This is a genomic window from Ruegeria aquimaris (genome assembly GCF_025751555.1).
Classification (GTDB): Bacteria; Pseudomonadota; Alphaproteobacteria; order Rhodobacterales; family Rhodobacteraceae; genus Ruegeria_B; species Ruegeria_B aquimaris.
This window is the reverse complement of record NZ_JAOWLB010000001.1, coordinates 446,062-556,303: the sequence shown is the minus strand read 5'-3', so window position 1 is coordinate 556,303 and position 110,242 is coordinate 446,062. Positions and strand designations below refer to the sequence as shown.

119 protein-coding genes and 1 tRNA gene (2 of these 120 running past the window's edge) are annotated in these 110,242 nt (G+C 63.6%); 58 read left to right on the top strand and 62 right to left on the bottom strand.

The features are described 5' to 3' along the window. Together OE747_RS02820 and OE747_RS02815 are read right to left on the bottom strand one after the other, a co-directional pair. A protein-coding gene (locus OE747_RS02820; RefSeq protein WP_263827077.1) for an efflux RND transporter periplasmic adaptor subunit crosses the window boundary here: on the bottom strand, positions 1-383 show its 5' portion. It extends 709 nt beyond the left edge of the window; only the first 383 of its 1,092 coding nucleotides appear in the window; it begins with the start codon at positions 381-383; its stop codon lies beyond the left edge, outside the window. Positions 384-496: 113 nt separating this feature from the next. After that, positions 497-1,414: a LysR family transcriptional regulator gene (locus tag OE747_RS02815; RefSeq protein ID WP_263827076.1), complete on the bottom strand. Its 918-nt coding sequence runs from the start codon at positions 1,412-1,414 to the stop codon at positions 497-499. Positions 1,415-1,522: 108 nt separating this feature from the next. Between OE747_RS02815 and OE747_RS02810 the strand changes: the two genes are divergently transcribed. From OE747_RS02810 to OE747_RS02790, 5 genes are all read left to right on the top strand, one after another. Then, entirely contained in the window at positions 1,523-2,566 is a 1,044-nt protein-coding gene (locus tag OE747_RS02810) for a D-cysteate sulfo-lyase (protein ID WP_263827075.1), read from the top strand. Positions 2,567-2,608: 42 nt separating this feature from the next. Beyond that, positions 2,609-3,571: an ABC transporter substrate-binding protein gene (locus OE747_RS02805; protein ID WP_263827074.1), complete on the top strand. Its 963-nt coding sequence runs from the start codon at positions 2,609-2,611 to the stop codon at positions 3,569-3,571. Positions 3,572-3,643: 72 nt separating this feature from the next. Further along, on the top strand, positions 3,644-4,699 hold the full coding sequence (locus tag OE747_RS02800) for a quaternary amine ABC transporter ATP-binding protein (RefSeq protein ID WP_263827073.1): 1,056 nt from the start codon (positions 3,644-3,646) through the stop codon (positions 4,697-4,699). After that, on the top strand, positions 4,696-6,237 hold the full coding sequence (locus tag OE747_RS02795) for an ABC transporter permease (protein ID WP_263827072.1): 1,542 nt from the start codon (positions 4,696-4,698) through the stop codon (positions 6,235-6,237). Before OE747_RS02800 ends, OE747_RS02795 begins: the two co-directional genes overlap by 4 nt. After that, positions 6,234-6,956, top strand: a complete 723-nt coding sequence (locus tag OE747_RS02790; protein WP_263827071.1) for an alpha/beta fold hydrolase — start codon at positions 6,234-6,236, stop codon at positions 6,954-6,956. The genes OE747_RS02795 and OE747_RS02790 overlap by 4 nt, the downstream gene beginning before the upstream one ends. A 59-nt stretch (positions 6,957-7,015) precedes the next feature. Here OE747_RS02790 and OE747_RS02785 read toward each other — a convergent pair whose 3' ends face one another. Next, positions 7,016-8,377 (bottom strand): calcium-binding protein, encoded by a 1,362-nt coding sequence (locus OE747_RS02785; protein ID WP_263827070.1) that lies wholly within the window; start codon positions 8,375-8,377, stop codon positions 7,016-7,018. Positions 8,378-8,739: 362 nt separating this feature from the next. Between OE747_RS02785 and OE747_RS02780 the strand changes: the two genes are divergently transcribed. Both OE747_RS02780 and OE747_RS02775 read left to right on the top strand, forming a co-directional pair. Next, positions 8,740-9,678 (top strand): TAXI family TRAP transporter solute-binding subunit, encoded by a 939-nt coding sequence (locus OE747_RS02780; protein WP_263827069.1) that lies wholly within the window; start codon positions 8,740-8,742, stop codon positions 9,676-9,678. Positions 9,679-9,751: 73 nt separating this feature from the next. After that, a complete protein-coding gene (locus OE747_RS02775) occupies positions 9,752-11,545 on the top strand; it encodes a TRAP transporter permease (protein ID WP_263827068.1) in 1,794 nt (597 codons plus the stop codon). A 7-nt stretch (positions 11,546-11,552) separates the two neighbouring features. On the opposite strand, the gene OE747_RS02770 is transcribed toward OE747_RS02775, so the two are convergent. Further along, positions 11,553-12,953 carry an amidase family protein gene (locus OE747_RS02770; protein WP_263827067.1) on the bottom strand — a complete coding sequence of 467 codons (1,401 nt, stop codon included), beginning with the start codon at positions 12,951-12,953 and terminating at the stop codon, positions 11,553-11,555. Positions 12,954-13,185: 232 nt separating this feature from the next. Here OE747_RS02770 and OE747_RS02765 point away from each other — a divergent pair, with 232 nt between their 5' ends. Then, complete coding sequence (locus OE747_RS02765; protein WP_263827066.1) at positions 13,186-14,256, top strand: YeeE/YedE family protein; 1,071 nt, start codon at positions 13,186-13,188, stop codon at positions 14,254-14,256. Between the two features lie 80 nt (positions 14,257-14,336). Further along, positions 14,337-14,606, top strand: a complete 270-nt coding sequence (locus OE747_RS02760; protein WP_263827065.1) for a hypothetical protein — start codon at positions 14,337-14,339, stop codon at positions 14,604-14,606. A 96-nt stretch (positions 14,607-14,702) separates the two neighbouring features. Here OE747_RS02760 and OE747_RS02755 read toward each other — a convergent pair whose 3' ends face one another. Genes OE747_RS02755 through OE747_RS02740 form a run of 4 tightly spaced genes read right to left on the bottom strand, consistent with a single transcriptional unit; the run spans position 14,703 to position 17,169 of the window. Further along, positions 14,703-15,812: an Mrp/NBP35 family ATP-binding protein gene (locus OE747_RS02755; RefSeq protein WP_263827064.1), complete on the bottom strand. Its 1,110-nt coding sequence runs from the start codon at positions 15,810-15,812 to the stop codon at positions 14,703-14,705. 43 nt (positions 15,813-15,855) lie between these two features. After that, on the bottom strand, positions 15,856-16,059 hold the full coding sequence (locus OE747_RS02750; protein WP_263827063.1) for a DUF6967 family protein: 204 nt from the start codon (positions 16,057-16,059) through the stop codon (positions 15,856-15,858). Further along, on the bottom strand, positions 16,056-16,250 hold the full coding sequence (locus tag OE747_RS02745; protein WP_263827062.1) for a hypothetical protein: 195 nt from the start codon (positions 16,248-16,250) through the stop codon (positions 16,056-16,058). The genes OE747_RS02750 and OE747_RS02745 overlap by 4 nt, the downstream gene beginning before the upstream one ends. Further along, the gene (locus OE747_RS02740; RefSeq protein WP_263827061.1) at positions 16,237-17,169 is read right to left on the bottom strand and encodes a TauD/TfdA family dioxygenase; all 933 of its coding nucleotides are present in this window, start codon (positions 17,167-17,169) and stop codon (positions 16,237-16,239) included. The genes OE747_RS02745 and OE747_RS02740 overlap by 14 nt, the downstream gene beginning before the upstream one ends. A gap of 256 nt (positions 17,170-17,425) precedes the next feature. On the opposite strand from OE747_RS02740, the gene dsrA reads away from it, so the two are divergent. The 14 genes from dsrA to OE747_RS02670 are packed head-to-tail and all read left to right on the top strand — an operon-like array spanning position 17,426 to position 30,484. Continuing rightward, complete coding sequence (dsrA, locus tag OE747_RS02735; RefSeq protein ID WP_263827060.1) at positions 17,426-18,721, top strand: dissimilatory-type sulfite reductase subunit alpha; 1,296 nt, start codon at positions 17,426-17,428, stop codon at positions 18,719-18,721. Between the two features lie 24 nt (positions 18,722-18,745). Beyond that, a complete protein-coding gene (dsrB, locus tag OE747_RS02730) occupies positions 18,746-19,828 on the top strand; it encodes a dissimilatory-type sulfite reductase subunit beta (RefSeq protein WP_263387988.1) in 1,083 nt (360 codons plus the stop codon). A gap of 16 nt (positions 19,829-19,844) precedes the next feature. Beyond that, on the top strand, positions 19,845-20,237 hold the full coding sequence (gene tusD / locus OE747_RS02725) for a sulfurtransferase complex subunit TusD (protein WP_263387987.1): 393 nt from the start codon (positions 19,845-19,847) through the stop codon (positions 20,235-20,237). A 9-nt stretch (positions 20,238-20,246) separates the two neighbouring features. Then, positions 20,247-20,654 carry a sulfurtransferase complex subunit TusC gene (tusC, locus tag OE747_RS02720; RefSeq protein ID WP_263827059.1) on the top strand — a complete coding sequence of 136 codons (408 nt, stop codon included), beginning with the start codon at positions 20,247-20,249 and terminating at the stop codon, positions 20,652-20,654. Between the two features lie 9 nt (positions 20,655-20,663). Beyond that, positions 20,664-20,972 (top strand): sulfurtransferase complex subunit TusB, encoded by a 309-nt coding sequence (tusB, locus tag OE747_RS02715; RefSeq protein ID WP_263827058.1) that lies wholly within the window; start codon positions 20,664-20,666, stop codon positions 20,970-20,972. Between the two features lie 48 nt (positions 20,973-21,020). Then, a complete protein-coding gene (locus OE747_RS02710) occupies positions 21,021-21,353 on the top strand; it encodes a TusE/DsrC/DsvC family sulfur relay protein (protein ID WP_263827057.1) in 333 nt (110 codons plus the stop codon). A 60-nt stretch (positions 21,354-21,413) separates the two neighbouring features. After that, on the top strand, positions 21,414-22,136 hold the full coding sequence (locus OE747_RS02705) for a respiratory nitrate reductase subunit gamma (RefSeq protein WP_263827056.1): 723 nt from the start codon (positions 21,414-21,416) through the stop codon (positions 22,134-22,136). A gap of 3 nt (positions 22,137-22,139) precedes the next feature. Then, a complete protein-coding gene (gene dsrK, locus OE747_RS02700; RefSeq protein ID WP_263827055.1) occupies positions 22,140-23,666 on the top strand; it encodes a sulfate reduction electron transfer complex DsrMKJOP subunit DsrK in 1,527 nt (508 codons plus the stop codon). Between the two features lie 25 nt (positions 23,667-23,691). Continuing rightward, positions 23,692-25,635, top strand: a complete 1,944-nt coding sequence (locus OE747_RS02695) for an NAD(P)-binding protein (RefSeq protein ID WP_263827054.1) — start codon at positions 23,692-23,694, stop codon at positions 25,633-25,635. Between the two features lie 2 nt (positions 25,636-25,637). Next, complete coding sequence (locus OE747_RS02690; protein WP_263827053.1) at positions 25,638-26,111, top strand: hypothetical protein; 474 nt, start codon at positions 25,638-25,640, stop codon at positions 26,109-26,111. Further along, positions 26,108-26,848, top strand: a complete 741-nt coding sequence (gene dsrO, locus OE747_RS02685) for a sulfate reduction electron transfer complex DsrMKJOP subunit DsrO (protein ID WP_263827052.1) — start codon at positions 26,108-26,110, stop codon at positions 26,846-26,848. Before OE747_RS02690 ends, dsrO begins: the two co-directional genes overlap by 4 nt. 3 nt (positions 26,849-26,851) lie before the next feature. After that, on the top strand, positions 26,852-28,057 hold the full coding sequence (nrfD, locus tag OE747_RS02680) for an NrfD/PsrC family molybdoenzyme membrane anchor subunit (protein ID WP_263827051.1): 1,206 nt from the start codon (positions 26,852-26,854) through the stop codon (positions 28,055-28,057). Between the two features lie 4 nt (positions 28,058-28,061). Beyond that, positions 28,062-29,081 carry a glycosyl transferase family protein gene (locus OE747_RS02675; RefSeq protein ID WP_263827050.1) on the top strand — a complete coding sequence of 340 codons (1,020 nt, stop codon included), beginning with the start codon at positions 28,062-28,064 and terminating at the stop codon, positions 29,079-29,081. After that, a complete protein-coding gene (locus tag OE747_RS02670) occupies positions 29,078-30,484 on the top strand; it encodes a cobyrinate a,c-diamide synthase (protein WP_263827049.1) in 1,407 nt (468 codons plus the stop codon). The genes OE747_RS02675 and OE747_RS02670 overlap by 4 nt, the downstream gene beginning before the upstream one ends. 11 nt (positions 30,485-30,495) lie before the next feature. Here OE747_RS02670 and OE747_RS02665 read toward each other — a convergent pair whose 3' ends face one another. The 3 genes from OE747_RS02665 to OE747_RS02655 all read right to left on the bottom strand — a co-directional run bounded on the left by OE747_RS02665 (position 30,496) and on the right by OE747_RS02655 (position 31,642). After that, complete coding sequence (locus tag OE747_RS02665) at positions 30,496-30,720, bottom strand: sulfurtransferase TusA family protein (RefSeq protein WP_245706439.1); 225 nt, start codon at positions 30,718-30,720, stop codon at positions 30,496-30,498. 31 nt (positions 30,721-30,751) lie between these two features. Further along, a complete protein-coding gene (locus OE747_RS02660; protein ID WP_263827048.1) occupies positions 30,752-31,219 on the bottom strand; it encodes a DsrE/DsrF/DrsH-like family protein in 468 nt (155 codons plus the stop codon). A gap of 349 nt (positions 31,220-31,568) precedes the next feature. After that, positions 31,569-31,642 (bottom strand) — tRNA-Cys (locus OE747_RS02655). A gap of 206 nt (positions 31,643-31,848) precedes the next feature. Between OE747_RS02655 and OE747_RS02650 the strand changes: the two genes are divergently transcribed. From OE747_RS02650 to OE747_RS02640, 3 genes are all read left to right on the top strand, one after another. After that, complete coding sequence (locus OE747_RS02650) at positions 31,849-32,502, top strand: protein-L-isoaspartate O-methyltransferase family protein (RefSeq protein WP_263827047.1); 654 nt, start codon at positions 31,849-31,851, stop codon at positions 32,500-32,502. 93 nt (positions 32,503-32,595) lie between these two features. Continuing rightward, positions 32,596-34,014, top strand: a complete 1,419-nt coding sequence (locus OE747_RS02645) for a TolC family outer membrane protein (protein ID WP_263827046.1) — start codon at positions 32,596-32,598, stop codon at positions 34,012-34,014. A 75-nt stretch (positions 34,015-34,089) separates the two neighbouring features. After that, positions 34,090-34,902 (top strand): hypothetical protein, encoded by an 813-nt coding sequence (locus OE747_RS02640; protein ID WP_263827045.1) that lies wholly within the window; start codon positions 34,090-34,092, stop codon positions 34,900-34,902. Here OE747_RS02640 and OE747_RS02635 read toward each other — a convergent pair whose 3' ends face one another. Then, positions 34,903-36,360 carry a cobyric acid synthase gene (locus OE747_RS02635; protein ID WP_263827044.1) on the bottom strand — a complete coding sequence of 486 codons (1,458 nt, stop codon included), beginning with the start codon at positions 36,358-36,360 and terminating at the stop codon, positions 34,903-34,905. A gap of 156 nt (positions 36,361-36,516) precedes the next feature. Then, entirely contained in the window at positions 36,517-36,834 is a 318-nt protein-coding gene (locus tag OE747_RS02630; RefSeq protein ID WP_093030065.1) for a DUF6280 family protein, read from the bottom strand. Positions 36,835-37,053: 219 nt separating this feature from the next. Between OE747_RS02630 and efp the strand changes: the two genes are divergently transcribed. Then, the gene (gene efp, locus OE747_RS02625; RefSeq protein WP_263827043.1) at positions 37,054-37,617 is read left to right on the top strand and encodes an elongation factor P; all 564 of its coding nucleotides are present in this window, start codon (positions 37,054-37,056) and stop codon (positions 37,615-37,617) included. 57 nt (positions 37,618-37,674) lie between these two features. Here efp and OE747_RS02620 read toward each other — a convergent pair whose 3' ends face one another. Both OE747_RS02620 and ygfZ read right to left on the bottom strand, forming a co-directional pair. Continuing rightward, complete coding sequence (locus OE747_RS02620; protein ID WP_263827042.1) at positions 37,675-38,571, bottom strand: ABC transporter transmembrane domain-containing protein; 897 nt, start codon at positions 38,569-38,571, stop codon at positions 37,675-37,677. Positions 38,572-38,625: 54 nt separating this feature from the next. Beyond that, the gene (gene ygfZ, locus OE747_RS02615; protein ID WP_263827041.1) at positions 38,626-39,360 is read right to left on the bottom strand and encodes a CAF17-like 4Fe-4S cluster assembly/insertion protein YgfZ; all 735 of its coding nucleotides are present in this window, start codon (positions 39,358-39,360) and stop codon (positions 38,626-38,628) included. 80 nt (positions 39,361-39,440) lie between these two features. Between ygfZ and OE747_RS02610 the strand changes: the two genes are divergently transcribed. The 5 genes from OE747_RS02610 to OE747_RS02590 all read left to right on the top strand — a co-directional run bounded on the left by OE747_RS02610 (position 39,441) and on the right by OE747_RS02590 (position 44,414). Beyond that, positions 39,441-40,121 carry a TIGR04283 family arsenosugar biosynthesis glycosyltransferase gene (locus tag OE747_RS02610; protein WP_263827040.1) on the top strand — a complete coding sequence of 227 codons (681 nt, stop codon included), beginning with the start codon at positions 39,441-39,443 and terminating at the stop codon, positions 40,119-40,121. A gap of 42 nt (positions 40,122-40,163) precedes the next feature. After that, positions 40,164-40,847 carry a paraquat-inducible protein A gene (locus OE747_RS02605; RefSeq protein ID WP_263827039.1) on the top strand — a complete coding sequence of 228 codons (684 nt, stop codon included), beginning with the start codon at positions 40,164-40,166 and terminating at the stop codon, positions 40,845-40,847. A gap of 116 nt (positions 40,848-40,963) precedes the next feature. Further along, on the top strand, positions 40,964-41,446 hold the full coding sequence (locus OE747_RS02600; RefSeq protein WP_263827038.1) for a paraquat-inducible protein A: 483 nt from the start codon (positions 40,964-40,966) through the stop codon (positions 41,444-41,446). Beyond that, the gene (locus tag OE747_RS02595) at positions 41,439-43,853 is read left to right on the top strand and encodes an MlaD family protein (protein ID WP_263827037.1); all 2,415 of its coding nucleotides are present in this window, start codon (positions 41,439-41,441) and stop codon (positions 43,851-43,853) included. Before OE747_RS02600 ends, OE747_RS02595 begins: the two co-directional genes overlap by 8 nt. Positions 43,854-43,856: 3 nt before the next feature. Next, the gene (locus tag OE747_RS02590; protein ID WP_263827036.1) at positions 43,857-44,414 is read left to right on the top strand and encodes a PqiC family protein; all 558 of its coding nucleotides are present in this window, start codon (positions 43,857-43,859) and stop codon (positions 44,412-44,414) included. Between the two features lie 33 nt (positions 44,415-44,447). Here the strand turns inward: OE747_RS02590 and OE747_RS02585 are convergent, their stop codons facing one another. Further along, complete coding sequence (locus OE747_RS02585) at positions 44,448-45,206, bottom strand: hypothetical protein (RefSeq protein WP_263827035.1); 759 nt, start codon at positions 45,204-45,206, stop codon at positions 44,448-44,450. 100 nt (positions 45,207-45,306) lie between these two features. Between OE747_RS02585 and OE747_RS02580 the strand changes: the two genes are divergently transcribed. Further along, positions 45,307-45,735, top strand: coding sequence for a L,D-transpeptidase (locus tag OE747_RS02580; protein ID WP_263827034.1), 429 nt, complete (start codon positions 45,307-45,309; stop codon positions 45,733-45,735). A gap of 154 nt (positions 45,736-45,889) precedes the next feature. Here the strand turns inward: OE747_RS02580 and OE747_RS02575 are convergent, their stop codons facing one another. From OE747_RS02575 to OE747_RS02555, 5 genes are all read right to left on the bottom strand, one after another. Beyond that, positions 45,890-46,015 (bottom strand): hypothetical protein, encoded by a 126-nt coding sequence (locus tag OE747_RS02575; RefSeq protein ID WP_263827033.1) that lies wholly within the window; start codon positions 46,013-46,015, stop codon positions 45,890-45,892. Between the two features lie 302 nt (positions 46,016-46,317). Next, complete coding sequence (locus OE747_RS02570; protein WP_263827032.1) at positions 46,318-47,037, bottom strand: DUF4145 domain-containing protein; 720 nt, start codon at positions 47,035-47,037, stop codon at positions 46,318-46,320. Between the two features lie 11 nt (positions 47,038-47,048). Then, entirely contained in the window at positions 47,049-49,007 is a 1,959-nt protein-coding gene (gene parE, locus OE747_RS02565) for a DNA topoisomerase IV subunit B (RefSeq protein WP_263827031.1), read from the bottom strand. Between the two features lie 152 nt (positions 49,008-49,159). Further along, the gene (locus OE747_RS02560) at positions 49,160-51,085 is read right to left on the bottom strand and encodes a DUF3604 domain-containing protein (RefSeq protein ID WP_263827030.1); all 1,926 of its coding nucleotides are present in this window, start codon (positions 51,083-51,085) and stop codon (positions 49,160-49,162) included. Between the two features lie 147 nt (positions 51,086-51,232). After that, a complete protein-coding gene (locus OE747_RS02555; RefSeq protein ID WP_263827029.1) occupies positions 51,233-53,101 on the bottom strand; it encodes an adenylate/guanylate cyclase domain-containing protein in 1,869 nt (622 codons plus the stop codon). Between the two features lie 147 nt (positions 53,102-53,248). On the opposite strand from OE747_RS02555, the gene OE747_RS02550 reads away from it, so the two are divergent. Then, positions 53,249-53,857 carry a carboxymuconolactone decarboxylase family protein gene (locus OE747_RS02550; RefSeq protein ID WP_263827028.1) on the top strand — a complete coding sequence of 203 codons (609 nt, stop codon included), beginning with the start codon at positions 53,249-53,251 and terminating at the stop codon, positions 53,855-53,857. Between the two features lie 347 nt (positions 53,858-54,204). Beyond that, a complete protein-coding gene (gene ppk2 / locus OE747_RS02545; RefSeq protein WP_263827094.1) occupies positions 54,205-55,107 on the top strand; it encodes a polyphosphate kinase 2 in 903 nt (300 codons plus the stop codon). A gap of 2 nt (positions 55,108-55,109) precedes the next feature. Here ppk2 and OE747_RS02540 read toward each other — a convergent pair whose 3' ends face one another. From OE747_RS02540 to OE747_RS02525, 4 genes are all read right to left on the bottom strand, one after another. Beyond that, a complete protein-coding gene (locus tag OE747_RS02540) occupies positions 55,110-55,721 on the bottom strand; it encodes a glutathione S-transferase family protein (protein ID WP_263827027.1) in 612 nt (203 codons plus the stop codon). Next, positions 55,718-56,611, bottom strand: a complete 894-nt coding sequence (locus tag OE747_RS02535) for an alpha/beta fold hydrolase (RefSeq protein WP_263827026.1) — start codon at positions 56,609-56,611, stop codon at positions 55,718-55,720. Before OE747_RS02535 ends, OE747_RS02540 begins: the two co-directional genes overlap by 4 nt. A gap of 65 nt (positions 56,612-56,676) precedes the next feature. Beyond that, complete coding sequence (locus OE747_RS02530) at positions 56,677-57,834, bottom strand: alpha/beta hydrolase family protein (RefSeq protein ID WP_263827025.1); 1,158 nt, start codon at positions 57,832-57,834, stop codon at positions 56,677-56,679. Positions 57,835-57,837: 3 nt separating this feature from the next. Next, positions 57,838-58,467 carry a TIGR02453 family protein gene (locus OE747_RS02525; RefSeq protein WP_263827024.1) on the bottom strand — a complete coding sequence of 210 codons (630 nt, stop codon included), beginning with the start codon at positions 58,465-58,467 and terminating at the stop codon, positions 57,838-57,840. A 100-nt stretch (positions 58,468-58,567) separates the two neighbouring features. On the opposite strand from OE747_RS02525, the gene OE747_RS02520 reads away from it, so the two are divergent. Further along, positions 58,568-59,920, top strand: a complete 1,353-nt coding sequence (locus OE747_RS02520) for an MATE family efflux transporter (RefSeq protein WP_263827023.1) — start codon at positions 58,568-58,570, stop codon at positions 59,918-59,920. A gap of 86 nt (positions 59,921-60,006) precedes the next feature. Here OE747_RS02520 and OE747_RS02515 read toward each other — a convergent pair whose 3' ends face one another. The 3 genes from OE747_RS02515 to OE747_RS02505 all read right to left on the bottom strand — a co-directional run bounded on the left by OE747_RS02515 (position 60,007) and on the right by OE747_RS02505 (position 63,076). Next, positions 60,007-61,377: a dipeptidase gene (locus OE747_RS02515; protein WP_263827022.1), complete on the bottom strand. Its 1,371-nt coding sequence runs from the start codon at positions 61,375-61,377 to the stop codon at positions 60,007-60,009. A 67-nt stretch (positions 61,378-61,444) separates the two neighbouring features. After that, on the bottom strand, positions 61,445-61,846 hold the full coding sequence (locus tag OE747_RS02510) for a hypothetical protein (protein WP_263827021.1): 402 nt from the start codon (positions 61,844-61,846) through the stop codon (positions 61,445-61,447). Positions 61,847-61,873: 27 nt separating this feature from the next. Further along, positions 61,874-63,076 (bottom strand): pyridoxal phosphate-dependent aminotransferase, encoded by a 1,203-nt coding sequence (locus OE747_RS02505; RefSeq protein ID WP_263827020.1) that lies wholly within the window; start codon positions 63,074-63,076, stop codon positions 61,874-61,876. Between the two features lie 88 nt (positions 63,077-63,164). Here OE747_RS02505 and OE747_RS02500 point away from each other — a divergent pair, with 88 nt between their 5' ends. From OE747_RS02500 to OE747_RS02490, 3 genes are all read left to right on the top strand, one after another. Continuing rightward, positions 63,165-63,560: a helix-turn-helix domain-containing protein gene (locus tag OE747_RS02500; RefSeq protein WP_263827019.1), complete on the top strand. Its 396-nt coding sequence runs from the start codon at positions 63,165-63,167 to the stop codon at positions 63,558-63,560. Next, positions 63,557-63,814, top strand: a complete 258-nt coding sequence (locus OE747_RS02495) for a succinate dehydrogenase assembly factor 2 (RefSeq protein ID WP_263827018.1) — start codon at positions 63,557-63,559, stop codon at positions 63,812-63,814. The genes OE747_RS02500 and OE747_RS02495 overlap by 4 nt, the downstream gene beginning before the upstream one ends. Before the next feature lie 77 nt (positions 63,815-63,891). Continuing rightward, a complete protein-coding gene (locus OE747_RS02490) occupies positions 63,892-64,389 on the top strand; it encodes a MarR family winged helix-turn-helix transcriptional regulator (protein ID WP_404818282.1) in 498 nt (165 codons plus the stop codon). On the opposite strand, the gene OE747_RS02485 is transcribed toward OE747_RS02490, so the two are convergent. The 5 genes from OE747_RS02485 to OE747_RS02465 all read right to left on the bottom strand — a co-directional run bounded on the left by OE747_RS02485 (position 64,328) and on the right by OE747_RS02465 (position 68,855). Continuing rightward, complete coding sequence (locus OE747_RS02485) at positions 64,328-65,182, bottom strand: DUF1194 domain-containing protein (RefSeq protein WP_318527289.1); 855 nt, start codon at positions 65,180-65,182, stop codon at positions 64,328-64,330. The genes OE747_RS02490 and OE747_RS02485 overlap by 62 nt on opposite strands. 26 nt (positions 65,183-65,208) lie before the next feature. Further along, a complete protein-coding gene (locus OE747_RS02480) occupies positions 65,209-65,913 on the bottom strand; it encodes a DUF1194 domain-containing protein (protein ID WP_404818281.1) in 705 nt (234 codons plus the stop codon). After that, entirely contained in the window at positions 65,910-66,338 is a 429-nt protein-coding gene (locus OE747_RS02475; RefSeq protein WP_263827017.1) for a VOC family protein, read from the bottom strand. The genes OE747_RS02480 and OE747_RS02475 overlap by 4 nt, the downstream gene beginning before the upstream one ends. Before the next feature lie 67 nt (positions 66,339-66,405). After that, on the bottom strand, positions 66,406-67,794 hold the full coding sequence (locus OE747_RS02470) for a surface lipoprotein assembly modifier (RefSeq protein WP_263827016.1): 1,389 nt from the start codon (positions 67,792-67,794) through the stop codon (positions 66,406-66,408). A gap of 8 nt (positions 67,795-67,802) precedes the next feature. Continuing rightward, positions 67,803-68,855 carry a hypothetical protein gene (locus OE747_RS02465; RefSeq protein WP_263827015.1) on the bottom strand — a complete coding sequence of 351 codons (1,053 nt, stop codon included), beginning with the start codon at positions 68,853-68,855 and terminating at the stop codon, positions 67,803-67,805. A 199-nt stretch (positions 68,856-69,054) separates the two neighbouring features. On the opposite strand from OE747_RS02465, the gene thyX reads away from it, so the two are divergent. Beyond that, positions 69,055-69,966 carry an FAD-dependent thymidylate synthase gene (gene thyX / locus OE747_RS02460; RefSeq protein WP_263827014.1) on the top strand — a complete coding sequence of 304 codons (912 nt, stop codon included), beginning with the start codon at positions 69,055-69,057 and terminating at the stop codon, positions 69,964-69,966. Between the two features lie 82 nt (positions 69,967-70,048). Here thyX and OE747_RS02455 read toward each other — a convergent pair whose 3' ends face one another. After that, positions 70,049-70,255 (bottom strand): cold-shock protein, encoded by a 207-nt coding sequence (locus tag OE747_RS02455; RefSeq protein ID WP_164132444.1) that lies wholly within the window; start codon positions 70,253-70,255, stop codon positions 70,049-70,051. Positions 70,256-70,468: 213 nt separating this feature from the next. Between OE747_RS02455 and OE747_RS02450 the strand changes: the two genes are divergently transcribed. Further along, entirely contained in the window at positions 70,469-70,786 is a 318-nt protein-coding gene (locus tag OE747_RS02450; RefSeq protein WP_263827013.1) for an arsenate reductase family protein, read from the top strand. 44 nt (positions 70,787-70,830) lie between these two features. Beyond that, entirely contained in the window at positions 70,831-71,199 is a 369-nt protein-coding gene (locus OE747_RS02445; protein ID WP_263827012.1) for a hypothetical protein, read from the top strand. A gap of 40 nt (positions 71,200-71,239) precedes the next feature. Here OE747_RS02445 and OE747_RS02440 read toward each other — a convergent pair whose 3' ends face one another. From OE747_RS02440 to OE747_RS02410, 7 genes are all read right to left on the bottom strand, one after another. After that, positions 71,240-71,806, bottom strand: coding sequence for a DoxX family protein (locus OE747_RS02440; protein WP_263827011.1), 567 nt, complete (start codon positions 71,804-71,806; stop codon positions 71,240-71,242). Continuing rightward, complete coding sequence (locus OE747_RS02435; protein ID WP_263827010.1) at positions 71,781-72,563, bottom strand: HvfC/BufC N-terminal domain-containing protein; 783 nt, start codon at positions 72,561-72,563, stop codon at positions 71,781-71,783. Before OE747_RS02435 ends, OE747_RS02440 begins: the two co-directional genes overlap by 26 nt. Then, positions 72,560-73,417 (bottom strand): MNIO family bufferin maturase, encoded by an 858-nt coding sequence (bufB, locus tag OE747_RS02430; protein ID WP_263827009.1) that lies wholly within the window; start codon positions 73,415-73,417, stop codon positions 72,560-72,562. Before bufB ends, OE747_RS02435 begins: the two co-directional genes overlap by 4 nt. Before the next feature lie 81 nt (positions 73,418-73,498). Next, positions 73,499-73,804 carry a BufA1 family periplasmic bufferin-type metallophore gene (locus OE747_RS02425; RefSeq protein WP_263827091.1) on the bottom strand — a complete coding sequence of 102 codons (306 nt, stop codon included), beginning with the start codon at positions 73,802-73,804 and terminating at the stop codon, positions 73,499-73,501. A gap of 221 nt (positions 73,805-74,025) precedes the next feature. Then, positions 74,026-75,972, bottom strand: a complete 1,947-nt coding sequence (gene thrS / locus OE747_RS02420; protein ID WP_263827008.1) for a threonine--tRNA ligase — start codon at positions 75,970-75,972, stop codon at positions 74,026-74,028. A 158-nt stretch (positions 75,973-76,130) separates the two neighbouring features. Further along, positions 76,131-76,541: an MAPEG family protein gene (locus OE747_RS02415; RefSeq protein ID WP_263827007.1), complete on the bottom strand. Its 411-nt coding sequence runs from the start codon at positions 76,539-76,541 to the stop codon at positions 76,131-76,133. Beyond that, the gene (locus tag OE747_RS02410; protein ID WP_263827006.1) at positions 76,541-77,284 is read right to left on the bottom strand and encodes an ArsR/SmtB family transcription factor; all 744 of its coding nucleotides are present in this window, start codon (positions 77,282-77,284) and stop codon (positions 76,541-76,543) included. Before OE747_RS02410 ends, OE747_RS02415 begins: the two co-directional genes overlap by 1 nt. A 114-nt stretch (positions 77,285-77,398) precedes the next feature. Here OE747_RS02410 and OE747_RS02405 point away from each other — a divergent pair, with 114 nt between their 5' ends. The 5 genes from OE747_RS02405 (at position 77,399) to OE747_RS02385 (ending at position 80,960) form a co-directional block, all read left to right on the top strand. After that, positions 77,399-78,142 carry an alpha/beta fold hydrolase gene (locus OE747_RS02405; RefSeq protein WP_263827005.1) on the top strand — a complete coding sequence of 248 codons (744 nt, stop codon included), beginning with the start codon at positions 77,399-77,401 and terminating at the stop codon, positions 78,140-78,142. After that, on the top strand, positions 78,142-79,134 hold the full coding sequence (locus OE747_RS02400) for an alpha/beta hydrolase (protein WP_263827004.1): 993 nt from the start codon (positions 78,142-78,144) through the stop codon (positions 79,132-79,134). The genes OE747_RS02405 and OE747_RS02400 overlap by 1 nt, the downstream gene beginning before the upstream one ends. After that, complete coding sequence (locus OE747_RS02395) at positions 79,134-79,562, top strand: VOC family protein (protein ID WP_263827003.1); 429 nt, start codon at positions 79,134-79,136, stop codon at positions 79,560-79,562. Before OE747_RS02400 ends, OE747_RS02395 begins: the two co-directional genes overlap by 1 nt. Before the next feature lie 17 nt (positions 79,563-79,579). Continuing rightward, positions 79,580-80,194 (top strand): hypothetical protein, encoded by a 615-nt coding sequence (locus OE747_RS02390; protein ID WP_263827090.1) that lies wholly within the window; start codon positions 79,580-79,582, stop codon positions 80,192-80,194. Between the two features lie 70 nt (positions 80,195-80,264). Continuing rightward, positions 80,265-80,960 (top strand): alpha/beta fold hydrolase, encoded by a 696-nt coding sequence (locus tag OE747_RS02385; RefSeq protein WP_263827002.1) that lies wholly within the window; start codon positions 80,265-80,267, stop codon positions 80,958-80,960. Positions 80,961-80,963: 3 nt separating this feature from the next. Here OE747_RS02385 and OE747_RS02380 read toward each other — a convergent pair whose 3' ends face one another. Further along, positions 80,964-81,548 carry a DUF6151 family protein gene (locus OE747_RS02380; RefSeq protein ID WP_263827001.1) on the bottom strand — a complete coding sequence of 195 codons (585 nt, stop codon included), beginning with the start codon at positions 81,546-81,548 and terminating at the stop codon, positions 80,964-80,966. 2 nt (positions 81,549-81,550) lie between these two features. Next, positions 81,551-82,825 (bottom strand): polyhydroxyalkanoate depolymerase, encoded by a 1,275-nt coding sequence (phaZ, locus tag OE747_RS02375; RefSeq protein ID WP_263827000.1) that lies wholly within the window; start codon positions 82,823-82,825, stop codon positions 81,551-81,553. 111 nt (positions 82,826-82,936) lie between these two features. On the opposite strand from phaZ, the gene OE747_RS02370 reads away from it, so the two are divergent. The 4 genes from OE747_RS02370 (at position 82,937) to OE747_RS02355 (ending at position 86,790) form a co-directional block, all read left to right on the top strand. Then, entirely contained in the window at positions 82,937-84,739 is a 1,803-nt protein-coding gene (locus OE747_RS02370; RefSeq protein WP_263826999.1) for a PHA/PHB synthase family protein, read from the top strand. A gap of 131 nt (positions 84,740-84,870) precedes the next feature. Next, complete coding sequence (locus OE747_RS02365) at positions 84,871-85,317, top strand: phasin family protein (RefSeq protein WP_263826998.1); 447 nt, start codon at positions 84,871-84,873, stop codon at positions 85,315-85,317. Positions 85,318-85,462: 145 nt separating this feature from the next. After that, on the top strand, positions 85,463-86,023 hold the full coding sequence (phaR, locus tag OE747_RS02360) for a polyhydroxyalkanoate synthesis repressor PhaR (protein WP_263826997.1): 561 nt from the start codon (positions 85,463-85,465) through the stop codon (positions 86,021-86,023). 2 nt (positions 86,024-86,025) lie between these two features. Next, complete coding sequence (locus OE747_RS02355; RefSeq protein WP_263826996.1) at positions 86,026-86,790, top strand: trypsin-like serine peptidase; 765 nt, start codon at positions 86,026-86,028, stop codon at positions 86,788-86,790. A 38-nt stretch (positions 86,791-86,828) separates the two neighbouring features. Here the strand turns inward: OE747_RS02355 and OE747_RS02350 are convergent, their stop codons facing one another. Both OE747_RS02350 and OE747_RS02345 read right to left on the bottom strand, forming a co-directional pair. Further along, positions 86,829-88,544 (bottom strand): adenylate/guanylate cyclase domain-containing protein, encoded by a 1,716-nt coding sequence (locus OE747_RS02350; protein WP_263826995.1) that lies wholly within the window; start codon positions 88,542-88,544, stop codon positions 86,829-86,831. Positions 88,545-88,617: 73 nt separating this feature from the next. Continuing rightward, a complete protein-coding gene (locus OE747_RS02345; RefSeq protein WP_263826994.1) occupies positions 88,618-89,832 on the bottom strand; it encodes a DegT/DnrJ/EryC1/StrS family aminotransferase in 1,215 nt (404 codons plus the stop codon). 202 nt (positions 89,833-90,034) lie between these two features. Here OE747_RS02345 and OE747_RS02340 point away from each other — a divergent pair, with 202 nt between their 5' ends. Next, on the top strand, positions 90,035-90,451 hold the full coding sequence (locus OE747_RS02340; protein ID WP_263826993.1) for a hypothetical protein: 417 nt from the start codon (positions 90,035-90,037) through the stop codon (positions 90,449-90,451). A 130-nt stretch (positions 90,452-90,581) separates the two neighbouring features. On the opposite strand, the gene OE747_RS02335 is transcribed toward OE747_RS02340, so the two are convergent. From OE747_RS02335 to OE747_RS02280, 12 genes are all read right to left on the bottom strand, one after another. Beyond that, positions 90,582-91,940 (bottom strand): glutamine synthetase family protein, encoded by a 1,359-nt coding sequence (locus tag OE747_RS02335; protein ID WP_263826992.1) that lies wholly within the window; start codon positions 91,938-91,940, stop codon positions 90,582-90,584. 2 nt (positions 91,941-91,942) lie between these two features. Beyond that, entirely contained in the window at positions 91,943-92,623 is a 681-nt protein-coding gene (locus OE747_RS02330; protein ID WP_263826991.1) for a type 1 glutamine amidotransferase, read from the bottom strand. Positions 92,624-92,684: 61 nt separating this feature from the next. Then, positions 92,685-94,025 carry a glutamine synthetase family protein gene (locus OE747_RS02325; RefSeq protein WP_263826990.1) on the bottom strand — a complete coding sequence of 447 codons (1,341 nt, stop codon included), beginning with the start codon at positions 94,023-94,025 and terminating at the stop codon, positions 92,685-92,687. A gap of 189 nt (positions 94,026-94,214) precedes the next feature. Next, entirely contained in the window at positions 94,215-95,273 is a 1,059-nt protein-coding gene (locus OE747_RS02320; RefSeq protein ID WP_263826989.1) for an NAD(P)/FAD-dependent oxidoreductase, read from the bottom strand. Positions 95,274-95,282: 9 nt separating this feature from the next. Then, positions 95,283-96,092: an ABC transporter permease gene (locus OE747_RS02315; RefSeq protein ID WP_263826988.1), complete on the bottom strand. Its 810-nt coding sequence runs from the start codon at positions 96,090-96,092 to the stop codon at positions 95,283-95,285. Then, the gene (locus OE747_RS02310; RefSeq protein WP_263826987.1) at positions 96,089-96,976 is read right to left on the bottom strand and encodes an ABC transporter permease; all 888 of its coding nucleotides are present in this window, start codon (positions 96,974-96,976) and stop codon (positions 96,089-96,091) included. The genes OE747_RS02315 and OE747_RS02310 overlap by 4 nt, the downstream gene beginning before the upstream one ends. 87 nt (positions 96,977-97,063) lie before the next feature. Further along, positions 97,064-97,786 carry a transporter substrate-binding domain-containing protein gene (locus OE747_RS02305; protein ID WP_164132416.1) on the bottom strand — a complete coding sequence of 241 codons (723 nt, stop codon included), beginning with the start codon at positions 97,784-97,786 and terminating at the stop codon, positions 97,064-97,066. Between the two features lie 37 nt (positions 97,787-97,823). Then, on the bottom strand, positions 97,824-98,600 hold the full coding sequence (locus OE747_RS02300; protein ID WP_263826986.1) for an ABC transporter ATP-binding protein: 777 nt from the start codon (positions 98,598-98,600) through the stop codon (positions 97,824-97,826). Positions 98,601-98,710: 110 nt separating this feature from the next. Continuing rightward, positions 98,711-99,463, bottom strand: a complete 753-nt coding sequence (locus tag OE747_RS02295) for a phosphate/phosphite/phosphonate ABC transporter substrate-binding protein (RefSeq protein WP_263826985.1) — start codon at positions 99,461-99,463, stop codon at positions 98,711-98,713. Beyond that, entirely contained in the window at positions 99,460-99,897 is a 438-nt protein-coding gene (locus tag OE747_RS02290; RefSeq protein WP_263827089.1) for a tellurite resistance TerB family protein, read from the bottom strand. Before OE747_RS02290 ends, OE747_RS02295 begins: the two co-directional genes overlap by 4 nt. Before the next feature lie 37 nt (positions 99,898-99,934). Continuing rightward, positions 99,935-100,381 carry a tellurite resistance TerB family protein gene (locus OE747_RS02285; protein WP_263826984.1) on the bottom strand — a complete coding sequence of 149 codons (447 nt, stop codon included), beginning with the start codon at positions 100,379-100,381 and terminating at the stop codon, positions 99,935-99,937. 42 nt (positions 100,382-100,423) lie between these two features. Beyond that, positions 100,424-100,717, bottom strand: a complete 294-nt coding sequence (locus tag OE747_RS02280) for a DUF1330 domain-containing protein (RefSeq protein ID WP_263826983.1) — start codon at positions 100,715-100,717, stop codon at positions 100,424-100,426. Positions 100,718-100,812: 95 nt separating this feature from the next. Here OE747_RS02280 and OE747_RS02275 point away from each other — a divergent pair, with 95 nt between their 5' ends. After that, positions 100,813-101,856 (top strand): dipeptidase, encoded by a 1,044-nt coding sequence (locus OE747_RS02275; protein WP_263826982.1) that lies wholly within the window; start codon positions 100,813-100,815, stop codon positions 101,854-101,856. 186 nt (positions 101,857-102,042) lie between these two features. Here OE747_RS02275 and OE747_RS02270 read toward each other — a convergent pair whose 3' ends face one another. Beyond that, positions 102,043-103,686, bottom strand: coding sequence for a CTP synthase (locus OE747_RS02270; RefSeq protein ID WP_164132409.1), 1,644 nt, complete (start codon positions 103,684-103,686; stop codon positions 102,043-102,045). 162 nt (positions 103,687-103,848) lie between these two features. Then, a complete protein-coding gene (secG, locus tag OE747_RS02265) occupies positions 103,849-104,211 on the bottom strand; it encodes a preprotein translocase subunit SecG (protein ID WP_263826981.1) in 363 nt (120 codons plus the stop codon). Between the two features lie 150 nt (positions 104,212-104,361). On the opposite strand from secG, the gene nthA reads away from it, so the two are divergent. Genes nthA through OE747_RS02250 form a run of 3 tightly spaced genes read left to right on the top strand, consistent with a single transcriptional unit; the run spans position 104,362 to position 105,976 of the window. Then, positions 104,362-104,976 (top strand): nitrile hydratase subunit alpha, encoded by a 615-nt coding sequence (gene nthA, locus OE747_RS02260; protein ID WP_263826980.1) that lies wholly within the window; start codon positions 104,362-104,364, stop codon positions 104,974-104,976. Further along, on the top strand, positions 104,973-105,647 hold the full coding sequence (gene nthB, locus OE747_RS02255) for a nitrile hydratase subunit beta (RefSeq protein ID WP_263826979.1): 675 nt from the start codon (positions 104,973-104,975) through the stop codon (positions 105,645-105,647). The genes nthA and nthB overlap by 4 nt, the downstream gene beginning before the upstream one ends. After that, positions 105,644-105,976 carry a nitrile hydratase accessory protein gene (locus tag OE747_RS02250; RefSeq protein WP_263826978.1) on the top strand — a complete coding sequence of 111 codons (333 nt, stop codon included), beginning with the start codon at positions 105,644-105,646 and terminating at the stop codon, positions 105,974-105,976. The genes nthB and OE747_RS02250 overlap by 4 nt, the downstream gene beginning before the upstream one ends. Here OE747_RS02250 and OE747_RS02245 read toward each other — a convergent pair whose 3' ends face one another. Together OE747_RS02245 and OE747_RS02240 are read right to left on the bottom strand one after the other, a co-directional pair. Continuing rightward, positions 105,977-106,210: a DUF2842 domain-containing protein gene (locus tag OE747_RS02245; RefSeq protein ID WP_164132404.1), complete on the bottom strand. Its 234-nt coding sequence runs from the start codon at positions 106,208-106,210 to the stop codon at positions 105,977-105,979. Further along, positions 106,210-107,502: an adenylosuccinate synthase gene (locus OE747_RS02240; protein WP_263826977.1), complete on the bottom strand. Its 1,293-nt coding sequence runs from the start codon at positions 107,500-107,502 to the stop codon at positions 106,210-106,212. Before OE747_RS02240 ends, OE747_RS02245 begins: the two co-directional genes overlap by 1 nt. 156 nt (positions 107,503-107,658) lie before the next feature. On the opposite strand from OE747_RS02240, the gene OE747_RS02235 reads away from it, so the two are divergent. After that, on the top strand, positions 107,659-108,054 hold the full coding sequence (locus OE747_RS02235; protein ID WP_263826976.1) for a DUF6524 family protein: 396 nt from the start codon (positions 107,659-107,661) through the stop codon (positions 108,052-108,054). A 104-nt stretch (positions 108,055-108,158) separates the two neighbouring features. Here the strand turns inward: OE747_RS02235 and OE747_RS02230 are convergent, their stop codons facing one another. Continuing rightward, positions 108,159-110,084 carry a hypothetical protein gene (locus OE747_RS02230; RefSeq protein ID WP_263826975.1) on the bottom strand — a complete coding sequence of 642 codons (1,926 nt, stop codon included), beginning with the start codon at positions 110,082-110,084 and terminating at the stop codon, positions 108,159-108,161. Between the two features lie 139 nt (positions 110,085-110,223). On the opposite strand from OE747_RS02230, the gene OE747_RS02225 reads away from it, so the two are divergent. Further along, on the top strand, positions 110,224-110,242 hold the start of the coding sequence (locus tag OE747_RS02225; protein WP_263826974.1) for a thiamine diphosphokinase. The gene runs 674 nt beyond the window's last position; the window shows 19 of its 693 coding nt (coding positions 1-19); it begins with the start codon at positions 110,224-110,226; its stop codon lies off the right edge, out of view.

Below are 110,242 nucleotides of genomic sequence, written 5' to 3'. Positions count from 1 at the left end.
TCGAGCACGCGTTCGCGTTCGATCAGCCTGGCGTCGGCCTCGGCAAGGTCGGCGCGGGCGATGGTGTCGTCGAGTTCGACCAGCTTTGCCCCCTGGGCCACGCTCTGGCCGGGTTCGAACAGGATCTGTTCGACGCGCCCGTCGGCCTCGGGCACGATGTCGATGGACTGGCGCGCGCGGGTGGTGCCCACCGCTTCGACCGTATCGCTCAGGGTGCGGATCTCGGCCCGGGCCAGTTCGACAACCGCCGGGGCGCCGGAGCGGCGGTTGGCGCCATTGGAGGCGGTGGCGGTGTCGCCCAGATGGCGCTGATAGTATTCATACCCGGCGTAAGAGAGGCCTGCGGCCAGCAGGATAATCAGAAACTGTCGCCAGATGGACATGACTTGCGCTTTTCCAATCGGTCTTGAAGGTGGCCGGGGTTGGGATGGAGTGTAGAACATCACCTTCCGTCGGCAACGTAAAGCGTGTTGGAAACTTGCGCGGCGGTGTCGGTTCAGCCTTCTTTGACCAGCGAGACGGATTGGCGGACTTCGAGAAAGGTCCAGATCGAGCGTGTCACCCGGTTCGAGCGTTCCTTGTTGCGGAACATGCGGATCGACAGGTCGACCAGCCAGTCGGGCCTGCCGGTGCGGACCAGGATACCGCTTTCCAGATCGGGGAGGACGAGGCTCTTGGGCAGCCAGGCGACACCGTCCCCGGCCTGCGCCCGGATACGCAGCGCCCCGGCCATCGAGTTTTCATAGACCGTGCGCAGGCCGTCGGAGATCCTGTGTCGCTGGAACAGCGGTTCCAGATGGGTCCCGATCGGGGCGGCGTCGCCGAAACGCAGATAGGGCATGCGGACCCCGGGGGTGTCGAAATCGAACAGCGGCGTGCCATCGACATTGGGTTTGCAGACCGGGACGAGCTGGTCTTCACCGATCTTGATCGACTCGAGCAGCCGGTGCTGTGGCCTGTCCCCGCTGGCATAGGCAATGACAAAGTCGACGTCTCCGCTTTGCAGGTCACGCATGCAGTTGGGCAGGTCGTCGGCCCGGAGCCGGGACAGGACGGGGCCATAGGCGTCTTCCAGCTCTTGCAGCCAGGCGGGATAGAACCGCCAGCCGATGGAGTGCTGGGCGCCGAAGGTGACGACATATTTGTCGGGAAGAGATTGCGCCTCCAGGATCTGGCTGCGCTCCTGCTCGATCCGGGCGAGCGCCTGCAACCCGGCTTCGAGCATCTGCTCGCCGGCGGTGGTCAGGGTCACCGGCTGATGCGTTCGGTCGACAAGCGTTGCGCCGACCCAGGATTCGAGCGCCTTGATCCGGCGGCTGAAGGCGGGCTGGCTCAGGTTCCCCAGCACGGCGGCCTGGGAGAAGTTGCCGGTGCGTTTCAGACGCTCGAGGTCGCGGAAGTGAAGGAAGTCCATTTTTTCGACCTTATGCAAATCTTGCATAATGTCATCCAAACATAGCATTGGATCGGTGGAAAGCCCTGTCGCAGTCTTGTGCCACCGAAACTCGCATCAGGATTTGTCATGGCCAACACGGATACGCTGCCGCGCGGCACCGCCAGAATTGACTTCGATCGTTTCCCGCGCACGGCGCTGTGTCATCGCCCGACACCGATCGAACCCTTGCCGCGACTGAGCGCGCTGCTGGGCGGGCCTTCGATTTTCATCAAGCGGGACGATTGCACGGGTCTCGCGATGGGCGGCAACAAGACCCGCAAGCTGGAGTTTCTGGTCGGCGAGGCGATGCAGCAGAAGGCCGACATGCTGGTCACGCAGGGGGCGGTGCAATCCAACCATGTGCGTCAGACCGCTGCGGCGGCCTGCAAGGTCGGCATGAAGTGCCACGTGCTGCTGGAGCGGCGGGTGCCGGGGCGCGACGCGAGCTATGAAGAGACAGGCAATGTCCTGCTCGACAACCTGTTTGGCGCCACGCACGAATTCCGGCCCGCAGGGCTGGACATGAATGCCGAGGCTGAAGCGGTCACCGCGAAGCTGCGCGAACAGGGTCATCGGCCCTATTTCATTCCGGGCGGCGGCTCGAATGCCACCGGCGCGCTGGGATATGCCAATTGCGCCCAGGAGATCGTCGATCATACCCGTGAAACGGGTGAGGCCTTTGACTGGCTGGTGATGGGCACCGGGAGCACCGGCACCCAGGCCGGGCTGGTCGCCGGGTTCCATGCACTGGACCATGCGCTGCCGGTCATGGGTGTCAGTGTCCGGCAGCCGCGCGAGCGGCAGATGAACGCGGTGCATGCACTGACCCAGAAGACGCTGGAGAAACTGGGGGCCGAGGGCATCGCGCTGAGCAAGATCCTGGTCGATGACGGCTATGTCGGCGAGGGCTACGGGATTCCGGCCGAGAGTACTTTGGAGGCGATCCGCCTGCTGGCGCGGCAAGAGGGCATTTTGCTGGACCCGGTCTATTCGGCCAAGGGCATGGCGGGTTTGATCGGAATGGTGCGGCAGGGTTTCTTCAAGCCCACCGACAGGGTTCTGTTCCTGCATACCGGGGGATCGACGGCGCTGTTTGCCTATCAGGACCAGTTGCTTGCTTCATTGAACTGAAAAGACGCCGAACAACGGCGATAACCAACAGAGGAGACGACCATGAAATCCAAGTATAAGGCGCTGATCCTTTCAGCGGCACTCAGCCCCCTGGCGCTGGCGGCGCAGGCCGAAGAGGTCAAGATCGGGGTCCCGTCCTGGACCGGGGCGCAGGCCATCGCACACGTTCTGGGCGAGGTGGTGCAAAGCCGTATCGGCGGGACCGTCGAATATGTGCCGGGCAACAACGCCACGATCTTCCAGGCGATGGACCAGGGTAAGGGCGATATCGACGTGCATCCCGATGTCTGGCTGCCCAACCAGGAGAGCTTTACCAAGGAATATGTCGACGGCAAGGGCACCGTGACCCTGTCGTCGAACCCCTATGAGGGCAATCAGGGTTTCTGCGTGAGCCAGGATTTCGCGGCGAAGATGAACATCACCGATATCGCCGATCTGGGCCGCCCCGATGTGGCCGCCGCGATGGACAGCGACGGCAACGGCAAGGGCGAGATGTGGATCGGCGCGCCGGGCTGGGCCTCGGCCAACGTCAACGAAGTCAAGGTGCGCGACTATGGCTTGCTCGATTTCATCGAGCCGATCCGGGCCGAGGAAGCGGTGAAGACCGCACGCATCAAGGACAGCATCGCCAAGGGCGAGGGCTATGCCTTTTACTGCTACGAGCCGCATGCGGTGTGGTTCATGTTCGATGTCGTGATGCTGAGCGAGCCCGCCTATGACCCGGCCAAATACGTGATGGTGCAGCCCTCGGACGATGCCGACTGGTATCAGAAGTCGATGGTCGCCTCGAAGGATGCGCTGAAACAGGTGCAGATCGCCTGGTCGAACTCGCTGGCCGACCGTTCGCCCGCGATTGCCGAATTCTTTGGCAAGTTCCAGCTGAGCGCCTCGGACGTGAGCGCGCTGGCCTATGAGATCAGCGCCAAGGATCGCGATCCGGCGGAAGTGGCCAAGGAATGGGTCGCCGCGAACTCGGATCGCGTCGACGCGATGCTTGGCCTTTGAGCTCACGGACAGGGAGGGCGGCGGCGCTGGCCGCCGCTTCTCCGCTGCCTTGAACGCGCCCGGTAGGACATGATGGCACAAGAAAAAGTTATCGAGCTTTCAAACGTCTGGAAGATTTTCGGCGGCAGGCCGGAGGCGGCGCTTCAGGCCATTCTGGAGCGGGGCCTGAGCAAGGCCGAGGTGTTGGCCGAATTCAACGCGGTCGTCGGCGTGGCCGATGTGAGCCTGTCGATCAATCGCGGCGAGATCTTCTGCATCATGGGCCTGTCGGGCAGTGGCAAGTCGACATTGGTGCGGCACTTCAACCGGTTGCTGGAGCCGACGGCGGGAAAGATCGAGATCGAGGGCACCGATGTCATGGCGCTGGGCCCGGGCGAGTTGCAGAGGTTCCGCAATCAGAAGATCGGGATGGTGTTCCAGAACTTTGCGCTGATGCCGCACCGGTCGGTGCTGGACAACGTGGCGATGCCGCTGGAGATCCGCAAGGTGGCCAAGAACGAGCGGATGCGGCAGGCGGCGGCCATTCTGGATATTGTGGAACTGGGCGCCTGGGGCGCCAAGTTCGCGCATGAACTGTCCGGCGGCATGCAGCAGCGGGTGGGGCTGGCACGCGCGCTGGCGGCCAACCCCGACGTACTGCTGATGGACGAGCCGTTCTCGGCGCTGGATCCGCTGATCCGGCGGCAGTTGCAGGACGAATTCATCCGGCTGTCGAAGATCCTGAAGAAAACCACGGTGTTCATCACCCATGATCTGGACGAGGCGGTGCGGATCGGCGACCGGATCGCGATCATGCGCGACGGCAAGATGGTTCAGATCGGCACCGCCGAGGATATCGTGATGCATCCGGCGGATGACTATGTCGCCGATTTTGTCGCCGGGATCTCGCGGCTGAAGGTTGTGCATGCGCATGCGGTGATGCGGCCGATTGCCGAATATGTGAGCCGGGCCGGGCCGTTGCCCGCCGATATGCGGCGGGTGGACGAAAGCGAGACGCTTAGCAACCTGATCACCCTGGCGATAGACGACGACAATCCCATTCTGGTGCAGGCGGACGGTGCCGATGTGGGCGTGATCACCCGTGCCGATCTGTTGCGCACGGTCATTGAGGGAACCGAAGTATCATGACGGATCTCGGCATCAATCCGCTGGAAGACACGCAAAGCGAAGCGGCGCTGGCCTATGCCCGCAAGCGGCGCGAGGATATCGCCGCCTTTGTGCGGACGAACCCGGACTATTATGTCCGGAACTTCGACAGGATCGGCGCCTCGGCCCGGTTCACGCCGACCTTCAACCTGTTTGCGGGGCTGTTCGGGCCGATCTGGTTCGGAGCGCGCGGGCTGTGGTCCTGGGCGCTGCCCTTCCTGATCCTGGAGGCGATTGCATTGGTCCAGATTGCCCGCGGGCTGTTCGGCGATCTGGGCGCGGATGCGATGGCGCGGATCGCCTCGATCGAGGGGACGCTGGAACTCAGGCGCCAGCAACTGGCGGCGGCGATCGAGAGCGGGTCGGACAAGGTGGATGTCTATACCCGCACGGTGGAGTCTCTGGAGGCCAATATCGGCGGTATCCGGGCCGAGGCCGAGGCGCTGGCGGCGCAGGGGCCGTCGATTGCGCTTGCGGGGCTGGCCATTCTGGTGCTGGCCAAGCTGGCACAGGCCATTGTCGCCAATACCGCGCTGGAATCGCGGTTTTCGGACTGGCTCAGCGACCGGACGATCCGGTTCGGCATGCCGGTGCCGCAGATCGTGTTCAGTGCGGTGTTCATGGCGCTGATCGTGGCGGCGGCCATGCTGCATTACAGTTTCCCGGGGCGCTTTCCGCTGTTGGCAAGTTTTCCGACCGATCCCGATATCCGGCTGATCAGCATCGACTGGGTCGAGGCGTTTTTCAACTGGGCGGTCCTGAATGGCGAGGCCTTGTTCGATGCGATCACCTATTGCATCCGGCTGATGCTGGACGCGCTGGAGATCGTGTTCGTCAGCACGCCCTGGATCGTGATCGCCAGCCTGATCATCCTCTTGACCTGGCTCACCGCCGGGGTGCGCATGGCGATATATTCCGGCGCCTTCCTGGCCTATATGGGGTTCCTGGGGTTCTGGGAAAAGGCGATGACGACACTGGCGCTGCTGGGTACGGCGGCCTGCCTGTCGATCCTGATCGGTATTCCGCTGGGCATGTTCGCGGCGCGGCGGCCGCGGTTTTACGCGGCAATCCAGCCGATCATGGATTTCATGCAGACGATGCCCGCCTTTGTGTTCATGATCCCGGTGATCGCCTTTTTCGGCACCGGCAAACCGGCGGCCGTGGTCACGACGATGATCTTCGGCGGCACGCCGGTGGTGCGGCTGACCGTGCTGGGGCTGCGCGGTGTGCCCGAGAGCGTGCGCGAGGCGGCGATCAGTTTTGGCGCCAACAAGTGGTACCTGCTGACCAAGGTGGACCTGCCGCTGGCGGCGCCGTCGATCAGGGCCGGGATCAATCAGACCATCATGCTGTCGCTGGCGATGGTGGTGGTGGCCTCGCTCATCGGGGCCAAGGGCCTGGGTGAGGATGTGCTGGAGGCGTTGCAATACGCGAATGTGGGGCAGGGGATCCTGGCCGGGTTCTCGATCCTCTTCTGCGCCATGATCCTGGATCGCATCGTGCAGGGCGGGCGGCGATGAAGCCTCTGGTTCTGGTCCATGGGTTCATGGGCGGGAGCGGGCAATGGGCGTGGCAGGCGCCTTTGGGCCGGGAGCGTGCGGTGCACGCAGTCGATCTGCCGGGGTTTGGCGAAAACGCTCCGATGGCGCCGGTCTCGTCCATCGCAGGGTTCGCGGCCTGGGTGCTGGAAGAGGTGTCGCGCCTGGGTCTGGATCGCTTTGACCTGCTGGGTCATTCCATGGGCGGGATGATCGTGCAGGAGATGGTCCGGCAAGCACCGGAGCGGGTGGACAAGCTGGTGCTTTACGGCACCGGCGCCATAGGCGTGCTGCCGGGGCGGTTCGAGCCGATCGAGACCTCGATGGAGCGCGCCCGGACGGACGGGGCGGCGGCCACGGCCCGTCGGATCGCGGCCACCTGGTTCTTGCACAAGGAGGCGGCGGCGGAATATCCCGCCTGCGCCGACATTGCCGCGCAAAGCACGCTGGGCGCGATACTGGCGGGGTTGCGTGCCATGCAGGCGTGGTCGGGGGGCGAGCATCTGCCGTCTATCAGGTCCCGGACCCTGATCCTGTGGGGCGACGGGGACCGGACCTATCCCTGGTCGCAGACCGAACGGCTGTGGCGGACGATCCCGGGGGCGCAACTGGCCGTCGTGCCCGGATGCGCGCATGCGGTGCATCTGGAGCGCCCCGAGGTCTTCAACCTGCTGGTGGAAGAGTTCCTGGCGCGGGACTGAGCTGTGCAGTTGGTTGCAGGGCGGCGGCGCTGGGCGCCGCCGGTCCTTTGGTTCTGAGGTCAGGCGAGCAGGTCGAACACCTCCGCCCCGATCTGGAGATTGATCGCGGACTGCCCCGCGCCATCGACCAGCGCCCACATGATCTGACCCGTCGGGCGGTAGATCACGAAAGCCTCCTGCACCGCGTCGTCGCCCGCGCGTTCGCCCTCGGCATTCTGGGTATGGGCGAAGTTCACCTGGAACTGCTCGCGGGTGGCGGAGGCATTGCCAAAGAGCAGAACATCGCCTTCGGCCGCGTTGTAATCCTGCACCCAGTCCGACCCGTGACCCTCGACGCCGACATGGAAGAACTTGTCGGCGCCCGAACCGCCATTGATCCGGTCATGACCGAACCCGCCATTGACGAAGTCATTCCCGGCACCGCCAAAGACCAGATCCGAGAAGGCGGAACCGGTGATAACGTCGTCGCCGTCCTGCCCCTGGATCTCATCGACGCCGAAACCACCGGCGATGGTGTCATTGCCACCCTGACCGAAGATCTGGTCATTGCCGGCACCCGCATCGACGCTGTCATTGCCCTCGCCTGCATAGATCACGTCGCGCAGGTCACCCTCACCCGGGCCGCCGATGATCGTGTCGTCACCATCGCCACCGTTGAGCGTGTCGGCCCCAAGGCCGCCGTCGATCCGGTCGTTACCCGCCTCGCCGATCAGCCGATCATTGCCGCTGTTGCCGGACAAGGTATCGCTTCCCGCTGTTCCGGTCAGTTCGAGAGGCGGGTCGGTGGGCTCCGGGATCAGCTCGTCGGCGGCGACCAGCCGGTCGGAGAACTGAAAGAACTCGACATCGCGGGCAATGTCCGTCCCTTCAGCCGACGTGATCTGATAGCCGCCGGAAACCGCCTGTGATGTAACCGAGGCGAAAGTCACACCGAAAACCGCGGTATCGCTGCCGGTGCCGCCCAGCAGCAGGTCGTTGCCGATCCCCCCGTTCAGCCGGTCGTTCCCGGCGCCGCCATCCAGCGTGTCGTCTCCGCCGTTGCCAAGGATCGTGTCGTTACCGTTGAAGCCGGGCAATTCGTCGGAGCCGGTGGCGGAGCCGTTGATCTGGTCCGCGCCTGCCAGCATGATCTGTGCCGCGCGCACGAGATTGTCCTCAATCTCGATGGCGCGATAGATGGTGTTGGCGTCCACGCTCATGCCGGTCAGGCTGTAAAACAGCACGCCGCGTTCATATTCGAACAGCCCGGTCAGGGTGCCGAACACCGCGCCAAGCGGGGAATAGGTGAAGCTTCCCCGGTAGGTTTCGGAATGGACCCCATCCGACAGGATGATCTGCGTCGCCGTGGCCGAGACCACGTCGCCTTCCCAGTTTTCCAGCGTGCTTAATCTGAACTCTCTATTTGCATTGAAAACAGCCATGTTTCCCTCCCTCTAATAGACTTGCGATCCGCGCGTTGAAGGCCGCTGCAAGAAAGCTGAGAACTGGAAACGGTGGCTGACAAATGCAGTCGTGCAATGATTAACGCGCCTGCGGCAAGGGCCTTGGCAGCGAGGATCGTCATGCCAGCCTAGCAGAAATCGCGCCGGAAATCACCGTTTGGCCGTAATGGCGGGGTGGGACGGGTGTTTGGGAGATTGAGAACTGGCCTTTGCCAAGCAGCACTGAGCCGAAAGGCAGGGCGCGGAACGCCTTGTCGGTCCCCATTGACCTGAGATCGGGCAGAGTGCTTTATCAACCGAAATCAAAGGGAGGATTTAGGATGGTATTGAATTTCAGGGCAATGATCGGCGCATTTGCGGTTGGGGCGATGTTGGCCGTTCCCGCAGCGGCCGAGACCCGGGTCACCTATAAATCGGCCAAGGCGGGCACGTCCTATTACCAGATGGGGGTGCAGATCGCCGAGGCGATGAAGGCGGGATCGGGCGGTGATATCATCGTCACGGTCGAAGAGGGGCAGGGCTCGGTCCAGAACGTGATGGAGGTACGGGCGCGCGGCGGCGACTATGTGTTCACCACGCCGCCGGTTCTGGTCGGGCTGGCGCAGGGCGGCAAGGCGATGTTCGAGGGCAAGGGCGATCCGGCCTTTGACGAGATCCGGGCGCTGTTCCCGATCCCCTCGCTGACCATGCATTTCGTGATGTCGGCTGACAGCGGTGCCACTGGTCTTGCTGATCTGGAAGGCAAGACGATCCTCTTGGGCAAGGGCAGCTTTGGCGCCACCGAGGGGGAGAAGTACCTCAAGCTGTTTGGTCTGGAGGGCAAGGTCAATATTGCCGACGCGGAACTGTCGAATGCGGTGGCCGCGCTGAAGAACGGCCAGATCGACGGGTTCGTGACAGCCGGGTCCTGGCCCGCGCCGAACGTGGTGGAGGCGGCGGCCTCGGCCGGGGTGACGGTGCTGTCGCTCAATGACGAGCAGATTGCCGAGACCAAGCGCACCCGGCTGGTGATCCCGGCGGGCACCTATGCCGGGCAGGATCAGGATATCACCACCACCTCGTTGCCGGTGGTCGCCTATACGACCACCAAGATGGAGGACGAGACCGCCTATCAGCTGACCAAGACCTTTTGGGAGAGCAAGGCCGCGATGGCCGAAAGCGCGGCCTGGTGGGGTGGTGTCGATGCCGCGATGATGGGGAACATCACCGGCAAACTGCATCCCGGCGCGGTGCGGTATTATCAGGAGGCGGGTGTCGCCTTGACCGCCGACCAGATGTAAGACTCTGACAGTTGCAGCATACCGGGGCCGGGCCAGTTTTGGCCCGGTTCCTTTTTCCGGGAAAGGACGGGGCATGGAGGGAACGGTGCACACTTCGGCGGCGTCATGGCGGCGGTGGATCTGGCTGGCGCTGGCTCTGGTGCTGGTTGTGTTTCACATCGGCCTGATCTTTTCCGGGCTGGTGCCCAATCTGGTGAGCCGCCCGCTGCACCTCGCGCTGATCCTGCCGTGGGTGTTTCTGTACGGCGTGTCCGGTCGTGGGCGGGCCGTTTCCGGTGCGGTGCTGTGCGCGGTGGGCGTTGCGGCGGCGCTCTGGGTGGCGTGGAATGCCGATGTGCTGGGCGACCAGTACGGGTTTCTGGAAAACCGGTTTCAGGTCGCGATTGGTTTTGCGCTGCTGGCGGTGGTGATCGAGGCGGCGCGGCGCGCCATCGGCTGGCCCTTGCCGATGGTGGCCACGGCGGCGCTGCTTTATGCATTTTTCGGACATCTCATTCCGGGCGAGTTCGGTCATTCCGGGGTGCCGCTGCGCTCGTTCCTGGGGTCGATGACGATTGCCGAGGCCGGGATCTGGGGCAGTCTGACGGCGGTCTCGGTCGGCGTTGTCTCGATCTTCGTGATCTTTGGCGCGGTGCTGAATGCGGGCGAGGCGGGGCAGGGGTTCATGAATGTGGCCGCCGCCGCCGCCGGGCGGCTGAAGGGCGGCGCGGCCAAGGTCTCGGTCCTGTCCTCGGCACTGTTCGGGTCGATCTCGGGTTCGGCCAGCGCCAATGTGGCCTCGACCGGGGCGATCACCCTGCCTGCGATGCGGCGCCTGGGATACCCAAGGCGGCTTGCCGCCGGAGTCGAGGCGGTGGCCAGTTCCGGCGGGCAGATCATGCCGCCGCTGATGGGGGCGGGGGCCTTTGTCATGGTCGAGCTGACCGGTGTCCCCTATACCCAGATCATGGCGGCGGCGCTGTTGCCCGCGCTCTTGTATTTCTGGGCGGTGTGGGTCGGCATCAACGCCTATGCGACCCGGTACGAGCTGAAGGGCCTGGCGCCCGAGGACCGGCCGCGCACGCGCGATGTGGTGGTGACCTCGGTCTTTTTCCTCGTCCCCTTTACGGTTCTCATGCTGGGCATGTTCGTGGCGGGCTATACGCCGCAATATGCCGCCTGCCTTGCCATTCTGGCCGGGGCGCTGTTGCTGCTGGTGGATGGAGACCTGCGGGTCGATCCACCGAAGATCGCGGCGCGGGTGTCCGAGGCGCTGCTGACCGCCGCGCGGCAGGTTTCGATGATCGCGGCGATCATCTTTTGCGCCTCGATCATCATCGGGGTGCTGGGGTCAACCGGGCTGGGGGTCAAGATCACGTCGGTCATTCTGGAAGGGGCGGGCGGGGCGCTCTGGGCGTCGCTGCTGCTGACGGCGGTGGCCTGTCTGGTGCTGGGCATGGAGGTGCCGACAACCGCCGCTTATGTGATCTGTGTGTCTGTTGCCGGTCCGGCGCTGATGAAGCTGGGCTTGGAGCCGTTGCAGGCGCATCTTTTTGTGTTCTGGTTCGCGCTCTTGTCGACGATCACGCCACCGGTCTGCGGCGCGGTGTTCATCGCCGCCGGTATGGCCGAGGAGAACTGGATCAAGGTGGCCCTGACCGCGATGGCGCTGGGTGTTGGTCTCTACCTGATCCCGGTGGGCATGGTGACCTGGCCCGCTGTCATCCGGGTGTCCGAGGACCCGGTGGGCGCGATCACCGCCTTTGCGGTGCTAGCCGTGGCGCTGACGGCGCTGTCCTTTGCGCTGATCGGGCGGTTTGGCCTGATCGTCCGGGTTCTCCTGTCGGGGGTCGCGGCGGTTCTGCTGTTTGGCCCCGCGCTGATCTGAGTGGGCCTTAGTCCCAGTCGGGGGTGGCGACCGCCGGGCGGTCGCCTGCCGCCTCGATATCCGCACCAGCGGCGAGCAGGATATCCTCGCGGTATTTCGGCCCGACAAGCTGCACCCCGGTCGGGATCCCGTCGATCTCGCCCATCGCGACCGAGAGGGCGGGCAGGCCCATCACGGGCAGGCCGCGCTGTGTCAGTTGCGCTTCGAGAACGCAGGCGAAGGCGTCTTCGGAGCTGACATCCAGTTGCTGGGCGAAGGGCAGTTCGCCCGATACGGGGCAGATCAGGACCGGGTAGTCGGCCAGGAACAGCTCCCATTCGCGGACCAGCGTGGCGCGGGATTGCAGGGCTTTCATCAGGGTTTCGAAATCGACCTTTCCGGTGTCCTTGAGCATCTGCCGGAAGACGAATTGCGAGTCGGGCTCGGCCTCTTTCCCGATCATCTCCGCCGCGCCGAAGAGGGTATCCGCCATCCAAAGTTGGGCATTCAGCTCGGCGGCCTGCCGGATCGGCGGGCAGTCGACCTCGGCCACGGTCCATCCTGCGGCCTTCAGGATTTCCGCGGCCTTGAGCAGCGTCTTTTGCACCGCCTCGGAGACGGGCATGCCATCGGGCGAAACGCAAAGCGCCGCGCGTTTGGGAAAGTCGCGCGGGCTTGCGGGAACGGGCGCATACCATGGGTCGCGCAGGTCCGGGGCGGCCATGGCGGCCAGGGACAGGCCCAGATCCGCGATGCTGCGGGTGATGGGGCCGGAGACGGCCATGATCTGCGCGCCGATGAACCGGTCAGCCGCGCTGGCGTTATAGGCGGGTATGCGGCCCAGCGTGGGGCGCAACCCGTGCAGGCCGCAGGCATAGGCCGGGTAGCGGATGGACCCCGCGATATCGGTGCCGTGGCCTACGGCGCAAAGACCCGCCGCCACCGCCGCCGAGGCGCCGCCGGAAGAGCCACCCGGGGTGATTTCGCGGTTTCGGGGGTTCAGCGTCTGGCCGTGCAAGTCGTTCTTTGTAAACCAGCGCAGCGAAAAGGCGGGCGTGTTGGTGCGGCCAAGGATGACCCCGCCCGCCTTGCGGATATTGGCGACAACCGGGCTGTCATGCTCGGCGATCAGGTTTTCCTGGAGTTTCAGCCCGTTGGTGGTGGCATGGCCTTTCTGGTCTACGTTGACCTTGACGGTGACCGGCACGCCGCAGAGGGGGCCGGGGTCTTCGCCCCGGGCGATGGCGGTATCGACCTGCCCTGCGGCGGCCAGCGCTTCCTCGGGGAATTCCTGCACCACCGCGTTGATTTTGGGGTTCACCCGTTCAAGGCGGCGCAGATGCGCTTCGGCAACCTCGACCGCGCTGAGTTTGCGCGCGCGCACCAAGGCGGCGATTTCGCTGGCGGTCATTTCCCAGGGGTGTTGCATGGTCTCTCTTTTCTGATCGGGGTCCGGGCCGGATGGCGGGCCTATTCCGGCACTCTGCACCGCATAGCGGCATTTGCCAACGGGACAGGGGCAAGCCGGGTCAAGCCCACAAAACTGGACAGATAACATAGAAACATTCTACCATCTTTATGTGTTGTTATCTCGGGGGCTTCCCTGCGGTGGCAGTCTCTTTGGGAGGAGAGAGGGCGCAATGGTGGAAATCTGGAAAGAAATGGCGGTGGAGTCGGCCGACTTCTACATCGCCTGGGGCGGGTTGCTGATCGGTATCGCCTTTGGCTTTATCGTCTATCGTACGAACTTCTGCACCATGGGGTCGATTTCCGACATCCTGTCATTCGGGGACTGGAACCGGTTTCGCGCATGGCTGTTGGCCATTGCGGTCGCGGTGTTCGGGGTCTGGCTGATCGAAGGCGCGGGGATGGCGGACATGACGCTGTCGATGTACCAGGTGCCGACACTGGGCTGGGGGGCCAATGTTGCCGGCGGGCTGATCTTTGGCTTTGGCATGGTGTTTTCGGGCGGATGCATCAGCCGCAACCTGGTTCGGGCCGGGGGCGGGGACCTGCGGTCTATCGTGGTGCTGCTGATCACCGGTATCTTTGGATACATGACCATCGGCGGGCTGCTTGGGCCGCTGCGGGTGGCGATCTTCGACCCGATGTCGGTGGATCTGGCCGAGGCGGGGATCGAAGACCAGAGCCTGGGCGCGGTTCTGTCGGGCCTGTCCGGCATGTCGGTCGAAACCGCGACGACCGTCACGATGCTGGTGGTGGTTCTGGGGCTGTTGGCCTTCTGCTTTGCCAGCGCCAGTTTCCGCACCTCGCCGCGCAATCTGGTGGCCGGTGTCGGCATTGGCCTGTGCGTGGTGCTGGGATGGGCGCTGACCGGGCTGACCTATGACGAGTTTGCGGACAACCCGTCGGTGATCTCGCTCAGCTATGTGCGGCCGGTGGGCGACACGATCGACTACCTGATGCGCTATACCGCGCTGGGCGCGCCGGGCTTCGGGATCGTCACGGTGGCGGGCGCGCTGATTGGCGGTCTGGCCGGGGCACTGTCGATGGGGCGGCTGCATCTGACCACCTTTGCCGATCAGGCGGATTCGATCCGTAACATGCTGGGTGCGGCGCTGATGGGCATCGGCGGCGTGCTGGCGCTGGGCTGCACCGTGGGGCAGGCGCTGACCGGCGTATCGACGCTGGCGGTCGGTTCGGTGATCACCTTTGTCTTTATCGTGCTGGGCGGGATCGCCGGGGTAAAGACGATGGAGGCCATCGCCTGACAGGCGTCTGATGTATCGTGCGGCCCCGGTTCAGTCGGGGTCGCGTGTGATCCGGCCTTGGCCCGGATTACGTGGTCGACATGGCAGACGGATTGGGTGTAGCCCTCGAGGCCGGTTGCAATGACAAGGTGGTCATAGCTGACGCTTTCACCGGTGGTCAGCTCGACCTCGATCTGCTCGCGGTCCCACCATCCTACGGCAACCCAAGGGTTGGAGGGGACAAAATGGAACTTCTCGCCCTTGTTGATGGCCGTGATCTGGTGACTGGAGCCAAGGTGTTCGCGGGCCTCGAAGGCCATGATGACCCAGCCCAGCCCTGCGCCCAAGACAACGATATGCGCTCTGCGTGAACTCTCCTCTCGCGACTGTGCAGGGCCTGAGCCGCGCGACTCACAATGACCGGCTAAGCTTGCGAGCGCGACCGCAAGAAACCGCGTCGATAGAGGTCAATCCTCGTCCTCCTCGGGGAACAGCCGGGTCGCGACCCGGAGCGCGATGTCGCGGTAATGCCGGGCGTGCACCCCGTCGGGTTCCGAGATCACAACGGGCGTGCCCGCATCCGACATCTCGCGGATGGTCATGTGCAGCGGGATCGCACCGAGGAAGGGCACACCCAGCCGGCGGGCGTCCTCCTCGGCGCCGCCATGGCCGAAAATGTCCGAGGACTTGCCGCAATGGGGGCAGATGAAGGTCGACATGTTCTCGACGATGCCAAGGATGGGGACATCCACCTGCTTGAACATCTTCAGCCCCTTGCGGGCGTCGATCAGGGCCAGGTCCTGCGGGGTCGAGACGATCACGGCGCCCTGCAACGGCACCTGTTGCGCCATGGTGAGCTGCGCGTCGCCGGTGCCGGGCGGCATGTCGAGCACCAGAACATCCAGTTCGCCCCAGTTCACCTCGCGCGTCATCTGCATCAGGGCGGTCACCACCATGGGACCGCGCCAGATCACCGGGCTTTCCTCCTGCATGAGAAAGCCCATGGACATGACCTTGATCCCGTATTGTTCGACCGGGTAGACCACGTCGTTCTCGATCCGGGGGCGTTCGGTGATGGCCAGAAGGCGGGGCATCGACGGGCCGTAGATATCGGCGTCGAGCAGCCCGACGCGCAGGCCCAGCGACCGCAGCGCCAGCGCCAGGTTTGCGGCGGTGGTCGATTTACCGACCCCGCCTTTGCCCGAGGCGACGGCGATGATGTTCTTAATCCCCGGAACCGCCGCCGAATGCGGGCGCATGTCGCGACCGGGCGCCTCGGTCGGGCGTTTTTTCAGCTTTGGCGGTTCGGGGGCCGTTGGTTGGGACGCGGCCGCGCGTTCGGCTGTCAGTACCACCAACAGGTTGTCGATACCGTCCAGGCTTTGCAGCCGCTCTTCGATGAGGGTCTGGACCTGGGCCAGATCGCCGGGAAAATCGGGTGGGACATTGACCGGAATGACGACCTTGCCGCCCTCGACCATGACCTGATCGGGCAGGACCATACCCGAGGTGAGCAGATCCGTGCGGCTGCCGGGGGGCGTGATCAGCGACAGTCTTGCAAGTATGATCTTTTTCATTGGGTCCGTGCCTTTGGGTCTGTCGGGTTGCGGCGCTGTCCGGTCACAGTTGCGCCGCCGTGTCCGCGAGGGTTCTGCTCAATTGGGTGGCGCTGTCTGCGTCGAGATCGATCTGGGTGATCCGCGTGCCCTCGCGCAGGACAAGGCGGACCATTTTCATGCCGCCCTCGAACTCGACCAGCCGGATGGTGGCCTTGCGGCGATAGGGCAGGTCGAACTGCGCGATATCGGTGATCTTGTCGGTCACGTCTCGGCCCCCCGGGTAAAGGCGGCCTCTAAGACCCATTGCCAGTTGCGCGGCGTATCGCGGTAGTCGGGCTTGACGTCGAATTCGAGGAACATCTGGCCGGATGTCCCGGCATGTTCCACCAGCTCGACCAGTTCCTTGAACGAGGCCACCTCGGGGTGGCCGATGATCAGATCGCTAAGCTGCGCCAAGAAAATCCTCCCGTACTCTCTGATGAAAGCGGATGCGAAGGACAATGCGGGCCTGGGCGCCTTCGCCATCTGTGAAACCGGTCCTGTCATGCAGGGCATTGTTGCAGACGATACCCTGACCGGGTTGCAACCTGATGCGGCGCCCCAGCGGGTCGCCACGGATGAGCCAGTCGCGCAGCCAGCCGGCGGCATCGCGGGTTACCGGATCGTCACGCCAGGCGATGGAGCGGGTGCGCGCGGTATAGCGCATCTGCAACCGGCCGGTGGCCTCGTCGGCAAAGAACACCGGCCCGGTCGAGGCCGGTCGCAGGCTGCCGTCGTTTTCGCGGTTCTCGGGGATGGTCATCGCCGCCTGGTGCATCAGGGCGCGGACATAGTCGGGGTTTTCGTCGCGCAGGCGCAGATAGGCGATCTCGGGGTCGAGCAGGTGGTTTTCGCCACCCGACGCGGCCTGTTGAAAGCAATGCAGGATGAAACCTTTTACCGGGCTGTGCGCCGGGTTGTAGTAACCGTCGGTGTGCCAGTTCATCGGGCGCGGGGTATAGGGGATATAGCCCTTCTTGCCCTCGTCCGAGGAGGTGCGTAGCGCGACGACCTGGGCGTGCCCGGCCGAGCGGTGATTCTCGGTGGCGGTCAGGCCCAGCCCCTCGGCAAAGGTCAGCAAGGCGCGGCTGACGGTTTCAAGGTCCGGGGCGGTCTGGCGGGCGTCGTATAGCGCGAAGTTCTGCATGCTGCACCGCGACAGGATTTCGGACAGGGCCGCCGGATCGGGCCGGTCAAGGCAGGAGAGGGCGACAGGTTCGGCGCTTGCCAGCGCCTGGGATGCGCGAATCTTGGCCGCGCGCCAGTCCTGCCAGCGGTCATTCGACGTCAGGTCCGTCCAGGCAAAATCCCTTATCGTGTTTGTCAGGCTTTCCATAAGCTTTTGCGTGTTCCCGACTTTCTGGCCTCATCCGCGTGATGCGGCGACGCGGCGTAAAATGCTGCACCGCAATAATCGTGCGCCGATGCGTAGTACTTCTTGCGTATCATTCCATATTCGTAAATTATTATGTAATGATGTTTCAACATGAAACGCCAAACTGGCTGCAAAGATCCCTGCCGGATAGGGCACCTGGCCAGAGAGGGCGGTAGCGCCGGCAAGTTCGGTTCAAGGCGAAGACAGGGAGAGCGCCATGAAAGACGACAAGGACGCAATCAACGAGGATCGCAAGATCCACCCGACCCCATTGCTGGATGAGCTCGAGGATGGCCCCTGGCCGAGTTTCGTCACCGGCATCAAGCGGCTGCGCGACGAAGGGTCCGAGGGCAACAAGAAGATCATGAACGACCTTCTGGGTCAGCTCAATCATTCCTACGAGAACCGTATGGGATACTGGAAGGGCGGCACGGTATCCGTCTTTGGTTATGGCGGCGGGATCATCCCGCGGTTTTCCGAAGTCGCCAGCAAGTTCCCGGAATCAAAAGAATTTCACACTCTGCGCGTGATGCCACCCGCCGGTTTCCACTATTCCACCGATATCCTGCGCAAGCTCTGCGATATCTGGGAGCGGCACGGATCGGGCCTGATCGCGTTTCATGGCCAGTCGGGGGACATCATGTTCCAGGGCTGCACCACCGAGAACACCCAGAAAGCGTTCGACGAGTTGAACGAGATCGGGTTCGACCTTGGCGGGGCGGGGCCCGCGTTGCGCACGGCAATGTCCTGTGTCGGCCATGCGCGCTGCGAACAGTCCTGCTTTGACGAGGTGCGCGCCCATCGCACCATCATCAACTCGCTGTTGGACGAGATGCATCGCCCGGCGCTGCCCTATAAGTTCAAGTTCAAGTTCTCGGGCTGTGCCAACGATTGCGTCAACGCCATTCACCGGGCCGATTTTGCGGTGATCGGCACCTGGCGCGACGACATCAAGATCGACCAGGAGAAGGTCAAGGAACACGTCAAGGAGAAGGGGCGCAAGTACACCATCGACACCGTTGTCTCGATGTGTCCGACGCGGGCCATTTCGCTGAACGATGACGACACGCTGGAGATCGACAACCGGTCCTGCGTGCGCTGCATGCATTGCATCAACGTGATGACCAAGGCGCTCAGCCCCGGCGACGATCGCGGGATCTCGATCATGATCGGGGGCAAGCGGGCGCTGAAGATCGGTGACCTGATGGGGATCATGGTGGTGCCCTTCATGAAGCTGGAAACCGACGAGGATTTCGAAAAGCTCGAAGAGTTCGCCCAGAACGTTGTCGAGTTCTTTGCCGACAACGCGCTGGAACATGAGCGGATCGGCGAGACCATCGACCGGATCGGCCTGCCGGCTTTCCTGGAGGCGCTGGATATCGAGCCCGATCCGAACATGGTCAATCATCCGCGCACCTCTTGTTACGTGCGCACCGATGATTTCGACGAGGAAGCCGCGAAATGGTTCGACCGGATGGCAGCCGAGAAGGCGGGCAGCACGGCGGCCGAGTAAGTCCAGGCCAGGAGGGAGAGAGACATGACGACCCAAGCAAAGACCCCCCGCGTCCCGGACGAAGTTGGCGTTCCGGACCCGTTCCAGTACATGCACCCGGTGATGAAGGCCAATTATGGCAACTGGGACTGGCACGAACGGCCGCGCCCCGGCGTGCTGCGCCATGTCGCGAAATCGGGGGACGTGATCTATACCGTGCGCGCCGGAACCCAGCGCCAGATGGATGTGTTCACCATCCGCAAGCTCTGTGACATCGGCGATGCCTATGCCGATGGCCATGTCCGGTTCACCACGCGGTCGAACATCGAATTCATGGTGGCCGACGAGGGCAAGGTCGCCCCGCTGATCGCCGCGCTGGATCAGGCCGGTTTCCCGGTCGGCGGCACCGGCGCCTCGGTCTCGATGGTCAGCCATACCCAGGGTTGGCTGCATTGCGACATTCCCGGCACCGATGCCTCGGGCGTGGTCAAGGGGCTGATGGACATGCTGCACAAGGAATTCGTGCAGGAAAAGATGCCCAACCGCCTGCGGATCACCACCAGTTGCTGTCAGATCAACTGTGGCGGGCAGGGGGATATCGCGGTCAACGTCCAATACACCAAGCCGCCCAAGATCAACCACGATCTGGTCGCCAACGTCTGCGAGCGTCCCGCCGTGGTGGCCCGCTGCCCGGTTGCGGCCATTCGCCCGGCGATGGTCAACGGCAAGCCTTCGCTGGAGGTGGACGAGAAGAAATGCGTCTGCTGCGGCGCCTGCTATCCGCCGTGCCCGCCGATGCAGATCAATGGCGCGGATTCGACCAAGATCGCGGTCTGGGTCGGCGGCAAGCATTCCAACGCCCGCTCCAAGCCCACGTTCCACAAGCTGGCGGTTGCCAACCTGCCCAACAACGCGCCGCACTGGCCAGAGGTCAAGGAGGTCGTGCGTCGGATCGTCGAGGCCTACAAGCACGACGCGAAGCACTGGGAGCGGATGGGAGAGTGGATCGACCGGATCGGCTGGAAACGGTTCTTCGAGATGACCGAACTGGCCTTCACCAAGCACCATCTGGACACGTGGACCGGCGCGCGCAAGACGATGAACATGTCCGCGCATCTGCATTTCTGACGCGAGAGGTTCGGACGTGAAGATCGGAGTAGTCGTCAGCGAAGGGCCCTATACCCATCAGGCCGCCGATACCGCCTATCAGTTCGTGAAGGCGGCGCTGGACAAGGGGCACGAGGTGCCGCGCGTGTTCTTCTACCATGACGGGGTCAATGTCTCGACCCGGTTGTCGGTGCCGCCGCAGGACGAGCGCCATATCCAGAAACAGTGGACGGCGCTGGCCCAGGAGCACGAGATCGACCTTGTGGTCTGTATCGCGGCGGCGCAGCGGCGGGGGCTGTTGGACGAGAACGAGGCCAAGCGGCAGGGCAAGGATGCCCACAACATCGCAGAGGGGTTCCGGATCTCGGGTCTGGGGCAGTTGATCGAGATGGGGATCCAGACCGACCGGCTGGTAACGTTCGGGGATTGAGGCAAGGCGATGTCGGATATCAAGAAATTCCTCTACGTGAACCGCAAGCCGCCCTATGGCACCATCTATGCGCTGGAAAGCCTCGAGGTGGTGCTGATCGGCGCGGCCTTTGAACAGGACGTGTCGCTGGCCTTTCTCGATGACGGGGTGTTCCAGCTTACCCGCGGTCAGAACACCGACGCGATCGGGGTGAAGAACTTCTCTCCCACCTTCCGGGCGCTGGGCGATTACGAGGTGACCAAGCTGTACGTCGAGCGCGAGTCGCTGGACGAGCGCGGCCTCACCGAGGGCGATCTGCAAGAGATCACCTATGAGGACGAGGATGACGACTGGGAGGAGAAACCTTCGATCCGGGTCGTCAGCCGGGCCGAGATGGCAGAGATCATGGCCGATCAGGATGTCGTGCTGAGTTTCTAGGGGGCAGACATGTCGACATTGCACACCGTGAACAAGTCACCCTTTGGCAACGCGACGCTCTCCAGTTGCCTGGGCCATTGCCTGCCGGGCGATGCCGTTCTGCTGATCGAGGATGCGGTCTATGGCGCGCTCGACGGGTCCGCGATGGCGGATCAGGTCAAGTCGCGGATGGGGGAGGTCGCGCTGTACGTGCTCGACGGCGACCTGAAGGCGCGCGGCATCGACGCGGGCAAGCTGGTCTCGGGGGCGAAATGTGTCGGATACGACGGGTTTGTCGATCTCGTCACGGAACATGACCGGACGCAGTCCTGGCTTTGAAAGATTTGCCCGGCGGTTCCGGGCACGCATAGGGAAGAGGAAAGAACCATGTCTTACCAGGTCAACGGCCACACCATCGAACATGATGAAGAGGGCTATATCACCACGCTCAGCGACTGGTCCAAGGAACTGGCCGATGAAATCGCCAAGACCGAGAACATCGACATGACCGACGAGCATTGGGAAGTCGTGAATTTCCTGCGGGAATATTACGACGAGTACCAGATCGCCCCGGCGGTGCGGGTGCTGATCAAGGCGATCAAGAAGTCGATGGGTCCGGATAAGGGCAACAACAAGTACATGTACGAGCTGTTCCCCTATGGCCCAGCGAAACAGGCCTGCAAGATCGCGGGTCTGCCCAAGCCCACCGGCTGCGTCTGAGACGAACAGGGTAACACCGACCCCTGACCCTGTTCAGGGGCAAAGCGAGGAGCAACCCGCGTGCTGGGAACCGTCTATGCCATCCTGTTCTATGTCGCGACACTGATCCTGCTGATCGGTGTGGTGCGCAAGATCAGGATCTATGCGCGCGTTCCCGCCCCGCTCAAGATACCGACAACCCCCGCGCCGAAAACGCGCGGCGGCGTCGTCCTGCGGGTGTTCCGCGAGGTTGTGTTCTTTGAGAGCCTCTACAAGTCGAACAAGTGGATCTGGCTCTTTGGCTGGGTGTTCCACATGGCCTTGTGGCTGGTTCTGGCGCGGCACCTGCGGTATTTCACGCAACCGGTCTGGGGCTGGGTCGAGATCGTGCAACCCTTTGGCACTTATGCCGGTTTTGCCATGCTGGCCGGTCTGGCCGGGCTTTGGGCGCGGCGCATCCTGGTCGAGCGCATCCGCTATATCTCGAACCCGTCGGATCATCTGATGCTGGCGCTGCTGATGGGCATCGGCGCCTCGGGTGCGATGACGCGCTTTGTTGCCCATACCGATATCGTGGCCGTGAAGGCGTATATGCTGGGGCTGATGCGGTTCCGGGTGGGCGACCTGCCGGCGGACCCGACCCTGCTCGTGCATCTGGGGTTGGTGATCGTGCTGATGATCGTGTTCCCGATCTCGAAGCTCCTGCATGCGCCGGGCGTCTTTTTCAGCCCCAGCCGCAACCAGGTCGACAACCCGCGCGAGGTGCGCCATGTCGCGCCCTGGGCCGCCAAGATGGAGAATTGAGCCATGGCCGACGGCGATACCCAGGTTCCAGAGCTTGCCTTTCCGTTGGATATTCCCTGTCTGAAACGGGGTGCGATGGAGGGGACGAAACCCTTTGTCGCGCAGGCCGAGCATCAGGCGAAGCTAGGCTTTCCCGGCGCGCTGGTGCCGGACTGGAAGGACAAGGCGCTGGCCAAGATGCAGGAGCTGGCCGAGAAGAACCGCGCCTTTCAGGTCTATCTGGATATCTGCGTCAAATGCGGAGCCTGCACCGACAAGTGCCATTATTTTCTGGGCACCGGCGACCCCAAGAACATGCCGGTTGCGCGGCAGGATCTGCTGCGCTCGGTTTACCGGCGCTATTTCACCTTTGCGGGCAAGCATTTTCCCTGGCTGGTGGGCGCGCGCGACCTGACCGAGGATGTGCTGAACGAGTGGTATTCCTATTATCATCAATGCTCGGAATGCCGCCGCTGCTCGGTATTCTGCCCTTATGGGATCGACACGGCCGAGATCACCATGGCGGCGCGCGAAATCCTCGACAGTGTGGGGGTGGGGCAGAAGTATTCCAACGAGATCATCGGCAAGGTCAAGGACATCGGCAATAACCTGGGCCTGAACCCCAAGGCGCTGAGGGCGACGCTGGAGGATCTGGAAGAGGATATCGAGGACGATACCGGTGTCTCGGTGCGCCTGCCGCTGGATGAAAAGGGGGCCGATATCCTGCTGGTCACCCCCTCGGCCGATTTCTTTGCCGAGCCGCATATCGAAGGGCTGATCGGTTATGCCAAGGTGTTCCACGAGGCGGGCGTCAGCTGGACGCTGAGTTCCTATGCCTCCGAGGCCGCCAATTTCGGCCTGTTCATCGGGTCGTATGAGAACATGCGCGAGATCAGCCTGCGTATCCGCAAGGCGGCGCAGGATCTGGGCGTCAAGCGGATCATATTCGGCGAATGCGGCCATGCCTGGCGGGTGGCCTATTCGTTCCTGAACACGCTGGCGGGGCCGTGGGATTTTCTGGACCAATCCTATCCGGTGCCGCAGCACATCCTGGAATTCACCTGGGACGAGATACAGAAGGGCACCCTGAACCTCGATCCCAGCCGGAACGACCATATCCGGCTGACCTATCACGACAGTTGCAACGTCGCCCGCGCGAGCGGCATGGGCGACTATCCCGGCGGCCAGTTCGAGATCCCGCGCAATGTGATCCGCGCGGTTTGCAACAATTTCTTCGACATGGAGCCCGACACGATCCGCGAGGCCACGCTCTGCTGTGGCGGCGGGGGCGGGCTCTTGACCGACGATCTCATGGACCTGCGGATCAAGGGATCGGCGCCGCGCATGAAGGCGCTGCAAAACGTGACCGAGGAACACGGGGTGACCCACATGGCGGCGATATGCGCCATCTGCAAGACGCAGTTCGGAAAGGTCATGCCGAAATACGGATACGAGATGGACGCGATCCTGTCGGTCCACCAGCTGGTGTCGAACGCGATCATCCTGACGGGTCAGGACGGCGAGGACGAGGATGAGGCGGAGGACGCCTGAGACGAGAGAACCGGAGGAGGACAAGATGAAGGACCATGAAGAACAGGCACTGACCTTCCGCCGGTTTGAGGAAGGCGAGACCCCGTCGGACTGGGATCTTGAGGAGAAGATCTTCAACGCCGACCGCTCGTACAAATGCCCGACCTATGTGCACAAGACGCCGCCCTGCCAGGGATCCTGCCCGTCGGGACACGAAATTCGCGGCTGGCTGGCCATTGCGCGTGGCATGGACAAGCCGCCGGTCGAGGGCATGGAATGGCAGGAATACGCCTTTCACCGCATGGCGGCCGCCAACCCGTTTCCGGCGACCATGGGGCGGGTCTGTCCGGCGCCTTGCGAGGCAGGGTGCAACCGCAACGAGGTGGACGATTTTGTCGGGATCAACGCGGTCGAGCAATATGTGGGCGACTGGGCCAATGCCAACGGGGTCAAGCACGTGGCACCCGGGGCGGATACTGGCAAATCCGTCGCGGTGATCGGCGGCGGGCCAGCGGGGTTGTCGGCGGCCTATTTCCTGCGGCTCGACGGGCATGCGGTGACGTTGTTCGAGGCCAATGATAAGCTGGGCGGCATGATGCGTTATGGCATTCCGGGTTACCGGACGCCGCGCGACATGCTGGACACCGAGATCAACCGTATCCTTGATCTGGGCGTCGAAGTGCGGCTGGGCACTCGTGTCGGCACGGATATCGCGATGGAGGAGTTGGAGGCGTCTTATGACGCGATCTTTTGGGCGATGGGGGCGCAATCGGGCCGCCCACTGCCGATCCCCGGCTGGGAGGGGACCGAGAACTGCATCAACGGGATCGAGTTTCTGGACGCGTTCAACCAGGGTTACGTTCTGGGCACCGCACGGCGGGTGGTGGTGGTCGGCGGCGGCGATACCTCGATCGACGTGGCCTCGGTCGCGCGGCGTCTGGGCCATATCACCGCCGATTACCTGCCCGAGCGCAATGATGGCGCGCTCATTGACTTCACCAGCCATGATGTCGCCTCGTCGCTGACGCGCGAGGGGATGCAGGCGACGCTGACCTCTCTGTTTCCGGTCGAGAAGATGACCGCCGCCGAACGCGAACGCGAGGATGCCAAGCGGGAAGGGATCGAGATCAAGGGCGGTGTGATGCCGCTGGAAGTGATCCTGAAGGACGGCAAGGCCGTGGGCCTGCGCATGTGCGAATGCCGGATGAAGGGCAATGTGCCCGAACCGGTCGAAGGCACCGAGTTCGAACTGGAGGCCGATATCATCATCGCGGCCATTGGCCAGATGGGAGACCTGAGCGGGGTCGAGGCGCTGGATAACGGGCGCGGGTTCATCGACATCGCCGGGGGCTATCAGGTCAAGGGGCGGGACAAGCATTTTGCCGGTGGCGACATCGTGCGGCCGCATCTGCTGACCACCGCCATCGGGCAGGGCCGCATCGCGGCCGATGCGATCACCGATTTCCTCGACGATGGCGAGATTGCGCGAAGGCCAAAGGTGGATGTGCATCACTTCAACCTGATGGCGGAACTGCATCAGCGCGGCAAGGATCCGTCGCCTTATGACCACCTGGCCGCGCGCGGCACCAACTCGGCCTCTTATGCGATCCACAATTACGAGGACCGGTCCAGCTCGCAGATCATCCCGCATACCGAGCTGTTCAAGGGGCATTTCAAATATGTCGGGCGCGAGCATCGCGAAGAGATCCACATTGCCGCCGATGCGGTGCTGGGTAACTTCGAAGAGCGCATCGTCGGTCTGACCGAGGCGCAGGCGCAGAAGGAGGGCGAGCGCTGCATGTCCTGCGGCATGTGCTTTGAGTGCGACAATTGCGTGATCTACTGCCCGCAGGACGCGGTGTTCCGGGTCAAGAAATCCGACCGGACCGTCGGGCGCTATGTCGACACCGACTATACCCGCTGTATCGGCTGCCACATCTGCGCCGATGTCTGCCCCACTGGCTATATCAAGATGGGGCTTGGAGAGTGAGAATGCGCGCGTCGCTGCTGATTGCCGGGTTGATCGCGATGCTGGCCTCGGCGGTCTGGGCCGAGGGGCAGGGCGGTCTTGGCCCGGTGATCCCCGAGGCGACGGGCAAGGCGCATCCCGAAGGCAATGATTACATGCGACGCTGGCATATGAGCATGATGCGGCATGATCGCGACGTGACCATGTACGAGGGTAAGCGGGATCAGAACGCCTCGCTCGGCGGGTGTTTCGAGTGCCATGCGGCCAAGGACGAGACCGGCACGCCGGTGACCTATGCGGACGCACGGCATTTCTGCCGGTCTTGCCACGATTTTGTGGCGGTCAGGGTCGATTGCTTTGACTGTCATCGCTCGACGCCCGAAGGGGTCGAGGAACCACCGGCTCATGCGGCATTGGGCGGAGTTCTATCCCCATCACTTGGGGCGGATGTGGGCGCGCTGGTGGCCTATCTCGGGGCGTGGGAGGTGGGGCAATGAGCTGCGGTGCCAAGAAAGATGTCTCGCGTCGGGATTTCCTGCGCAGTGGTGCGGCCCTGGCCACGATGCAGCTTGCCCCCGGCGTGACCCTGATGGCCTTTGGCGGCAGCGAGGCGCAGGCTGCTGCCGATGCCGGCAAACGCTGGGGTCTGTTGATCGACGCGTCGAAATGCGCGCCCGATTGTAATGCCTGCATCACCGCGTGCCAGGACGAGAACGGCTGGAAGGGCAGCGGCAATGCCGAGACCGATGTGCAATGGATCCGCAAGGTCACGCTCAAGGACAAGAGCAGCGGCCGGGAAACCAGCCTGCCGGTGATGTGCCAGCATTGCGAAAGCCCGCCCTGCGTCGATGTCTGCCCGACCGGCGCCTCGTTCAAGCGCAAGGACGGCATCGTGCTGGTCGACAAGCATATCTGTATCGGCTGCCGCTATTGCATGATGGCCTGCCCGTTCAAGGCGCGCTCGTTCGTGCATGAACATGTCACCAACCAGAAGACCCACGCCCCGCGCGGGATCGGAACAGTGGAAAGCTGCACCCTGTGCGTGCACCGCGTCGATGAAGGGCGCATTCCCGCCTGTGTCGAGGCCTGCGAGGCCACCGGTCACGGCGCCATGGTATTCGGCGATCTGCTCGACCCCGAAAGCGAGATATCGCGGCGCCTGGCCGAATACCCCTCGGTTGCCCTGCGCCCTGATCTCGATCTGAATCCGGGCGTGCGGTACAGGGAGATCTGAGCCATGGCGATTGATCGGACGCTTTACAGAGAGGTTCCCGCCACAGGCGCCCTGTGGGGCGCGGGCCTGTTGCTGGCGGCCTTTCTGGTCGCGGGGCTGGCGTCGTTTCTCTATGTCGAGCATCACGGGCATGTGGTGACCGGCATGACCAATCAGGTGGTCTGGGGGATGCCGCATGTCTTTGCCATTTTCCTGATCGTAGCCGCCTCGGGGGCGCTGAACGTGGCGTCGATGGCGAGTGTGTTCGACAAGGTGGCCTACAAGCCCTTGTCGCGGCTTTCCGGCATTCTGGCGATCTCGCTTCTGGCGGGGGGATTGCTGGTTCTGGTGCTGGATCTTGGGCGACCGGACCGGCTGTTGGTGCAGCTCACGCATTTCAATTTCAGCTCGATCTTTACCTGGAATATCCTGCTTTATTCGGGGTTCATCGCTGTGGTGGCGGTCTATCTCTGGGTTCAGATGGACCGGACCGTGCACCCGAAATGGACCAAGCCGGCGGGCGTTCTTGCCTTTGTCTGGCGGCTGGCGCTGACGACCGGCACCGGGTCGATCTTTGGCTGGCTGGTGGCGCGGCCGGGATATGACGCGGCGATCATGGCGCCCCTGTTCATCGCCATGTCCTTTGCGCTGGGGCTGGCGGTCTATGTTCTGGTGCTTCAGGCGCTGTGCGCGCTCAGCGGGCGCGCTCTTGGACCCGAACGTGTGAGTGGCATGATCCGGTTGCTTGGCCTCTTTGTCGCAGCGGTTCTGTATTTCACGGCGGTGCAGCACCTGACCAATCTTTACGCGATGGAGCACAAGGGGTTCGAGCGCTTCATCCTGATGGATGGCGGGGTTTATACCACGCTGTTCTGGGGCGTTCAGGTGCTGCTGGGCGGGCTGGTGCCGCTGGCGATGATCTATGCGGGCAAGGCGAGCCGTCCGGTCATGCCGACACTGGTGTCGGCGCTGGTGATCCTGGGGGGGCTTGCGCAGATCTATGTCATCGTCATCGGCGGACAGGTCTATCCAATGGAATTGTTTCCCGGATATTCGGTGTCGTCGGACTTCTTCGATGGCGCGATCGCGGCTTACACACCCAGCCTGCCAGAAATCCTGTTAGGTCTGGGGGGCGTGGCATTTGCGCTGGTCGCAACGGGGGTGGGGGCCAAGGTTCTGCGGGTCCTGCCCTCGAACCTGTCCGATAGCAACCCGGTAACCAAGGGTTGATGCCATGTTGCTGGACCCGATGACGCCACATCCGTTTTCCCGGTTCGTCGCCATTCTGGGCCGGGGCAAGACCAAGCAACGGCATCTGACCTATGACGAGGCGCTGGATGCCATGCGGATGATCCTGGATCAGCAGGTCTTGCCCGAGCAGATCGGGGCGTTTCTGATGCTGTTGCGGCTGAAGGAAGAAGCGCCCGAGGAAATCGCCGGTTTTGCCAAGGCGGCGCGCGAGCGGCTGGACCTGCCGGACAGTATTCCCCGGATCGATCTCGACTGGTCCTCTTACGCGGGCAAGCGCATCCAGTTGCCGTGGTTCGTGCTGTCGGTCATGACGCTGGTCAGTCAGGGCACCCGCGTGGTGATGCACGGAACCGAGGGGCATACACCCGGCCGGGTCTATACGCGCGGGGTGATCGAGTTGCTGGGCATGCCGGTGGCCTCCAGCCTGAGCGAGGCCGCGACCCAGGTCGAGACGCGCGGCTTCACCTATATCCCGCTTGAGGTGATGAGCCCCGTCCTGCGCCACCTGATCGAACTGCGCCCGGTCTTCGGGCTGCGCTCGCCGGTGCATTCCTTTGCCCGGATGATCAACCCGTTCAACGCGCCGGTGATGATGCAGGGGATTTTCCATCGCGGTTTCATGGATATTCATTCGGGCGCGGCCCGGGTTCTGGGCCAGCCGAATGCGGCGGTGTTCCGGGGCGAGGGGGGCGAGATCGAGCGGCGGCCGAACAAGCCGACGCAGGTCTGGACCACGCATGGGGCGGACGAACCGAGTGTCGAAACCTGGCCCGCGCTCTTGGACGATGCGCATCAGCCCGCTGACGCGCAAATGGAGCCGGAGCGCCTGTTGGCCGTCTGGCGCGGCGAGGAGACGGACGCTTATGCCGAGGCGTCGATCACCGGCACGCTGGCGGTGGCGTTGCGCACTATGGGCCGAGCCGGGTCGATGGCCGAGGCCGAAGACGCCGCCACCCGGATGTGGCAGGCCCGGGACCGGGCATTCCTGGGGGTGCGGCGATGAGTGTGCCCCGCCTCATGATCTCGGCGGCACACAAGTCGTCGGGCAAGTCGGTTGTGTCCTCGGGGCTGGCTGCGGCGTTGTCGCTGCGTGGCCAGACGGTTTCGGTGTTCAAGAAGGGGCCCGACTATATCGACCCGATGTGGCTGTCGCGCGCGGCGGGGCGCGCGGCCTACAACCTTGATTTCAACACCATGTCCCGGGCCGAGATCCTGCGGCTCTTCGCCCGGAAATCGGCGGGCAGCGACCTGGGGCTGATCGAGGCCAACAAGGGGCTGTTCGACGGGCTGGACCCGGGGGGGCAGGACTGCAACGCGGCGCTCGCGCATCTGCTGGGGGCGCCGGTCGTGCTGGTCATAGACGCACGGGGAATGACCCGGGGCATCGCCCCCTTGTTGCAGGGTTATGTCCATTTCGATCCTGACCTGCAAATCGCCGGTGTCATCCTGAACCGGACCGGCGGCACCCGGCATGAGCGCAAGTTGCGGCAGGCCATCGAGGACTATACCGATCTGGACGTGCTGGGGGCGATCCGGGAAACGCCGGAACTGGATATCTCGGAACGTCATCTGGGCCTGACAACCCCAGCGGAATGCCCGGGCGTAGAGGCATTCCTGGAAAGCGCCGCGCGGATCGTGGCCAGCTCGGTCGATCTGAACCGGATCTGTGCATGTGCTGGAGAGGCCCGGGAGCTGTCGGTCCCGGAGAGCGGACCCAAAACACATAGCCGCGCCGGTCCGGGGCTGCGCATCGGGATCGCGCGCGATGCGGCGTTTGGTTTCTACTATCCCGATGATCTTGAGGCGTTCGAGGCAGAGGGGGCCACGCTTGTGGCCATCGACATGCTGCGCGATGCCCAGTTGCCGGATGTCGATGGTCTCTTCCTTGGCGGTGGTTTCCCGGAAACGCAGATGTCCGGGCTTTCGGCGAATGTCTCGATGCGCAACGCGGTCAGATCGGCACTGGAGCGTGGCTTGCCCGCTTATGCGGAATGCGGCGGGCTGATGTACCTGTGCCGGTCCATCAACTGGCAAGGTGAAAGCAGGCCAATGGTAGGGTTCTTTGACGTCGACGCCGTCATGCAAGCGCGCCCGCAGGGCAGGGGATATGTGCGGTTCTCCGCCACGCGCAATGCGTTGTGGTCGGCGGGTGAGGGAGAAACGAAGGCACACGAGTTTCATTATGCCAGTCTGGAAAACCTGGGGCCCGCCCCATTCGCGCGGCATGTCTTGCGCGGGCGGGGCATTGATGGCGCCCATGACGGGCTGGTCAAGGCGAACACGACGGCCGGATTCATCCACCTGCGCAACGCGTCCGCCGCCCCTTGGGTCAGCCGGTTTCTCGGCTTCGTCGAAGCCTGCCGCCAGACGCAAAACCCCGCGCCATGGGCGCGGGGCTCGGCCTGATTACGAAGCGCTCAGGCGCGCTTGATCTCGAAGCGATAGATGTCGCCTTCGCTGCTGGAACTCATCAGCTCGTTGCCGGTCTGCTTGCAGAAGGCCGCAAAATCGGCAACCGATCCCGGATCGGTCGCGCGCACTTCCAGGATCTGTCCGGCGCTCATGCCTTTCAGGGCCTTCTTTGCCTTGATGATCGGCAGGGGGCAGTTCAGCCCCTCGGCGTTAAGTGTCTGGTCTGCCAAATGATTTCCTCCCATTTGAAGTGCAGTCTTGTCAGATGAACAGGTTGATGTCCGAGCGAAGGGCCTTTTCCATGTAGGTCGCCGCGCCGCCGATCTCCATTTCGTCGATCATGTCCTTGCGGTCATACTCGAACAGGTCGAGCGTCATCTGGCAGCCGATCATCTTGACCTCGGATTCGATCGCTGCCTCGCGCAGTTCCTCGATCGAGGCGACGCCTTTCTTCTTGATCAGGTTCTTCATCATCTTGCCGGCCGCAGCCCCCACACCGGGCACCATGCCCATCATGTTCGGCATCGGCATGTGCATTCCCATCATCGGCATTTCCATCGCCGGGTTGCCCAGAGTGGTGAACTTCAGGTTAAGATCCTTTTTCAGCAGGGTCAGGCCGTAGAAAGTAAAGAACATGGTGACCTCGACATCCATCGCCGCTGCGGTCGTGCCCAGGATGAACGGAGGATAGGCCCAGTCCAGCGATCCCTTGGTAACGATGATTGACATGCTCTTCGCATTGTCCAGGTTTTGTGTGTCGAGCATGCGATCCTCCCTAATCCCGCTGCCAGACACAGAGTATCATTCAGATAGCTGAATGTATATATTTTAGTGCAAGCGGAGGGGTTTTCCGCTCGGTACAAACTGTAGGCTTCTATGGCTCGGACCCCTGCCCAGAAAGCTCTGCCAAACGCAGGCGCATTCGGGCCGTCGTCACTCTGTCTTCGGGCAAGACTCGCTACTGGGCGGATGCCGTGTTGTTCCGGCATACTGGACATGGGTACAACTGACTACCAGTAACTGCTAAAGCGAGAAACGGATGTGTCCGAGTGGCAGCGTCTAAGTCGTTGATATTGTGTGGAGGCGAGTACCGGAATCGAACCGGTGTACACGGATTTGCAATCCGCTGCGTCACCACTCCGCCAACTCGCCTTTCCAAGTAAAATCAATTACTTGCTGTGGTGTGGGGCGGGTTCTACCAGCTTTCCGGATCGTCGTCCAGATGGCAATCACAAAATCCGTGTCAAATTCACAGATGGACCGCGCTGCGGTGCCGCGGGCTTTTGGGCAATGGGACGTTGCCGCTGGCCTGCCATTGTGGCAAAAGCCGGGTAAGTAATCTGCTAGTGAGCTGCAAAATGACCGAATTCGCCGATCGCCGCCGCATGATGGTTGATACCCAGGTCCGCCCATCGGATGTCACCAAGTTTCCGATCATTCAGGCGATGCTGACGGTTCCACGGGAAAACTTTGTGCCGGATGCGCAGCGCGAAGCCGCTTATGCGGATGTGATGGTCGATCTCGGCGAGGGGCGGTATCAGCTTGAGCCCCGCACGCTGGCCAAGATGCTGGATGCGGCGAATATCGGGCGCACGGAGGTGGTGCTCGATATCGGGTCCGGGATGGGATATTCTGCGGCGGTTGCGGCGCGCATGGCCGAGTTGGTCGTTGCGGTTGAAGAAGAAGGCGCCATGGCGGAGGAGGCGCAGACGCTGCTGATGGATGCGGGCGCGGATAATGCGATTGTTCACACCGGTCCCCTGGCGGAGGGCGCGGCAGAGCATGGACCCTATGACGTGATCCTGATCCAGGGCGGGGTGGACATCATACCGCAGGCGCTGCTCGACCAGCTCAAGGATGGCGGTCGTATTGTGGCGGTGTTCACCGAGGGCGCCGTGGGCGTGGTCCGCCTGGGCCGCAAGGCAGGCAATCAGGTGTCCTGGCGGCTTGTCTTCAATGCCACCGCACCGGTGCTGCCCGGTTTTGAACGGGCGCCGGTATTTGCACTTTAGTTCTGTGCCTGAGGTGACGTGTGTCCTTGCCTTTTCTCCGGACACGGTCATTCTCGGGCCAGGCGGAAACGGAATATTGAGGGAGACAGGGCAATGCTGAGATTGGTGTCGGGGCGCGTGGCGAGAGTGGCCGCGTTGGCTGCGGGCGTCGCTGTGCTGGCCTTGGGTCCGCGGGCCGCTGCGGCGGATAACATCGCGGATGCCCTGATCGGCGCCTATAACACGAGCGGGCTCTTGGAACAGAACCGCGCCTTGCTGCGTGCCGCGGACGAAGATGTTGCCATTGCCCTGTCGACGCTGCGCCCGATCATTGATTGGACGGCGCGGGTTCAGAGCAACTACACCAAGGCCGGCAATGCCCTTGTCTCGTCGACAAGCCATCCCGACACGTTCTTTACCGGTCTCGAACTGACGCAACTCATTTACGATGGCGGCGCTTCGGTCCTGGGGAAACATGCCGCGCAGGAAACGGTGCTGTCGACACGGCAGGCTTTGCTCCAGGTCGAGCAGCAGGTGCTGTTTCGCGCGGTGACCGCGTATCTGAACGTGCTGTTGCAGGAAGAGACCGTTTCGATCCGCCAGAACAACGTGAACCTGCTGGGCGAGGAGCTTCGCGCCTCGCAAGACCGGTTCGAGGTGGGAGAAGTCACCCGGACCGACGTTGCCCTGTCCGAATCCCGACTGGCCAATGCGCGGGCAAACCTGGCCGATGCCAACGGGGCACTGACGACGGCGCATGCCGAATACATCAACGCGGTCGGGCATCATCCGGGCCGCACCACCGGGCAACCGTCGCTTCCTGGCCTGCCGAGGTCCGAGGACGACGCCGCGGCCTTGGCGCTGCGCAACCATCCGTCGCTCCTGTCGGCACAGCATCAGGTGCGCGCATTGGATCTGGCTGTCGACCGGCAGCGCGCAGCGCTGGGACCGACGGTGCGGTTCAATGCCGAAATCGGCTTTACCGACGATTTTGGCGGCACCGATTTCTCTGATACGGCGGCGGCGCGCATCATCTATTCGCAGCCGGTTTACGCCGGGGGGCGCCTGGCGTCGCAGATCCGCCGGGCAATGGCGCAAAGGGACGCGTCGCGGGCCAATCTGCTGAATGTGCAGCGGGATGTGACACAGGATGTCAGCGATGCCTATGTGCGGTTCCAGACCGCCAACGCCAGCCTGAACGCATCAAACGAGCGGGTCCGCGCCGCGCAGGTCGCCTTTGACGGTATCCGCGAAGAGGCAACCCTGGGTGCGCGAACCACATTGGATGTGCTGACCGCTGAACAGGATCTGCTGGATGCGAAACTGTCCGAGGTTTCAGCGCGCACCGAGCGTTCTCTGGCGGCCTATCAATTGCTGGTGGCGCAGGGCTTGTTGACGGCGGAGCGACTGGGGCTGGCAGTGCAGATCTATGATCCGACGCTCTATTACAATCTGGTCAAGAGCGCGCCGTCTGCGATCTCGAAGCAAAGCCGCGATCTGGACCGTGTTCTGGAAGCCCTCGGCAAGAAGTGACAAATCGTGTCATCTGTTGTCGGATCGGCGGATATTCGCTAGACTTGCGGACGAGGCCAAGAGTGGTAGCAACAGATGTCTGACCCTGCAAAGTCCGTAGAGATCGAGGATGTCCTGTCTTCGATCCGAAGATTGGTAAGCGAAGAGGGCCGTTCCGAGGCGCGCTCCAAGGGGGCTGCGACGCGGCCGGGGAAGCTGGTGCTGACCCCTGCCTTGCGGGTCGCCGACCCGTCTGGCGCTGGCACCGCCGCAGACGAGCCTGATCAGGACATCGACCCTGTGCGCGAGGCGGACGAGGCGTCCGCACCATGGACCGATCCCGATGCAACGCTGTTTTCGGCGGCTCAGGCGGCGGGCCAGCCGGTCATCGAAACGGATGAGTTTGTGGAAGCGGAAGATGTTCCCGAGCCGGAAACGCTTGCCGAAGAGGACGTGCAGGAGGTCGACCCGGAGTTGGACGCCGACGAGCCGTTGAGCGCCCGGATCGAAGTTCTGGAGGCCGTGATTGCCGAGACAGAGGACGAATGGGAACCCGATGGGGTGAGCCAGGATGCCTATTCCGGGACGCGGGGCGAGACGATGGAATGGCAGGACCATTTGGCCGGGACCGAAGAGGAAACAGCCCAGGACCAGCCTTCGGACACGGATGCCGAAGCGGTGTTTTCTCATCATGGAGATGATCCTGAGATCGAGGACGAGATCGAAGACGAACGCGCGATCCTGTCGCCGGACGAGGGCTATCTCGACGAGGAGAGCTTGCGGGAGCTTGTTGCCGATATCGTGCGCGAAGAGCTTCAGGGCGCTTTGGGAGAGAGGATCACCCGCAATGTGCGCAAGCTGGTGCGCCGCGAAATTCATCGCGCGCTGACAGCGCAAGAGTTTGAGTAATCAGGCCCGGCGCGGCGTTTCGGAAAGTTCCAGCAACAGGTCAAGGTCCAGATGGGCCTCGATATGATCTGCCAGTGCCTCCAGCACCTGTTCGACCCCGTCTTCGTAGCCAACCAGCGCTTCGTGACCGAATTCCGCCAGATAGCGCGCGCGGAACGCGTCCGATGTGAACACCCCGTGCAGATAGCTGCCGCGAATCCGCCCATCCGGCGAAGCTGCTCCTTCGGGTCGCCCGTCGATCTCCAGCCACGCGCGCGCGCAGTCGGGGCCTGAGGTCCGGCCGATATGGATCTCGTATCCGGTGACCGGCTCGCCGCCGGGGAGGGCCGTCGCATGGCGCAGGGTGACCTGTTTTTCATCGGTCATGACGGTTTCGACATCCAGCAGGCCAAGACCGTCGACCTTGCCCGGGTGCCCTTCGATCCCGTCGGGGTCGTCGATGCTGCGACCCAGCATCTGATATCCACCGCAAAGCCCCAGCACATGGCCGCCGCGCCGCATATGGGCGTAGAGGTCGATGTCCCAGCCCTGGGCGCGGAAATAGGCGAGATCGCCGATGGTGGACTTGCTGCCGGGCAGCAGAACCAGATTGGCATCGCCGGGCAGGGGGCGGCCCGCCGGGATGATTTCCACGGTGACTCCGGGTTCGGCGGACAGAGGATCGAGATCGTCGAAATTCGCCATGCGCTCCAGCTGGGGCACGACCACCTTGAAGGTTCCGCCCGTGCTGGAACGGATATCCATCATATCCTCGGCCGGCAGGCGCCAGGCATCGTCGAACCACGGCACCACGCCCAGACAGGGCCAGCCGGTGCGCCGGGCGATATCATCGCGGCCTTCGTCGAAGAGCGAGATGTCGCCCTTGAAGCGATTGACGGCAAAGGCGCGGATCTGTGCCAGATCGCCCGGTTCCAGAACAGCCTGTGTTCCCACGATCTGGGCAATCACCCCACCGCGATGAATGTCGCCAACCAGGACCACAGGCACACCGGCGGCACAGGCAAAGCCCATATTGGCTATGTCGCCTGCCCGCAGGTTGGTTTCCGCCGGGCTGCCCGCGCCTTCGACCAGCACCAGATCGGCGTCGCCGCACAGCCGTTCGAAACTTTCCAGAGCTTTTTCCAGCAGATGCGCCTTGTTCTTGCGGTAATCGCCCGCGCGCATGGTGCCTGCGCGCTTGCCCTGTACGATGATCTGCGCGCCGGTGTCGGTTTCAGGCTTCAGCAGGATCGGGTTCATGTCGGTATGCGGGACGCGTCGCGCCGCCCGTGCTTGCAGCGCCTGGGCGCGGCCGATCTCTCCGCCGTCTTCGGTGGCGGCGGCATTGTTCGACATGTTCTGCGGTTTGAACGGCGCCACGCGCAGCCCGCGCCGCACAAAGGCCCGCGCCAGGCCCGCCACCAGCATCGACTTGCCGACATTGCTGCCGGTTCCCTGAATCATGATCGCGCGAACCATGCGTGCTCCCGTTATCCGTCGCTGTCAGATGATCCGAAAACCGGGGTCGAGGCCAGCCCGCCTGCGGCATTCGGTATCCGCTTGCCGTCATGCACCCAAGGCAACAAAAAAACGCGCCCCCCACGGAGCGCGCGTTTTGTCGAAAGCCTTGATACGTCAGGCGGCTTCGGCCTGCGCGGCGTTGCGGCGCTCGCTCTCTTCGCGCGACAACGCGACAGAGGTACGGACCCCGCGTCCCACGAATTCCATCAACCCGCGCACGACGCGTTCGTTCGGGTCGATACCGGCACAGCTCAGCACCTCGCGCCCATCGCGCGAGCGGGCCCAGCGGGCGATCTGTTCGGGGCCATTGCCATACTTCTTGTCGTCGGCGATGGCGTCATCCAGCGCGGCCAACACAACGGCCGCAAACAGTTTCCTGGCACGGTTGCCTTGCTCGTTGTTGTAGGCGGTGCCGTCAACGAAATCTTTCATCTCGTCTTCCTTGTTGTTCTTGCTCTTGCAATTTTCGGCGTAGCGTTGCTTATGACTGATCGGACTCGATTCGGGTACCCCAATAATGCATAGATGAATTGCACATTTTGCATAACTGCTGCGTTTGCAGCACTAGGTTTCGTTGTCTTGCCAGGGATCGTCCCGCCAGATATAGGGGCGCAAATGGGTGCATCAACCGTCGTGTGAAGGAAATATGTCATGCCCAAGATCAACGGAAACGAAATCCGCCCCGGCAATGTTCTGGAGCACAATGGCGGCCTGTGGGCGGCCGTGAAGGTCGACCATGTGAAGCCCGGAAAGGGCGGCGCCTTTGCCCAGGTCGAACTGCGCAACCTGCGCAACGGGTCAAAGCTGAACGAGCGGTTCCGCTCGGCAGACAAGGTCGAGCGCGTGCGCCTGGAGCAGAAGGATCAGCAATTCCTCTATGAAACCGATGGGATGCTGGTGTTCATGGATGCGGAAACCTATGAACAGATCGAGCTGCCCGCCGAACTGCTGGGCGAGCGCCGCCCCTTCTTGCAGGACGGCATGACCATCCTGGTCGAGTTCCACGAAAGCGAGGCGCTGAACGCGACGCTGCCGCAGAAGGTGACCTGCAAGATCGTCGAGACCGAGCCGGTGGTCAAAGGCCAGACCGCGGCCAACTCGTTCAAGCCGGCATTGCTGGACAATGGGGTCAAGGTGATGGTGCCACCGTTCATCGGGCCGGACGAAATGATCGTCGTGAACACCGAGACGATGGAATACTCGGAACGCGCATAACGTTGCGTCACAGGGCCGCCCGCCGGGCGGCCTTTTTCGATTTACCTTCCCCTGACCTTATCGGATCAGGTCGCGCAGCAGTTCGAACTTGATTCTGTTGGCGCTGACCTGGCGGTAGAATGCGATCAGAAAGGCGGTTGGCCCCTGAATGCGGCCCAAGCCGCTGACCGCCGCGACCACGGTGCCAACGTCGGTGCGGTCATGCAGAACCAGCCAGCCGCCAAGCATCAGGATAGCAACCGTTCCCGCGCCATTGATGGCGCTGAGCACGAACTTGGTCGACAGTTTCCACAGGAACATGTTGCGGCGGGTGTCGTAAATCTCGTCGAACTTGGCTTCGACCCCGGCTACTTCGTCGGTGATGTCCTGCTTGCTCAACTGCTCGCTCGCAGCGCGCAGCAGTTTCACACGCAGGGCGACATAACGGTTCACCTTGCGTTGCGATAGCAGGACGATGGCGATCTGCGGCAGGATCATGCCCGCCGCGATCAGGCCCAATCCGGGCTGGGTGGAGGAGATATAGCCGATCACGCTGATCAGGGTGCCGATCTGCACCACGGGGTCGGAAAAGGCCCCACCGGCGAACTTGCCCAACTCTTCCGCCTCGGCAGTGACGGCGGTGGTCAGGGTACCCTGACCAAGGTCGCTGCTTTGCGCCGAGGCGCGTTCAACCAGCCTTTTGCGGATCAGGCGGATGACATGTTCGCCCAGCGTACCCGAGAGAAACCCCATCAGGAACTTCAGCAGCAGGCTGAGTAGGATAACGGCGCCCATCCCGGCACCCAGCAGGAACAACTGGCCAATGTCGATTGAGGCTTCGGTCAGGTGGTTGACGATGTCCCGTTGAAATTCCAGCGGGGCGGCGGCTAGGGCGGCAATGGCAAGCGATAGCACGATCAGCACCACTTGACGGCGCGCACTGACCCGCCAGATCGCGGCGTATAGCTGAAACATCCCCGGTCCCCTGATCGTTTGGGGAAATCTGCCGCGCCGCGCCGGAAAGATCAATCAGTCCATGCGCACGCGCGCTGCGCCTGCCTGCAACGCTCCACCGGCACGATCAAAGCGGAGATAGGCGATTGCATGATCGCCGGATCGGGTGTGCAGGGTGCCGACTGTCTTGCCGTCTGCGGTGATCTCGGTGCCGGGGGCTGCGGAGCCCTCGATTGTGACTTTTGCAAGCCCCTTGCGCAATTCTGTCTTGTGCTTCATGCGGGCGGTGACCTCCTGCCCGACATAACACCCTTTGCGAAAGTCGACGCCATTCAGCGCCTCGAACCCGGCTTCGAGGATATAGCTGTCCCCGGTCAGTTCGATCCCGGTTTCGGGAATGCAATGGGCCACCCGGATCGCATCCCAGTCGCTGCCGTCGTCGCTCTCTGCGGCCTGGACATACGCGCGCCAGCCCAGCGCGGGATGGCGTGGGTCGGGCAAAGAGCCTTCGGGTGCCGGGCCGGTCCCGCGTTGCAGGTGCAGGTCGCTGTCACCGATGGTCACATCCGCCCGCAACTTGTACATGGACAGGCGTTTGACCAGCCCGTCCGCCAATGGCTCTGCCACATCCAGCAGGATCGACGCGCCGTCCCGTTTCAGAAAGAAATCGGCCAGATACTTGCCCTGAGGGCTCAGAATCGCCGCATAGACCAGCCCCTGATCCAGTTTGCGTATGTCGTTGGTGACCAACCCCTGAAGAAAATCTTCGGTGTCGGCCCCGCTCAGCCGCAGGATGCGTCGGGTGGGCATGTCTTGGTCCTCGTCATCGCCGTCAGACCCGTGATATAGGAGAACGCGCCCACCTGACCAGAGGCCAGAGGAACCAGACCTTGTCCGCCAAGCTCAGCATCGTGATCCCGACCCTTGCGGCCGAGGCGATCCTGCCACGGGTCTTTGCGGCCCTGATGGAGGGGCTGCCCAATGGTTTGATCCGAGAGGTGATCGTGACCGATGGCGGGTCCGATGACCGCACCCTTGATATCGCCGAGGCGGCGGGCGCCATCGTGCTGCAAGGGTCGCCATCGCGCGGCGGGCAGCTCAGGCGCGGCTGCGCCGTGGCGCGGGGCGAGTGGATCTTGATCCTGCATGCTGACACGGTGCTGGATACAGGATGGTCCGAGGTGGTATCGGATCACATCGCCAGCAGCGACAGGGCGGCGGTGTTTCGACTGGCATTTGCCGCGCGGGGCCTTGGCCCTGCCTGGGTCGCGGGCTGGGCCAACCTGCGGACACGTCTTCTTGGGCTGCCCTATGGCGATCAGGGTCTCTTGGTCCGCAGCGAGGACTATGAGGCCGCAGGCGGGTATCCTGACCAGCCCTTGATGGAAGATGTGCATCTGGTGCGCGCGCTGCCTGCCGCCCCTGTGCTGCTCCCGTCCCGTGCCGTTACCGGGGCCGAACGGTACAGGCGGGACGGATGGTTTGGCCGCGGGGCGCGCAATTTGTGGACGCTGCTCAGGTATTTCGCAGGTGTCTCGCCCGAGCGGCTGGCGCGCGCCTACAGGCGATAGGGGACGGTCCGGTTTGGTACGCGAAGAAGAAGAAGCAGGTTCATGACAGGCTTACCCGATCTGACACCGCCCGGCGACGATCCGGAACGGAAGGCATGGCTCCGCCTCTTCGAGGCTGATCCCGACGCGGTGATCGCCTGCCCGTCCTGCGATACGCTGCATTTGGCAGAGACGATCGCGCCGGGGCAGGTCGCGCGCTGCAAGCGTTGCCATTTCACCCTGATCGCCCCGCGACGGGATACGTTGAACCGGACCCTGGCGCTGGCGCTCACCTCGGCGATCCTGATGGTGGCCATGCTCAGTTTTCCCTTTCTGACCCTGACCCGGCAGGGGCTGTCCAACGAGGTGTCGATTCTTGGCATGATCGGCGGTCTTGCGCATGGCTGGTACATGTTGCTGGCCATCCTCGTCGCGATGTTCGTGGTCGGTGTGCCGATGCTGCGCGCGGCTGCCTTGATCTATGTGGTCTGGGGGCTGCGCCAGAACCGCCCGCCGCGCGCCGCACGCGAGGTGTTCCGCCTGGCCGAGGCGATGGCGCCCTGGGCCATGACCGAGGTCTTTCTGATCGGGACCGGGGTTGCCCTGGTCAAGGTGGCCGGACTGGCGCGTGTGGGCTTTGAGGAGGCATTCTGGATCTTTTGCGTGATGGTGCTTGTGCTGGCGCTCAAGAATGCCTCGGTCTGTCGCTGGACGATCTGGACCATGATCCGGGAGCGGCAGGAATGATGCGCGCCTCGGACATCGGCTGGATCGGCTGCCACAATTGCGGAGCCGTGCATTCTCGGGGGGCGCAGGTGTGTCGCACGTGTGGTTCGGCCCTGCATCAGCGTTTGCCCAACAGCATGCAGAAGCTTTGGGCCTGGTTGGTCACGGGCATCTTTTTCCTGATCCCCGCCAATCTCTACCCGCTCCTGAGCAACGAGATTTTTGGCCATGAAGAGGGCCACACGATCCTTGAAGGGATCCTTCTCTTTGCCCAGTCCGGGGATTACCTGGTCGCCGGAGTGATCTTCCTTGCCAGCTTTGTCATCCCGTTTTTCAAGGTTGCGGTGATCGCGACGCTGGCCCTTTCGATACAGCATGGCTGGCAGCTGTCCCCAAGGCTGCGGCACGTGCTTTACGAGTTTGTCGAGTTCATCGGGCGCTGGTCCATGATTGACGTGTTTGTTGTGGCATTGCTGACCGGTCTGGTGCATCTGGGGGCAATCTTGGCGTTTCTGCCGGGGGCTGGGGCGATCTGTTTCGCCTTGTCTGTGATCTGTACAATGCTCTCGGCGCAGGCTCTTGACGCCAAATTGATCTGGGACGGTGTAACGAATGAATGACGACATGGAACTTGCCCGTCCCGAGGTGGAAACCAGCCGGGCGCGCGGCTGGCGCGGCCTTTCGCTGGTCTGGCTTGTGCCTGTCGCCGCGGTTGCGGGCGCGTTGGGGCTGGCCTGGCAGAACTACGCCAACCGCGATGTCCCGATCCGCATCGCCTTTGCCGATGCGACCGGGATCGAACCCGGCAAGACCGAGATACGCTATCGCGAGGTCGGCGTCGGTACGGTGCGTTCGCTGCAATTCAGCGACGACCTCAGCCAGGTCGTGGCGCATGCCGAGATCAACCGTGACCTGGCCCGCTATCTTGACGACGAAACACGGTTCTGGCTGGTGACGGCGCGGGTCGGGCCGGGCGGTATCAGCGGGCTGAACACACTATTGTCCGGGTCCTATATCGCTGCGGACTGGGATGCGAAGTCCGGTAACCCGTCCAGGGATTTTGTCGCCGAGCGGGTTTCGCCCGTCGTGCCGCCCGGTACCAAGGGGCGTGCCGTGGTGCTGGTGGCACCCGATAGCGGCTCGATCTCGGTCGGGGCCCCGATCCTGCACAAAGGTGTGCAGATGGGCAAGGTGGCCGCGGTCCGGTTCGACCCGCTCAGCGGCTCGGTGCTGATCAGTGGCTTTATCGAGGCACCTTATGACAAGATGATCACCTCGGGCACACGGTTCTGGAACGTGTCCGGGATCGGGCTTGAACTGGGCGAGGGGGGCGTTCAGCTGAAGGTGGACAGCCTGGCGTCGCTGTTGCAGGGCGGGATCGCCTTTGACACGCCGATCTCGGGTGGCCAGGTGATGGGGCGTCGGCCGGTCTTCGACCTTTATCCCAACGAGGAATCCGCGCGCGACAGCCTGTTGGGGGACTCGCTCCAGGCAACGGTCGAGATCATGTCGAGTTTCGAGGGGTCCGTGCGCGGGCTGAAGGTCGGCTCCGAGGTGCTGTTTCGCGGCGTCAAGGTCGGGCAGGTCAAGCATATGACCGCCCAGGTCGAAGAAGTTGAAGGTAAGTCTCCGGAAATCCGGATGCAGGTCCTGTATACCGTCGAGCCCTCGCGCCTGGGGTTGCACGATGTACAGACCGCCGAGGATACCCTGTCGTTGCTCTCGACCATGGTGGAACGCGGCGGGTTGCGGGCACGGCTGATGCCGGCCTCGCTGTTCTCGGGCGGGTTGGTGGTACAGCTTGTCGAGGATGATCAGGCCGAAGCCGCGGTCATCGACTCGCAGTCGGCACCATTCCCGATCATGCCCTCGCTGCCGACGCCGCCGGACACGCTGGCTGTCGCGTCGCAGAACGTGCTGGACCGGGTCGCCGCCCTGCCGGTCGAAGAGCTAATGCAGCGGGCGATCACCTTGCTCGACAACGTGAACTCTATTGTTGCCGATGGCGATACCCGCGCCTTGCCAGCCGATATCCGCAGCGTTTTGGGCAACGTGAACTCAGTGGCCGGGTCGGAAAGCCTGCGGTCGCTGCCGGACGATCTGCGCCAGACGATTGCCGCGATCAACGGGGTCCTGGACCGGTTTGCCCAGGACGAAGGGGCGCAAAAACTGGTCGCAGCGCTGGAAGAGGTACGAACGGCCGCCGCCTATGTTTCCGAGTTCAGTGCCGAACTGCCAGGTCTGGTGTCCAGCATCGACCGGCTGGTGGCCAAGGCCGATGCCCTGCCGCTGGAGGACGTCGTGGCCTCGGCTGGCAATGTCCTGCAAACAGCCAATGCATTCCTTGAAAAAGAGGACGTAACCCGTGTGCCTGCCGCGCTTTCTTCTGCGTTGGAGCAAGCTGAGAAGACCCTGGCCTCGATCGACATGACGGTGGGTTCGGTCAACGAAACAATTGGCAGGTTCGAGGAGCAGCAGGTGTCCCAGACCCTGATCGACGCATTGAACGACGTGCGCGCCGCCGCCGCCAATGTCGAGGACGCCAGCGCCGGTTTGCCGTCGCTGGTGGAGGATATCGACAGGCTGGTGGCAACGGCGAATGACTTGCCGCTGGGTGATGTGGTGGCCTCGGTCGATCAGGTGATGCAATCGGCGGACGCCTTCCTGCGCAACGAGGATATGGAAAAGGTGCCTGGCGCCCTGTCGGGCGCGTTGGAGCAGGTGCAGCAGGTCTTGGCCGAGTTGCAGGCTGGCGGTGCGGTCGAGAACCTGAACCAGACCCTGGAAACCGCAAGTTCAGCCGCCGAGTCCGTGGCTTTGGCGGTCAAGGATCTGCCTGAGCTTGCCCAGCGGCTGGACGATCTGGCCGACAGCGCCGAAGCGACCATCGGGGCCTATGGGCCGGGCTCTCCGGTCAATCGCGAGGTGCAGGCCGCCATCGGCGATCTGCGCGCCACGGTCCGGTCGCTGAATGCGTTGGTCGAGGCCATCCGGCGCAAGCCCAATTCCCTATTGGTAGGACGTTGACCTATGAAAAAGCTGTTTTCCGTTGCACTGATTGCACTTGCGGCCTGTGGTGCACCCGAGGAGCGTTATCTTTTGCCGGAAATCACCGGTGTCGATACCTATCGGACAGGGGTGCGCACGGTACAGGTCGCCCGGATGGATCTGCCTGCCTATGTCAGCGACAGCGAGATCACGCTGCTGGGCGATGACGGCGTGTTGCGACCGACCAAGGCGGGGTTCTGGGCCGATGAGCCCGAACGGGCCATGAGCGAGATGCTGGCGGCTGGCCTGGATCAGGCCCTCAGCGCCTCGGTCGCCGCAGATCCGTGGCCGTTCGAGACCCCCGCCGATGTTCAGGTGGCGGTCAAGGTGCATCGGCTGTCCGGCGTTCCCGGGCAGAGCCTGGTCTTTTCCGGGCAGTATTTCCTGACCTCTCCGGCCCATGGGAACTTGGAAAAAGCCTATCGGTACTCCTATGCCGTACCGATGACCGAGCCCACGATACAGGCTATGGCCCAGGCCCAGACCGAGGCGATGCGGCAGCTGGTAAACGATATCGCCCGACGGATTGCGAGAGGGTGATTCTCTTTGGTATCAAATGGATAGAGGATCTGGCTAACGCAACTCTATGATTGACTTCCCAAGCCTGAAGGGCGCGGCAAAACTGACAAGGCAAAGCGCCAGGATTTGCAGAACCAGGATATGGGCATTGGCCTTGAGGTATTCCCATTCCGACTTCAGCTTGCCGATCTGTTCGATCAGATCGTCATAGGCGTCGGCCAGAATTTGAAAATCTCCTGCAATTGCAGGGACTTTGCGCCGCATGTTCTGCAAGGCGGCCTGTGTCGGTGCGTCCAGGGCGGTGAATACCAGGAATTCGCTGACGTCGAACGCGTCCACTTTTTCGGTCATGCCGCGCATGTCGTCGGACGCGGAACCGATGCCGCCAAAGAGGAAATGCAGGTTGGCCAGGGGGGCGACCTCGTTTGTGATCTCAATAAAGAGCGGCAGCTCGGAATTGCTGGCCGTTGAGGCGGACAGAAACTCCACTTTGTTACATAGTTCTTTAATATCAGCATCATATGCTGGGTCGCAAAAGCGCAACCTGAAGCGTGCGGCGTCGCGGTCGAAGGCAGTTGTGGCGGCGTAGGCGATGTCGATCTGGCGGTCCAGGCGGGAATGGTCCGATTTGTACAATCCCGCCAGCACCGCAACCAGCGCCCCCAAACCGCCCAGGACAACCCAGACGAGGTCTGCGAGCTTCCAGGCCTTGTGCCCTGCGGGCTTGTGCAGCAAGAGCCAGCCGGTTCCGACGCAGCCGGTCAGGAAACAGACGAGGATCAGGGGTAACTGGTTGTCGGCAATGAAAATCATTCCGCGACGTTAGGGGCTTTGCCCGTGGTCGGGCAAGAGGCCAAACCGTCTTGTGATAGGACGCCGGTCGGATAGACTTGGACCCGGGGATGGAGGGAGAATGCGGGTGCTTCAGCGTATCGCGACCTTTGGCGTCATTGTTTTTATGTCTGTAAATCAGGGGCTTGCGCAGCTTCTTCTGATTGATATCGACCTGTCCGAGCAGCGGATGCAGGTGCTGGACAGTGGGGCGGTGACGCATGACTGGCCGGTCTCCACGGCGCGGCCGGGCAAGTGTACGCCCACCGGGACCTTTACCCCTTACCTCCTCAAGCGCGAGCACTACTCGACCCTTTACGACGGTGCGCCGATGCCGTTTTCCATATTCTTTTCAGGGAATTATGCCATTCACGGCACGACGCAGACCGACCGGTTGGGCACGCCCGCTTCGGCCGGGTGCGTGCGGTTGGATCCGGAAAATGCGGAAGTGCTGTTCAACCGGGTGCGCGAGCTGGGCAAGGAAGAGACGCGGGTGGTGATCCACGAATGACGGGGTTTTGTACGGCAAATTGACCGTTTTGTACCCGCGCTGGCACCCCGATTGACCGTTTTGTACGCCGGTTACCCGTCCCCGGAATGGCAAACGGGGCGGGTGTGACCCCGCCCCGCGTCCAGTGGCATTCTGGGGAGGAAGACCTGGGGGCTTACTTGGCCTTGTCGCGGCCTGCGGCCGGGGCGGGTTTCGCCATTCCGGCGGTGGCCAGGACCTTGGGCTTTTCCTTCTTCGGTTTCTTGGCCTCGCGGTTGCCGCGATTATTTTCCTTGGACATGGGTGACTTCTCCTGACGGGTCCGGCGGGCACCATGCCTGCCGGGAGGGGTAGCTTGGCCGTTGCTCTGGGTGTCAGGGTTGCCTGACCCGAGGGGGTCAGGGCGATGAGACTTTCGACGCAGCAGGGGCGCGGGGCCTCGCGGTCAACCGCCGCCTGCATGGAGGAATCTATGCTTGGGTTTGGGGCGCCACAAGGGGGATGACGGGGGATGGGGGAGGTATTTTTGTGGGGGTGCGTGTGCGGCGGGCGCGGTGGGCAGGACTGCCCACCCTACGCGGGCTTGTTTTTCGAACGCGGGATCTACGCCGGTTTAGAGCGAGAAGGAATACTCCGTTTCAACTCTTCCACTTCGCGTTTCAAAACGAAGTGGTCGCGAATTAGGGCTTCGAGAATTTCTTTCATAGTAGCAAGGTGGCTATCCTTGGGCTTCCAACCTCGATGAGCTGCAGCGCTGCCTGCATCGATTAGTACTTCCAAGACACCTTTTTGGACGCCGCTGATGTGGCCGCCTTTGCGCAATTCTTCGAGTTTTTCACCGAATGATAAATCAGCGTTCACGCCTAGGAGTTCAGCGGTTCTGTCAAATGCAGTTCTCATGCCAATTGCCGCCAAAACAGGTAAATTTGAATTCATTGCTGTATAAACACTGTGAAGAAGTTCGTGGAGTGTCTGGTCAGCGCCAAAGAGGTTGAAACCGGCCCAACTTGGAACCGGCGTTTGTGGAAGTGCAGGCCAGAAGGACTTTTGATCAATAAACTCTTGGACGTGTTCACCGGCAACATGATCGTAATAGTCGATGTAGTCTTCCGAGTTTCCTGTGGATTTTGCAAAGAAAAGCGTTTCGCAGCCTCGACACTGGAACACGTAGTTTTCGATCAAGCCACTGATGTCCGGACCTTCTTCGTGCCAACGGTCAATCCGCTCAAATAGCGTATCAACCCGGGTTACTTTTCCGCACTCTGGGCAAGGCGCCTTTCTCTGATTTTGCTGGCCGAACGCGCCAAAATACTCTTCGCTCACTATTCTATTCCCTAAACATCCAACTCCTCCACGAACCGCGCGTTCTCCTGGATGTACTGGAACCGCAATTCGGGTTTCTTGCCCATCAGCCGTTCCACCAGGTCGCCGGTCTCGCCGGGTTCGTCCTCGTCTATGGTGACGCGGATCAGCTTGCGGGTTTCGGGGTTCATGGTGGTGTCCTTGAGGTCCTTGGCGTCCATTTCGCCCAGACCCTTGAAGCGGGAGACGTCGATCTTGCCCTTGCCGCCCAGCCCCTTGGCCAGCCAGTCGTCGCGCTCGCGCTCGTCCAGGCAATAGACGCGTTTGGCGCCTTGGGTCAGGCGGTAGAGCGGCGGGCAGGCGAGGTAGAGGTGCCCCGTGTCGATCATCGGGCGCATCTGGGTGTAGAAGAAGGTCATCAGCAGCGAGGCGATATGCGCGCCGTCGACATCGGCGTCGGTCATGATGATGATCTTGTCATAGCGCAGGTCGTCGATGTTGAACCGCGTGCCAAGGCCGACGCCCAGCGCCTGGGTCAGGTCGCTGATCTCCTGGTTGGAGCCGAGTTTCGAGGAGGCCGCGCCCAGCACGTTCAGGATTTTGCCCCGCAGGGGCAAGAGCGCCTGTGTCTTGCGGTCGCGCGCCATCTTGGCGGAACCACCGGCGCTGTCGCCTTCGACGATGAACAGCTCGGTGCCCTCGCGCGATGTGGCGGAACAATCGACCAGCTTGCCGGGCAGGCGCAGTTTCTTGGTCGCCGATTTGCGCTGGGTTTCCTTTTCCTGACGGCGGCGGATGCGTTCCTCGGCGCGCAGCACGAGGAAGTCGAGGATGGCGCCCGCGGATTTGGTATCGGCGGCGAGCCAGTTGTCGAAATGGTCGCGCACCGCGCCTTCGACCAGGCGCTGCGCCTCGACGGTGGCGAGGCGGTCCTTGGTCTGGCCCACGAATTCGGGCTCGCGAATGAAGCAGGAGACCAGCGCACAGCCGCCTGTCAGCAGATCCTCGCGGGTGATCTGGGCGGCCTTCTTGTTGTTGATGAGCTCGCCATAGGCGCGGATGCCCTTGAGGATGGCGGACCAGAACCCGGCCTCGTGCGTGCCGCCTTCGGGGGTGGGGACGGTGTTACAATAGGACTGGATGAAACCGTCGCGGGACGGGGTCCAATTGATCGCCCATTCGACCTTGCCGGGCGTGTTGAACTTCTCGGTGAAATCCACGGTACCGGCAAAGGGCTGCTCGGCATAGGTCGAGGCGCTGCCCAGCGTCTCCTTGAGGTAGTCGGCTAGGCCGCCGGGGAAGTGAAAGGTGGCCTCGGTGGGCGTTTCGCCGTCGTCGATGGCGGATTTCCAGCGAATCTCGACACCCGAGAAGAGGTAGGCCTTGGAGCGGATGGATTTGAACAGGCGCGCGGGCTTGAACCGGTGGTGGCCGAAGATTTCCTCGTCGGCGTGGAAGGTGACGGTGGTGCCACGCCGGTTGGGGGCGGCGCCGATCTGCTGGACGGGTCCGAGGGGGAGGCCGCGCGAGAAGCGCTGCTCGTAGAGCTGCTTGTCGCGGGCCACCTGCACGACCATGGAATCGGAGAGCGCGTTGACCACCGAGGCGCCAACGCCGTGCAGGCCGCCCGAGGTCTGATAGGCCTTGCCGGAGAACTTGCCGCCCGCGTGCAGGGTGCAGAGAATGACCTCGAGCGCTGATTTTCCGGGGAATTTCGGGTGCGGGTCGACAGGGATGCCGCGGCCGTTGTCGCGCACGGTCAGGGCGTAGTCGGCGTGCAGTTCCACCTCGATGCGGTTGGCGAACCCGGCCACGGCCTCGTCCATCGAGTTGTCGAGGATTTCGGCCACCATGTGATGCAGCGCCCGCTCGTCGGTGCCGCCGATATACATGCCGGGGCGCTTGCGGACGGGTTCCAGCCCTTCGAGCACCTCGATCGAGGAGGCGTCGTAGGTGGCGGTGTTGGCTCCGCTGAGAAGATCTTCGGGCATGGCGCTGCTCTTGTTCTTGGGTTGGCCCTCATTATGGCAGGTGATGTGGTCGGGGGAAAGAGGGACGCTAAGGGTTGTGGACAACTCGGGGTGGCTGAAACAAGAATGCCGGCCCGAAGGCCGGCATGCCAAGTTGCCGAATTGGTCCCGGTTTAGCCGGGGGTGTACCAGATGGGCGAGGTATAGGCGCGCTCCTGCGTTTCCATCGGGCTTTCGGCGGGCACCTCTGCGCCCATGCGGAAGGCGTCATAGGCTGTCCAGCGCGGTGTCGGGATCTCGATCACGCGGGCATAGTAGAATGCCGGTTGCGAGGGGTCGAAATCGGGATCGGTCCAGACGGTTCCCATTTCGCCCAGGCCAATCGTGTTGGTCCAGGTTGCGCGTGCGACATCCACGGTGGACCCGATGGCGGGGAGCTTGCCGTTTGCGTCGGGTTCGCGGTCGCCTGCCCAGACCACGTCATACACCTGCTCGTGCGTTTCGCCCGTGCTGTCCATCCAGCCCTTGACGATCTGGATTCGGTCGAGATTGCCGCCGATCGGGTCCTTGAGCGCATAGACCATGAAGTTCGGCGCTGTGGCCCCTTCGGGGGCTGCGGACAGATCGCCGCCCATCGGCGCGCCCTTGGCGTACCCCAGCGCTGCGGGCGTGCGCGAGGTCAGGTCGTCCATCGTGTAGTCCCAACCGCCGAAGAAACGGACTCCGATCCGCGAACCGGTGGTTGCATAGACCTCCTTGCGCTCCATCGCGTCAAAGATCGCCTCGCGGGTGTTCTCGGCGGCCCAGACCGCAGCGAGACCCGAGGCCACCATCTCCCATCCGAGGATCGCGACATCGCCGAACTGGCCGACAACATGAGAGGGGCGCTGCGGGTTCGGTTCGGCGCCGGAGTGCTTGCCGAAGAAGTTGTCCTCTTGCGCGGTGGCAAGCGAGGTGTGGCTGTCGGTCGAACCGACCATGCCGAACTTGTAGGGGTTGGTGCCAAGGCGGGCTTCGAGCTTGAGCCCGGTTTTCAGCGCTTCACGGGCGTATTCGCCCGCCAGCATCGAATCTTCCTTCAGTTCGGACAGGTTCAGGTTGCCCTTGTCCCATGTCTCGTAATCGGCGAACTCGTCATTGGGGCTGAGGAAGGGGTGTGTCTCGCCGTCGCCCTTGATCTGGGTGACCTCGTACATCGGTTCCCATCTTGCCCGCGTTTGAACGTATTCCTCGTCCAGCTCGGTGCCGTCGTATTGCGCCGTTTCCGGGAACATGATGCCGTTCGAGAGGTTGCCGTTATGCGCCAGTGCCAGGACATCGCCGCGCGTCACCTGCTCGTAATTGGCCATCCATTTCCACAGGTCGCGCGGGTTGATGGAGCCCGCCGGGCTTTCGGTGGTGAACGGGTCGAGCATACCCGCCTTTTGTCCATCGTCGCGGTAGATCACGACCCGGTGCATGTTGCCGCCCTGGACCAGCGAGGTCCATTCGTAGCCAATGAAACTGGTGAAAAGCCCCGGCTCATAAGCTTCTTCGGCGGCCGCGATCTGGCGCTGCCAGACCGAGCGGAACGGTTTGGTTCCCGCCTCGACCGCGAGCGCGGGAGAGATGACCTGTCCGCGCGAATAGGCGTCGATCAGTTCCAATGCGGCGGCCACGCCTTCGTCGCCGCCATTGGCAACCATCGTGGCGATACGATTGCCTTCGGCGTCGGACATGATGGCCGGGTCCTGGGCATAGATCATGTCAAAGAGGCCCATGTTGTCGGAATGGTCGGCCACGACCAGCCAGTCGAGCGGGCGCGAGAGCCGGGCCATGAAGCCGGTCGTCGCCTGTACTTCCTGCCCCTTGGCAAAGCGATAGGCCGCGCGCGCATCCAGCCGGTTACCAAAAGCGCCCGCATCGAATGAGGTCGAGGTGTGGAGGTGTGTATCACCCCAGAGCGGCCTGTCGGGGATGCCCCGATGCGCATAGGGCGAATAGGACTTGCCCGGAAAAGCCTTGGAAAGGCTGGATCCGTCCGGGGTCGGTTCGAACGCGGTGGCCGCAGATGCGCCAAAGATGCAAAGAGCCGCAGAGATGAGGTATGTGTGTCGCATGAAAGGCTCCAAATCTCGAGATCAATATTCGCATTCTAGCATGCAATTCGCATTTTCGGAGAACCTCGGCCACAAAGGTCTGTTTGGGGGCTGGATCCACCTGTTCATAACGACCGGAAAGGAGATGCGCACCGTGGCGCGCGAGGGTTACTCTGGCACACCCGCTGCGGCGGCGGCGTTGTAGAGGCGTTCGCGGTTCTCGGCCAGCTTGAACGCCTTGACCAGGCCCCATTCGGACAGGCGGAAATCGGGCCAGAGCTCCAGCAGTTGCGCGACGGTGGCGGCGGCCTCGTCCTGTTTGCCAAGCTGCTGCTGGGTCGCCGCCAGCCAGACATAGGCATTTGGGTTGCGGACGGCAAAGCCGGTGATCCGTTGCAGGCGCAGTTCTTCGGATTTGGCATAGTCGCCGTTCATGAAATAGGCGTTGGCGAGGAAGGCCACCCCCCGGATCGTGTCATGCGGGCTGATACGGCGGGCCAGCTCCAGGTGGCGGACCGCCTCGGCCGCCTCGCCCGCGAAATAGAGCTGGAAGCCCATGAAGAGGTTCTCTTCGTATCCGTTGGGCTGGATCTGGAGCGCGCGCCGGGCCGCCAGGACCGCCGCGTCATGGTTGCCGTTGGACAATTGCGCCCCGGCCAGCGCGATATAGGACCAGGCGAATTCGGGGTCGATCTCGATGGCTTTCTCGGCAAACTCCAGCGACTTGCGCGCGTCCTCCTTGGGCGAGGGGCCGAACCTGAGCCGCGCCTTGACCGAGTAGTTGAAGGCAAGACCGGCATAGCCCCCGGCGAATTGCGGGTCGAGCGCGATGGCCTCGGAAAACAGCCTCTCCCCCTCTTCGACGTTTTCCCGGCCCGGGGACTGGACCAGTCGGCGGGCCCGGAGAAAGGTATCATAGGCGTCTATGTTGGTCGTGTATTTTTGCAGGAGCCGGTCGTGTTCGGAGGCCTTGAGGGTCACGGCCATGGCGCGGACAACCTTACGGGTGACATCGAGCTGAACCGCGAACACATCGCTGATGTCGCGGTCGTAACGCTCGCCCCAGATGGTGTTGCCCCGGAGGGCATCGGTCAGTTGCGCGGTGATCCGGACATTGCCGCCCGAGCGGCGCACGCTGCCTTGCAGGACATGGCGCACGCCGAATTCCTCGGCCACGTCGCTGATTTTCACGTCCTTGCCCCGGAAGGCGAAGGAGGAACTGCCAGCGACCACGAAGATGCCGGAGACCTTGGAGATATCGGTGATGATGTCCTCGGTGATGCCATCCGCGAAATAGTCCTGATCGTCGGTCTCCGAGAGGTTGACGAAGGGCAGGACGGCGACCGAAGGCCGGTCGGGCAGGCTCAGCTTCATGCGGCTGATCGAGGCCGGTTCGGACCGGGTTGCCCATGGGGGAAAGAACGCAAGAGCGAGCCCTGCCACCAGCACCAGACCGGCCAGGATCAGCGCTGTTCTGCGGGCGGGCCGTGGGGCGGGGCGGGGGTGCGCCGTGGCCTCGACCAGCCGAAAGGTCCGAACGGGCTCGGGGATGTTCTTGACCTTCTGCGGGCCCAGGTCCTGGAACCCGACCGAGAGCCGGTTTCTGACCTGATCGAAGGTGCTGCCGGAAATCGTGATGCCGCCCGGTTCGGCCAGGCTTTCAAGGCGGGCGGCGATGTTGACCGCGTCGCCCAGCAGATCGTCGCCATCGACCATCACATCGCCGACATTGATGCCGATGCGCAGGTGCATCTGGCGATCCGGCGGAAGGTTTGCGTTTTCACGGGCCAGCCGCTCCTGCGCCGTCATGGCGCAACGGACGGCTTCGACGGCGCTGCCGAACTCGGCGATGACGCTGTCGCCGGCGGTGCCGAACACCCGCCCGCGATGGCGCGCGATCAGGTCCATCAGGATGTCCCGGTGCGATTTCAGGGTGCGCAGGGCCGCCTCTTCGTCGCGCGCAACGAGGCGGCTGTACCCTGCCACATCGGCGGCCAGGATCGTGGTCAGCCTGCGCTGGACAGCTTCGTCGACCATGGCGAGCGCTCCCTTGCGGGTCAAGTTTATGTGGCTCGGAGGGCGGTGTCTATCGCGCGGACGGGTCGGAACGGTTGCAGGTGAGGGGGACTTTCACCGGCGGCCGATCGCCCCTAGGTTGGGTGTGACCCGAACGGAGAGCACAACATGAGCTGGATCAGGACCATTCCCTTTGCCGAGGCCACCGGCAAGCTGAGAAAGCTTTATGACCGGGTCACCGGGCCGGGGGGCAATGTGGACAACATCATGATGGCCCATTCCCTGCGCCCGCATTCGATGGAAGGGCATATGGCGCTCTACAAGAACGTGCTGCACCATACCGGCAATGCCATTCCGAAATGGTTTCTGGAGACGCTTGGGGTCTGGGTCAGTTCGCTCAACGGCTGTGCCTATTGCGTGGAGCATCATTTCGCCGGGCTGGTGCGATTGCTGGGCGATGGCGCGCGCAGCGACGCCATTCGCGCGGCGATCGAGGATCGCGCCCCGGATGGAGCGCCGCTGGATGCGCGCGAACGGGCGGCGATGGTCTATGCGCGCAAGCTGACCGAGACACCGGCGCTGATGGTCGAGGGGGACGTTGCGGCGCTGCGCGCGGCGGGATGGGAGGATGGCGAGATCCTGGAGATCAACCAGGTCTGCGCCTATTTCTCCTATGCCAATCGCACGGTGCAGGGTCTGGGCTGTTCGACCGATGGCGACGTGCTGGGCCTGTCCCCGGGCAATTCCGAGGATCCAGATGACTGGGGACACCGCTAGGGGGCGCTGCCCCCCGGTGCAGAATTCGCAGAATTCTGTCACCTCCCCCCGGAGTATTTTCAGCAAAGTGAAGCGGCGGGGCGGTCTCTGCGACGGAAAGGTTTGGCGATTTGTAACGTTTTCTTGACACGGATCAACGCGGGTCCTGCGCGCGGCGGATAGACTGGCGCGCGAACCAGACAGACCAGACCGTTAGCGAGGAGACAGGACCGTTGGATACAGCAAAGCGCATCGTTCCGCAGGAAGACAAGCAAACCACCGCCAGCCTGGAGGCTCCGGCAGAGGCGGCGGCGCCGGTCGCTGCCCTGGAGGCTGTTCCGGAGCCTGTGGCCGATGCGTCGGCCGGCATCGTGGCAGAGCCTCGGCCCGCGCGGACGCGCCGGGTGGTGATGCCGACGCCCGAGAATGTGCGCCATGCGTTTGAGAGCGGCAAATATCCCTATGCGCGCAAGATGGCGCGCCGCCCCTATGAGGCGGAGAAGGCGCGGTTGCAGGCGGAGCTGCTGAAGGTGCAGCTCTGGGCGCAGGAGACCGGCGAGCGCTTTGTCCTGCTGTTCGAGGGGCGCGATGCCGCGGGCAAGGGCGGCACGATCAAGCGGTTCATGGAGCACCTGAACCCGCGCCAGGCCCGCGTTGTCGCCTTGAACAAGCCCACCTGGGAGGAAAAGGGCCAGTGGTACTACCAGCGCTATGTGCAGGAGCTGCCCACGGTGGGGGAAATGGTGTTCTATGACCGCTCCTGGTACAACCGGGCGGGGGTCGAGCGGGTGATGGGGTTCTGCACGCCCAACGAATACCTGGAGTTCATGCGCCAAACGCCTGAATTGGAGAGGATGCTGGTGCGCTCGGGCATCCGGCTCTACAAATACTGGTTCTCGGTCACGCAGGAGGAACAGCAGCGCCGGTTCAAGAGCCGCGAGACCGATCCGCTGAAACAGTGGAAACTGTCGCCCATTGACAAGGCGAGCCTGGACAAGTGGGACGATTATACCGAGGCCAAGGAGGCGATGTTTTTCTACACCGACACCGCCGATGCGCCCTGGACCATCATCAAGTCGAACGACAAGAAACGTGCGCGCCTGAACTGCATGCGGCATTTCCTGTCGACCATCGACTATCCCGGCAAGGATATTGAGGTTGTGGGCGCGCCCGATCCGCTGATCGTGGGCCGCGCCCATCACGTGATCCACAAGTCCGAGCATATCCTGGGCACCGCCCTGCACCCCGACCAGCGGGCGAAGCAGGACTGATCTCAGTCGCCGCCGCCCGCGGCGAGCGCGCGCTGGAAGGCCGGGCGCGCGTGCATTGCGACGGCGAATTCGGCGAGCCGGGGAAACTCGGCTTCGCGGCCCAGCCGCGCCACCACGCCTGCGGGAAAGCTGAGCAGGATGTCGGCGGCGCTGAGCCCATCCAGCACGAAATGGCCCGAGGGGCGCAGGCTCTCTTCCATGAAGCGGAAATGGCTGCTGAGTTCCGACTGGATGCGCGGATGCAGTGGCGCGCCTGCTTCGCCCAACAGCCCGACATAGAGATTGAGCAGGATCGGCGTCATCACCGAGCCTTCGGCGAAATGCATCAGCTCCAGATGTTCGGCCCAGGCGGGGCTGTCCTGCGGCGGCATCATCTGCGGCGCGTGGCGGGTGCAGAGATAGTCGACGATGGCGCCGGATTCGGCCAGCCGGATACCGTCTGTCTCGATCACCGGCGATTTGCCCAGCGGGTGGATGGCGCGCAGGTCTGGCGGGGCAAGCCGGGTCTTGGGGTCGCGCTCGTACCGGATGACCTTGTAGGGCAGGCCCAGCTCCTCGAGCAGCCAGAGGATGCGCAGCGAGCGGGATTGGGCAAGGTGGTGGACGGTGATCATGGGGCGGTCTCCGGTTGGGGCATCCAGTTCAGGATGGCGGCGGCGACCCGGTCGGGCGCCTGATGGCACAGCCAGTGGTCGGTGCCGGGGATGGTGATGCGGGTGATGTCGGCGGCGAACTCTTCAAGCCCCTCGGTCGCCTCGGGCAGCAGCGCGCGGTCATCGGGCCCCCAGAGCAGCAGATGCGGGCAGCGCACGTGCAGCCGGTCGAGTGGCAGGGCGGGCAGGTCGGTGCGGGGCTGGCCGGGGGCGGCGATCACCAGCGGCGAGGCGCGGTACCAGTTGAGCATGGCGTCGAGCCTGCCGGGGCGCGCCCATTCGGCCTTGTAGTCCACCAGTCGCGCGGGGCTGAGCCAGTCCTGCCCGCCCATTTGACGGGTGAAGAAATCGGCCAGCGCCTTGTAATCATTAGCAGCAAAGTGCTGCGTGGCCTCGGGTGCGCGCAGGGCGTTCATGTATTGCGAGGCCGCCGATTGCGCCCCGCCCGCCGCCAGCGCGCGCTGGAACGGCACCGGGTGCACCCCGTTGGCGATGATCAGGCGGTCGACCAGTTCGGGGCTGAACATGGCCAGCCCGTAGGCCACCGCCGCGCCCCAGTCATGCCCCAGCACGGTGAGCGGCGCGCCAAGGGTTTCGGCCAGCGCCGCCATGTCTGCAACCAGATGCGATGTGGTGTAATGTGCGACGCCCTCGGGCGCCCAGCTTTGGCCATAGCCGCGCTGGTCCGGGGCGATGCAGTGAAAGTGGTGGGCCAGATGCGGCGCGAGATCCGCCCAGGCGCCGCCGTATTCGGGAAAGCCGTGCAGCATCAGGAGCGGCGGCAGCGCCGGATCGCCCCAGCGGCGGAGAAAGAAGCCTTGTCCGTTGAGCGTTACGGTTTCGGTCTGCATGGCGCGCTCCGGGGTTTGATCGCCGCAGTCAAGCAGGTTGCGGACCTATGGGAAAGGTGTGGCGTTCAGTGACCTTTCGTCAGCGTCTCGAATGTGAGGGCGCGGGCAGAGGTGGGGGCGAAACCGGTGAAGATGCCGTCAAGGAAGCGTTGCATGGTCTCGTCGCCCTTCAGATGCAGCGACAGGAAGGCGGTGGCGAAATGCTGGGCGATGTTGTTCATGCGCACCGTATCCCAGACCGGATCGGCGTAATGTTCGAACGGGATGAAGTCGAGCGCGGGGGACGCGGCCCAGCTCTCGGCCGGGGCGGGGATGGGCGCGGCGGCATTGTGGCTGGCGCCGTGAAACGTGAGCAGGTGGCGGGTGGTGCCGGTGGTCTGCTCGAAGATACCGCGCATGGCGGCATAGTCTGAGACCTCGTCAAGGCTGCCTGCCATGATCATCAGCGGTTTGTCCAGCCGGGCAAGGCCGGGAGCGTCCCAGATGCCCCGGTGATTGCCCCAGGGCCCGATGGCGATTGTGGCGCGCACGCGCGGGTCGATCAGGGCCGTATGGGTCTCAGAACCGGAGACGTGACGGGACAGCAGCCCGGCGGGCGGCGCGAAACCGGCGGTGGGGGCGGTGCGGCTGACACCGGCGCCACCAAAGACCAGCGCGCCGTAGCCGCCCATGGAATAGCCGATGACGCCGGTATGCCCGGTATCGGCCTGCGGCACGGTTGCGGCGACATGGTCGATCACGGCGCGCTGGTCGAGCGGGCGGTGATAGAGCGTGGCACCAAAGGCACCCTGGTCGGCATAGGTGCTGTCGGCGTGATCGGGGGCGGCGGCGATGAACCCGCGCGAGGCCAGCGTTTCTCCCAGATGCGACATCAGGAACCTGTTTCCCGGATAGCCATGCGAGATCACCACCAACGGGAAGCGGCCCTGCGCCGGGGCGGCATCGCGGGCGGCACGACCAAGGAGGCGGGTGGCGGTCTGTCCGTCGCGGATCAGCGTATCATAGTGGCCGCCCGGTGCGGTGTCGGGCGCGGCGGGGTACCAGAGCTCGACCGTCACAGGCCGGTCAGAGAGCGGCTGGCTGTCCTCGGTGGCGCGGGCCACGTCGATCCGGCCGGGAATGTCGAATTGCAAGGTCCGCACGCCAACGGGAAAAGGGCCATATCCGGCCTGTTCCGGGGCGTCGGGGCGGACGGTGTCGATGCGGTTGAGGATATGGGACATGGGTCAGTCTGCCAGCAGGGCGGAGAGCGCCGCCTGAAAGGGTTTGAGCCGGTCGAAATCGCTGCTCAATTGCGCCAGAACGTCGGTCAGACTGGCGTCATGGTCGAACCAGAGTAAGAGGGATTTGCGGCGGGCCAGATCCGCGAGCGGGTCGCCGGGCGCAATCGGCGGCGCGGGGCGCTTGAGCTCGGGCTCGGACAGGCGCGCGCCCTGGGCGGTCAGCGCGTCTATCTCGGCTTGCAGCGCTGGGCCGAGCGCGGGCAGGCGGTTGCGATAGCGGGCGAGGGAGGCCGCGTCGAACCCCATCCGGCCGCCACCCGAAGTGACATAGGTGGAAGAGAGGCCAAAGAAGTATTGCGCGCCATCGGGCGTGGTCCACAAGAGGTGCAGATGGGTGTTGTAGGGCGTCTTGTCCCTGGAAAACCGCACATCGCGCTGCGGGCGAAAGAGCTTGGTCGCTGTGCCAGTGCCCAGATGCGCGGCGATCTGGTCGAGCAGGATCAGCGCAGGGGCCTTCAGCCCGGCGTCGTAGCGCGCCTTGTGCAGGGTGAACCAGTCGCGGCTGTTATTGGCGGCAAGCTCGGTCAGAAAGGCGCGCGCCTCGGGGATCAGTCGGGCAAGGGGATCGGTCATATTGGCCTCCGTCTGGGGGCGAGCCTAGCACGGGGGAGGTCAACGGGAAGGGGAAAGATCACGCTTGCCCTTGTCGCGGGTGCCGCCTAAGCCTGACCGGATGACGGAGAGAATGACATATGGCGGCCATGCCCGCGCGATTGCAGTTCTGGGCCTGCCGTTGATCGGCGGGCATCTGGCGCAATTCGCCATCGGCCTGACCGACACGGTCATGCTGGGCTGGTACGGGGTCGAGGCGTTGGCGGCGGTGACGCTGGGCAGCAGCTATTTCTTCGTGCTGTTCCTGATGGGAGCGGGCTTTGGCTGGGCGGTGATGCCGATGGTGGCGGCGGCCGCGGCCGAGCGGGACCAGACCAGCATCCGGCGGGCGACGCGGATGGGGATTTGGGCCTCGTTGATCTTTGCCATGCTGGCGATGCCGCTGCTGATCTGGTCACAGCCGATCCTGCTGGCACTGGGGCAGGAGGCCGGGATCGCCGCCATGGCGGCGGAGTATCTGCGCATCGCGGGCTGGGGCATGATCCCGGCGCTGATGGTGATGGTGCTGAAATCCTATCTGGCAGCGCTGGAGCGGACGCAGGTGGTGTTCTGGATCACGGTCCTGGCGGTTCTTGTCAATGCGGGGGCGAATTATGCGCTGATCTTCGGCAACTGGGGCGCGCCTGAACTGGGGATCACCGGGGCGGCGATCGCCTCGATCTGCACCCAGATTGTGTCGCTGGTGGCGGTTGTGGCCTATGCGCTCTGGGTTCTGCCGCAGCATACGCTGTTCCGGCGGTTCTGGCGGCCGGATAGCGAGATGTTCCGCCGGGTGGTGCGGTTGGGGGTGCCGATTGCCCTGACCAATCTGGCCGAGGTGAGCCTGTTTTCCGCCTCTGCCGTGATGATGGGCTGGCTGGGGGCGGTGCCGCTGGCGGCGCATGGGATTGCGATCCAGCTGGCCTCGGCGACGTTCATGGTGCATCTGGGCCTGTCGAATGCCGCGACCATCCGGGCAGGCAATGCCTATGGTCGGCGTGACAGAGAGCATATGGCGCGCGGCGGCAAGGTGGTGATCGCGATGTCGCTGATGATGTCGCTGGCGACGATTGCGTTGTTCCTGACCTGGGCCGAGCCGCTGATCTCGCTCTTCATAGAGCCGGACGATCCGAACCGGCCCGAGATTCTGGTGATCGGGACAGGCCTTCTGGCGATGGCGGCGCTGTTCCAGTTGGTCGATGGCGCGCAGGTAATGGCGCTGGGCCTGTTGCGCGGGGTGCAGGATACCACCGTGCCGATGGTGATGGCGGCGGTCAGTTACTGGGTCGTTGGCATTCCTGCCTCTTACGTGATGGGCTTTGTCTGGGGCTGGGAGGGGATCGGCGTCTGGGCCGGGCTGGTGCTGGGGCTCTTCTTTGCCGGAACGCTGCTGATGGCACGGTTCTGGGGCCGGTCGATCAAGGCGGTGCCCTAGGTCCGGGCGCCCATTTTCTTGGAAAGAAAATGGTTCAGAAAATTTGAAATTTTCTGGGTCAGAATTTTTTCAAAATTCTGGTTGCGCTATTGGCCCAGCCGTTCCAGCAGGCGGCAATAGGCGGTCTGGCCGCGGCGGAAATTCTCCAGGCGGAAGAACTCGTTGGGCGCGTGCAGATTCTCGTCGGCGATGGAAAAGCCGAACATCACCCCATGTACGCCGAGCGCGCGCAGGAACAGCGTCATGATCGGGATCGAGCCGCCGACGCGGGTGACATAGGGGTCGGCGCCATAGACCTCGCGCAGCACCTCGCCCGCCGCCTGGCTGGCGTTGTGGCCGCGTGGCACGAGGAAGGGGTCGGCATCGCCTGCCAGATGTTCGATGCGGGCTGTCACCCCGGGCGGAGTATAGGCCGCGACATGGGCGGCGATCAGCTCGGCGATGCGTTCGGGGCGCTGGTTGGCGACCAGCCGGCAGGTGATCTTGGCGCTGGCGCGGGCGGGCAGCACGGTCTTGCTGCCGGCCCCCTGATAGCCGCCGGTCAACCCGTTCAGCTCCAGCGTGGGCCGGGCCCAGAGCCGTTCGCGCACGGTGTAGCCTTCTTCGCCAAACGCCTCGGTCACGCCCAGTTCGGCGCAATATTCCGCCTCGTCAAAGGGGACGCGGGCGATGTCCTCTTTATCCTCCACCGTCAGCTCGACCACGTCGTCATAGAAGCCGTCGATGGTGATCCGGCCGGTTTGTGCGTCCTTCATCGAGGCGAGGATCTGGCTGAGCGCCATCAACGGGTTGTTGATGCCGCCGCCATGCAGGCCGGAATGCTGATCCGCCTGGGCGCCTTCGACGATCAGTTCGACACCAACCAGCCCCTTGAGGCCCATCACCAGCTGCGCCTCGTCCGCCGTCCATTGCAGGCCGTCGGCGGAGAAGATCATGTCGCAGGAGAGGCGGCGTGCCTCGGCCGCTATGAAGGGCGGCATGTCGGGCGAGCCGATTTCTTCCTGCCCTTCGAACAGGAACTTGATGTTGACCGGCAGGCGGCCGGTGGTGGCGAGCAGCGCCTCGGTGGCAAGGATCGGGATGAACATGCCGCCCTTGTCGTCCGAGGCGCCGCGTCCCCAGACGCGGCCCTCGCGGATCTCGGGCTGGAAGGGCGGGCTCAGCCAGAGGTCGAAGGGCTCGGCAGGCTGCACGTCGAAATGGCCGTAGATCAGCACCGTGGGCTTGTCCGGTCCGGCATGCAGCCAGTCGCCGTACACCGCAGGGTGGCCGGAGGTGGGCAGAACGGCGGTATTCTCGATGCCCGCCTTCTCCAGGCGCGCGGCGACCCATTGGGCGGCGCGTTCGACATCCGCCATATGGTCGGGCTTGGCCGAGACCGAGGGGATGGCGACAAACTCCAGAAGCTCCTGTTCGAAGCGGGTTTGGTTCGTGTCGAGATAGTCCTGCCAGTCCATGTCCTGTCTCCTCCAACAAGCCTTGTGGGGACAGTACGGCAATCGCGGGGGCTGGCAAGGGCCGGGCTTAGCCCTTGGTCAGGCGGTCGGCCTTCTTGCGCACCAGGATCGAGCGCAGATCGTGCATGGCCAGCAGCAGCGAGTCGGTAACCTCTTCCAGCTGCGCATCGCTGGCCTTGGACTGAACCCAGTGGGTCGTCAGGTTCAGATAGTCCACCGCGCGCAGGATATCGTCGATGTCGCGGCGGGCCAGCAGCTCGGTCCGCTCGGCCATCCAGCGCTTGATGGCCTTCATGTCCTCGGGCGTCAGGTCGCGGCCGCCATGGGGTTTCACCTCGCCATTCTTGATGTTGACCATGGCGATCTGGTCCATCTCGATCCGGCGCTGGCGGTTCTCGGTGTCGACGCGAAAGACAAAGGCGCCGTTTTCGCGGATCCGGAAGTAATAGTCTGGCAACTCGGCGCCCATGCCCGGCCTCTCCTTCTTGGTTTCCGTTCAGACCAGCGATGCGCAGAAGCGCTGGATGCGGGTGCAGGCCTCGGTCAGGGCCGCGTCCGAGGCAGCGTAGCTGACCCGGAAGTTCGGCGAAAGACCGAAGGCGGCGCCAAAGACGACGGCGACGTCTGCCTCTTCCAGCAGGGCGGTGCAGAAGGTTTCATCACTGTCGATCAGGGTGCCGGCGGGGGTCGTCTTGCCGATCAGCCCGGCAATCGAGGGATAGACATAGAAGGCGCCCTCGGGCGTCGGGCAGTCGATGCCATCGACGGCATTCAGCATCGAGATCACCATGTCGCGGCGGCGTTTGAACAGCGCGGCGTTTGGGGCCAGGAATTCTTGCGTGCCATTGAGCGCCTCCACCGCCGCCCATTGGCTGATGGTGCAGGGGTTCGAGGTGGATTGCGACTGGACCTTGCGCATGGCGGTGATCAGTTCTGCCGGACCCGCGGCGTAGCCGATTCGCCAGCCGGTCATAGCATAGGCCTTGGACACCCCGTTGCAGGTGAGGGTACGGTCGTAAAGCCCTGGTTCGATCTGGGCGGGGGTGCAGAATTCGAACCCGTCATAGGCCAGGTGTTCGTACATGTCGTCGGTCATCACCCAGACATGGCTGTGCCGCATCAGCACATCGGTCAGCGCCTTGAGTTCCGCGCGGGAATAGCCCGCGCCGGTGGGGTTCGAGGGCGAGTTGAAGATGAACCACTTGGTCTTGGGCGTGATCGCGGATTCCAGCTGTTCGGCGGTCAGTTTGAACCTTGTGTCGAGCGATGTTTCGACCACCACGGGCGTGCCGCCCGCGAGCAGCACCATATCGGGATAGCTGACCCAGTAGGGGGCGGGGATGATCACCTCGTCGCCCGGATTGAGCGTTGCCATGAAGGCATTGTAGAGCGTCTGTTTGCCGCCGGTGCCGACCGAGACCTGCGCGGGCGTGTATTCCAGCCCGTGGTCGCGCTTCATCTTGGCGCAGACGGCCTGTTTCAGCTCGATGATGCCGTCGGGGGCGGTGTATTTGGTCTTGCCTGCGGCGATGGCGGCGACGGCGGCATCCTTGATGTTCTGCGGCGTGTCGAAATCGGGTTCGCCCGCGCTGAGGCCGATGATGTCGCGACCTGCGGCCTTGAGTTCGGCCGCCTTGGCGGTCATCGCGACGGTGGGCGAGGGTTTGACGCGGGACAATGTCGCAGACAGGAAACTCATGGTCGGCCTCGGTTTGAATGTTGGGCGCGACTGTCATAGGGTGCGCCCGAGCGGCGATCAAGCCGTATGCAGACCCGGAAGGACCACGATGATGAGCGACATGACCGACTATTACGGACAAGACTCGGCAACCTTTGGCGACCGGATGGCGGCGGCGCGCGAAGCGGCGGACATGACGCAGGCGCAGCTGGCCCGCAGGCTGGGGGTGAAGAAGTCGACCATCGCCAGTTGGGAAGAGGATCTGGCCGAACCGCGTGCCAACCGGTTGCAGATGCTGGCAGGCATGCTGAACGTGTCGATCATGTGGCTGATCACCGGCGAGGGACCGGGCATGGACATGGCATCCGAGGACGACGATCTGGGGCGGGACATGACGACGCTGCTGGCGGAACTGCGCGAATTGCGGACCCAGTTGCAGGCCTCGACAGGGCGGGTGGCCAAGCTGGAAAAGGCGGTGCGGCGCCGGATGGAGGCCGAGGCGTGACCGAAAGCCGGGAAAACCGGATCAAGCGGATGCAGATGCGGTCGATGCGCCGGGGGATCAAGGAGATGGACCTGATCCTGTCGGCCTATGCTGAGCGTAATCTGGGCGAGATGGATGTCGCGGCGCTGGATTTGTATGACGCGCTGCTGCATGAGAACGATCAGGACCTGTATCAATGGGTCACCGGGCAGGTCGCGACGCCAGAGCGGTTTCGCGATCTGATCCAGGATATCTCGCAAACGTTTCAAAAATAACACAGATTCCGACTTAACTGAATCTTTGGCTTTTCTGCCCAGAGTGTCTTGCAGGCACTGGCGAGTCGGAGAGACGGATGAGTATGGAAATGCAGGTTACGACGGCCGGCGGCAAAAGCTTCATGTCGGGCTATCTGGAGGCCCTGTCGCTGGTCGAGCGGTTGCACCGGTTGCTGCTCGACGTGATCAAGGATGAGTTCGAGCGGGTCGGTGTTCTGGAGATCAACGCGGTTCAGGCGCTGTTGTTGTTCAATATCGGCGACAACGAGGTGACGGCAGGCGAGTTGAAGAGCCGCGGGTACTATCAGGGCAGCAATGTCAGCTACAACCTGAAGAAGCTGGTGGACATGGGATATATGCACCACCAGCGCTGCGAGATCGACCGGCGCTCGGTCCGGGTGCGGCTGACCCAGAAGGGGCGCGACATCAGGGATGTGGTCACCGATCTGTTCCAGCGCCATGCCGAGGGGTTGCAGGGCCGCGGCGTGCTGGGGCCGGAAGGCGTGATGGAGATCACCAGCGCGCTGAAGCGGGTCGAGCGCTATTGGACCGACCAGATTCGGTACATCTATTAAGCAGGCATGGCTGCGTTTCGGGCAGGCCGGGGCGGGCGCGGACGGCGCCGCCCCGGTAAAGCGCAACATCCGGGCGGACTTCGGGCTTATCGGGTGCGGCCCCGTTTGTCGTGTCTACGGGCAGCGCGGACAGGACAAGCCCTTCGAGTTCGCGCAGCAGCTTGCGCTCCATCGCGCGCTGATAGTCGGTATATCCCAGCGCAACCTCGACAAAGGCATCGGGTCCGGTCAGCACCCAGGCCCGGTAATAGGCGGAGAGCTCGCCGATCTGCACCTGGCGGTGGTCGGTGGCGTTGGTGCTGTCTGCCCCGATCACCAGCCCGTTGATGGTCACCCCCCGATCGGACAGCGCCGCGCGCATGTCGCGGGGATGCGGACCCATGTTGTGCTTGCCGTCGCCTGACAGGTCGAGGGTGCGTTTCCAGCAGTCGGCCTGTTGTCCGAGCAATGCCGCGCCATGCGCCATTGCCGGGCCGATGGCGGTGCCGGGCGGGGCGGGGGCACGGCGGGTCCGGGTGAGCTGGGCGGCGATCGCGGCGATATCGGCGGCGGTGCGGATCTCGCGCCAGGTGAGGATCAGGCGCTGATGCCCCGGCTCGCTCCATTCGAAGACGGCCAGCCGCAGAGGTGCCGAGGGCATGGCAAGCAGCCTGTCCTGCACCTGGGGCGCCAGCAGCGCTGCCGCCAGTCCATCAAGTTGCAGGCGGTATTCGGTAGCGTCGACCGAGCCGGACACGTCGAGCCCCAGCGCCAGCGCCTGGCGGCAGGCGGCGTGGACGGGTGCGGCGCTCAAGCAGAGGAGAAGGGCGCACAGCCGGATCATGGCAGGACCGCGCCGATCACCAGGCCCGACAGCTCGCGCTCCAGCTTGGCGGCCATGGCGCGTTCGAAATCGGCAAACCCTTGGGCAACCTCGATAAAAGCACCGGGACCGTGGCGCACATTGTCCAGAAACCAGGGGATGAGCTGGATCTCGGTCTCATATTCCGCACCGTTGATCGGCAGGCCATTGACCGTGATCGCGGCGAACCCGGGAAGGGCGTAGACATCTTGCGGTCCGGGCCCTTCGTTGTTCTCACCATCGCCCGAGATGTCTATGGTGTGGAACAGGCAGTCGGGGCCGCGCGCCATCAGCGCCGCGCCATAGAGCAGGGCCTGTCCCATGGCGGTGGGCGCTTCGGTGCCGTTGCGGGGAGCCTGGCCGATCCGGTCTGCCACACGATCCAGATCGTCGGGCGCCCGGATCAGAACCCAGTCCAGCAACAGGTGCTGTTCTGCCGGCCCGCTCCATTCATAGACGGCCAGAGCCACCGGCAGCGGGGCTGCGAAAAACGCGCGGCGCACCTCGGGGGCGCCTAGGGCTGCGATCAGCCCGCCGCGCTGAAGCGCGTGTTCGCGCGCATCGACCGAGCGCGAGACATCGAGCGCCAGCGCCAGCGCCAGCCGACACTCGGCTGCCTCTGTCGCACCCGACCCCCACGGCAGGATCGCGGCGCAGAACGCCGCCCGTGCCGCCCCGGTCACCAGTGGCCGGTGCTTTCCATGCTGACCCAGGGTTCTGCCGGTGCCAGCGCCTCGCCGTTCTGCAACAGCTCGATCGAGATGTTGTCGGGCGAGCGGACAAATGCCATGCGCCCGTCGCGTGGCGGCCGGTTGATGGTGACCCCGTTATCTTGCAGCATGGCGCACATCTCGTAGATGTTATCGACACCATAGGCGAGGTGGCCGAAATGGCGGCTGTCCGAAGGCAGCCCCTCGTCGCCGTCCCAGTTGTACGTCAGTTCCAGCGGCGTTTCGTCCTGCCCCGGCGCGGCCAGGTAGACCAGCGTGAACCGGCCCTGCTCGCTTTCATAGCGGCGGATTTCGCGCAGGCCGAGCAGTTCGTAAAAGGCCATGGATTTCTCAAGGTCCTTCACCCGGACCATGACATGGAGATATTTCAGCGCCATCGCGTGCCATCCTCAGATTGTTCCGCGACGGAGCCTAGCGCAGTGGGCGGCGATGTCGAGAGCGCGATCAGAAAGCGGACTGAATGCCGAAGTTCACGCCAAACCGCTTGGCGTCATAAAGCGCGATGTTGCTGTCGGTGCGCGAGGCGGAAACGCGCATGGTCGGGTTGAAACCGTAATAGTCTATCTGGTTGAAAATGAGCGTGAAATCGGCCTCGAACTTGTCCTCCTGACGGCCGTCGCGGCTGTGTGGCGACACGTCATAGTCGCGGTTGCGCGCCCAGAGCCCCAGCTGCGCGGTGGCGCCGAATACGGGTTTGGCAAAGACAAGCTGGGCGCGCAGGCCAATCTCGGTGAATTCGTCGGCGGCCACGTTCGAGGTGCCGACTGCGCCGGTCAGGTTGGTCCACAGGATGGTTCCCCCGCTCAGCGGCAGGGTATAGGACAGGTCGGCGCGCACGGTGTCCTGATCGCTGCGGGTCACGCCCCACTGCCGTTCGCCTGCGATCCGGGCGTTGATCTGTCGGCCCCGTTGGAGCTGATAGGTCTGGCCCAGACTGAGCCGGGCAAACCGGGCGTACTCATTGCCGCCATACCAGCTCTGCCCCAGGTCGACGACGAACCGGTATTCGCCGCGGCGTTCGAAATTCATGCCGCGCTGACCATAGCCGAGGGTATAGGAGGCAAAGGCAAAATCGCTGGCCTTGGCCGTGGGGGCAAGGGACTTGGCCTCGGACGAGAGCGTATAGGCGCGCAGATCGGTGGTGAAGATCACGTCATGCGCGCGGGTGGGCGTTTCGCGGAACCGGTAGCGTGTCGTCAGGCCAAGTGAGTATTCGACGCCAGAAAGCGCCAGCGCGGTGCCGCCCAGCTGGTATTCGACCGGCTGGCCATAGATCGCCTCGGACAGGCGATAGTTCAGGAACGAGGATCGCTGGGAAGAGCCGTTGTTGATGTTGCTGTCCGGGGTGACCGAAAACGACAGGCGTGTCAGCCATGGATTGCGGGCGCGGACATATTTGAAATCACGGATGGCAAGGCGGGACAAGTCGTCGTTCGGGGCATGCTCGACGGCGCGTCTCAACCACCATTGCGCCATGGTGCGCTGACCGGAAGAGGAGAGGGCCTGCGCCATCACCATGGAACTGGCAAACTTCTGTTCGTCGGTGGTGGAAAGCGCCCAGGCCGATTTCGCCGCCGATTTTGCCTCGTCGAACCGGCCCAGCGTGCGGGCCGCGCGCGAGTGGATCAGATGCGCCTGCCGGTCGTTGGGATCGCGCTGTAGCAGGGCCCGCGAATAGGCATAGGCCTGCTCCGGCGCGCCGATGCGCAGCGCCTGGTGGGCGGTGGCGCGCAACTCGTCCGGGGTGAGCTGTTCGCCGACCACAGGTTGTCCCGCCAACAGCATCAAGGCTGTTGGCAGGGCGCTCAGCACTGTCCCGAGGCGGACCCGCATGGTGCGCCTCAGTTGTAGACGATGAAGCCGCTGGTTTCGCGAACGGAAGACGCCATCGGATCTTTCGTGGTTTCCAGCACGACTACGCCAACGATTTCGTCGACGTTGTCGCCGGAGACGATGGCGTAGTAGTTGCCTTCCTCGAAAATCTGGGTCTGACCGTTCGAGTCGGTGTAATAGCTCTGCAGCGTTCCGATGATCTCGCCGTTGTCGTCCATTGCACCCGGACCAACGGTAAAGGTCGCAGTCGGGATGCGTGACAGCGTGGTATTGTTCTCGGCATTGACGCGGGAAATGACGTTGGCTGTCACATCATTGCCGTTAATGTCATAGATGCGCCGGTTGCTGATCGAACCGCGCACTGCATCGCCCCGCGTTCCGGTCGCGTCGTTGAAATCGTCGAAGTCGATGGCAATCACCACGTCGCCGGTGGTGTATTCAAGGCCGCCGGTTCCATTGTAGTCGCGCAGACCGGCAAGTTGTCCGGAGAACTGTGCCTGCCCGGTGGTGGGCAGCGTCACGCTGTTGTCTCGCTGGTAGATGAAACCGCCGAACCCGTAGCCGACATAGGCACCGGTGCGGACGATGGCAAACTGAGTGTTGCCCGATGTGGACACGCCATAGACCGCGCGATGGGTGAACTGGTTGATCGGCGCGCCATCGAAACTGTCGAGATACTGAGCGTCGGCCTCGTACACGGCGAAGGGTCCGAGGCTGCCGACAGTAGAGCCGCGGGAATAGGTGTTGTCACCATCAAAACCGAGGTTGTCGACGGTGAAGGTGTCGTTGGTCGAATTATAGCTGATGTCGCTGGCGAAGCCGTTTCCATCATAGGTGGAGTCAGTGCTAGTGGCCTCGGTGCGAAAGATACCGACGGCGGGCGAGGGCGATGCCGTGCCTGGCGGTACGGTCCGGTCGCTGTTGATCGGGTTTCCGGTGTCGGTGCCACCACCGGTGCCGGTTCCGCCATCGGTGCCGCCATCGGTTCCAAAAACGGCATCCGATCCGCCACATGCCGACAACGCAACGCACGTTGCCAGCGCAACGAAATAGGGTCTCATCACTGCCTGCCTCTGCTCTTTGTTAGAGAGATTTTTCAGCCATAGTCTGGCTTTGGTTGTGGAAAGTCAAATGCTTCGAGAACGGGGCATGGGTTTGCCGGTGGAGGGTGCCCAAAAAGCCATACCTTATGTCGCGGTTTCGGTGGCCATAAATGCAAGATATAGTATCGTGGCGACTCATCTAGTGAAAGGACCCCCGATGCCGCTATCGCCTGAGCAATTGGCCGAGATCGATGCCCAGCGGGCGCAGACCGCGTTGACGCGCCGGGTGGTTTCGCCAGGCATGGAAGAGCACCTGTATACGGCGCATCCGGTGCTGGACCATGGCTTTGTCCGGGTGATCGACTATATGGGCGACGATGCGGCGATCTGTCAGGCGGCGCGGGTGAGCTATGGCAAGGGCACCAAATCGGTGCAGAACGACGAGGGGCTGATCCGCTATCTGATGCGGCACTGGCATTCGACCCCGTTCGAGATGTGTGAGATCAAGCTGCATGTGAAGCTGCCGGTGTTTGTCGCGCGGCAGTGGATCCGGCACCGGACCGCCAATGTGAACGAGTATTCGGCCCGCTATTCGATCCTGGACCGCGAGTTCTATATTCCTGCGCCCGAACATGTGGCGGCGCAATCTGCGGTCAACAATCAGGGGCGTGGCGACACGCTGGAAGGGGCCGAGGCTGCGCGGGTACTGGAGATTCTCAAGGCTGACAGCGCGCGCTGCTATGACAATTACGAGGCTATGATCGGACAGGATGGCCAGCAGGGGCTGGCGCGCGAACTGGCGCGGATGAACCTGCCGGCGAACATCTATACCCAGTGGTACTGGAAGGTGGACTTGCACAACCTGTTCCATTTCCTGCGGCTGCGTGCCGACGCACATGCGCAATACGAGATCCGGGTCTATGCGGACGCCATGTGCCGGATCGTCGCCGAGTGGGTGCCGTTCGCCTACAAGGCGTTCGAGGATTACCGGCTGGGCGCGGTGAACCTGTCGGCGCAGATGGTCGACAGCCTGCGCCGGATGCTGGCGGGCGAAACGGTGACGCAGGAAAACTCGGGCCTGTCGGCGCGCGAATGGCGCGAGTTTCAGGACGTTATCGGCAGATCTTGATCTCGGGCGGGCCGGTTTCCGGTCGCAGAAGCGGGTCGGCGGCCAAAGGCCGCCGAACGCCTGATGTGGCTCTGCCGTGGATTTACAACGGCTTGATGTCGGCGGCCATCTGGCGACCGTCGCGGCCGTCTTGCAGTTCGAACGACACTTTCTGATTGTCGGCCAGACCGGTCAAACCGGACCGTTCGACAGCCGAAATGTGGACAAAAACATCCTTGCCGCCGCCGTCGGGGGCAATAAAGCCATAACCTTTAGTTGCGTTAAACCATTTCACGGTGCCGGTAGGCATGTCCCGTGTCTCCTTCTGACGTTCAAATCCTCCCCGAATATGCGGGGCATGGGCGGGTGGCCGGCGGCAATCCTGCGCCTCTCCCGGTCAGGGTTAGAAGGCGACTGACACCGGTTCCGGCCTCAAGATTGCACGGTGCGGGCAAAAATCAAGAAAAAGGGACTGTGCCCGGATCATTTTGCGCGATATTTGGGCGGAAAGGACGGAGGTTTCATGCTGATCTACGGGTTGAAGAACTGCGACACGTGTCGCAAGGCCTTGAAGGCACTGCCGAATGCGCGGCTGGTGGATGTACGCGACGACGGGATCAGTCAGGACGTGCTGGCACGCGCATGGGCGGAATTCGGCGCGGCGCTGCTCAACACCCGCTCGACCACATGGCGGGGTCTGGACGAGGCAGAGCGGGCGCGCGATCCGCTGGACCTGCTCGCTGCGCACCCGGCACTGATGAAGCGGCCGCTGATCGAGGCGGAGGGGGAATTTTACCTCGGCTGGACCCCTGACACTCGGCGTGCCCTTGGCGCGGGCTGAACCGGGTCTTATGTGAAGCCGGTATCTGAATTGGAGGTCACCCCATGCGCAATGCGGCGCTTGTCCTTGGTATCATTGCCGGATTGATCGGTATGCTCGTCGGCTTCGTCAGCTTTGGCTATGTCGAGGCGGTGGCGTATTTCGGCGAGATCGAGGGGGTGGCCGAGCAGGTGGCCAATACCGATCTGGTGCAGATGACTTCGGTCATCGCGCCGATGCTGGCGATTGCGGGCGGCGCGATGGCGCGGGCGCGGGCGCTGTGGGGCGGTGTGCTGCTGCTGATCTCGGCGGCGGGCATGTACCATGCCTTTGGCTTCAACGTGTTCACCATGTTCCCGATCGCCTTTGCCGGGGTCGCTGGCGTGCTGGCGGTGGCAGCGGGTAAGCCGGACGAGGAAAAGGCGCATTTCTGAGCGGGGAAGGGCCCGCAATGCGCGGGCCGATCCTTGTGGCTCAGGCCATGGCGGCGCTTTGGGCGCGGTTGCGCAACAGCGCGTCAAGCGACAGGGCGCCCGCCCCGCGGATCACCAGGATACCGAGGGTGAAGACCCAGAACAGCCGCTGGTCCATGATCACGCCGCTGGCCTGATTGTCGAACCACGCGCCCAGCGTGGCCAGATCGGTGGCGCCATGGCCATAGACATCGGTCAGTGACTGCACCACCACAAAGCCGATCATGCCGAGCGCCGCCAGCCGGGTGAAGAGGCCGATCACGATCAGGAGAGGCAGGATGAATTCGGCATAGGTGCCCGCCATCACCACGGCCCAGTGGTAGAAGCCCAGTTGCGACACGTCATACCCGACCGCTTCGAGCTGTTTGGGAAAGATCTGGCTGTAGGCACCGATCGAGGGGCTGAAGAGACCAAGGATGCCGTCGCCCAGCTTGGTCAGGCCCGAGTTCCAGTAATAGACCAGTAGCACGGCGGCAAAGGTGAACCGGGCCAGCAGCGGCAAGAGCCAGGTTCCGGCGGTTTCAACAAGGCCAAAGACCTTGTCATGGATCGAGATGAGTGGGTTCATGCTCTTGTCCTTCCTCTGTGAGTGAGGTGAGGGCGCCCCCCTGGAGGAGCAGGGCCAATGTGGCGCCCAGGTCGAAATCAGGTGTCGTTTCGGCGGCAGTCTCATAGGCCGCGCCGATCGTCGCACCGGCTTGCAGGGCTTCGATCCAGTCGCCGCCGCCGGTGGGCAGCGGCTGTGGGATCGGGTCGTATTCGGGCCGGGTGATCAACACATCCTGACCGCCCGGTTGCGGTTTCGGCGCGCCGTCCTCGGTATTGAACCGCCAGATCGCATGAATCGGCCAGGGCGACCGGATCAGCCGCATGGCCGGGGCGAAGTCGAGCCGGGCGGCCATCAGCGCCTCGGGGTCGATGGACAGCGCCTTTGGGTCGAGCGGGGTGCTGTCGGCGGCATGGTAGGACTGGCGTATCGCCAGTTCGAGCCGCGCCACATCGGGCAGGTAGCCCAGGTGCGACAGCTGTTCCATCCCGGCGAGGAAGTCGGGAAACGCCTCGCCGTAGAACATCATCAGCGGCGTCGAGGGCGGGTGGCGGCGCAGGAAGAGGCCCGCGAGCCCGTCCATGTTCTGCGCGCCGAGCAGCTTGGCGATGACCGGAAAGGCCTGGTGCATCGCCTCGGTCAGCGACACCGCCACATTGTTGCGATAGACGTTGAACCGGCGGCCCGGCGGATGCGTCCGGGCATCGCATAGACCCTCCGGGATCGCCCGGCCCGGATCGAGCAGAGCGGCATGGAAATCATCCTGTGTCACGGTCATGCCGGTAAGCGCTCCAGCGCGGTTTGGGCGCGCGCGGCCTCGGCCCGCAGAACGGGCCAGTCGGGCACGTCGGTGTCCCACTCGATCAGGATCGGTTTCGGGCCTGACCGGTCGAGCACATAGTCGAGCAGGGACCAGACAGGGTCCACCACCTCGCGCCCGTGGCTGTCGATCAAGAGCGGTCTACCGTGGTCGTCGTGATCCTCGTCATGGCCGCCCAGATGGATTTCGCCCACCTTTTCCAGCGGATAGGCGTCGATATAACCCTGCGGCGAGAAATCGAGATTGGTGGCCGAGACAAAGACGTTGTTGACGTCGAGCAGCAAGCCACAACCCGTGCGCCGGGTGATTTCGCGCAGGAAATCGGGCTCGGACCAGGTGCTTTCGGCGAATGCGAGGTAGGAGGAGGGGTTTTCCAGCAGCATCCGGCGGCCAACCACATCCTGCACCTGATCGATGTGGTCGCAGACGCGGGTCAGCGTGGCATCGGTATAGGGCAGCGGCAGCAGGTCATTGAGAAAATGGCTGTCATGGGTGGACCAGGCCAGATGTTCCGAGAAACTGGCCGGGTTCAGCCAGCCTGTGAGGTGTTTCAGCCGGGCCAGATGATCAGGGTCGAGCGCACCCGCCCCACCAATGGACAGGCCGACACCATGCACCGAGATCGGAAAGCGTTCGGACAGGTGGCGCAGTTGCGCCAGCGGACGGCCACCATCGCCCATGTAGTTCTCGGCATGGATTTCGAGCCAGCCGACCGGGCCGGGCGCATCGAGGATCTCGGAGAAATGTTGCGGCTTGTAGCCCACACCGGGCAGGGACGGAAGGCCGCTTGGGGCGCGGGAAGCATCCAGCATGACATGGTCCTTTCGGCAATCCCGGCGAGGCAGGAAAAGGGGAGGGCCGGTGGGCGGCCCTCCCCCTGAAGGTGCTGTGCCTTATGCGGGCAGGTCGCGGGTCAGCGCTTCGAGCGAGCCTTTGCGTGCCGAACCGTCGGCCTGTGCGGGCAGTTCGATGGTCGCGCAGGTGCCCGCGTCTACCAGCGTCCAGGCGTTGCCCTGGTAATCCACGGTCGAAGTGCCGGCGCAGGTGGTGCCGGGGCCGGCGGCGCAGTCGTTCTTGCCGGCCAGCGATACGCCATAGCACTTTTCCTTGGCCTGGGCGCTGGCAGTGGTGACAGTGGTTGCGGAAAGCGCGGCAGCAACAGCGCCCGCGATGGCCAGGGTCTTGGTGGTTTTCGACATCTCGTTCATCCCTTCATGATCGTGTGATGTTTTCGTCTTGGGCAAGTCTAAGGTAGTGTGGCTGGATACGTGTTTGAATTCACGACCCCGTGTCTCACATTCCTGTCAGAATTCTTGGGCAAGTCACGCGGTAAACAAAGGGATTCTTTTGGCAAATGCGCGAAATGTTACAGGCCGGCCCCCGGTGAGGAGGCTGGCCTGCACGTCTTTTGTGAGAATTGTTACAGCAGGTCGGGCGGTGTCGCGGCGCGCGCCAGCTCTTTTGTAACATTCGCGAGCGGCTGCACGCGGGTTTCCTTTTCGCCCAGGCGACGAACGCTGACGGTGCGTTCCTCGACCTCGCGCTGACCGACGGCCAGGATCACCGGTACCTTGCCCACAGAATGCTCGCGGACCTTGTAGTTGATCTTTTCGTTGCGGGTGTCGGCTTCGGCCCGGACACCCGCCTTTTTCAGCTCTGCCACGACCTCTTGTACATAGGCGTCGGCATCGGACGTGATCGAGGCGACCACCACCTGGCGCGGCGCCAGCCAGAAGGGCAGTTTACCCGCGTGTTCCTCGATCAGGATGCCGATGAAGCGCTCGAACGAGCCCAGCGTCGCCCGATGCAGCATGACCGGGCGATGCTTGGCCCCGTCGGCGCCGATATAGGTAGCATCGAGCCGTTCGGGCAGAACGAAATCCACCTGATGGGTGCCGCATTGCCAGTCGCGTCCGATGGCGTCGGTCAGGACGAACTCCAGCTTGGGGCCATAAAAGGCGCCTTCGCCGGGGTTCAGTTCCGGCTCGATCCCGGCGGCGCGGGTGGCCGACAGCAGGGCGGCTTCGGCCTTGTCCCAGACCTCATCCGAACCCGCGCGGGTCTCGGGGCGGTCGGAGAATTTGACCGAGAACTTCTCGAAGCCCAGATCCTTGTAGATCATCGACAGGAAGTTGATGAACTCGGCGGTCTCGGATTCGATCTGATCCTCGGCACAGAAGATATGGCCGTCATCCTGGGTAAAGCCGCGCACCCGCATGATACCGTGCAGCGCGCCCGAGGGCTCATAGCGGTTGCATGAGCCGAATTCGGCCATGCGCAGCGGCAGGTCGCGATAGGATTTGAGGCCCTGGTTGAAGATCTGCACATGGCAGGGGCAGTTCATCGGCTTGAGCGCGTTGACCGCCTTCTCCCGGGCATGTTCCTCGTCCACTTCGACGATGAACATGTTCTCCTGGTATTTCTCCCAATGGCCCGAGGCCACCCAGAGCTTGCGGTCGACGACCTGGGGCGTGTTCACCTCGACATAGCCGCCGCGACGCTGCTGGCGGCGCATGTAGTCCTGCAACGTTGTATAGACGGTCCAGCCGTTGGGGTGCCAGAACACCTGGCCCGGGGCCTCTTCCTGCATGTGGAACAGGTCCATCTCGCGGCCCAGCTTGCGGTGGTCGCGCTTGGCGGCCTCTTCCAGCATGGTGAGATGCGCCTTGAGCTTTTCCTTGCCGGTGAAGGCGACGCCGTAGATGCGTTGCAGCATCGGGCGATTGCTGTCGCCGCGCCAATAGGCGCCGGCGATGGACATCAGCTTGAACGCGTCGCCGGGGACCTGGCCGGTATGTTGCAGGTGCGGGCCACGGCAGAGGTCCTGCCAGTGGCCGTGCCAGTACATGCGGATCGGTTCGGAGCCGGGAATGGCCTCGATCAGCTCGACCTTGTAGGGTTCGTTGTTGGCCTTGTAGAACTCGATCGCGCGGGCGCGTTCCCAGACCTCGGTGGTCACGGGCTCGCGCTTGTTGATGATTTCCTTCATCTTTTTCTCGATCAGGCCGAGATCTTCTGGGGTGAAGGGTTCGGCGCGGTCGAAGTCGTAATACCAGCCGTTCTCGATGACGGGGCCGATGGTGACCTTGGTGGCGGGCCAGATCTCCTGCACCGCGCGGGCCATGATATGGGCCAGGTCGTGGCGCACCAGCTCGTTGGCCTGTGCCTCGTCGGCCATGGTGTGAATGGCGATCCGCGCATCGGCCGCGATCGGCCATTGCAGGTCCCAATGCTTGCCGTCAACAGTGGCGGAGATGGCCTTTTTCGCCAGCGAGGTGGAGATGTCGGCGGCGACCTGCGCGGGCGTTACGCCTGCGTCATAGGATCGTGCATTGCCATCGGGAAAGGTGAGAGAGATCTGGGCCATATCTGGCGGCTCCTCGTCGGTTTGGCGCCCACTGAACGCCCGGTTGCGGGTTATGGTGTCCGCCCGATTTGGCAGGGGCCGCAGACGAAGTCAAGGCAGCAGACTTTCGCAGAAAGTCTGTACCCAAAGTTTCGTGAAACTTTGGGCAGGCCTCGCGCTTAGCGTGCGGCAAAGATGGCATAGGCCATCAGCAGGGTGCAGACCCAACCCGCGCTGAACAGGATCGGGCGCAGCGGCATCCGGGCGAAGCCCGAGATCATGCCCGCTGCATGCAACACCCGGATCCAGAAGAAGGCGATGGCGGTCCAGTAGGTCAGCGTCGAGAACCCGTTCATCAGCGCCAGGATCAGCACCAGTACCGCAAAGGGCATCGCCTGTTCCAAGAGGTTCAGATGCGCCCGATGCGAGCGTTGCACCCAGGGGCGCAGATTGGCAATCTGCGCGGGCCGGGCGAAGGCCTCTTCGTGCGAGGGGTCGGTTGCGATGCCGACGACGTAGGGTATCCAGAGCGATGCAGCGAGGATCATCAGGCAGGTGAGGATGCCCAGTTCGGTGGGAAAGCTGTCCATCATGCGGCCCCTTTCAACGCGGTTCCGGTTTCCAGATAGCTCTTGAGCGAAGCGGCCAGACGCGCCCAACCTTCGCCGATGCCCTCTTGCCCGACGGCGAGGTTGTAGTGTTCGATGGTCAGCTTGCAGATCTCGCCCTGCGGTTCGATCAGATAGACCATTTCCGAGGCCACGGCGCCCGGCCCCATGAAAAGCGGCTCGAAGCTCATCTCGATCCGCGATTTCGGGTCAAGCTTCCGGGTCACCTGCCGCAGCATCGCGCCGCCGGCGGGGGTGATGAACTCGACCGTCTCGCCGGGCGAGACCTTGCCCTGCACCTCGTTGCAGAGGAAGTGATAGGCCGCCATCTGTTCGGTCTCGGTCAGCGCCGCCCAGAGCGCATCCTGTGTGCAGCGGATGAATGTCTGCATCATGAAATCGGGCTTTCCCATTCTGTTCTCCGTTTCCAATTTCTCTTTCAGCGCGGCCAGCCCCTGTGCCTGCGGTTGCAGGAAGGGCACCACCCAGCGGTTGATCATGTCCTGCAAGGGCAGGGGGTTGAGGTAATGGTATTTGAACCGCCCCTCGCGCCGGGTGAGGACAAGATGCGCTTCCTCCAGCAGCTTGAGGTGTTTCATGACCCCGAACCGGGTCATGTCGAACTTGCTTTCCAGCTCGCTCAGGCTTTGCCCGTCCTTCTGGCGCAACTGGTCCAGAATGGCGCGGCGGGCGGGGTCGTTGAGAGCTTTGAAAAGAATGTCCATGTTGCGACTATATGTGATTCGATAGTCACGTGACAATATGGTAACTTAATGAGCCTTGCACCCGCCTGCAAAGCGATGGAGGCTTGGGAAAACGACCAGCAAAGGAAAAGCCCGGTGAGCGATACTCTGACAACCGACCAGGGGCGCAGCCTCGCCTATCATCTCACCCCGGGCGACGGTCCCTGCATCGTGTTCCTGGGCGGGCTGAAATCGGACATGGAAGGCACCAAGGCCGTGCATCTGGAGGCCTGGGCGCGGGCGCGGGGGCATGCATTTCTGCGGTTCGACTACTCGGGACATGGCGAAAGCTCAGGCATATTCGACGAGGGCGCGATCGGGGACTGGCATGAGGACACGCTGGCCGTTGTCGATAGCCTGACCGAGGGGCCGCTGATCGTGGTCGGCTCGTCGATGGGCGGCTGGCAGGCGCTTCTGCTGGCGCGGGCGCGGGCAGACCGCATGGCGGGCATGGTGACCATCGCCGCCGCGCCGGATTTCACCGAGGACGGCTGGTGGGCCGGGTTCGACGCGGGGCAAAAGGCGCAGCTGGCGGCCGAGGGCCGGGTGGAACTGCCCTCGGACTATATGGAACCCTATATCGTCACCCGCCGCATGATCGAGGACGGGAGGAACCATCTGGTGCTGCGCGCGCCGCTGCATCTGCCGTTTCCGGTGCGTTTCCTGCAAGGCACCGCCGATACGGCGGTGTCGGTCGATACGGCGGTGCGGCTTTTGCAACATGCCACCGGGCCGGACATGCGCCTGTTGCTGGTCAAGGACGCCGATCACCGGTTCTCGGACGAGACCTGTCTGAAGATCATCGAGGACGCGGTGAACGACGTTCGGGGTTGTGGCTGATGCGGTGGCTCGGGAAGTTTCTGGGGCGTGCCCTTGCGGTGCTTGCGTTGGCGTGGGGGCTGGCCTGGTGGTTTGGGCCTTATGAGGAGGTCGATCTGGCTGCCGATTTCGATCCGCGCAAGTTTGGCGAAGGGGTTCAGGTCTATTTCGAAAGTGTCGAGTCGGGCTTTGCCGACATGGTTCCTGGTGTTGAAAAGCGGGTGGAATGGACTGCGGACGGATATGAGCGGCGTACGCCCTATTCGTTGGTCTACCTGCACGGGTTTTCGGCCACGTCCGAGGAACTCCGCCCGGTTCCCGACCGCATCGCCGCGGCGCTGGGCGCCAATCTGGTCTATACCCGGTTGCAGGGCCATGGGCGCGGCAGCGCGGCAATGACCGAAGGCACGGCGTCGGGCTGGATGCGGGATGCGGCCGAGGCTTTGGCGGCGGGCCGCGCCGTTGGCGAAAAGGTGATTGTCCTGTCCACCTCGACCGGCGGTACGCTGGCGGCGGCGGCGGCGCTGGACCCCGAACTGTCGCGCGATGTGGTGGCGATGATCCTTGTCTCGCCCAATTTCGGGGTAAACGACCCGCTGGCCTTTGTGCCGACCCTGCCGGGCGCGCGGTATTGGTTGCCGCTGGTCATGGGCGGCGAGCGGGATGCCAGCAGCCCTGATCCGGACAAGAACACCTATTGGACTACTCGTTACAGTTGGTCGGCGCTGGTGCCGATGGCGGCCTTGGTCAAGAAGGTGGTTTCGCTTGATTTTGGACAGGCCAGGGTGCCGACGCTGTTCTGGTTTTCGCCCGACGACAAGGTGGTGCGCCCCGATTTGACCGGCGAGGTGGTCAGGCGCTGGGGCGGTCCGGCCGAGATGCGCACGGTTACCATGGGGTCGGGCGATGATCCGTCCTCGCATGTGATCGCGGGCGATATCATGTCGCCGGGGCAGACCGATATCGCGGTCGCGGGCATGCTCGCCTGGCTGCGGGAACAGGGAATAGAGTGATGGAGCAACGGGTGAGCCTGATCACTATCGGTGCCGAGGATATCGCGGCGGCGGCATCCTTTTATGAGACGCTGGGCTGGCGCCGGGTCGACACCCCGGATGGGGTGATCGCCTTTGACCTGATCGGGCAGGTGCTGGGCCTATACCCGCTGGCGGCGCTGGCCGAGGATATCGGGCTGCCGGTGGGAGAACTGGGGCAGGGGGCGATGACGCTGAGCCATAACTGCCGCGACCGGGAAACGGTTGATGCGCTGCTGAAGCGTGCGGGCGAAGCGGGGGCCGAGATCCTCAAACCCGGGTCCGAGGTGTTCTGGGGTGGCTATCACGGCTATTTCCGCGCCCCGGATGGCAGCATCTGGGAAATCGCCCACAACCCGTTTTCTGCGCTGGGACCCAATGGAGAGTTTCGCTGGAACGGGTACGGCTGATGCGCCGCCCGGGCAGCATGTGGAGCCTGGAGACGCTGGGCCGTGTGCGCCTGTCGCGCCACTTTTTCATGCGCGATTTTCTTTATTCAGAGATCGGCAATTTCCATGCGCGGCAGAACATTCCCGACGATCCCGATCTGGCGATAGAGACCGGGCGGGCCTTTTGCGAGACGCTGTTGGACCCGTTGGAGGAGACTTTTGGCCGTATCGCGGTGCGCTCGGGCTATCGCTCGGCGGCGCTCAACCGGTTCGGCAATGAAAACCGGCTCAATTGCGCCCGCAACGATCATCCGCTGGAGTGTCATATCTGGGACCGGGGGCGGGGAGAGGCGCGGATTGCCGGGGCCTCGGTGGTGATCCCCTGGTTTGCCGATCGCTATGCGCAGGGGCGCGACTGGCGCGATCTGGCCTGGTGGCTGCACGATCACCTGGATTATTCCGAGATCTGGTTCTTTCCCAAACTCTGCGCCTTCAACCTGGTGTGGCGGCCGGTGCCGCTGCGCCGGATCGACAGCTATATCGCGCCGCGCGGGCGGCTGGTGGTGGAAGGGCAGGAGCCGTCGGTGCCGCTGGACAAGCGGCAGGCGGCCTATGCCGATTTTCCACCCTTCCCTGGCATCCGATATCCCTGACAGGGCTTGTCCGGTCGTCCGAAAATGCCCATTCTACCGTCAGTTGAGGTGAGTGGCGGAAGGGATGACAATGACCGAACCCCTGGTTTTGTTGCCGGGCATGGCCTGTGACGTGCGGCTTTTCGAGCACCAGATCCAACAGCTGTCACAGGACCGGGCGGTCATGTTTTGTCCGATCACGCAGGCCGAGCGCATTGAGGATATCGTGCGGGAGATCCTGCCACAGCTTCCGGCGCGGTTTGCGCTGGCGGGGCTCAGCATGGGCGGGATCGTGGCGATGGAGCTGATGCGGCGGGCGCCCGAGCGGATCACGCGGCTATGCCTGATGTCTACCGACGCGACCACCGACACGCCGCAGATCGCCGCCGCGCGCGAACCGCTGATGATCAGCGCACGGGTGGGCAAGCTGGACCAGGCCCTGGCCCAGATGACGCGGCCCGAGACGCTGGCGCCGGGGCCGGGGCGGATGGCGCTGCTGGATCTGGTGCGCGACATGGGGGTGGGGCTGGGCCCGGATGTCTTTGTGCGGCAGATGAAGGCGCTGCAACGGCGCCCCGATCAGCAGGGCACCCTGCGCAAGATCAAGGTGCCGACCCTCATCCTTTGCGGCGCGCATGACCGGATGACCTCGGTCCGGCGGCATACGTTCCTGGCGGAGCTGATCAGTGGGGCCGAGTTGAAGGTGATAGAGGATGCGGGCCATTTGCCGACGCTGGAGACACCTGAGACAGTGACAGAATATCTGCGCGGCTGGCTGGTGGGCTGAGCGTCAGGGGTAGAGCGCCTGGCGTTCTTCCCTGGTCAGGATATGGGGTTCCGCCACCGGATCGCCGGTGGCCGGATCAAAGAACGGGGTTTCCCGCCAGCGCCCCGACAGCCGTGCCGAGAGCATCCGGGACAACAATCCGTAAACCGCCGGGATGGCGTTGATATGCTTGGTGCCGCCGCTGGGCTGGGGCACAAAGCCCTGTGTGCGCACCGGCCCCAAGGCAGTCGTATCGGCCAGTCGCCGCGTGTTGAACCCGGCAAAGGGGGTCCTGGCCGATTTCAGCGTGGTTGCGATCGGGGTGTTGCAGCACTTGGCGTACCAGCGGAACAAACCCTTGGGTGACAGGCGCATCAGCGCTAGGTGCTCGCGCCCCTTTTCGATGACGATTCCATCGGGGCTGAGCTGGAAAATGTCCACCGGACCCGGGGCCGGATCCGGTTGCTTGAAATAAAGCTCCCCCGCCCGGCAATCGGCGCAATAACAGACCACATGGGTCCCGGATTGCACCGCCGCCGGGGTCAGGTGGCCAGAGAGCGCCCCGCAGGCGCAGGCAAACGCCAACGGCCCGGCGGGACGCTTTGGCATGGTCAGGCCGCCGAGTTCGTGTTGGCGACCTTGATCTTCTTGTCCTTGCGGGCGTTGTTGTTCATGAACTCGATCACCAGCGGGCGAATATTGTCGCGCCAGCTGCGGCCCGCAAAGATGCCATAGTGCCCGGCGCCGGGTTCAAGATGGCTGGCCTTCTTGCTGTCGGGCAGGCTGGTGCACAGGTCGAGAGCGGCGATGCACTGGCCCGGGGCCGAGATATCGTCATTCGCGCCTTCGACGGTCATCACCGCAACATCGGTGATTTTCGAGATATCCACCTTGTGGCCATCGACCACGAACTTGTTCTTGGCGATCTCGCATTCCTTGAACACCCGCTCGACCGTCGACAGGTAGAATTCGGCCGTCATGTCCATGACCGCCAGATACTCGTCGTAGAACCGGTTGTGCGCGTCGTGATCCGATGCCTCGTCGCGCATCACACGATAGATCTGGTCCACGAACGCCTTGGAGTGGCGGTCGCCGTTCATCGACATGAACGAGGCCAGTTGCAGCAGGCCGGGATAGACCATCCGGCCCACGCCCTTGTACTTGAAACCGACCCGCTGGATCATCGACTGTTCGAGCTGGCCCATGGTGACGCGACGGCCGAAATCGGTGACTTCGGTCGGCGTTGCATCGGGGTCGACGGGGCCGCCGATCAGGGTCAGCGTACTGGGCTGTGCCTTGGGATCCAGTTCCGCCAGATAGGCGGTCGCGGCCAGCGTCAGAGGTGCGGGTTGACACACCGCCACGACATGGGTGTCGGGGCCGAGCTTGCGCATGAAATCAACGAGGTAGAGTGTATAATCCTCGACATCGAACTTGCCCGCCGAGACCGGGATATCGCGGGCGTTGTGCCAGTCGGTGATATAGACCTCGCAATTGACCAGAAGGCTTTTCACGGTCGAACGCAACAGCGTTGCATAGTGTCCCGACATCGGGGCCACGATCAGCACCTTGCGCGGCTGGGTCTCGCGGCCTGCGACGTTGAAGTGAACGAGGTCGCCGAAGTCCCGCTCGACCACGGTGGTGATCTCGACCAGGTGATCCTTGCCGTCCTCACAGGTAAAGGTGCGGATGCCCCAGTCCGGTTTGACGATCATCCGCTGGAAGGTGCGCTCGGTCACCTCGCCCCAGGCGGCCATCCAGTTGAAAAGGGGGTTGGGAACCATCGAAAACGCCGGGTAGGATGCCATCGCGCTGGCAGTCGCCCCAAGCCACTGGTTGGTGTTCCGAACGGTTTCCATCATGTCGTAGGTCATCATGTAGCGCATGAAATGGGCCTCCTAAGCCACACCCATAGAGTTTGGACCATTCGTCGCTTTGCCCCCCGACGCCCACGACGGTATTCTGCATAGCAGCGACGTTAAGGGGGATTCCTTAAAATGACAACAAGTGACGGGCAAACGCCGGAATTGACCGGCGAACACTTTGAACAGCTCAAGGAAAATATGGCGAAAGTCGAGGGATTGTCCAAACGGCTGGTCGAGTTGATGGCCGGACGGAAACCTCACACCCCGGCGCTGGACGGTCCGAATCAAGAGCTTTTTGCAAAGGCAGCAACGGCCTATTGGACCGAGGCCTGGCAAAACCCCGCCAAGCTGCTGGAGCAGCAGCTGGAGTTCTGGGGCAAGTCGGTGATGAATTTCGCCGAAGCGCAACAGGCCCTGCTGACCGGTGAAGTCGAGGACGGCGAGGACGCCTCCAAGGATCGTCGCTTTGCCAACCCGCTTTGGGAAACCAACCCCTATTTCCGCTTCGTCAAGCAGCAGTACCAGACCAATGCCGCCGCGCTGGCGCAGGCGGTCGCCTCGGTCGATGATCTGCCCGACAAGGACCGCAAGCGGCTCAAGTATTTCTCGCAGCAGATCATCGACCTGATGGCGCCGACCAATTTCCTGGGCACCAACCCCGACGCGCTGGAACGGGCGGTTGAAACCGAGGGGCGGTCGCTGTTGCAGGGGCTGGAGAACCTGATCAAGGATCTCGAGGCCAATGGCGGCGAGCTGGTGGTCAAGCTGGCCGACGAGAGCGCCTTTGAGGTTGGCGGCAACATTGCCACCACGCCGGGCGACGTGGTCTATCGCAACCGGATGATGGAGCTGATCCAGTACAAACCGGTGACCGATACGGTCTATGAAACGCCGATCGTGCTGTTCCCGCCCTGGATCAACAAGTTCTATATCCTGGACCTGAAGGCGCAGAACAGTTTCATCAAATGGGTGACCGAGCAGGGTTACACCATCTTTGTCGTCAGCTGGATCAACCCGGATGCCAGCTATGCCGATGTGGGGATGGAGGACTACGTTCAGGACGGTTTCCTGACCGCCATCGACGAGGTCAAGAAGATCTGCAAGGTCAAGCAGGTCAATGCGGTGGGCTATTGCATCGCGGGCACCACGCTGAGCCTGACGCTGTCGCTGATGAAACAGACCGGCGACAAGTCGGTGAAATCGGCGACCTTCTTTACCGCGCTCACCGATTTCTCGGATCAGGGCGAGTTCACCCCGTTCCTTCAGGACGATTTTATCGACGGGATCGAAGACCAGATCGACAAGGATGGCGTGCTGCGGTCCTGGATCATGGCGCGCACCTTCTCTTACCTGCGGTCAAACGACCTAGTCTATTCCCCGGCGATCCGCAGCTACATGATGGGAGAGACGCCGCCGGCCTTCGACCTGCTGTACTGGAACGGCGACGGGGCGAACCTGCCTGGCAAAATGGCCAAGCAGTATCTGCGCGGCCTCTGTCAGGGCAACCAGTTCGCCGGAGAAGGGTTCGACCTGATGGGCCACACCCTGCATGTGCGCGACGTGGACGTGCCGCTGATGGCGATTACCTGCGAGACAGACCACATCGCGGCCTGGAAGGATTGCTATCGCGGCGTGCAGCAGATGGGGTCTAAGTCGAAGACCTTTGTGGTCTCGGAATCCGGTCACATTGCCGGGATCGTGAACCCGCCGTCCAAGAAGAAATACGGCCATTACACCAATCCCGACCTGAAGCTGGATGCCGATGCCTGGATGGCCGAGGCCGATTTCAACGAAGGCTCCTGGTGGCCGATGTGGGATGCCTGGATGCAAAAGCGCGCGGGCAAGCAGGTTCCCGCCCGGGATACCGGTGATTCGGATCACCCCCGCCTGTGCCCGGCGCCCGGCACCTATGTGGTTGCCAAGGCAAGTCATTGATTTCTTGTGCTTAGATGAAAAAATTCTGCGGTGCAGCAAAAAAAACTTGAAATGCTGCATCGCAGAAAGCATATTCCTCTCAAGCCGAAGGAAACGGGGTGGGCCCGGACCCGGCAAAGAGGATTGAGACAATGGCAAAGACCCAAGATTTTTCCGCCGTCATGAAAGACATGATGGGTGCATTCCCGGTTGACACCAAGGCAATGGAAGACGCGTTCAAGTCGACCGCAGCCCTGAACGAGAAACTGTCGGGCGTCGCTCTGGAAGCCGCCGAGAAATCGGCCGAGATCTCCAGCAAGTGGACCAAGGAAACCCTGGCCAAGCTGAGCGACATGTCGAAAGCAAAGGCAGAGCCGGCAGACTATGCCAAGGCGATGACCGATTTCGCCAGCGCATCGGCCGAAGTTGCCGCCGAGAACATGGCCGCCTTCGCCGAGATCGCCAAGAAAGTGCAGATGGACACCGTCGAGCTGCTGATGGCCGCTGGCAAGGACATCACCGAAGATGCGACCGCAGCCGTGAAAAAGGCCACCAACGACGTGACCGCCGCTGCCAAGAAAGCCGCAGCTGCAAAATAAGCGAAAGCGCGGGGGCGCACTCTCTCTCCTCCCCCCTTTAGTGCGAACCCGCTGGGCAGGTCGAAAGACCTGCCCTTTCTCTTTTCTTTTGTGCTGCGCTCGCATAGGCTTTGCCGCAGCGCGATAAAAATGGGGAGTGCTCGCCGTGGGCGATGGAGACAAGCCGCTACTGATCAAGCGTTACGCCAGCCGGCGCCTTTATAACACCGAGACCAGTGATTACGTGACGCTGGAAGACATCGCGGGGTTCATCCGCGCCGGGCGCGAAGTTCAGATCGTCGATCTGAAAACCGGCGATGACCTGACCCGGCAGTACCTGCTTCAGATCATTGCCGAGCATGAAAGCCGCGGTGAAAACGTGCTGCCGGTGAACGTGCTCAACGACCTCGTGCGCAGCTATATGTTGCCGGGCGGCGGCATGATGCCCCAGTTCCTGCAAAGTTCGTTCGACATGCTGCGCGACAGCCAGTCCAAGCTGATGGAGAACATGAACGCGATGAACCCGATGTCACAGATGCCGGGCTTCGAGGCGCTCAAGGCCCAGCAAGAAGCGTTCATCCGTGCCATGACCGGCGGTCTTGGTTCCAACTGGAGCGGGCAGGGCCGCAAAGGGGACGAGGCCGGTTCGGTGGACTCGGGCGAGGATCTGGACGATATCAAGAAACAACTGGCCGAGTTGCAGCGCAAGCTTTCCAAGCTGAGTTGATCTTGGCGCGGCTCTTGCCGCTGGCCTTGTTGGCTTTACTGGCCTGTGCTGCGGCGCAGGCGCAGGGCGTGGTGACACCCGACTATGACGAGATCTGCGGGCTGGGGCGCCAATCCGAAACCGGATGCGCGGACATCCGGGCGCGCCGGATCGTAGACGCGGCGCAACCCCCGTGGAGCGCCATGGGGCGCGTGAACTTCGCCGGGCCGGATGCAAGGTTTCATTGTAGCGGTGTTCTGGTCGCCGAACGGCTGGTGCTGACGGCGGCGCATTGCCTGTACGATCAGGCGCGCAAGCGATGGGTTCCGCCGGGCGCGATGCAATTCGTGGCGGGGTACCAGCGGGGCGAGGCAACGGCGAATTCGCCCGTGCGCCGCTATCGGCTCGATCCGAAACAGGGGGTCGGCGGCAGGTTTCACCCTGATCCAGCGCTGGATTGGGCGGTGCTGGAACTGGCGCAGCCCTTGGGCCAGTCGATCAGGACGTTGCCGGTTTCCCTTGCTGGAAAATCCGGTTTCGTTGCGGGATACAGCGGATTGCGTCCGCATGTGCTGAGCGTGACGGGCGAGTGTCCGGTCCGCCCGGCGGCGGACGGGCTGCTGCGTGGACTCTGTCCGGTGATGCGCGGGGATTCCGGTGCGCCGCTGTTGTCCGGCCCGGACAAGCAGCCCGGCGTGGTGGCGATCCTGTCCCGCGTCACGCCAACACCCGAGGGCGTTTCGGCGCTGTTCCTGCCGGTGACGCTGTTTGACCTGACAGGGGAGTGAATGCCGCCGCGCGGAGCGGAGAGCGCTTGCCCGAGTGGCTATTCCGGCAAACCCGCCCGGCGCAGCCCTTCCAGCCAAAGCTCCCAATCGGCCTCGTGCCGCACCGGCACCATCGCGCGGACGCGGGTGACGGTCAGACCGGGCATCTTTTCCACCAGCCTGCCGACCGAGGATCGTGCCTCGTCCAGCCTGCCAAGCATGGCCAGTGCGGCGGCCTCCTGCCGCATCAGCGAGGCATATCCCGGTGTTTCCCGCAGGCCCGCCCGTGCATTGTTCAGGCAGGTCTCAAAATCCGCCGCGACATAGGCACCGATGCCGAAACCGCCCCGCCAAAAGGGCTTTAGCGGGTCACGCGGGCTGAGCGCGGCGGCCCGTTCATAGGCGGCTTTCGCCTCGGGGTATTGGCCGGAAACGCCGTAAAGCGCGGCACAGTTCCCGTATCCGACCGCAAGGTTGGGGTTGAGCCGGATCGCGCGCATGAGGTGGGTTTCCCCCTCTTCGAAGTCGCGGGCAAAGATACAAGCCATGCCCAGAATAGCATGCGCATTGGCGCTGTTGTCGTCTTGCTCCACTGCTTTGCGCGCCGCCGATTTTGCCGACTGGATCGCCGCCCCCGTGTCGGACCGCCAGACATGCAGCATGGCCATCAGATCGCAGAGCGCGATCCCGGCATGGGCTTCGCTCATGTTCGGATCGCTGGCGACGATCTGGCTCAGCAGGGCGCGCGCCTCTTCATTGTCAGGCTGCGAGAACTTGCCCAAATACCAGCGCGCGCGCAGCACCTTGTCCCACGAGGACAGGCTTTCGGGCCGGTTGCGGGCGCGTTTGAACTCGGCGTTCATGGTCTCGGGCGCCACCGCCTCGACAATGGCCTGGGTGATCTCGTCCTGCACCGCAAAAATGTCGTCGATCGAGCGGTCATAGCGGTTCGCCCAGAGGTGGGCACCGGTCTCGCCGTCGATCAGCTGGGCCGTGACGCGGGCCTTGTTGCCCGCCTTGCGCACGCTGCCTTCGAGCAGATAGCGCACGCCGAGATCCCGGCAGACCTGGTCGACGCGAACCGCCTTGCCCTTGTAGGTGAAGGTGGTGTTGCGCGCTATGACCTTGAATTCGCGAAAATGCGACAGGGCGGTGATGATGTCCTCGGCGATCCCGTCCGAGAAGTATTCCTGCTCGGGGTCGGCGGACATGTTGTCAAAGGCCAGTACGGCGATGCCCGGCCGGTCGAACCCTGGTTCGGCCAAGGCTATTGCGGGTTCCATGTTTGCCAACCAGCGCAGCACGCGGACAGGTTTTTCGATGTTCTTGAGCGGCTGCAACCCGGTATCGGCAAAGCGCGGGTCCAGCCTGCTGCCCAGGCTGTCGGCAACCGGGCCAGAAACGCAGATGCCGCCGGGTTCGGCCAGCGCCTCAAGGCGGGCGGCGATGTTGACACCGTCGCCGTAAAGGTCGCTCCCTTGTTGGATCACGTCGCCAAGGTTGATCCCGATCCGCAGTTTCAGCGTTGGGTCCGCGGCGAGACGTTCCTGCACCGCGATGGCGCAGGACACCGCATTGGCGACGCTGGCAAATTCGACCAGAGCGCCGTCGCCCATCAGCTTGACGATGCGGCCGCCGGTGCGCGCCACTTCCGGGTCGAACACTGTCTTGCGCATGTCGATCAGGCGGGCCAGCGTGCCCGCCTCGTCGCGGCCCATCATCGCGGAAAACCCGACGACATCGGCGGCAAGGATAGCGGTCAGGCGTCGGGTCATGGTGGCGGCTCTGTTGGAACGGGCAAGCCCATTCCAACAAAACGGCGGCGATTTTCCTAGGAAAATCTATGCCTCAGGTGCCATAGGCGCGGGCAGGGCCGGTCACCTCGGTCATTGCTGCCAGCAGGATATCGGCGATCACGTCCAGTTCCGCCCGGCTCAGCCGCACCGGCAGGCGCACGTCGCAGGCGCGCATCAGCATGGCGCGGGTCTGCGGCAGGTCCGGCACATCGCCCAGGAACTGCCAGTTCCAGAAGGCGCGGGCATTATCCTCGCCCAGGCCAAACACCTGCACCTTGACGCCGCGCCGCTCGGCGGCTGCGGCAAAGGCGCGGGTTTCCGCCTCGTCCAGCCCGATCAGGTTGAACTGGATCGAATCCGGGGCGCGCCGTTCCGGCGCCAGCGGGGCAGGGACGTCGATGAAGGGGGACGTGTTCAGGCGACCCGCCACATAGTCGTGATTGACCAGCCCGTCGCGCACCCGGCGTGCCAGTTCGGGGATTTGCGGTCGGATCACCGCCGCGCTCAGGTTCGACATGCGCAGATTGTAAAGCGGCAGCTTGTTCTGCCAGCGGGCAAAGGCCTCGGCCAGTTCCGGCGAGTTCTGCCCCTGCGGCCCCTTGTGTTTCTTCCAGTTATGCTCATACGCGCCCGACATGATCACCGCGCGCGCCACCAGATCGGCATCGTCGGTGACCAGGATGCCGCCTTCGCCCGCGTTGATCATCTTGTAGGACTGGAACGAGAAACAGCCGACCCGGCCGATGGTGCCGATATTGCGGCCATGCCAGGTGGTGCCGAGCGAATGCGCCGCGTCCTCGATCACCGGAATGCCGCGCGCGTCGCAGAGCGCCATGACCCTGTCCATGTCCGAGGTATGGCCGCGCATATGGCTGATGATCACCGCCTGCACGCCGTCCAGCCTGGCCTCGAAATCGGCCATGTCGATGCGATAGTTGGCGCCGACCTCGCACAGGACCGGCACGCAATCGGCATGCACGACCGACGAGGGCACGGCGGCAAAGGTGAAACCGGGGATCAGCACCCGCGCGTCGCGGGGCAGGCCAAGCGCCTTGAGCGACAGGAAGAGGGCGGCCGAACAGGAGGACACCGCCAGCGCGTATTTCGACCCCAGAAGTTCGGCGAACTCCGCCTCCAGCAACGCGACCGGCGCATCCTGTGGCGCGGTATAGCGAAACAGGTCGCCCGATTGCATCAGCGCGTCGATGGCTTCGCGCGCGGCGGCGGGAATGGGTTCGGCGTCGTGAACGTTGGGTGGCAGCGTCATATTTGAGATTCCTGAATTCAACCTTTCAAAATTCTAAATCAGTTGCGTAACAGAGCCAAGAAAATCCTGAACGGACATACAGAAATCCGCCGCGCGGTAAATGTGGGTTCCGCAAGTCGTGTTGGTCCGCAATGCGGACAAGCTGACTTTAGCGGCCTAAAGTTGTATGGTTGCCGCTGATCGATAATGACGGGAGGACGAAATGCGGATTTCAGCTATCCGGAGCCTTATTTTGTCGGTCGTGCTTGGATGTGCCGTGTTCATCGCCTCGGTAGTTCAATTGACCGCTCAATCCAGTGAACTCCAAGGCGATCCGCTTCGCGAACTCATGTTCCGGGGCATATGGGATGCCGAGCATGAAGAGTATGGCTATTGGAGTTGGGACAAGGACGGCACCGTTTGCCTGAGGATCGGGGACATGGCTGGAGATTGCGCGGACACCGGCGAGTGGAAAGTTACCGGAAACGTCGTCTGCTATGAACTCGGTTGGTGGGGTGAATCTGTCGGTGAGCGTGAAAATTGTTTCACTGTCCAAGACCTCGGAGATGGTCGCTACGAGACCCTATTCTACGGTGGCAACATGGTATCGCGCATGTTTGCGTTTGAAGTTTTGAGCTAGTCGGTTCGAAAAAATTTTATGCGGGCGTCTGATTTGGGTTCAAATCGGACAAACACGATGCGCGGACGCTGCAAAAAAAACGGGAAGGGCAAGCCCTTCCCGCATCACAGGGAGAACAATCTGTCGCTGATCAGACGTTCAGCAGCAGGTGTTCGCGTTCCCAAGGTGAAATCACCTGAAGGAACTCATTGTATTCGGCGCGTTTGACGATGCTGTAGACGCGGGCGAACTCCGGCCCGAGTACATCGTGCAGGTCCTTGGCCTCGTCGAACATGTCGAGCGCATCGCCCATCACCTGCGGGATATCGCCCTCGCCGTCATAGGCGTCGCCCCGGAACTGCTTGCGCGGGCGTTTCTCTTCCATCAGGCCGAGATAACCGCAGGCCAGCGAGACCGCGATGCCCAGGTATGGGTTACAGTCCATGCCCGCCAGCCGGTTCTCGATCCGGCGCGCGGATGGGCCGGACAGCGGCACGCGAATGCCGGTGGTGCGGTTGTCACGGCCCCATTCCAGGTTGATGGGGGCTGCGTGGTCCTTCACATAGCGGCGGTACGAGTTCACATAGGGCGCCATCACCGCCAGGCCCGAGGGCATGTAGTTCTGAAGACCCGCGATGAAGTGATAGAAGGCGTCGGTTTCGCCGCCCTGCGGACCCGAGAAGATGTTCTCGCCGGTTTCCATGTCCACGATCGAATGGTGGATATGCATGGCGCTGCCGGGTTCGTCCTCGATCGGCTTGGCCATGAAGGTGGCGAAACAATTGTGGCGCAGTGCCGCCTCGCGGATCAGCCGTTTGAAGTAGAACACTTCGTCGGCCAGCTTGACCGGGCTGCCGTGGCGCAGGTTGATTTCCAGCTGACCGGCGCCGCCTTCCTGGGTGATGCCGTCGATCTCGAATCCCTGCGCCTCGGCAAAGTCATAGATGTCGTCGATCACCGGGCCGAATTCGTCGACCGCAGTCATCGAATAGGCCTGCCGTGCCGCCGCCGGGCGCCCCGAGCGGCCCATCATCGGCTCGATCTCTTTGGCCGGGTCCAGGTTGCGGGCCACCAGATAGAATTCCATCTCGGGCGCCACGACCGGTTTCCAGCCCTGCGCGTGATAGAGCGAGACCACATGTTTCAGCACGTTGCGCGGGCTGAACGGGATCGGGTCGCCGTCGCGGTCATAGGCGTCATGGATCACCTGAAGCGTCCAGTCGCCGGTCCAGGGGGCGGCGGTGGCGGTCGAGTAATCGGGGCGCAGGATCATGTCGCGCTCGATAAAGCCCTCTTCGCCTGCGGCGTCGCCCCAGTCGCCGGTGATGGTCTGGTAAAAGATGCTGTCGGGCAGGTGGAAATAGTCCTGCCGCGCGAATTTGCTGGCGGGAACCGCCTTGCCACGGGCAATGCCGGGCAGGTCCGAGATGATGCATTCCACCTCGTCCAGGCGGCGGTTTTCCAGGTATGCCTTTGCGGCATCGGGGAGATTGTCAGTCCAGTCGGCCATGTTCAGGCCCTCGCTTTCTTGTAGAAGTCCACCATCTGTTGACCGATGGCGGGGCTGTCCAGTGCCGTGTCCAGCCGGCGGGTCGCATCGTCCAGCACCGTGTCCGGCACCACGCCGCGTCCGCGCGTGCGGATCAGCCCGTCGATAAAGGTATTGTCGTATTCAGGATGTGCCTGAATGGTCCAGATATTGTCGCCATAGGCGACCATCGCGTTCTGGCAGAACGCGTTGGAGCCCAGGACCCGGGCTCCTTCGGGAAGGGCCACCACCTGATCCTGATGCCAGGCGTTCACGGTAACGCTTTGGCCTCCAAGGTCGTATTTGGTGGGGCCGACGGCCCAGCCGCCCTTGAACTTCTCCACCTTGCCGCCCAGAGCCTGGGCAATGATCTGATGGCCGAAACACACGCCGATCAGGGGCTGGCCTTGGTCGCGGATCTCGCGGATCAGCGCTTCGAGCGGGGGGATCCAGGGGTGGTCTTCGTAAACCCCGTGGCGCGAGCCGGTGATCAGCCAGCCATCGGCCGCGTCGGCGCAGTCCGGGAACTGCCCGTCCACCACCGCATAGGTTGCGAATTCGAAATTCTGAGGGCCAAGCAAGTTCTTGAAAAACCTGTCATAATCTCCGGTTTCGCCGATTAGGGCGTCGGGAGCGTGGCCGGTCAGAAGGATGCCAATTTTCATGTATCACCAATTGTACGTTTTGCCGGATCGGGGCCCCGGCAGTGCCCGCCGCCTGATCGCGTCAGACCGTATCGAGATAGACTTCGATCTTTTCCTGCTCCGTCAACTCCTGAATGTAGCGGTACTCCTGCCGCTTGGTCATGACATAGTTGCGGATCAGTTCGGGGGCAAAGATCCGGGCGACTGCCGGATCAGTTTCAAATGCCGTGATCGCGGCGTCCCAACTGTCGGGGATCTGTGGCAGATCGGCGTTATAGGCGTTGCCCGATACGGCCGCAGGAGGCATCTGACCGTCTTCGATCCCGTTGATCGCGGCCCCAAGAACCGCCGCGACCATCAGATAGGGATTGACGTCGCCACCGGCAACCCGGTGTTCGATCCGGCGTGCAGCAGGGCTGCCCGAGGGGATACGAATAGCCGCCGTCCGGTTCTCGTAGGCCCAGCCGACCCCGGTCGGCGCATGGGCGTTGGGCACCAGCCTGGCATAGCTGTTGTCATGCGGTGCGAAGATCAAAGTGCTGCCGCTCATCGCGTCGAGACAGCCGCGCACGGCGTGCAGCAACGTATCGCTGCCGCGCTCGGTGCCGTCGTCGAAGACGTTGTTGCCGTCCTCGTCCAGAACCGAGAAATGCATGTGCATGCCCGAACCCGCGTAGTCTTCGTAAGGCTTGGCCATGAAGCTGGCGGCGAAGCCGTGCTTGCGGGCCAGACCTTTGACTAACATCTTGAAAAGCCACGCATCATCGGCGGCGCGCAGGGCGTCGTCCTGGTGCATCAGATTGATTTCGAACTGGCCTACGCCCGCCTCGGAGATGGCGGTATCGGCCGGGATGTCCATCACTTCGCACGCGTCGTAAAGCTCGGTGAAAAAGTGATCAAACTGGTCGAGCGCGCGCACCGACAGGATCTCGCCCGCCTTGCGCCGCTTACCCGAGCGCGGTGATTGCGGGATTTGCAGGTGACGGCCGCTGTCGTCGATCAGGAAAAACTCCAGCTCGACCGCAACGACCGGTTTCAGGCCGTGCGCCTTGTAGCGTTTGACCACCGTGCTCAGCGCATGGCGCGGGTCACCCTCGTAGGGGCGGCCGTCCTCGTGGAACATCCAGATCGGCAACAGGCCGGTGGGCGTGTCGAGCCAAGGCATTGGCATGAAACCGCGTTCCGTCGGCTGCAACACGCCGTCGCGGTCGCCCGAGGCCAGCACCAGGGGGCTGTCTTCGATATCCTCGCCCCAGATGTCGAGGTTCATCACCGACATGGGAAAGCGGGTGCCGCCCTCGATTGCCTTTTCGGCGAACCGGCCGGGCACGCGCTTGCCGCGCGGCTGACCATTCAGATCGGCGGCGGCCACACGAATTGTTCTTACCTGCGGGTTCTTCCGCAGCCAGTTCTTGGCTTGCATGGGACCTTCTCATGCGATGTCTGTTAGATTTGATCAAATTCCTACTACCAGTCCGGGGGGTCTGGCAAGCTCTATTTCCCGGCTCGTTGATTTGGCCGTGACTGACGGAGCGTCGGACACATCGAAATTGACCGTTTTGTACCGCCTTCCAGGGGGGAATTGACCGTTTTGTACCAGGATTTCAGCGGCTCAGAAGAGCCGTTCCGGGCGGTAGGGGGTAAGCAAAGGATCGCTGTCCTGTTCCACCACCTCGCGCGCGACAAGCTCGCCCACCAGCGGGCCGAGGGTGACGCCGCTGTGCATGGTGGCAAGGTAGAGCCCATCTTGGCCCGGCACCGATCCGATGGCGGGAAAGCCATCGGCGGGGACCGGGCGGGTGCCCAGGGCGGCCTGTTCCAGATGCAGATCCGTGACGCCCGGCAGGCGGCGGCGCAGACGGGTCATCAGCTCGTCGATCAGGCCGCTGGCAAAGTCGAGCGTCTCGGTGGCGATGCCGCCCGAGAAGATTTCGCCCAGGTAGAGGCGGCCGTCGCTGGCCTGGCGGAAATGAATGTCCGAGGACATGACGATGCGACTGATCACCGGGGCGACGGGCGCGGTGCGCAGAATCAGGCCGGGCCGGTTGCTCATCGGCAGGCCGGTCAGCGCGCCCGAGCCGATGCCCGCGGCGGCGACCACCAGATCAGCTGACATCGGGCCGAGGTCGGTTTCGACCCCGGTGACCCGGTCGCCGGTGCGGGTGAGCCCGGTCACCTCGCGCCCCAGGATCAGGCGGGCGCCATTAGCGGTTGCCCGGCGCAGCAGGGCGCGTGCCACCTTGTCGGGTTCGGCCGCCCCTTCGGAAGGGCACCAGATCGCCCGCTCGGGCGGGTTGGCGACATTGGGTTCCAGCCGGGCGAACGCGTCCGGGCCGATCAGCGAGACGTCGTAGCCCCAGCGCGCCATGGCGTCGAGATGGGTCTCGAACGCCTCGCCTTCGTCCTCCCACCAGATGCAGCCGTTCCAGGTGACCGCGTCCGAAAGGTCGAGCGTGTCGCAGAGCGCGCGAAAGCGCGCCACGGCGGCGAGACGGAAACGGAAGTAGCTGTCGCTTTCTGACGCGGCGGCGTTGATCCAGCCGAATGACATGCCCGAGGCCCCGGCACCGGGGCCCGAACGGTCGATCACGGTGACGCGCGCGCCGCGCGCGGCCAGTTGATCGGCAATGGAGGCGCCGACGATCCCGGCGCCGATCACCACGACATGCATGTGGGCTCCTCAGCGGGCGAGGTTGAGGCGGAAGCGCATCTTGGCGCGCCGTTCCGCCGGCAGGTGACGGTTGAGCCTGGTGTTGATCACCCCGAAGACACCCACCACGGTCAGTGTCAGCAGGATGAAGTAGAAGGCCAGGATCGGGTAGGGGATGAACGGGTTGAAGGTCTTGTCGGCGAAATAGCTGGCGTAATAGAGCGCATCGCCGCGCTGTTGCCAGGCCGGGAAGGCCGAGAAGAAGACCAGCGTTGTGGCGTGAAAGAGAAAGATCGCCTCGTTCGTGTAGGCGGGCCAGGCCAGCCGCATCATGGTGGGCCAGACGATGCGGCGGAAGCGGGGCCAGCCGCTCATGCCATAGGCATCGGCGGCCTCGACATCGCCCTTGGGGATCGTGCGCAGCGCGCCATAGAAGATCTCGGCCGAATAGGCGGCGGTATTCATGAACAGCACGATCAGCGCCCCGGCCCAGGCCGAGGTCAGCATGTCGAACATCGGATAGCTCTTCTTCAGCGACAGGAAGAAGAAATAGGCAAAGAAGAACTGGATGAAGAGGGGCGAGCCGCGGAAGATGAAGATGAACCATTCCGCCGGTTTGCGCGCCCAGGGGTTGGACGCGCTTTTGCCCAGCGCCAGGGTGACGGCCAGGAAATAGCCGGTGACCAGCGCCATCAGGCCGAAATAGATGTTCCAGATCATGCCCGAGCCGATCAGGGTGAACTGTTCGCAGAGCGTGAAGTCGGATTTCGGCAGGAGCCGTTCGCCGATACCGATCGAGCGCAGGCCATAGTCCTGGATGGTGTCGATGCAGGATTTCATGCCGCGGCCTCCTTGCGCAGGGCCTCGCCGCCGGTGGTGGCCTGGCCGTGGCTGAGGCGCAGGGTCAGTTTCTCCAGCAGGATTTCGGAGACGCGGGTGAAGCTGAGGTAGAAGACCAGCAGGAACAGGAAGTACCACATGCGCCAGTCCTCGTGCGGATAGTCGGTAAAGCGCGAGGTCTTGGTTCCGCCGATCTCGCGCGCCCAATAGACGATGTCCTCGATCCCCAGCAGGAACAGCAGCGGTGTTGCCTTGATCAGGATGAGCCAGAGGTTCGACAGGCCCGGCAGGGCATAGATCCACATCTGCGGGACGAGGATGCGCCAGAAGGTCTGCCGCCGGGACATGCCATAGGCGGCAGCGGTTTCCAGCTGGGCATGCGGCACGGCGCGCATGCCGCCGCGCAGCACGTTGGCGGCAAAGGCGCCGAACACGATGGCAAAGGTGATGACGGCGAGGAAGAAGGAATAGGCTTGGTGTATGGATTCCCGCGCTGTGCTGAGCGGCAGCTTGGCGGCGGGGCAGACGAGGAAGTCGTTGCCCTGGCGGATCGGCGCGTCCCAGTCGGGACACAGGACCTGGTGGCGGGTCCATTCAAAGGCCTGGTCGAGCGCGATCACGAAGAACAGGAAGAAGGCGATATCGGGGACGCCGCGCATGATCGCGATATAGCCCTCGCCCAGCCAGCGGACCGGGGCCAGGTGCGCCCGGGTGGCCATGGCGCCGCCAAAGCCCACCGCCAGCGCCACCGGCGCGGTGATGAAGAGGAGCAACAGCACCTTGATGAAGGACATGTAGAACGACAGGTGCACGCCGTTGGTCAGGTAGCAGGAGAACCAGCGGAAGGTGCCAAGCGTGTCGGGATCGGCGCAGTAGGAAAACATCGGAGAGCCTTTGCGGGGCGTGGCGCGGCAATGGCGGCGCGGGGGGCGTGGCGGCCTTCGTCGAAGGCCGCCACGCCCGTGTCACGATTATTCGTAGATGGCGGCGTTTTCGCCGAACCACTTCTTGATCATCGCGTTCAGCGTGCCGTCCTCTTTCATCGAGGTGATGGCCGCGTCGAACTTGCCGCGCAGCTCGCCGTCGCTTTCGCGCAGGCCCATGCCGACGCCGCCGCCCAGCGGCACGTCATCGCCCACGAACATCAGCTCGCCGCCCGATTCCTCGACCAGCGGCACCAGATAGTCCTTGTCGGCGAACACGGCATCGGCCTCGCCGTTGCGGACGGCGGCGATGGTTTCCTCGGGCGTTGCGAACTCGACCAGGGTGGCGCCGCTTTCGGCGATGTAACCGGCCTGGATGGTGGCGGTCTGGGCCGAGACGACGCCCGACAGGTCAGCGCCTTCGGAGGTGGCGACATAGGCCGAGGCGGTCGGCGGCAGGTAGTTCTGGGTGAAGTCGATCACCTCATCGCGCTCGTCGGTGATCGACATGCCGGCGATGATGGTGTCGTAGTTGCCCGACACTAGGTTCGGGATGATCGAATCCCAATCGTTCTTGACCCATTCGCAGGTCAGTTCGGCGCGCTTGCAGAGCTCGTCGCCCAGTTCGCGCTCGAAGCCGTCAACTTCGCCCTTGTCGTTGATGAAGTTGTACGGAGGGTAGGCGCCCTCGGTCCCCATGCGCACGGTCTGGGCCATGCCCATGCCCGCAGTCAGCGCCAGGGCGGCAGCGGTCAGAATCAGTTTTTTCATTGTGAGACACTCCCCTTAGAGTTTGGTGTTTTTGAGTTTATGCGGCCTGGGTGGCGGAAAGGAAGCCCCGCAGGCGTTCGGAACGGGCCGCGCCGAAAATATCTTCGGCAGAGCCTTCTTCCTCGATCAGCCCCTGGTGAAGGAAGACCACGTGGGACGAGATATCGGCGGCCATCTTCATGTCATGGGTGACGATGATCATGGTTCGGCCCTCGGCGGCGAGGTCCTTGATCACGCGGATCACCTCCTGCTCCAGCTCGGGGTCGAGTGCCGAGGTCGGTTCGTCGAACAAGAGCGCCTGCGGCTCCATGCACAGGCCGCGCGCGATGGCGGCACGCTGTTGCTGGCCGCCCGAAAGCTGTGCCGGGTAATTATCGCATTTGTCGCCGATGCCGACCTTGTCGAGATAGCGGCGGGCGCTGTCCTCGACCTCGCGCCGGTCGCGGCCCAGCACGTGCAGCGGCGCCTCCATCACGTTTTGCAGGATGGTCATATGGGCCCAGAGGTTGAACTGCTGGAACACCATGCTGAGGTTGGTGCGGATGCGCAGCACCTGCTTGGGGTCGGCGGGGCGCCGGTTGGAGCCCTGGCCGGTCCAGGCGACCGGTTCGCCGTTGAAGATAATCTCGCCCTGCTGGCTGTCTTCGAGCAGGTTGCAGCAGCGCAGCAACGTGGATTTCCCCGACCCCGACGATCCGATCAGCGACACCACGTCGCCGCGATGGGCGGTGATGTCGACGCCCTTGAGTACTTCGAGCTGGCCAAATGCCTTGTGAAGATCCTTGATCTGGATGACGGGGGGATTGTCTGTCACGTGGTGTCCCGGTGCTTTTGTTCTCTTTGTTAGGGCGTAACTAGGTCCGAATTTTTGGTATATTGCAACGTTCAAAACGACGGTTTGTATCAGATAACCTGACGAAATGATCAGTCGCGCGGGCGAAATGCCTCCGGTGCGGGCGGATTGGGGACCGCCAGATAGGCACCCGCGGGGATGTCCACCAGCCCCCTGAGGTGCAGGGTGGCCCGGTCGGCGGGCGCCAGATTCGCGATTGCGGCACGTACCGCGCGGGCGATTGCGGCGGCGTCGCGTCCGGGCGCGGTGATATAGGGCAGGGTCGGCGTGGGCGCGGTGCGGGCCACCTCGCGCAGCAGACCGCCCAGGTCGGTATGTTCCCGCAGCAGTTCCCAGGTCAGCGCGTCGAGTGCTGCGAGATCGGCGGACCCGTCCGCCACCGCCCGGGCCGACAGGGCGTGGGCGCCGGTCTGGTGCAGATGTCCGGGGCGCAGGCCAAGCGCCAGCAGGTGGTTGAGGGGCGCGGCCCAGCCAGATTGCGACAGCGCCTCGTTATAGGCGAAACTCCCCCCGGCCAGCGCCGCCAGATCGCGGTCATCCCCGGCACGCGCCACGAAGACCGAACAGTAATGCCCGGCCGGGCAGCCGGGCAGGCCGTAATCCGGGGTTCCCACCAGTTGCACGGTCCCGTGCAGGCGGGTGCGAAAGGGCATGCCGCAGGTCTGCGCCAGCACCAGCGTCGGGTCCTGCCAGATCTCCCAGACATCCCGGTCGCGGTCGAGCCGGTCCGGGCCGGTGCCCAGTTCGGTGCGAATCAGCGACCAGAACCGGTCGTTGGCGGCCTGGAGGGCGGGCATGTCATACATGCCGAGCATCGCGGTCATTGCTGCGCCGCCTTTTGCCGGGCGAGCGCCGAATCGCGGTCGTTGACACCCAGCAGGCTGGCCACCAGCCGCATCAGCGCATCCTCCTCGCCGCTGCGCTGGCCGTCGGCCAGCGCCACCGACCAGGCGGCCTCGACCACCGCGCGGCGGTCCTCGTAGGGGACCGCATCCTTGATGGCGCGGGTAAAGCGGACGGTATCGGGGGCCTCGGATTCGAGCGTTTCGGCGCGGCTGCGCAGGGCGGTGGCCTCGAACGGCGACAGGCCATAGCGCCGGGCGGTGATCCGGTCGATGCGGGCCACCTCGGCCGGGGCATAATCGTTGTCGGACCGGGCGATGCGGACCAGAAGCGCGGTCAGCGCCAGGCGGGCGTCGTCCTCGGTCAGGGGGTCGGGCTGCGGCTGGGACAGCCGGTTCAGGAAATCGCGAAACATGGTCAAGCTATAGGGCGGGAAGCGGGCCGCGCCAAGATCAGCCGTCGCGGCGGGCGAGAATCCGGGCGCGCGCCTGATCGCTGTCCTTGCGGCTGAGCCCCATGGCGATGCGCGCCTCCTCGACGATCTTGACCTCGCCTTCACGTTCCTCGTTGTCGGCCAGGACCACCTCCCACAGCGCGTCGAGCGCGGCCAGGCGTTCTTCGAGCCCGGTGGTCTCGCGGATCAGCCGACCGAACGTGTCGGTTTCGGGGGCTGCGGCATGCAGTTTCTCGCAGGTGGCGCGGACCTTGGCGGCCTCGATCGCGTTATGCTGGTAGAGGCGCGCCAGGATGCGGTCGATCAGGCTGATCTCTTCGACCTGATAGTCGCGGTCGGCCTTGGCCACGCGCACCAGCAGCGCGCCGAGCGCCAGTTCGGCGTCGGGATCGGGCAGTTGTGTGGGCGCGGGCGGGCGGAAAGCCTGGAACAACTTTTTAAGCATGGCGGGAATTTACCCCATATCTAGCGGGTCGCCAAGCGCGAACTACCCGTCATAGCCCTGGATGATCACCATATCGCCGGTCGAGACCGGATCGCGCAGCGCCTTGGCGGCCTGGTAGCCGGGGCTGTGGTAACAGGCGAGCGCGGCCTCGTAACTGGGAAACTCGATCACCACGGTGCGGGCGCGGCAATGGCCTTCGGTCTGTTCATAGGCGCCGCCGCGCACCAGGAAGCGGGCGCCATATTCGGCAAAGGGGGCGGCATTGGCGGCGATATAGGTCTTGTAGGTTTCGATGTCGTCCACATCCACATGGGCAACCCAGTATCCCTTGGTCATCTTTCGCTCCTTCATTGTGCGGTCAACCTGCCGGGGAACGCGCGGCTGTGCAATCCCGCTTGTGCGGTGCGGCGAATTCGGCAAAGTGGGACGAGATGCTGATATTCGACGGACATAACGACGTGCTCACCGAGCTGAGCCGGGTCGGCGGGCGGGCCGCGGCGCCGGGGTTCCTGACCGGGTTGCCCGGCCAGATGGACCTGCCGCGGGCGCAGGCGGGCGGCTTTGGCGGCGGGTTCTTTGCGCTTTGGTCGCGGTCGGACGGGCTGACCGATTTCAGCGGGCTTGGCGTCGAATATGACGTGCCGCTGCCCGATCCGGTGCCGGATACGCAGGCCTGGGAGATGATCCGGGCGCAGGCGGACACGCTGGTGGCGCTGGAGGAGCTGGGCGCGCTGCGCATCTGCACCAGCACCGCCCAGATCGCCCGCGCCCGGGCCGATGGCGTGGTCGCGGCGATCCTGCATCTGGAGGGGGCCGAGGGGATCGGGCCGGATTTCTACGAATTGGAAGAACTCTATGCGCTGGGCCTGCGCTCGCTCGGGCCGGTCTGGAGCCGGCCCAACGCCTTTGGCCACGGGGTGCCGTTCCGCTATCCTTCGGGCCCCGATATCGGCCCGGGGCTGACCGAACGGGGCCGGGCGCTGGTCACGCGCTGCGAGGAGTTGGGTGTTCTCGTCGATCTCAGCCACCTGAACCTGGCCGGGTTCCGGGATGTGGCAGCGATCTCGAAACGGCCGCTGGTGGCGACCCATTCCAACGCCCATGCCCTGGTGCCGCATGCCCGCAACCTGACCGATGAACAGCTGCGGATCATGGCCGAGAGCGGTGGGTTGGCGGGGCTGAACTATGAATCCACCTTCCTGCGGCCGGACGGGCGGCCGGATGACGATATCCCGCCTTCTTTTCTGCTGGCGCAGCTCGATCACCTGATCGACCAGCTGGGCGAGGAAGGCGTCGGACTGGGTTCGGATTTCGACGGCTGCACGCCGCCCAAATGGCTGAACACGGTCGACAAGCTGCCGGCGCTGGTCCAGGCGATGGAGCGGCACGGCTATCCGCCAGCCCTGATCGAGCGGCTCTGCTGGGGCAACTGGATGCGGGTGCTGTCGGAGGTCTGGCGCGAAACCCGGCCCTGACAACAAGGTGCGTCTGCGGCGCGCTCGCCTGTTTTCGCGCCTGCGGCGCGGGATGCGAGGCGCTGCCTCGCGCTCCGGAGTATTTCGAACCAGAAAGAAACAGGATTGCGCCCTGTACTTTCCTCTTGCTGAAAATATCCCGGGGGAGGCGCCGAAGGCGACGGGGGCAGAGCCCCCATCTTTCGCCTAAACCAGGCGCGAGCTTTCCTTGGCGGCGCGCACGAAATCGGCAAAGAGCGGATGCGGCGCGAAGGGTTTCGATTTCAGCTCGGGGTGATATTGCACTCCGATGAACCAGGGGTGATCGGTCCATTCCACGATTTCGGGCAGGCGACCGTCGGGCGACATGCCGGAGAACCGCAGCCCCGCCTTTTCCAGCTTGTCGCGGTACTTGATATCCACCTCGTAGCGGTGGCGGTGGCGTTCCTCGATGTTGCAAGCGCCATAGACCTCGGCCACTTTCGAACCTTCGGCCAGCACCGCGTCGTAAGCGCCGAGCCGCATGGTGCCGCCCTTGTCGTCGTCGACCTTGCGGCTGACCTTGTAGTTGCCCTGCACCCATTCCTTGAGGTGATAGACCACCGGCTCGAACCGTTTGGCGCCGGCCTCGTGGTCGAACTCCTCGGATCCGGCGCTGGCCATGCCCGCGACATTGCGCGCCGCCTCGATCACCGCCATCTGCATGCCGAGGCAGATGCCCAGATAGGGCACCTGGTGTTCGCGGGCATATTGCGCCGCCTTGATCTTGCCCTCGGTGCCGCGTTCGCCAAAGCCGCCAGGTACCAGGATGGCATGGAAGCCTTCGAGATAGGGCGCGGGGTCCTCGCGGTCGAAGATCTCGGCATCGACCCATTCGATCCTGACCTTGACCCGGTTGGCCATACCGCCATGGGTCAGCGCCTCGGCGATGGATTTATAGGCGTCTTCCAGCTGGGTGTACTTGCCGACGATGGCGACCTTGACCTCGCCCTCGGGGTTGTGGATGCGGTCGCTGACGTCTTCCCATTTCGTCAGATCCGGCTTGGGCGCCGGGCTGATCTGGAACGCGTCCAGCACCGCCTGATCGAGCCCCTCGGCGTGATAGGCCAGCGGCGCGTCGTAGATGGTCGAGAGATCCTGCGCGGCGATCACCGCTTCGGGGCGGACGTTGCAGAAAAGCGCCAGTTTCTCGCGTTCCTTCTGCGGAATCGGACCTTCGGAGCGGCAGACCAGGATATCGGGGGCGATACCGATCGAGCGCAGCTCCTTGACCGAGTGCTGGGTGGGCTTGGTTTTGAGTTCGCCGGACGCCTTGATATAGGGCAGCAGGGTCAGGTGCATGAAGATGCACTGGCCGCGCGGCTTGTCCTGGGAAAACTGGCGGATCGCTTCGAAGAAGGGCAGGCCCTCGATATCGCCGACGGTGCCGCCGATCTCGCAGAGCATGAAATCGACCTCGTCCTCGCCGATCGAGATGAAATCCTTGATCTCGTTGGTGACGTGGGGAATGACCTGGATGGTCTTGCCGAGGTAGTCGCCGCGGCGTTCCTTCTCCAGCACGTTGGAATAGATCCTGCCCGAGCTGACCGAGTCCGTCTTGCGCGCCGCCACCCCGGTGAAGCGTTCGTAATGGCCGAGGTCCAGATCGGTCTCGGCGCCGTCATCGGTGACAAAGACCTCGCCGTGTTCAAAGGGCGACATGGTGCCCGGATCGACGTTCAGATAGGGGTCGAGCTTGCGCAGGCGGACCGAGAAGCCGCGCGCTTGCAGCAGCGCGCCCAATGCGGCTGAGGCCAGACCCTTGCCAAGCGAAGAAACGACACCGCCGGTGATGAAGATGAAACGCGCCATGAGTGTTCGGCTGCCCCCGTGAGAAGTCATAATTCAGCTGCCCGGCGGTTTCGGAAAAACCGCAGCATCACGGGACTTCACGTATAAAGGATTCGCGCCAATTGCGCAAGAGAACCGCAAGATGCTGTTGCGGCTCTCACCAGGAATGCAAACTGTTGTAGATCAGTCGGCCTTGGGCACCAAGGGTGCGTTGTCGCCCGCACTGGGCGGCAACAGGTCGCTGCCTGCCGGAACGTTGGGCGTGGCCGGTTCGGATGCCGCGGGCGCGGGAACGCCCAGACGGTCGATGACCGAGGTGCCCGATGCCTTTTGCGCCGCGATCACGGTCAGGGTGATCGAGGTCACGATGAACGCGATGGCCAGAACCCATGTTACCTTGCTGAGCGCGGTTGCGGCCGCGCGGCCGGTCATAGCGCCGCCGCCGCCACCCATGCCCAGGCCGCCACCTTCGGACCGCTGCATCAGGACGACGGCGATCAGGCCCAGAGCCAGGAGAAGGTGAATGATGAGGACGACGTTTTCCATGGTGTTCCTGCGGCCGGTGGCGAGTATCGCGTGGTATCTATGCAAGTTTGCCCGCAGGGGCAAGCCGCGAGTTTGGATCACCTTTGGGAATGCCGCTCATCACGGTAAAGAGGCTGGACAGGGTCGGGGCGGCGCGGCAGTCTTTGCGCCATGCCACATGACCATCACGACCACCCGCATTCCCTTCTTCCTCCGGACCCGGCGCTGCGCGTCAAGGCGCTCGAGACGATCCTGACCCGCAAGGGGCTGATCGACCCCGCCGCGCTGGACGAGATCATCGACACCTATCAGAATCGCATCGGGCCGCAAAACGGGGCGCGTGTGGTGGCGCGCGCCTGGGCCGATCCGGCGTTCAAGGCGGCGCTGTTGGCCGATCCGATGCCGCTGTTGACCGAGTTGGGATATTACGGGCGGCAAGGCGAGCATATGGTGGTGGTCGAGAATACGCCCGAGACCCATAACATGGTCGTCTGTACCCTGTGCAGTTGCTATCCATGGCCTTTGCTTGGCATTCCGCCGGGCTGGTACAAATCCGATGCCTACCGCTCGCGCGCGGTGCGCGAGCCGCGCAAGGTGCTGGCCGAGTTCGGGGTGAGCCTGCCCGAGGGGACCGCCGTGCGGGTGTGGGATTCGACGGCCGAGATCCGCTATCTGGTGCTGCCGATGCGGCCCGAGGGGAGCGAGGGTCTGGACGAGGAGGCGCTGGCCGAACTGGTGACGCGCGACAGCATGATCGGCACCGGGCTGGCGCGGGTGCCCGCATGACGCGGGTGCATGACATGGGCGGGCGGTTCGGCGATGGTGCTATCGCGCCCGAAGCCGATGGTATCCCGCAGCTGGGCGACTGGCAGGCGCGGGCGCTGGCGCTGACCCTGGCGGCGGGGGCGCTGGGACAGTGGAACATCGACATCTCGCGCCATGCGCGCGAGCGGCTGTCCCCGGCGGACTATGGCCGCTTCAGCTATTTCGAGAAATGGATCGCGGCGCTGGCCGATCTGCTGGTCGAGACCGGGGTGCTGACCGAGGATGACCTGCGCGGAGGTGGCGCGGCAGGGGTTCACCCGCTGGCCGAACGCGCGATGAAGGCCGAGGCGGTGGCGGCTGTGCTGGCGCGCGGCGGTCCGGCGGATCGCCCGTCGAACGTGGCGGCGCGGTTCGAGGTGGGACAGATGGTGCGCACCCTGCGGCCTGCGGCGAACCGGCTGGTCGATGGCGGCCATACCCGGCTGCCCGCCTATGCGGCGGGCGCGCGCGGGCGGATCGTGCTGAAACACGGCAGCCATGTGTTGCCGGACAGCAATGCGCACCGGCTGGGCGAGGCCCCCGAGCCGCTTTATGCGGTGGCCTTTCCTGCTTCGGAGCTGTGGGCCGATCCGGAGGCGCCGGGGGATGAGGTGGTGCTGGATCTCTGGCAAAGTTACCTGGAGCCAGCATGAGTGAGTGCCCCGATATCGCGGCCCCCGAGCCGGTCTTTGCCGAGCCCTGGCATGCGCAGGTCTTTGCCCTGACGGTGCATCTGAACGAGGCGGGGCGGTTCACCTGGGCCGAGTGGGTGGACCGGTTCTCGGCCACGCTGGCGCGACATGGAGTGTCGCGCGACCTGGACGGAGGCGAGGATTACTTCAACGCCTGGCTGGAGACGCTGGAGACGCTCTTGAGCGAGGCGGGCGAGGCCGTGCCCGAGGAGCGCGCGCGGATGCGCGCCGCCTGGGAGCGTGCCTATCTGTCGACGCCGCATGGCCAGCCGGTGCGGCTGGCCGAGTGATCAGCCCTTGTCGTCGGGGTCGGCCTGACCGACCCCGCGAAACACGGCCTTGAACGGCAGCGCCCAGAGGATGCCGAGGCCCACGAACACCGCCAGTTCGACCAGCATCGGCAACCCGTCGAACCGGGCGCGCAGCCAGTCGGTCAGGGTCACCGCCACCACCACGTAGAGCGGCAGCCCCACGAGCAGAATCACCAGCGCCCAGCGGCGGCGGGCCTTGTAGCTCAGCGCCATCAGTCGGCGAACGGGTCGGTCACCAGGATGGTGTCCTCCCGCTCCGGGCTGGTCGAGACCATGGCGACCGGGCAGTCGATCAGTTCCTCGACGCGGCGGACGTATTTGATCGCGTTTGCGGGCAGGTCGGCCCAGCTGCGGGCGCCTTCGGTGGATTCGGACCAGCCGGGCATTTCCTCGTAGATCGGCGTGCAGCGCGCCTGTTGGTCGGCGGCGGTGGGCAGGTAGTCGAGCCGGGTGCCGTCCAGATCGTAGCCGACGCAGATTCTCAGCGTCTCGAACCCGTCGAGCACGTCAAGCTTGGTCAGGGCGATGCCGTTGATGCCGCTGGTGGCGCAGGTCTGGCGCAGCAGCGCGGCATCGAACCAGCCGCAGCGCCGCTTGCGCCCGGTGGTGGTGCCGAATTCATGGCCACGTGTGCCCAGCCGCTCGCCATCGGCGTCATGCAGTTCGGTCGGGAAGGGGCCTTCGCCCACGCGGGTGGTATAGGCCTTGACGATGCCCAGAACGTAGTTGATCGCGCCGGGGCCGATGCCGACACCGGTTGCGGCCTGTCCCGCGATCACGTTCGAGGAGGTGACAAAGGGATAGGTGCCGAAATCGATATCGAGAAGCGCGCCCTGGGCGCCTTCGAACAGGATCCGTTTGCCCGCCTTGCGCTTTTCGTTCAGCACCTTCCAGACCGGGGCGGCAAAGGGCAGGATCTGCGGTGCGATCTCGCGCAGCGCGGCCAGTAGCGCGTCGCGGTCGATCGGGTCCAGACCCAGACCCGAGCGCAGCGCATTGTGATGCACCAGAGCCCGGTCGACGCGCAGTTCCAGCGTTGCCGCGTCGGCCAGATCGGCGACGCGGATGACGCGGCGGCCGACCTTGTCCTCGTAAGCGGGGCCGATACCGCGCCCGGTGGTGCCGATCTTGGCCACCGAGTTCTGGCTTTCGCGGGCGCGGTCAAGCTCGCCGTGGAAGGGCAGGATCAGCGGCGTGTTCTCGGCGATCATCAGGGTTTCGGGGGTGATCTCGATGCCCTGTTCGCGGATGGTTGCGATTTCCTTGACCAGATGCCAGGGATCCAGCACCACGCCGTTGCCGATCACCGAAAGCTTGCCACCGCGCACCACGCCCGAGGGCAGCGCGTGCAGCTTGTAGACCTGGCCGTCGATCACCAGCGTATGGCCGGCGTTATGGCCGCCCTGAAAGCGCGCGATCACATCGGCGCGCTCGCTGAGCCAGTCCACGATCTTGCCCTTTCCCTCGTCGCCCCACTGGGCGCCGACAACGACGACATTGGCCATATTTGGTCCTTTGCTGGTGTTACAAACCCGCGCCCATATACCGGTGCGCGCGCGGCAGGGAAACCGCATTTTCGACGCATGTGATCTGAATCACTGGACAGATTCGCGCATTTGAGCGATTCTTTGCGGCAAAAAAGAAGAAGGCGGTATGGACATATGGGCGTTTTGCTGAGGTGGTTGTTTGCCTTCGCGTTGCTGGCTCTGACCTACAACCCGACGGAACTCAACTTCGTGCATTGGACTTACGAGCATTATCAGACCCATCTTTCGGTGGCCGTGTTCATGGGGCTGGTGCTTGCAATTGGCTATATCATCTATATCCGCGCCACGCTACGGTCGATCGGGCCGTTCGGCATGGCGCTGGTGCTGTCGCTGGTGGCGTCACTGCTATGGGTGCTGTTCGATTTCGGCCTGCTGCACCTGGACAACAACACCGCAAATGTCTGGCTGGGCATTCTGGCGCTGTCCATCGTGCTGGGTGTCGGCCTGAACTGGAGCCATGTGCGTCGGGCGCTGGCGGGGCAGGCGGATGTGGATGACGTCGACGAATAGGGGTGTTGCTCTGGCGTTCCCGCAAAGGTGAGGCACACATCCTGGAGTTTATGCAATAAGAAACGGCGCCCGAAGGGCGCCGCTTTGCGTTCTTGCCGGGGCGATTATCCGGCGGCGCGTTTGTCGGGGCGGAAGCCGATCTGGCCGGAGGCGGTGAACAGGCCGTTGGCGGTCTTCTTCAGCTTGCCTTCGCGCAGAAGCTGGCCGAAGGAGCGCAGCCCGTCCTCGCGGTTGAACTCCTGATCGTCGAGCTGGCGCACCTTGTTCATCAGCTGCGGGCGCGAGAAATGGTCGCGGTTCTCGACAAAGGACATATAGGCGGCGGCCGCTTCGAGCAGTTCGTGCAACCCGCTGGCCCCGGTCTCGGCGACGAAATCGGCAAAGCTGCCTTCGACCGCCGCGGCGGGGGTGTCCTCGGTCACCAGGCTGGCGACGCGGCGCGGCAGGACCGGACCACGTGTCGCGGCTGCGCGGGGCGTGTCGATGCGCTGTTCGGCCACCAGTTTCAGCGGTGCCGGGCGTGCCTCTTCGCGGCTGCGCGGGGTCTGCGCCGTCGCCACCGGGCGGCGCGGGCGCACGACCTCGGCCAGATCGGTGCGATAGGCGTTGTCGTCGGTCTGGGTGCCAAAGGTGCCGCCAGCGGATTTCTCTGCCTTGGCGGCGGCTACGGCGCCGCGCATCTGCGAATAGGTTTCGCGGCCGCTCGACAATTCGGGATCGCCCAGCTTTTCGTCGGCGCGGGCCATCAGGCGCGAGACGTCATCCTCGTCGGTGTCGTCGTCTTCGTCGGCGACCTCGGCGGTGAGTTCCTCTTCGTCGTTACCGCCAAAGATCGAGGCATCGTCCGCTTCGAACCTTGCATCGTCGTCGGCTTCGTCGGTCTCGGCAAAGATCGAATCGCGGTCGTCGCCATCCTGTTCGTCGTCGCTGTCTTGTTCCGCGAAATATTCCGCTTCGACCGCCGCAAGCTCGCGCAGCAGGTCTTCTTCGTCCTCGGCGGACAGCGTGCCGGTGGTCTGGGGCTGCTCCGGGGCCTTGGGCTGTTCGATTTCGGCCCGTCTGACCTTGGCCACGCGGATGGTCGCGCTGGGCGCCGGGGCGGCAACCGGTTCGGCGACGATGGCCTCGTCTTCGTCATGCTCGTCGGCGGGGGCGACGGGGGCGGGGGTGACGGCCTCGTCCTGATCCTCGTCATAGATCTCATCATAGTCGGCATCGGCCTCGAGCGCGGCGGTGATATCCGCAACCGCATCGGACACCGTGGCCTCGGCCGAAACGGCATCGGCATGCTCGTCTTCGGAGAAGGCCTCTTCGATATGGGCGGCCTGTTCGTTGCGCGAGACCACGGCGCGGATGCGCTGCAGCTTGGCGGCAATCGAATCGGCGGCGGGCGGGGTCGGTTCCACCGGCTCGGCTTCGAATGCCTCTGCCTCGACCGGCTCGGTCTCGAAGGTCTCGGGCTCGGCCCATTCGGCGATTTCGGCCTCTTCCGTGGCGGTGTCCTGCGGCTCATCCTCGTCGATGACGTGGGCAGCGACGCTGGCCAGGATATCGGCCGCGTCATCTTCAACGGCCGCGGCGGCCTCGGCCTCGTCCGGTTGGGCGGCGGGCGCTTCGGTGACGGCCTCTTCCACGGTGGCTTCCGCTTGGGGCGCGGGTTGGACTTCGGCCTCCGCGACCGCTGCCTCCTCGACCACCGGCTCGGCGGGGGCTTCGACTTCGGCCTTGGGGGCGGGGTCCACGGCGGCGGCGGGGGCCACGGCAGCGGCGACAGGATCAGCCGCGCGCAGGACAATGCCGGTTGCGTCGCGCCGCGCCTCGACCTGGCGGGCGATCTCGCGCTGGGCGATGCGGGCCAGCATCTCGGCATCGGGTTGCGGCGGCTCAGCGCCGAAATAGCGGTCGTCGGCGGCCAGGTCCCTGAAGTACTCGGCAATGGCCTTCATCGTGTCGAAGGAGTCGTCGAACCCTTCGAGCGTGCAGGAGAACGTCCCATAGGAGACGGTCAAGACCTTGTTGTTCTGTACCATGGGATGCTCGTCCTCTACATAGTTGTGCCTAAGCGTTTACCATCCCTTGGGCGTCAATTTCGGCCCGATTCTGTGCAAATGAGCGTATCATTTTGTGACTACAATATGTCCTGTTTCCATAGAGGGCGACAATCCCGCCATGAAACTCGTGATTGTTG

Coding starts and splice junctions, on each gene's coding strand:
- OE747_RS02345 (WP_263826994.1), bottom strand. CDS start 89,832: ATGACGCTGCCACCCAACGTTCACGACGCCGAACCCATTCCCGCCGCC.
- thyX (WP_263827014.1), top strand. CDS start 69,055: ATGCCGCTATCGCCTGAGCAATTGGCCGAGATCGATGCCCAGCGGGCG.
- OE747_RS02320 (WP_263826989.1), bottom strand. CDS start 95,273: ATGCATGTCGTGGTGATCGGCGCCGGGATCGTCGGCGCCTCCATTGCC.
- OE747_RS02370 (WP_263826999.1), top strand. CDS start 82,937: ATGACAACAAGTGACGGGCAAACGCCGGAATTGACCGGCGAACACTTT.
- OE747_RS02795 (WP_263827072.1), top strand. CDS start 4,696: ATGACGGATCTCGGCATCAATCCGCTGGAAGACACGCAAAGCGAAGCG.
- efp (WP_263827043.1), top strand. CDS start 37,054: ATGCCCAAGATCAACGGAAACGAAATCCGCCCCGGCAATGTTCTGGAG.
- OE747_RS02525 (WP_263827024.1), bottom strand. CDS start 58,467: ATGACCGATCCCCTTGCCCGACTGATCCCCGAGGCGCGCGCCTTTCTG.
- OE747_RS02660 (WP_263827048.1), bottom strand. CDS start 31,219: ATGTCAATCATCGTTACCAAGGGATCGCTGGACTGGGCCTATCCTCCG.
- phaZ (WP_263827000.1), bottom strand. CDS start 82,825: ATGCGCTACATGATGACCTACGACATGATGGAAACCGTTCGGAACACC.
- OE747_RS02310 (WP_263826987.1), bottom strand. CDS start 96,976: ATGTTTTCCTACTGCGCCGATCCCGACACGCTTGGCACCTTCCGCTGG.
- thrS (WP_263827008.1), bottom strand. CDS start 75,972: ATGGCCCAGATCTCTCTCACCTTTCCCGATGGCAATGCACGATCCTAT.
- OE747_RS02250 (WP_263826978.1), top strand. CDS start 105,644: ATGAGTGAGTGCCCCGATATCGCGGCCCCCGAGCCGGTCTTTGCCGAG.
- OE747_RS02575 (WP_263827033.1), bottom strand. CDS start 46,015: ATGTCCAAGGAAAATAATCGCGGCAACCGCGAGGCCAAGAAACCGAAG.
- dsrA (WP_263827060.1), top strand. CDS start 17,426: ATGAAAGACGACAAGGACGCAATCAACGAGGATCGCAAGATCCACCCG.
- OE747_RS02785 (WP_263827070.1), bottom strand. CDS start 8,377: ATGGCTGTTTTCAATGCAAATAGAGAGTTCAGATTAAGCACGCTGGAA.
- OE747_RS02520 (WP_263827023.1), top strand. CDS start 58,568: ATGACGGAGAGAATGACATATGGCGGCCATGCCCGCGCGATTGCAGTT.
- OE747_RS02500 (WP_263827019.1), top strand. CDS start 63,165: ATGATGAGCGACATGACCGACTATTACGGACAAGACTCGGCAACCTTT.
- OE747_RS02710 (WP_263827057.1), top strand. CDS start 21,021: ATGTCTTACCAGGTCAACGGCCACACCATCGAACATGATGAAGAGGGC.
- OE747_RS02635 (WP_263827044.1), bottom strand. CDS start 36,360: ATGGTTCGCGCGATCATGATTCAGGGAACCGGCAGCAATGTCGGCAAG.
- OE747_RS02280 (WP_263826983.1), bottom strand. CDS start 100,717: ATGACCAAGGGATACTGGGTTGCCCATGTGGATGTGGACGACATCGAA.
- nthA (WP_263826980.1), top strand. CDS start 104,362: ATGCCACATGACCATCACGACCACCCGCATTCCCTTCTTCCTCCGGAC.
- OE747_RS02470 (WP_263827016.1), bottom strand. CDS start 67,794: ATGCGGGTCCGCCTCGGGACAGTGCTGAGCGCCCTGCCAACAGCCTTG.
- OE747_RS02230 (WP_263826975.1), bottom strand. CDS start 110,084: ATGGTACAGAACAACAAGGTCTTGACCGTCTCCTATGGGACGTTCTCC.
- OE747_RS02435 (WP_263827010.1), bottom strand. CDS start 72,563: ATGACCGTGACACAGGATGATTTCCATGCCGCTCTGCTCGATCCGGGC.
- OE747_RS02535 (WP_263827026.1), bottom strand. CDS start 56,611: ATGCAGACCGAAACCGTAACGCTCAACGGACAAGGCTTCTTTCTCCGC.
- OE747_RS02235 (WP_263826976.1), top strand. CDS start 107,659: ATGGGCGTTTTGCTGAGGTGGTTGTTTGCCTTCGCGTTGCTGGCTCTG.
- OE747_RS02385 (WP_263827002.1), top strand. CDS start 80,265: ATGACCGAACCCCTGGTTTTGTTGCCGGGCATGGCCTGTGACGTGCGG.
- OE747_RS02380 (WP_263827001.1), bottom strand. CDS start 81,548: ATGCCAAAGCGTCCCGCCGGGCCGTTGGCGTTTGCCTGCGCCTGCGGG.
- OE747_RS02800 (WP_263827073.1), top strand. CDS start 3,644: ATGGCACAAGAAAAAGTTATCGAGCTTTCAAACGTCTGGAAGATTTTC.
- OE747_RS02815 (WP_263827076.1), bottom strand. CDS start 1,414: ATGGACTTCCTTCACTTCCGCGACCTCGAGCGTCTGAAACGCACCGGC.
- OE747_RS02540 (WP_263827027.1), bottom strand. CDS start 55,721: ATGATCACCGTCCACCACCTTGCCCAATCCCGCTCGCTGCGCATCCTC.
- OE747_RS02335 (WP_263826992.1), bottom strand. CDS start 91,940: ATGGCCGACTGGACTGACAATCTCCCCGATGCCGCAAAGGCATACCTG.
- OE747_RS02305 (WP_164132416.1), bottom strand. CDS start 97,786: ATGAAAAAACTGATTCTGACCGCTGCCGCCCTGGCGCTGACTGCGGGC.
- nrfD (WP_263827051.1), top strand. CDS start 26,852: ATGGCGATTGATCGGACGCTTTACAGAGAGGTTCCCGCCACAGGCGCC.
- OE747_RS02650 (WP_263827047.1), top strand. CDS start 31,849: ATGACCGAATTCGCCGATCGCCGCCGCATGATGGTTGATACCCAGGTC.
- OE747_RS02395 (WP_263827003.1), top strand. CDS start 79,134: ATGGAGCAACGGGTGAGCCTGATCACTATCGGTGCCGAGGATATCGCG.
- parE (WP_263827031.1), bottom strand. CDS start 49,007: ATGCCCGAAGATCTTCTCAGCGGAGCCAACACCGCCACCTACGACGCC.
- OE747_RS02530 (WP_263827025.1), bottom strand. CDS start 57,834: ATGTCCCATATCCTCAACCGCATCGACACCGTCCGCCCCGACGCCCCG.
- dsrO (WP_263827052.1), top strand. CDS start 26,108: ATGAGCTGCGGTGCCAAGAAAGATGTCTCGCGTCGGGATTTCCTGCGC.
- dsrB (WP_263387988.1), top strand. CDS start 18,746: ATGACGACCCAAGCAAAGACCCCCCGCGTCCCGGACGAAGTTGGCGTT.
- OE747_RS02595 (WP_263827037.1), top strand. CDS start 41,439: ATGAATGACGACATGGAACTTGCCCGTCCCGAGGTGGAAACCAGCCGG.
- OE747_RS02770 (WP_263827067.1), bottom strand. CDS start 12,953: ATGCAACACCCCTGGGAAATGACCGCCAGCGAAATCGCCGCCTTGGTG.
- OE747_RS02350 (WP_263826995.1), bottom strand. CDS start 88,544: ATGACCCGACGCCTGACCGCTATCCTTGCCGCCGATGTCGTCGGGTTT.
- OE747_RS02670 (WP_263827049.1), top strand. CDS start 29,078: ATGAGTGTGCCCCGCCTCATGATCTCGGCGGCACACAAGTCGTCGGGC.
- ygfZ (WP_263827041.1), bottom strand. CDS start 39,360: ATGCCCACCCGACGCATCCTGCGGCTGAGCGGGGCCGACACCGAAGAT.
- OE747_RS02620 (WP_263827042.1), bottom strand. CDS start 38,571: ATGTTTCAGCTATACGCCGCGATCTGGCGGGTCAGTGCGCGCCGTCAA.
- OE747_RS02450 (WP_263827013.1), top strand. CDS start 70,469: ATGCTGATCTACGGGTTGAAGAACTGCGACACGTGTCGCAAGGCCTTG.
- OE747_RS02240 (WP_263826977.1), bottom strand. CDS start 107,502: ATGGCCAATGTCGTCGTTGTCGGCGCCCAGTGGGGCGACGAGGGAAAG.
- OE747_RS02645 (WP_263827046.1), top strand. CDS start 32,596: ATGCTGAGATTGGTGTCGGGGCGCGTGGCGAGAGTGGCCGCGTTGGCT.
- OE747_RS02505 (WP_263827020.1), bottom strand. CDS start 63,076: ATGAGTTTCCTGTCTGCGACATTGTCCCGCGTCAAACCCTCGCCCACC.
- OE747_RS02270 (WP_164132409.1), bottom strand. CDS start 103,686: ATGGCGCGTTTCATCTTCATCACCGGCGGTGTCGTTTCTTCGCTTGGC.
- OE747_RS02755 (WP_263827064.1), bottom strand. CDS start 15,812: ATGAAAAAGATCATACTTGCAAGACTGTCGCTGATCACGCCCCCCGGC.
- OE747_RS02290 (WP_263827089.1), bottom strand. CDS start 99,897: ATGTTTCGCGATTTCCTGAACCGGCTGTCCCAGCCGCAGCCCGACCCC.
- OE747_RS02425 (WP_263827091.1), bottom strand. CDS start 73,804: ATGTCGAAAACCACCAAGACCCTGGCCATCGCGGGCGCTGTTGCTGCC.
- OE747_RS02365 (WP_263826998.1), top strand. CDS start 84,871: ATGGCAAAGACCCAAGATTTTTCCGCCGTCATGAAAGACATGATGGGT.
- OE747_RS02585 (WP_263827035.1), bottom strand. CDS start 45,206: ATGATTTTCATTGCCGACAACCAGTTACCCCTGATCCTCGTCTGTTTC.
- OE747_RS02330 (WP_263826991.1), bottom strand. CDS start 92,623: ATGAAAATTGGCATCCTTCTGACCGGCCACGCTCCCGACGCCCTAATC.
- OE747_RS02455 (WP_164132444.1), bottom strand. CDS start 70,255: ATGCCTACCGGCACCGTGAAATGGTTTAACGCAACTAAAGGTTATGGC.
- bufB (WP_263827009.1), bottom strand. CDS start 73,417: ATGCTGGATGCTTCCCGCGCCCCAAGCGGCCTTCCGTCCCTGCCCGGT.
- OE747_RS02325 (WP_263826990.1), bottom strand. CDS start 94,025: ATGCAAGCCAAGAACTGGCTGCGGAAGAACCCGCAGGTAAGAACAATT.
- OE747_RS02780 (WP_263827069.1), top strand. CDS start 8,740: ATGATCGGCGCATTTGCGGTTGGGGCGATGTTGGCCGTTCCCGCAGCG.
- OE747_RS02510 (WP_263827021.1), bottom strand. CDS start 61,846: ATGGGCGCCGAGTTGCCAGACTATTACTTCCGGATCCGCGAAAACGGC.
- OE747_RS02465 (WP_263827015.1), bottom strand. CDS start 68,855: ATGAGACCCTATTTCGTTGCGCTGGCAACGTGCGTTGCGTTGTCGGCA.
- OE747_RS02640 (WP_263827045.1), top strand. CDS start 34,090: ATGTCTGACCCTGCAAAGTCCGTAGAGATCGAGGATGTCCTGTCTTCG.
- OE747_RS02690 (WP_263827053.1), top strand. CDS start 25,638: ATGCGCGCGTCGCTGCTGATTGCCGGGTTGATCGCGATGCTGGCCTCG.
- OE747_RS02675 (WP_263827050.1), top strand. CDS start 28,062: ATGTTGCTGGACCCGATGACGCCACATCCGTTTTCCCGGTTCGTCGCC.
- OE747_RS02415 (WP_263827007.1), bottom strand. CDS start 76,541: ATGGACAGCTTTCCCACCGAACTGGGCATCCTCACCTGCCTGATGATC.
- dsrK (WP_263827055.1), top strand. CDS start 22,140: ATGGCCGACGGCGATACCCAGGTTCCAGAGCTTGCCTTTCCGTTGGAT.
- OE747_RS02340 (WP_263826993.1), top strand. CDS start 90,035: ATGCGGATTTCAGCTATCCGGAGCCTTATTTTGTCGGTCGTGCTTGGA.
- secG (WP_263826981.1), bottom strand. CDS start 104,211: ATGGAAAACGTCGTCCTCATCATTCACCTTCTCCTGGCTCTGGGCCTG.
- OE747_RS02490 (WP_404818282.1), top strand. CDS start 63,892: ATGAGTATGGAAATGCAGGTTACGACGGCCGGCGGCAAAAGCTTCATG.
- OE747_RS02445 (WP_263827012.1), top strand. CDS start 70,831: ATGCGCAATGCGGCGCTTGTCCTTGGTATCATTGCCGGATTGATCGGT.
- tusC (WP_263827059.1), top strand. CDS start 20,247: ATGTCGGATATCAAGAAATTCCTCTACGTGAACCGCAAGCCGCCCTAT.
- OE747_RS02475 (WP_263827017.1), bottom strand. CDS start 66,338: ATGGCGCTGAAATATCTCCATGTCATGGTCCGGGTGAAGGACCTTGAG.
- OE747_RS02630 (WP_093030065.1), bottom strand. CDS start 36,834: ATGAAAGATTTCGTTGACGGCACCGCCTACAACAACGAGCAAGGCAAC.
- OE747_RS02550 (WP_263827028.1), top strand. CDS start 53,249: ATGAGCTGGATCAGGACCATTCCCTTTGCCGAGGCCACCGGCAAGCTG.
- OE747_RS02245 (WP_164132404.1), bottom strand. CDS start 106,210: ATGGCGCTGAGCTACAAGGCCCGCCGCCGCTGGGCGCTGGTGATTCTG.
- OE747_RS02805 (WP_263827074.1), top strand. CDS start 2,609: ATGAAATCCAAGTATAAGGCGCTGATCCTTTCAGCGGCACTCAGCCCC.
- OE747_RS02695 (WP_263827054.1), top strand. CDS start 23,692: ATGAAGGACCATGAAGAACAGGCACTGACCTTCCGCCGGTTTGAGGAA.
- OE747_RS02390 (WP_263827090.1), top strand. CDS start 79,580: ATGTGGAGCCTGGAGACGCTGGGCCGTGTGCGCCTGTCGCGCCACTTT.
- OE747_RS02760 (WP_263827065.1), top strand. CDS start 14,337: ATGGCAGACGGATTGGGTGTAGCCCTCGAGGCCGGTTGCAATGACAAG.
- tusB (WP_263827058.1), top strand. CDS start 20,664: ATGTCGACATTGCACACCGTGAACAAGTCACCCTTTGGCAACGCGACG.
- OE747_RS02315 (WP_263826988.1), bottom strand. CDS start 96,092: ATGAAATCCTGCATCGACACCATCCAGGACTATGGCCTGCGCTCGATC.
- OE747_RS02605 (WP_263827039.1), top strand. CDS start 40,164: ATGACAGGCTTACCCGATCTGACACCGCCCGGCGACGATCCGGAACGG.
- nthB (WP_263826979.1), top strand. CDS start 104,973: ATGACGCGGGTGCATGACATGGGCGGGCGGTTCGGCGATGGTGCTATC.
- OE747_RS02410 (WP_263827006.1), bottom strand. CDS start 77,284: ATGGACATTCTTTTCAAAGCTCTCAACGACCCCGCCCGCCGCGCCATT.
- OE747_RS02400 (WP_263827004.1), top strand. CDS start 78,142: ATGCGGTGGCTCGGGAAGTTTCTGGGGCGTGCCCTTGCGGTGCTTGCG.
- OE747_RS02810 (WP_263827075.1), top strand. CDS start 1,523: ATGGCCAACACGGATACGCTGCCGCGCGGCACCGCCAGAATTGACTTC.
- OE747_RS02765 (WP_263827066.1), top strand. CDS start 13,186: ATGGCGGTGGAGTCGGCCGACTTCTACATCGCCTGGGGCGGGTTGCTG.
- OE747_RS02515 (WP_263827022.1), bottom strand. CDS start 61,377: ATGGACTGGCAGGACTATCTCGACACGAACCAAACCCGCTTCGAACAG.
- OE747_RS02275 (WP_263826982.1), top strand. CDS start 100,813: ATGCTGATATTCGACGGACATAACGACGTGCTCACCGAGCTGAGCCGG.
- OE747_RS02740 (WP_263827061.1), bottom strand. CDS start 17,169: ATGGAAAGCCTGACAAACACGATAAGGGATTTTGCCTGGACGGACCTG.
- OE747_RS02590 (WP_263827036.1), top strand. CDS start 43,857: ATGAAAAAGCTGTTTTCCGTTGCACTGATTGCACTTGCGGCCTGTGGT.
- OE747_RS02295 (WP_263826985.1), bottom strand. CDS start 99,463: ATGACCGCGATGCTCGGCATGTATGACATGCCCGCCCTCCAGGCCGCC.
- OE747_RS02775 (WP_263827068.1), top strand. CDS start 9,752: ATGGAGGGAACGGTGCACACTTCGGCGGCGTCATGGCGGCGGTGGATC.
- OE747_RS02555 (WP_263827029.1), bottom strand. CDS start 53,101: ATGGTCGACGAAGCTGTCCAGCGCAGGCTGACCACGATCCTGGCCGCC.
- OE747_RS02580 (WP_263827034.1), top strand. CDS start 45,307: ATGCGGGTGCTTCAGCGTATCGCGACCTTTGGCGTCATTGTTTTTATG.
- OE747_RS02560 (WP_263827030.1), bottom strand. CDS start 51,085: ATGCGACACACATACCTCATCTCTGCGGCTCTTTGCATCTTTGGCGCA.
- OE747_RS02285 (WP_263826984.1), bottom strand. CDS start 100,381: ATGCTTAAAAAGTTGTTCCAGGCTTTCCGCCCGCCCGCGCCCACACAA.
- OE747_RS02790 (WP_263827071.1), top strand. CDS start 6,234: ATGAAGCCTCTGGTTCTGGTCCATGGGTTCATGGGCGGGAGCGGGCAA.
- OE747_RS02600 (WP_263827038.1), top strand. CDS start 40,964: ATGCAGAAGCTTTGGGCCTGGTTGGTCACGGGCATCTTTTTCCTGATC.
- OE747_RS02440 (WP_263827011.1), bottom strand. CDS start 71,806: ATGAACCCACTCATCTCGATCCATGACAAGGTCTTTGGCCTTGTTGAA.